This window comes from Deinococcus depolymerans (assembly GCF_039522025.1).
Taxonomy (GTDB): domain Bacteria; phylum Deinococcota; class Deinococci; order Deinococcales; family Deinococcaceae; genus Deinococcus; species Deinococcus depolymerans.
Window position 1 is genome coordinate 57,102 of the sequence record NZ_BAAADB010000004.1, and the last position, 115,343, is coordinate 172,444.

Here is a 115,343-nt window from a genome sequence, read left to right on the forward strand (position 1 = left end):
GATGATTTCGGAACGGGGTTTTCCAGCCTGAGTTACCTGAAGCTGTTCCCGGTGCACACCCTGAAGATCGACCGGGCGTTCGTGCGGGACGTCGCAACCGACCGGAACGACGTGGCGATCGTGGAGGCCGTCATCGGGATCGGGCAGGCCATGAACCTGGAGGTGCTGGCCGAGGGGGTCGAGACGCCACGTCAGGTGGAGGTCCTGACCCGGCTGGGCTGCGCGGCCATGCAGGGCTACCATTTCGCGCGGCCCATGCCAGCCGACGAGATGACCGACTGGATCCGCCGGCGTGGCGCCGACCATTAGAGCTGCCGCGAAAGTCAGTCTGATACGGATTCCGTTTGTTTCGTTAACCAAGAGTTTCCACTTCCCTGCCGATGTCGTGTCACGCGGCCTTAAGCAGGAGTCCGTCCTGCTCCATCCCGGTCAGGACGTACTTCTCAGCATTCTGAGCTGCCTGCCGTTGTGCGGCCCGCCACGTCATGCCCGGTACTTCCCGACGCACGCGTAGCACCGCGTGAAAGGCCTCCACCACGCACCACACCCAGTTCTCCTGCGCCTGGATCGTCCGGCAATGACAGCGTCCCAGTCCCAGGTTCTGCTTGAACAGCCGGTGAATCACCTCGATCCCCCAGCGGGCCTTCCAGGCCCGCAGCAGCGAACGAACCGTGACGTCACCACCGAACGTGCTGAACAGGAAAAACCGTGTCCACTCCCCATGCACCTTGCGCCACACGATCAGGACATCGAACCCACCGACCTCACGGGCGACCGGCAAGCGGCGGACACGCCACCCGAACTCCGCGTACAGGTGGCAGCGTTCCGGAGGGAACTGCCGGCTCAGCGCACCGAGGGTGAGGGACTCACCCTCGAACTGCACGGTCATATTGGCTTTGGCACGAATCAAGACCGGAATCTGATGCTCGCGACTGAAGGTCACGGCCGCGTCCCGCCCGAACTCCCCATCCAGCAGCAGACCCGCCATGGGGACGCCCGCCGCGAGGCAATCCTGGACGACGTGGATCATTTCCTGAGTCGCTGTACGGTACGGATAGCGCTCTGTATGCAGGGCCTGGGACACCTTGAAGCGCTCCAGCAACGGAACTGGATCTTCACCGAACCTGACCAGGGCCGCGGAGGTGAACTGATGGCCCAGACGGGTCTGGGCCTGACCGCTGTAGTGGTAATTGACGCCTTCCATCGTCCGTCCGGCGTGGGGCACCATGACGAAATCAATGGCCAGGAACGCGCCTTCCGGCGCGTTCCTGGCTCGACGCTGGAGGTCTTCCGTCGATGCGAAGGAGTCCCGCGCCATCTCCTGGGAGATGGCGCTTCTGCGCAGGGGGCTGTAGGGAACGAGACCGCTGAGGCTGGTGATTCGGTTCAGCTGCGCAGTGATGATGCTGTGCGGTAGGCTGGGCGTGCGAGGCATAGTCACTTCGCATCAAGGCCCATGAGACCGGGGAATTTCAAGCCCCTGCCTCCTGGGCCTTCGTGCTGGTCGCTGTTCTCTCGCCCGTGGAAACTCTTGCTACCGATGCATGAGGGCTGGCTGTACCTGGCGACGGTGATGGACCTGTATTCGCGGAAAATTGTCGGCTGGGCGCTGAATGAGCGACTTCAGACGCCGCTGGTCACAGCGGCGTTGGAGATGGCCGTAGGGCGTCGGAAACCACCAGGAGGACTGCTGCATCACTCGGATCGAGGAAGTCAGGGTGGATTCAAACAGTGGTCGCAACACCTCAACTTAGGGGGTTGTGATGAAGCCAATCAAACGACAGTCAGATCGATCTGGACGGAGTAAGCTACGCTCACCAGGACGGCCAAGAACGGCACGGCGAGAAGACCAGCAGCGGTTCTGGGCGTTGATCGCTGCAGGGTGGTCCAGCTCAGTACCCGACACTTTCCCGGGGGCTTGAAAAAGTACGGCTGACACGCGAGAACAGAACGCGTCTCCCGATGTCCTCGCCAAGCTGACCCGCTGCTTCACCGCGCACTTCCCGGAGTTCCGCAAGAACCAGGTCGAGCTGCTTTCTCTCATGGTCCTCGCACTCCTTGGGGGGAAGGACGTTCGGCATGCCGAACTCGCCTCGCGCTTCCCTTGAAGCGCGCACAACGCCTCCGTCATCCGCCGTGTGGAACGCTTTTTTGACCGGCATCCCATTCAGCCGGCCGACGTCGCCCGGGTGGTCCTGACGCTCCTTCCCTCCGCGCAACCACGCGAATTCATCCTCGACCGGACAAATTGGAAGTATGGCCAGACGGACGTGAACGTCCTGCTCCTGGCTGTCATCTGGCGGGGCGTCGCAGTCCCCCTCCTCTACGAGCTGCTGCCCCATGGGGGCGGCAGCCATACCGAAATCCGGCACACCCTCATGGACGATGCCCTCTGCCTGCTCTGTGCAGCGGACATCCGGGTCCTGTATGCCGACCGCGAATTCGTCGGCTATGACTGGATTCAGGGACTGGCCTGCCGTGGGATTCCTATCTGCGTGCGCCTGAGAAGTGACACACTCATGGATGACTGGACCGCCAAAGACTGGCTGAGTCGCTTGCAGACCGGCACGGCCGGTCTGCTGGTCGAGGACACGGTGGTGTACGGGCAACCGATGAACGTGGTCCTGACGCACACGCGAGACGGCGAGTCGCTGATCATCGCCAGCAACGCCGGGGCGGTGACGACGATCCAGACGCGATATCGCCGGAGATTCTTGATTGAGTGCCTCTTCAGGGCCCTCAAGAGCAAGGGATTCCAACTGGAGGGAACACACATGACGCTCCACGATCACGTCGAGCGCCTGCTGTGCCTGTTGACGCTGACCTACACGTGGTGTGTGCTGGTCGGAGTCACGCTGGACTGCCCGAAGAAGGCGCATGGTCGTCGGGCGTGGAGCGTGGTGAAGATGGGCTTGCGGGAACTGGTCCGATCGTTCAGCCGGGAGTCAGCACGCCTGTGTGACTTGATCGACCTGTTGATGCCGTCCCAGACGAACTCCCCGGAAAGTGTCGGGTACTGAGACCACTCACTCAATGACGAGGTCGTCACGTGATGTTGAGCCGCTGCCATTACCCCCACGCCCTTAGGTTGAAACCGTGACGGTATTTCGCTGCCATTCATCCAACCATTCCACCATTGCCGCGTGAAAGTCCGCGCCCCGGTTATTGACGAATGTCCGATTTTCCTGCAGCCCTCGAACTAACGCCTCCCCGATCGCAGGAGCAGGCAGCAACCTCCGGCCCGGAGGTTGCTGGCCCCTGGCCTCATCAAGCGCTTCCCCGAACGCCGCAGTGCGACTTCTCGCAGACGTAGCCGCCAGATTTCCCTCAACACCAGACGGCACCAACAGTGTTACCTGTATCCCCTCTGAGGCCAGCGCCGCGCGAAGCACTCCCGTGTACCCGGTCAGCGCATGTTTCGTCGTGGCGTACAGAGCCGCATTCGGATCCGGATCCGGTAGGTTCAACCCTGAACCGGAACCAGTTAAGACAATCCCCGAACCGCGCTGCTGACGCAGCGCCGGTAGGAACGTCTGCACCGCCAGAACGCTGGTCATGACATTCAGGTTCCATGCCCACTGCCAGTGCGCTTCCGTCAGTTCGTCCAGGGGTCGGACATCAATGCCGCCGACCGTCACAACCAGAAGATGAAGCACTGGGATGCGGCTGGCCAGGGTCGCCAGGGAAGCCTGGCTTGTCGCGTCGACCTGAACGACCTGTGCCCGCTCACTCAGCAGGTCGCCGGTCTGCTGCGCCGTGACCGGGTCAAGATCCGCAACAATCACCGAGAGTCCGGCACGGTCGAGCGCCAGGGCCACACCACGCCCGACCCCACTACCCGCACCAATCACCAGCGCTGTCCGACCAGTCAACTCCATGACCTTCACCCTACTGGAACGGCAGCTTCACACAGCGGCATTGCGGCAGGTGTGGTGGTGGGGTATACCCGGTTCCTACACGCACGCCCTGCGATCAACACAGCGTTTTCCTGTCCAGTTGAAGTCCGTTTCGACTCGAACTGACACTTGTCAGGGCAGATCTACATCTCAACCTGACAGGCCAGCACCCTTACCGTGAATTTTCGTTCCAACTCTTACGTGACCCCGGATTAAGCCCCATAGTCCTTTCTGACATTCCTGCTGTAATTCTCCTTATCACAGGAACCTGGAGGACAGCCAGCGGATTGGACGACAGGAATTGATCCTAGAATGCGGCTCTGGATTTACTCTTATCACAGGTATGGAAGCGAGTGACCTTCAAATCGCCGCCGAGCAGTTCCTGACGGGACTGAACCGCAGTCCGGCCACCGTCCGGGCCTACCGGGCAGACCTGACCCACCTCCAGCGCTGGTTGCAGGACAGCGGCAGGGAGCTGGATGCAGCGGCTCTGGAAGCGTACTTCGCAGCGCACACGTGGGCTGCTTCTACCCACAACCGCAAGCAGACGACCATCGAGCGCTTCTGTCGCTGGAGTCAGCAACATGGCGGGCCAGATCTTGACCCCACCCGCCATCTCGAACGTCCCAAAATTCCGCCGCCCCACCCGCGCGGTCTGCGTCGGGACGACATCGAGCGCATCTTTGCCGTCATTCCTGCGCGGCAAACGCGGGACACTCTGCTGTTCCGGCTGGTCTTCGAGACCGGGCTGCGGATCAGCGAGGCGCTGAACATCCATCTGGACGATCTGGATCTTGCCAAGGGAGATGAACACCTGACCGTACTGGGCAAGGGAGCGCAGCGCCGGACGGTGCTGCTCTATGATCCCGGCCTGGTGAACGCGCTGCGGAAGTATCTGCGGTCTCTGGACTACACACATGGGCCGTTGTTTCAGGCCCAGAAGAACGGGCGCGGTGGGCCGCTGCGGTATCAGAGTGTGCAGGAACGCTGGCAGGGCTACGCCGCGAGCGCAGGCGTGCTTTGCAGCCTGCATCAGTTGCGCCACAGCCACGCGACGGAACTGGTGAATGGGGGCGTCAGTCTGGGGACCATCCGCAAGCGGCTGGGCCACCGCCACATCCAGACCACCTTGCGGTATGCCGAAATCAGCGACGCTTCAGCCGATGCGGAACTCCGAATCTGGCGGCGTAAACAGCGCTGATTCCTTAGCGCAGGTTTTAGTTCCGAGTCTCAGGTCACCCCGAGTAAAACGGGTTCCGGACGTGGAGCCGGCAATCCGGTGAAGTTCCGGATTGTTGGCGAAACAAACGGAATCCGTATCAGGCGTTCCGGAACGGAGTGGGCATGGTCTTGAGCGTGGCCGAATCCGACAAGACCAGCAGTCGGGCCAAACTCCACAACGCCTGCTACGCCGCCATCCGCGAGAACACTGGCCTGCCCAGCGATTACGCCCGCATGGTCGTCAACGCAGGCGTGGCCCTGGCCCGCTCCTACTGGGGACTGCGAACAGGCGAGCGCCGTCCCGCCTTTCCAAAGGTCGGGAAGTCTCAGGGAATCGGTCTGGGCGTCAACGCCTACGCCATCCTGAAACGCGGTGAGCGTTTCTTGCTGCGCGCTTCCACCGGGAAGCGGGGTCACTACAAATGGCTGCCCCTCTCGGTTCCTGTGCATCTGGCCTCCAAACTTGAATTCGTTCATGGCGACGCCAAACTGTTCCAGCGTGGAACGGACTGGTTCGTCATGGCTCCGCTTCGTCTCCCCCACACGCCAGCCGTCCGTGACGGTGAACCTACGGTTCTGGGCGTGGATCTGGGCGTGGTGAAGCTGATGACGGTGGAAACACCGGACGGATGCAGAATCTGGAATGGCCTGCCTGTCCGGCTGCTGCCCAGCGCCGTTCTCGCCTGGACCGAACCGGACGCCGACACCACCGACTGAACTCAACACGGTGACCGCCCACACTGTGTCAGCTCCGCGTGTCCACATCCGTGCTGCGCAGAACCGGGCGGATCCGTCCCGGGCGGCCACACAGCAGGCTTCCGTGACGTCCGTGGTGGGCTCTCTCCGGTTTCCAGATCGGCGCGCGTCGTGTTCCACTCCAGCAGCCCGCGCGGGCGTTATGACGCTCTGTTGACAAAGCCGTCGTGAACTTAAGAAGCATGAAGAGAATCCTGATGACGGCCCTGCTGCTGAGCGCCTCGGCGTCCGCGGCCAAACTGCAGGTGTATCCCTACGACGGCGCCCAGTTCGTTCCCGGGCAACACTTCGATCTGCGCGTCGAGGCGGAGGACGTCAGGGACTTCAAAGACGCCGTGATCACCCTCAACGGCCAGGCCGTCACCGGACTCGTCAAGACCACCACCAAGGACACCAGCGTCGAGTGGACCGTGCGCGCCCAGAGCCTCGGCGTCGGCACGCACACGCTCAGCGTGACCTTCACCGACGCGGGCGGTCCGGTCACGAAAATCGCGAAGTGGACCGTCGCCGCGACGCGCCCTGAGGGCTTCCAGTCACTCTTCTACAAGCCCAAGGCCAGGAACGTGATCCTGTTCATCGCCGACGGGCTGGGCTGGAACACCGTGAACGCCGCCAAACTGGTCGCGTACCCCTACAATCCCGCCAACGGCACCCCGACCGGGAAGCTCGCCATGGAAACGGGCCTGTCCAGCATGGCCACCGTCACCACCAGCAGTTTCGACAGCGCCCTGGCCGACAGCGCCAACACCGCCAGCAGCATCGCCACTGGCCAGAAGATTCAGGTGAACGCTCTGAACGTCTACCCGGACAACACGGCCGACACGCTGGACAACCCGCGCGTGGAAACCATCACCGCCATGCTCAAGCGCAGCATGGGCAAGAGCGTCGGCCTGGTCTCCAGCGCGTTCGGGACCGACGCGACGCCCGCCGCGTTCGCGTCCTACACCCGCCGCCGCGGCGACTACCAGGCAATTGCCGACCAGTACTTCAACGGTGACGTCAAACCCGACGTGCTGCTCATCGGCGGCAGCCGTGACTTCATTCCCAGCACCTCCCCCGGCAGCCGCCGCAAGGACACCACCGACTGGATCGACGGCAGCCAGAAACTCGGCTACCAGTTCGTCAGCACCCGCACCGAACTGAACGCCGCCACCGGCAGCAAACTCTTCGGGCTGTTCAACATCGACAACATCCCCAGCTACCTGGACCGCGCGCAGTACAAGGGCAAGGAAACCCTGGGCGACTTCACCGACATGCCCTTCCTGTGGGACAGCACCAAGAAGGCCGTCGAGACCCTCGACAAGAACCCGAACGGCTTCTTCCTGATGGTCGAGGCGGGCATGGTCGACAAGTACGAGCACCCGCTCGACTGGCAGCGCGCCGTGTGGGACGTACTCGAACTGGACAAAGCCGTCGCGTGGGCCAAGGAGTACGCCAAGACGCACCCGGACACCCTGATTCTCGTCACGGCCGACCACGCCCACTCCCTGAGCGTCTACGGTGGGTACGACGCCACCAAAGGCCCGGGCAAGCGCGAAGCGGTCGGCACGTACGAGAAGGCGGGCTTCCCCACCTACGGCGATCAGCGCGATGCCAACGGCTTTCCGGTCCCCGAGACCAGCCGCACGTACGCGGTGGGCTTCGCCGCCACGCCCGATTACTGCGAAACGTATCTGGGCCGCCCCCAGTTCCTGGATCCCACGGTCAGCAACGGCAAGACCGGCGCGGAGGCGGGCTTCGTACCGAATCCCAAAATCTGCGGTGAAGGGGCCGTGCAGCGCGTCGGGAACCTCGACCCCGCCAGCGCACAGGGCGTGCACACCGCCGACCCCCTGCCCCTGTTCGCGTTCGGGCCCGGCGCGGAGAACTTCAGCGGCGTGATCGACCAGACCGAGATCTTCTTCGGGATTGCCCGCGCCATGGGCCTCGACGCCCGCACGAACAAGTAATACGGACTGCCGTTTGTTTCGTGAACAGATCGGTGGTGTTCCGATCTGTTCACTTCACGCCCGGAGGGGCGTTTCTCTCCTGCTCGCTGGGCGGCGCAGCCCTGCGAGTCCGCTGAGAATTTCGCAACCCTTTCAACCGGAGTCCGTATAACGCCCTGGGGTCTGCGCGCGGCCCCCTCCTGACCCTGCCTCCCGATCTGCGGCGGCAGGAACTTCGCTTCCCTCCCGGAGGACATATGAACCGCCGAACCATCCTCAAACTGCTGGGCGCCGTGCCCGTCTCCTGGTGGCTGGGCCGCGCCAGCGCGCAGACGGCCGCCACCGTCAAATTCAGTGAGCTGTACGGCCGCGTCACCGTGCGCGGCGTGGAGTACAGCAGCAAACTCAAGGCGCTCAGCGGTCAGAAGGTCACCATGAGCGGCTACATGGCCCCGCCCCTGAAGCCCAAACTGGACTTCTTCGTGCTGACCCGCGAACCCATGGCCACCTGCCCGTTCTGCACCACCGCCGCCGACTGGCCCGCGGACATCGTGCTCGTGATCATGCCGGACGGCAAGGAACTCGAACCGTCCGTGCGGGGCCTCACCGTCACCGGGCGCCTCGACATCGGTGTCAAGAAAGACGACGAGACGGGCTTCGTCAGTCTCGTGCGCCTCTACGCAGACCGGGTGCAGTCCGCTTGACCCCCGCGCCCCTGACCGGTGAGGGCCTGCGGGTCCAGCACGCCCGGGAGGTCACGCTGGCCTACCCGGCCTTCGCCTGGCCCGCGGGCGCGCAGCTCGCCGTGACCGGCCCCAGCGGCACCGGGAAGACGTCCCTGCTCAACGTGCTCGCGGGTCTGCTCCACCCCCAGTCGGGCCGCGTCACGTACGGCGACCTGATCCTGACGGACCTCGGAGAAGCGCAGCGAGACGCGTTCCGCCGCCGGAACGTCGGGTACGTCTTTCAGGATTTTCACCTCATGCCGGGACTGACCGTGCTGGAGAACGTGGAGCTGGCCCTGCGCGTCGCGGGAACGGCCAGGGCGGCCGAGCGGGCGCGTGACGCCCTGACCCGCCTCGACCTGGGCGCGCGCCTGCGGCACCGTCCGGCGCAGCTGTCCACCGGGGAGCGGCAGCGGGTGGCCATTGCGCGCGCGGTCGCGCACCGGCCCGGGCTGCTGCTGGTCGACGAGCCGACCGCGCACCTCGACCGCGACCGGGCAGCGGCCGCCCTGACCCTGCTGCGGGAGGCGGCCGGCGACCTGGACGCCACCCTGATTGTCGTCACGCACGACGAGGCGGTGGCCGCCAGCCTGCCGCTGCGGTATCACGTCACGCCGGGACCCGCGTGAGACTGGCCCTCTGGACGGCGCTGCGCACCCTCCGGCACCGCCTGGGCGCCCTGCTCATCACCGTCCTGGCGGTGGCCCTGGCCACGGCCACGGCGCTCGTCGTGCCCATGGTCACCCGGCAGGTCGAGCGGGGCGCGCAGGACGCCGCGCAGGTCTTCGACCTTCTCGTCACCGCGCCCGGCAGCGGCACGCAGGCCGTGATGTCGACCCTCTTCTACCTGGACGTCCCGATCGGCAACATGCCCCACCGGGTGTATCAGGACCTGCGGCAGCTGCCCGGCACGCGGCGGGCCGTTCCCCTCGCCCTGGGGGACAACTTCGCGGGCTTTCCCATCGTGGGCACCACCGCCGCGTTCTTCGACCAGCGGCTCAAGCCGACGCTGCCGCCGTACTTCCGGCTGGCGCAGGGACGCGTCTTCACGAGAGAGCATGACGCCGTGATCGGCGCGCGCGTCGCCCGTGACGCTGCCCTCCAGGTCGGCCGGACGTTCACCGGCGCGCACGGTGTGGAGACCGGGCCGCACGAGGACGACGCCGGGCACCGGCAGCCGTACACGGTCACGGGCGTGCTGGCCCCCACCGGTGGCCCCATTGACCGGGCCGTGCTGACCTCCATCGACACGGTCTGGGAGGTGCACGGGGCGCAGGCCGCGCAGGCGCAGGCCGTGACCGCCGTGCTGTACTCCGCCGAGAACCTCGCGGGAATCTACACGGCCGCGCAGCGCGTGAACGCGAGCAAGGATGCCATGGCCGTCTTCCCCGGGCAGGTGTTCGCGCAGGCCCGGGAGGCGCTGATGCAGGGCCAGGCAGCGTACGCGGGGCTGTCCGTGCTGGTGCTGGGCATCGCGGCATTGACCGTGGCCCTGAGCGTATACACGTCCAGCCTGGAACGCCAGCGCACCGTGGCCCTGCTGCGCGCCCTGGGTGCCGGGCGCGGCGCAGTCTCCACGCTGGTGCTGCTGGAAACGGGCCTGACCGTCACCGCCGGCGTGCTGCTGGGTCTGGCCCTGGCCCTGCTGGCCAGCAGGGTCGGGGGGAGCGTGCTGGGCGCGCAGCTCGGGTTTACCCTGGCGCCGCCAGTGCTCACCTGGGCGCTGGCGTCCCGCGCCCTGCTCCTGATTCCGCTGGGCCTGCTCACGGCCGTCCCACACGCCATTCAGTCCAGTCGCACCAGTCCGCTCAAGCATCTGTCATGACCACATGCCCATGGGTAATCCGTTGCCTCTGGACGGGATTGACGTTCAGCGCGCGTGTTGCGGGAACCGTCGATATCGGCCTTATACGGACTCCGGTTGGTAACTGCTTGAACTGAGTAGAGTTTGGTGGAGGGTAAGTTCAGTCTAATACGGGCTGCCGTCTGTTTCGTTCATACCCCGCCAACGCGCCGGGTGGCCAACGCCACGCCCGACCGTCCATTCTGCGCCCACTCTGCGGAGCAGCCCGCGGGGTCGCTTCGCTCGGATGGAGCGGTTCTCGCAGCCCATTCACTCGGAGTCCGTACCATGCTCCGTTAATCAGCGACGCTGCATGACCCGCTGGTATCCGTGACGCGGTACGATTCGACTCATGGGCTCACTGTCAGCTCACCGCCAGTACCGTCATCTGCGGGCAGAGGCCCTGAAGGGTGACGAGGAAGCCGTTCACCGCCTGCGAAAACTGGCGCGCGAGGCGGAGGTACACGCGCGGGTCGGGGGCCTCCCGAAACGCGGGCGGCGCGTGTGGAAGCAGGTGCGCCGCGCCGCGTCGGCCCTGCGGGATCACGATGTCACCGGGCCGCTGGTCCGGGAGGCGCTGCAGGCACTGACGGTGCCGGCCGCGGAGGTGACGGCCGTGCTGACCGCCTGGAACGCGCAGCGGGCGGCGTTGCTGGGCAGCCTGACACTCCCGCGGCGGGTGCCGAGACTCCCGGACTCACCGGGCCGCCGCCGCTGGGAGCGGTTCCTGGCTGCCGAGACAGGGCGGGTGCTGGCGACCGTGCCGCCCCGCGACGGGCGGGTCCACGCAGAGCAGTGGCATGACTGGCGTAAGGCCCTGAAACGCTACCGGGCAGTGCTGGAGCTGCGCACCCGGTCCCCGGAGGCACTGGTGGCGCTGTTGCGGTCCCTGGGGGACGCGCAGGACGCGCAGACCCTGCTTGAACTGACGGGCCGTGACCCGCTGCTGACGCCTTACCGCCCCGGGCTGAGCCGGGCGGCGCAGGCCCGGCGACGGGCGGCCCGGCAGGCAGCGTGGCTGCACTGGGAGCGTCTGGGAGGTGACCTGCAGCGCCCCGTTTAATCCGCGACGCGCCCGGACTCAGCGCGGAGCGAGGGCCCGGGCGACGGGATGAGGCGGATACGGCTGCCGATTGAATGGACTGCGAGAACTTCCATCCGGGCGGATTCGGAGGGCTGCGGAGGGAGCGGAACGGACGGTCGGGCGTGGCGTTGGCCACCCGGCGCGTTGGCGGGTGGAGGGCGAAACAGACGGCCGTCCGTGCAAGACCCTCAGTGGCTGCGACCAGCAGCGGGAACCCGCCGCCCTGCGGACCGGAGTTCGGCGGCGTCGACTCGCACGTCCTTCAGGCGGTGCTGGCCCGGCTGGACAGGGCGCACGGCGCTCTTCAGCCGGGTCAACGGCGCCCCGCGGTCCCGGCCAGCAGAACGCGGTTCTTCCCGGCGGCCTTGGCGGCGTACAGCGCCTCGTCAGCGCGGCGCAGGGCGTCCTGCCACGCCTCGCCCGGGGCGACATGCGCGGCACCGACACTGAGGGTCACCGGGACGGACGTGACCGGACCGGTCAGCGCCTGCAGGCGCTCGTGCGCGTGGCGGATCAACTCCCGGAGTTCCGCCACGCCGTCCGGCCCGACCTGCTCCGTGATGATCAGGAACTCCTCACCGCCCCAGCGTACGGCCGTGTCCGCCCGCTGCAGGCCCCCCGCGAGGACCTGCAGCACCCGGTCCCCCTCCGGGTGCCCGTACCGGTCGTTGAGGCCCTTGAAGTCGTCCACGTCCGCCACCGCCAGCAGGTACGCGCGGCGCGTGGCGTTCAGGGCGTTCAGGGCGCGTTCCCCGCCCCGGCGGTTCAGGAGGCCGGTCAGGGCGTCCGTGACCGCCAGGGTCCGCAGCGCGTCCCGGTCATGGCTGATCTGCACGTACCCGATCCGGAAGTGGAACAGTGCGGCCAGCAGCGTCAGCAGCGTCCCGAGCGCGAATTGCGTGCCGAGCGCCGTCAGCCACGGACCGCCGCGGCTCACCTCATGCTGGAGGATCAGGGTGGCGTGCACGACGTAGACCGTCAGCACGAACGCCGTCGCCGCGCGGGAGCCCAGCGTCAGGAACGCCAGCACCGCGCACAGCAACAGCCCGATGACCATCTGCGCCTCCGCGCCGGCCGCCGGCCCGCCCAGCGCCAGCAGATCGAAGGGCAGCCGGCCCATGGCGGCGACCGTGACCACCAGCAGCGCGAGCCGTTCCAGCCGCCCCACCTGCCCCAGCCGCAGGGTCACGACCAGCAGCGCCGTCACGCAGAACAACGCGATCAACGGCTGGGTGAACAGGAAGTACAGGCGCTCCGGACCGTCCCCGAGCGCCGCCTGCACCGTCAGGATCCCGCTCGCGAACAGCCCGGCGACGCAGGCCCACACGTAGTAGGTGCGCCGCGTCTCGTCTGCCGCTTCCTCCATGACCGCATCATGCCGCACGGATCCATACAGCGCTGTCACGGTTCCCACCCGCGGGTCCGCGGTGAGGGAACCTTCCGGCGGACCCTGCCGCCCTGCGTGAACAGGGAATCAACCCTGCATCGCAGGACGACCGCCTGTGCGGGCACCGAGAGCCACCCTCTGCGGGTGCGCGCCCCCGGCGTCCCGTCCGGCAAGAAGCAGCGGCGCGGCCTGATCCCCGCCGGCCGCCGGAAGCCCGACCTGCTGCGCGGGGAGAGACCCGGCCGCTGAAACGGCCCGGAGCCTGCGCGGGCACCAGACCCGCCCGGCCATTGCATTCATCCGCCAGACAGGCAACCATGGACAGCACACACAGGAGGTGAATCCCCGTCCGGCCCGCCGATCCGTCCTTGCCGTCCACCCTGAGCCCCGCCCGCCCCAGCGAACGCCGCCAGCGGCAGGCGCTGCAACTGCTGGCCGCGCTCAGCACGGCCGTGAACGGCGTGATCCTGCTGTACCTGTGGACGCAGGCCGACCCCCAGCGGCAGGCGGGCCGCGCCCTGCCGGCGCTGCTGATCTCCCTGAGCCTCCTGACCCTGACCCTCTGGTCCCGCGTGACCCTGCGCGCCCTGCACCGCCTGAGCGTCGGCGTGCTGCTCGCCTGGTTCGCCGCGAACGTGCACAGCGTCGTCCTGAGCGCGCGGCCCGTCACGTCCGGCCTGCTGATCCACCTGATCCTGCTGGCCCTGTTCTCGTTCACGTGGCTGCCCGTGCGGCCCGCTGCGCTGCTCGTCAGCGCCGGGTACGCCCTGCTGATCCTGGCGGCCCTCGCCAGCGCCGCGCCGGACGTGCCGGGCGTCATCCTGACCGCCCTGACCCTGCCGGTCATCTGGCACCTCACCCAGCACGGCCTGACCGTTAACCGGGAACGCATCCGCAGCGAGGCCCTCCGGACCCTGGCCACCACCGACCCCCTCACCGGGCTGCTCAACCGCCGCGCTGGGCAGGCCGCCCTCGACACGGCCGTCACTGTCCACGCCCACCACCCGGGCCAGCTGTGGGCGGCGCTGATCGACATCGACCACTTCAAACGCGTGAATGACGACCTCGGCCATCAGACCGGCGACACGCTCCTTATCGCCGTCGCCGGACTCCTGCGATCTGACCTGCCCCCCGGCGGCGCGGCCATCCGCTGGGGCGGCGAGGAATTCCTGCTGCTGCTGCCCGACCAGACAGGCGAGCAGGCGCACGCACGCGTGCAGGCCATGCTCGGTCACGTGCGGAACCTGCGCCTGCCCGGCGTTCCACCCACCACGATCAGCGCCGGACTCGCCACCCTGCGCGAAGCGCCGTCCACCCGCGCGCTGGTCGACCTGGCCGACCGCCGCCTGTACGAAGCGAAAGCCGCCGGCCGCAACCGCCTGACCGGCCCGCCAGTCGCCACTTACAAGGACGGACTCCCCGACACACCCGAAACAACCCCAGAGGACGCCCGGCCATGAGAGGACAGGTCCCAGCCACGCTGCGTGAGTGAGCCACGACCATCTGGAACGCCGCCGACCGCCCAACCGCACCCGCTTCAAACGGCACACCGGAATCTGCCCCGAAACCTTCGCCGGGATGGAACCCGTTCTAGGCCAGCAAGAACGCTTCAAGAAACAGTCCGGTTGACCCACGGCCCTCAACGCGGGTGGACGGCTCCTCCTTACCCCACCAATTCTGGCGTGAATACCGCACGTCCGCCCACGAATGCAACATCCGCCAAACCACCGTGCGTTGCGCGGTGGAACGCGTCGAAACCGCCCTGACCGGGAGCGGAGAGTTCCGACTTCCTGGCTGCAAGAGCCTGAAACGGGACGAGAACGTCTTCCAGATCATCGCCGTGGATGCCGCCGAAACCCCCTGTGAGCGGCCGACCAGCCAACAACGCCGCTGGTACAGCGGCAAGAAGAAACGACACACCCTGAACACGCCGGTCGTGATCGACGTGTCCACCCGCATGATTCTGTGCGTTGCCACCGCCTTCGGGTCCATGCATGACCTCACCCTGTTCCGGCAGTCGGGCGTCCAGATCCATCCAGAGACGGCGCTGATCGGCAACGCCGGATACAGGGGCATCTGGCAGCATCATATTCAGTCACGCCGCCCAGGGCCACCAAGAAGGCGCTGTTGACGCTGTTCAGGCGTCAGCAGCACCTGGAACTGGCGTCGACCCGCCGGCCGGCCGAGCATGTCATGCGGCGTCTGAACGTGCTGAAGGACGTCTACCGCCACCGTCGCCAGCGTGGCGTGACTTTCGCAGCGGGGCTACTGATACGGATTCCGTTTGTTTCGTTAACAGATCGGAACACCACCGATCTGTTAAGTCCACGTCCGGAACCCGCCCAGCTCCTACTCGCTTCGCTTGGATTGAATGGCTTACAAAGCCATTCAATCGGAGTCCGTATGAGCTGTCTGCAGACAGCTCAGTCCGAGTCCATATCAGGGGTTCGTGACCGTGTACGCGTACCAGGGGCCATCGTACGTATTCGTGACCCTGGACTGCCCGATCCGGTCGTCGGTGATCGTGCCGTCCGGGCGGGTGGTGAGGGTATGCACGGTCGTGTTCCAGCCGGGCTGCAGGGTCACGTCGTACGTGACGTCCGGACGCCCAGGGCACTTGACGGCCCCTTTCATGCTGCCGGTTTTCTGGGCGTACCAGAAGCCGCTTCGTTCGACGGTGGTGGTTCCGTCGGCGTTCTTCCTGACCGCCTGCGGGTACAGGACGCTGGACGTACCGCCGGCCGTATTGAACATCGCACGGTCCGTGAACCTCAGTGTCGTGTCCTGAACCGCGAGGCCGCTGATGTCACACCCGCCGTTCTTCCAGGCGGTCGCGTACTCACTCAGCTGACGCATGGTGACCGAGGTGGCCTGCGCGGCGGTCATGGTGATGTCCACCGTTCCACCTGCTTTCAGGGTGCCGACGACGAGCTTCGTGTTCTGCGTGGTGTACGACAGCTCGGCGTCCTGTACGGGCTTGTAGTTCTGGGTCGTGCCGGTGGCAGTGAAGGACAGATCGAGGGGATCGGTGGTGACGGACGTGGTGTTGCAGGAAGCGATCAGGGCCGGGATGAGCAGGGCGGGCAGCATTCGGGTACGCATACGGGAACCTCAACAGAAGGAGAGAAGGGAAACGTGTTCACAGGTCTGGATGGAGCCTGATTGTTATAGCAAGTCTTTCTATAGCAAGTCGCACTATTTCTCACATCGCGCGAGGCTAACTGGATGGACGAGCAGTCGGACACACTGGTCGGGATTGGCCTGCGAATACGCGCCGTCCGCGAGCAGCGCGGCTGGAACCAGGACGAGTTCGCCCACCGGGCGGGCGTGCACCGCTCGTACGTCACGCAACTCGAGAACGGACGCAAGGACTTCCGCATCAGCACGCTCTACCGCCTGGCGGAAGCGCTGGCCATCCCCGTCACGGACCTCCTGACAGGCACTCCGGACGCCGCCCGCTGAACGGAACGCACCGGCCCTGCCCGGGCAGGTCGGCGGGTCAGTTGCGGTTCATGGGGGGTTTCTGCGGCGCGGTATGGCACGTCAGCTCCTGCCACTGCCGGTGGTGATCCTGCGTGAACCCGCGAGCAGCGAACACGCCCTCATTGATTTGGCTTCACCCGCCGAGCAGTGCGCCCTGGCCCTTCTGAATGCGCTCCTCGGCTTCCCGGACCAGTGCCTGCAGGAAGACTTCAGCGCTCCCGCCGTACACGGCTGTCATCAGTTCCCGTTCCACGGTGACCGTGTCCAGAAGCGTGTCCCGGATCGCCTGATGGATCAGAGCGATCCGGGCTGCGCCGAGCTTCACAACCTGCGCGCCGCATAACAACCGCATACGGGCTATGAGGGCGTCCGCCTGCTCTTCGGAACTCAGGGACCGCAACTCCACTTCACGGGCGTGGCGGACACTCGCCACGTCCTCCTGAGCAGGCTCCTGTGCGGCTGGAGGCGCTGGCGTGGCCACGCCAGCAGACCGGGCCACACGGCCCTTTGGAGAGGCAGGCGGCACGAACCCCTCCGGATCGGGAAACCGGGTGCCGTCGTCCTTGAGGACGCTCACCACGTACCCGGCGCGGTTCTGAATTCGCCCGGAACCCCGGGCCAGCAGGTATTCCGCTTTCGCGAGGCGGTGGATCAGATCGTCCCGAGCGGTTTCCTGAACCACTGACTGCGCGACGTTCACACCGACGCCGTGCCGCACGAGGCGGCTGAGCAGGTCCATACCGAAATTGGTGCCATCGCCGAAGCGGTAGACGATCTCCTGCCGCGCACCGCTTCCCAGGTGCTCCACCACTTCGAGGTACCCGTGTTCCTGCAGTTCGGTGTGAGCTTTTTCCAGGGCCCGGCGAATCCGGCTGGGCACCAGGTCCTTGAGCTTGCATTCGATACCCCAGTGCACGAGGCGCATCCGCAGGTCCATGGCGATCACCTGCGGATCGGTCGGGTCGTACCGGCGGGCGTCCAGCAGGCGGTACACGCTGCGGGTCAGGGGCCGCGTGAGTTCTCCGAGGAGCATCGGGTCCAGGGGTTTGAGGTACTTCTCCCGGACGCTCTGGACGAACGCGCGGTGCAGCCGGATCCGGATGACGCTTCCGCGCCCGAGGGTCTGCTCGGCACTGTCGTACGCGAGATCGTCCACCAGCGAGAAGGTCTGCGTGGTCCAGCGGCGCTGCGTGTGGGCCCGCCACGCGTTCTGAGCGACGAACTTCGCACTGTTCAGGCGGTGCAGGCTGGCATGCAGCACCTGGTAGTACCGGCCGCCGACATCCAGTCCCGCGCTCACGAGAATCTGATGCCCGGTCGTGACGATCTCACCGCTTTCGGGGGAACCCTGTTCCAGGAAGATGGTCAGGATACCGTTCATGATGTCGCCGTCCAGGCCGTGCGGCACACCACCGAACTCACTGGGCGCCACGCAGGAGAGTCTCGCGGGTTGCCCGTCGACGTCGAGGTGGACTTCCCAGCTGGTGTAATCACTTGGAATGCGTTCCTGTACGCAGATCAGCCCCAGTTGCCCCAGGTTCAGTTCGTCGACGCGGCGTGGGGTCTCGATCGCAGGGACCCGCACGCCGGACCGGGGCGGGCGTGAACGTTCGACCTGGTGTTTCACGATCTGCCCAGTATAGGCGGCAGAATCTGGCATTGAGGGGCAGGTGCCTGATTGATGATTTCTCCTGACAGGTAAAGAATTTGATTGATTAAAAGATTGATCATCATCAGAGAAGCCGTCCGATTTACGTCGTGCACGTCATTTTCAGATTTTTCCTGGCCGAGATGTCCGAACTAGGGCCGCCAGAACTGACCGAGATGTCCGAACTTTCCTCTTCAAAACTGACCGAGATGTCCGAATACCCTCTCTGCGACTGACCGAGATGTCCGGACAAAACCAACCCAGATGTCCGACCGGGTCTCCACTCAATTGACCGAGATGTCCGAACAGGCAGGAGAGTAAGTGGCCGAGATGTCCGAACTTCTTGAGTTCAACATTACCTGGATCAATTCGGACATCTCGGTCAGTTCCCACGCGACACTTCTTTCTGAAAAATTCACGCTGGCAACGGGCTGCAACTCCTTGCCGCTTCCACAACTGACCGAGATGTCCGAACTCCCGGGTGGCCGAGATGTCCGAACCTCAAGGCAGATGGTCGGTGCAGGTCTTCATCCTCTGTTGAATTCGGACATCTCGGCCATTCCTGCATGTGCGCGTTGCCAGCCAGGCGAGAAGCAGGCATGCTCTTGAAGCGACGCAGCGTCCTCCCCGGCGCCGGCCCAGCAGCGTTCGCTGACAGGTGTTTCACCGAGAAGCTCAGGGGAAGCCCCTAGGTCTGGCTGCTGCCCGGCCGCGGGCAGGTGTAGGCGTGTAATACGGACTGCCGTTTGTTTCGCCAACAATCCGGAACTTCGCCGGATTGCCGGCTCCACGTCCGGAACCCGTTTCTCTCCTTCTCGCATCCGCTCGGATTGAACGGGCTTTGCAGCCCATTCAATCGGAGTCCGTATAACGTCTGCACGAAGTGCGCGGGGCCCGGGTCGCTGGTGAAGGTCGTGGACGGCAGGCTTGCGAAGGACCCGATTCAAGACGATGGGGCCGCCATGGTCCCTCATGCTCATTTGCGCTGACCTGCCGTCCACCTGCGCGGTACGCTGCCCGTCATGACCGAACGGGTCCAGCAGACCAGACGCAAGGCCCCGCTCCCACAGCGGACGCCAGAACAGATGGACGTGCCAGTGGCCATGGAGCCCCTCGCCGTCCAGCGGCAGGCCCTCACAAGGCACGGCACCCGCCCACAGAGCGCGCAGCGTCACGCGGCCGGGCCGGTCCTGCGGGCCGCCAGCCTGGACAGACAGGAACACGCCCACCTCGAACAGGAACGCGGCCACGTCCAGCGGCAGGTAGCAGCGCTCGGTGAAGTGACGACTGTGGGGCCACAGGCGGACCCCCGCCCCGTTCCCGATCGGCCCACCACGCCCGCCGAGTGGGTGACTGTGATGCGCGCCCGGGCCGAAGAAGTCCACGGGCAATCGCTGGATTCCCGCTGCAGCGCAGCCTTCACCGCGCTGCAACGGCAGGTGGCACAGACCCTCGCACAGGGCTTCCGCTCAGACCGGGGGGATGCCCAGGCCCGCTACGCCGCGTACGGGGAGCACCTCGCCACTCTGCAGCGCCATCCAGTCAGTGCCCCAGTCGCCCGCGTGGTACTGGGTCTGATTCCTTCTGCGGAGCGGCTCCCCCTTCGGCGGGCGGTCGACGAGACCCTGCAGCGCCTCCAGGCGCAGGAGCAGGCTGCCCTGAACTTCGACACCCTGCAGACCCTTCAGCGGCAACTCGCGGAGCTGGACGCGGAAGCCACACAGCCCGTGCTGGCCCGCATCCAGGCGCGGCGTGGGAGCGGGAACCCGCTTCCGGAAGCCATTCAGCGTCACCTGGAGCAGGGCCTGAACCATGACCTGAGCCGCGTGCGGATTCACGATGACGCGCAGGCCGACAAGCTCGCCAAGGGCGTGAACGCCATCGCGTTCACGACGGGCACGGACATCTTCTTCCAGGCGGGGAGCTTCAATCCGAGCACGCAGAGCGGCCTGGAACTCCTGGCGCACGAGGTCACGCACACCGTCCAGCAGAGCCAGGGCCGCGTGGGCACCGGCATCGACCCGGACGCCGGGCTGGAGAGTGAGGCGCGCAGGATGGGCGCACAACTGGCGAGTGCAGGGCCGATCAGGCAGACGGCCGGCCGACTGAAGCCACTCGTTCCGGCCGTGAGTCTGCGGGGCTTACAGCGCGCCCCGGGATCGGCCGCCGGTATCGCCAAGTGGCGCAAGAGGCTGGACAGCCTCAACAAGGAACTTGCGTTGGACCTGACAGACCTCCTGACCGGCGGTCCGGACGCCGCCCGCTGAAAAGAACGCACCGGTCCTGCCCGGGCAGTTCGCCAGATCAGTTGCGGTTCATGGGGGGTTTCTGCGGCGCGGTGTGGCACATGAGCTCCTGCCAGTGCCGGTGGTGATCCTGCGTGAATCCGCGAGCAGCGAACACGCCCTCGTCCCACCCGACCGTGAGCAGCACATGCTGGGCGTCCACCAACCCATGCGCGGCCATCAGATCCACCCATCCGAGATCCGCCTGGAGTTCCCCGAGTTCGCTGCTGGGGTACGCCAGCCAGCTGCCGGTCCAGTCGACGTGCGGGCCGTGTACGGCCGACACGCAGTCACTCCACCCGAGCGCGTACCGCTCGTCGGGCTGCAGGAGCGCCTGCACGGGATCCGCATGCCAGTGCGGGTACAGCGGCGGCGTCGCGAGGTGAACGTGCAGGGTGTCTCCAGTCTGCTCACCGAACAGGAGCCCTGAACGCAGGCGACCAGGAACGTACAACTGCTCATGCAGGGTGCGGAGGGACCCGCTGGTGAACGTCACTTGAGCGAGAGGCAGGTGGTCGCCAGTGGAACGGGTGTCAGGCGGATGCCCGAGAAAACGTCGATGTGCGCGCATATATAACTCCTTGTCGTGTGGGTCGTAGTGACCACAGGCCTGACCACAGGCTTGACGCAAGCCCCTGGATTCATCCATGTGCGCCATCTAACGGCGCGATTTGATTACTTCTTCAGGAGGTCGAACTTGGTTCGTGGTTCGAGGGCTAGGTGACATGCGTCTATAATTGACAATTGTAGAGGTATGAAGCTCACTGACAAAAGTTCTTATACTGCCAGCCTACGGCGGTGGACAGACCAGCCCTGAGTTCTAAGCAGACGAAAGAAACTTGCGTTTAAAGCGCCGTTAATCCGAACAGGTGAAATAAGGCTGTTACACCTGAGCCAAAAGGCACGGTGGAGACCAAAGGGGCTATGGTTCCCTGATGGACGAACTTCGACCACCCGGCGCACAGCAAGCTGCTAAGGAACTCTAGATACGTCAATCGCGTTGGAATTTGGGAACTCCTACATCACTTCACCCGCAAGGGACGCGAAAATGTCAGCGTGTGAGAAGGAGGACGGAGGTGGCGTAGTAGCCCAATGCCTGTCTGTAATGGACGGGACATGGTGAAGGTCCACCAGGACAAAGGGAATGGAAAGTGACCCCCACTTCCTTATTCGTGGAGACGTTAGACAGGGCCTGTCCCTGAACAGACCGCGAATGCCGCAAGGCAAAGAAGATGAGGAGCTGGTACAAGTACCGGAGTCTGGAAAGCCGGATGCGATGAAAGTCGCACGTCCGGTTTGGAACGGGGGAAAGGCCGCGAGGCCCTACCTATCGTTACGGGGTCAGTCAGGCGGCGGCCCCACAGGGGCCGCCATGCTGTTCATGGCGGAATGCATGCAGTAGAATACGTCCATGGCAATAGGAAAACGGGGACGGGCAGTGCGGACCTACTTCGTCCGCAAGCTCACGTTGCCCAGCATCCTGAAACCTCGCCTGGACGAACTGAGCGCCGCCAGCGGCGCCCTCTACTCCCAGGTGCTCACCACCTTCTGGCGCACCCTGCGCCGCTCCGCCGGGAAACGCAAGGATCACCGCCGTCAGGCGGTGTTCCTCTCCAGCGGCACCTTGCAGAAACTCTTTCCCAAAGACCCGGCTGGTCTACTGCACTCCCACTCCTGCGACGCGGTCGTGGACGCCTTCATCGCCAGCATGGACTCCGCCCGGACCCGCAAGAAGACCGACCCGAAGGCTCGCTTCCCCAGACGACGCAAACGGTTCTTCAAAGTCACCTTCAAAAGCAGCGCCATCCGTGTGCGGAACGGACAGTTGATCCTCTCCACCGGAGACCGTGCACATCCGCTGGTCATTCCGTGGGCTTTTGATCTCCCCGTGAACGTGGAGATTGGCTGGAGAGCGTGTGGTGGGTACGAACTGCGGGCCATGTACGTCGATACCCGCCCGGTGCAGACCCCACTGGGGGATAGTGTGGCCGGCATCGACATCGGGGAGGCGCGGATCGCAGCCGTGTATGACGGGCAGGGCGTGCACCTGCACTCCGGGCGCCTCATCCGCGCGCGGAACCACTACGCGAACAAGCATCAAGCGAAGCTTGATGCCCGCATCGCCCGTAAGAAGAACGGCCGTCCACCGGGGCAGCGATCCTCAAAGCGGCTCCGTCGCCTCCAGCGGGCCCGGCGCACCCTCCGGGACCGCATCAAACGTCAGAACCGGGATCAACTCCGCAAGCAGGCCAGACAGGTTGTCTCCACCCTCCACGAGAGCCGGGTGCAGACGATCGCCGTGGGTGACCTCGGCGATATTCGAAACCGCATCGATTATGGGCCCAGGGCGAACCAGAAACTCCACGCCTGGATGTTCGGTCAGTTCCTGACCGAACTGAAAGCACAGGGGCGGAAGTTCGGACTGCAGGTCGTCGTCATCGATGAAGCGTTCACCTCGCAGACGTGCCCATGGACGGGACAGCGGCGTAAACCACGCGGGCGACACTTCGTGTCGCCCTGTGGGCAGCACCGCATGGATCGGGATGGGGTCGGCGCGGTGAATATCAGAGCGAAGTATCTGGAGATCCAGGCGGGCAAGGGAACAGCCTATGGGCGAACCCCCTCGCTGCCCTGGACTCCCGTACTGGTCGGTATGGCACCGACCACCTGGGGACAGCGCTTTCGTCCCCAGGTGTCACACGCGCAGTCCAGGCGTGGAGCCGTCTACAAGACGGCAAGAATCCCCGGCCTTTAGGCCTGGGGAGTGTCAAGATGAGTTGTGGGGTTACGACTGCCCGGGTGCGCCGATCTTTCTGTTCAGGGCGCGTGCTTCTGGCGCGTGCGCAGGCGATCCAGCAGTGCCCGGGCTTCCGGGACGGTGGCGGCCTTGCCGATCCTGATGAGATCCAGGGCGCCTACGAGACCGGCGATGAACGCTTCCACAGCCTCGTCCCGCACCGTCCGTCCATCCGTGGTGGTGTCCAGCCGACGGGACAGCAGCGTCAGTGCGGCCGATGCGGTGCGTTCCACGTCCGGTGGTGGCTCGGGCGAGGCCGGCTGCCTGGTGTCGGGAACTGCGGTTTCCTGCTTGTCGGTACCTGTAGCTGGCGGAGCTGCCGGCGTGGAGGTCCGGGCCGCCGCACCGGGCAGCACGTACCGGTCCGGGTGCGCGAGGATGTCGAGCAGGAGGCCCGCAGGATTCGTGACCCGCTCACGGTACGGCGTGGCACGCAGCGCCGCCAGGGTTCGCACGGCAACCTCGACCTGTGCGAGCGTGAACTGACGGGCCAGTCTGACGGCGCGTCCCGGCGCGACCCCCTCAGCAGTGAGGAGTGTAACCGCATGGGCGTCGAATGGCCGGGTTTCTGGTTGTGAGGGAGAACCGCCAGATCCACTCACCGCGCGGGGATCATCACCTGAACCGGGAACATCCAGTGCGTCAGAGGCGGATGGATAGAACCGGTAGGTGATGACCTGCGCCGTGCCACGACCTTTGAACTCCACGCCTTCCAGTAGCCCGGCGCGTTTCAGCGACTCATGGACGGGCGCCAGAGCCCTTACGACCTTGTCCGGGCGATCCCAGTGAAGGCCGAGGTGCGCGGCCCACCGCATCAGTGGAACTCGGTAGGTGTCAGCGAGGTTTTCATCGTTCTGGAGCCGCAGAACACTGAGCGTCAGAAACGCGTTGCGGGCCATGGGTTGCTTCAGCTGTTCGAGAAGTCGGCGATCCACGGCGCGCAGGTATCCGTCCCGCACGCTCTGCATCACTGTCCGGTCCAGTTGCACTGTGACCTGCGTGTGGGGTTGCCAGCGACCAATAGTTTCACCTATGGCGGCTATTCCGTTCACTTCGACCCGCACGATGATGCTCATCGTTACACTGCGCCACTGTAAGCGCCCCTGGTCGAACCAAGAATCCCGAATCTCGTATGAGGTACGCTGTAACCTCCTCAGGGTTTCGTGAACCTCTTTGTAAGCGCGGGCACTAGGCTGCACGCCACTCATTCGCAGCAGTTCCACTACCGTCATGGTGACCTTGTCGTCATCGGGCATGTCCTGTATCACGGCGGCCGTAACAAGTCCCAGCAGCACGTCATTATCGGTTCCGTGAGGGACGACGTCGCCAGCTGCGGCTGTACATTCAATACGGATCGCCCCATGGCTGTCGAGCTCGACCGTCTTATGCCACTGCGTCTGATGCGTTTGCTTGACACTCTGAATCAGATTCAGCCGCGCCAGATTCCTCTCTATGTGCGTGATGCCCACCGCCCGCTGGGCTGGTTGGTCAGATTGCAGCGAGCTTACCTTTTTTCCGCGCATTGTTCAACTTCCTGGTTTATGTGAATGATGATGTTTTTTCTTTTAAATACTTAAAAAACATCATCATCAAAGACGAATTCGTGAAAGCGCTCTAGGACGTTGTTTTTGGACAAACCCCCCAAATCGCCAACGGTGATCGGGGACAAACCCCCCAAATCGCCAACGGTGATCGGGTGCAAACCCCCCAAATCGCCAACGGTAATCGGGTGCAAACCCCCCAAATCGCCAACGGTGATCGGGTGCAAACCCCCCAAATCGCCAACGGTCACTGTGCGGGGGACAGAATCTCGGGACTTCTAGTTACAGGGATGCGTCCACCTCGATGTCGGGTTGCGGGAGCGAGCCCGCCAGTGCCCTGGACTCGAGCGATGTGCTGAACAACCCGTTGAGGTCTGCGAGGAGCGAGCGGTGCGTGGCGACGAGCGCCGCCGTGCCGCCGGCCAGAACGTACGCCAGGGGCGTCTGCCCGTCGAACGGCGGACGGTTGTTCTCACGGGTGAACCAGCGCTCGGGGTAGCGGTTGTAGAGGACGTGGACGGCCTGGGCGATCTCCACGCTCGACCGGATCCTCTGCTGCTGCTCTGGGGAGACGGGCAGCGGGAGGCCGGTCGGGAGCGCGAGTCGCACCGCGCGGGCGTCCAACCCGAGCAGCTGTACCTGCTGCGCCGTGGTGAGGCCGACGGTCGCCAGGAGGTGCAGGTTGGCGGCGAGACGGGTGGCGGGGATGCTGGACGTACCCCGCGTCATGAGCAGATCCTCCCCGAGGTAGGCGAGGCCAGTCCCCGCAGTCCGGAAGTGCGCTCGTCCACTGGCGCACGGACGGATATCAGGAGCGTCATGCCGCACGCCGACGCTGCCGACGCCAGTGGAACGACGGTCGCACACCGTACTGGCGCAGTCCACGGGCATGAACGTTACGGGCGGCGTTGACATCCACGTGCTGAACGCCGACGCACCGCGGGCATACAAATCGTTTCCCGTCGCGTTTTCCGATCGTATCGGGATGGACGTGGCACACCTGACTGGTTCCCCGCGCGTTGACGCGCTCGAACGGCACGCCCGCCCGAAACAGCGCCTGCGGTAACCAGGAGAAATGAAAATCGAGAGTCGCCTGCAGGCGGCCGGTCGCGATAAAACCGCCCCACATGCCCTCGATGGTGAGCTGCTCGGCGTAGACCATGCTCGCGGTACGGGCGAGAAACCGGATGGCGGCCTCCGCCTCCTCGCGTCCGGCGGCGTACGTGAGGAGCCGCAACACCCGCCTCTCCTCCGCGGAGTAGTCGTCGCGGCGGCGCAGCGCGTTGAGCAGCGGGAGGGGCCCGCCGAACATCTCCACGCGGCCGTCACCGCCGGCCGCACAGACGACGGGCGAACTGCCGAGATCCAGCCCGAACGTCGTCAGCTGGGCCGCGGGTTCGAGGTCGGCGGTGGGGGTCAGCTCGAACGCGAGGCGGGTGAACCAGTGGCCGTCGGGCGTGCGGATGAACTGGGTTCGCGCCGGGTGCCACACAGCCGTGAACCCGCTCGACGGCGTGACGAGCTGTGGGGGCTGACCGGCGTGGAGCCCCCGAGCGACGACGTCGGTGATTCGTTCCCGAAACAGTGTGACGTTGGCGTCGGGGTCGCGGAGGATCGTCAGCAGCTCGTCCAGTCCGGTGTACTGCCGGAAATTCGGCGACGCGTCAATCACGGCGATGAGGGGCGCGGAGGGGAGTGCATGCACCTCGGTGCGGATCACGAGGTCACCGATCTGCAGGTAGTTGCTGTCGAGCGCGGTGACGTGCAGACCGGTCGGGAGATCGAAAAGGCGGCCCCGAGGGCCGCATTTGGCCAACTGAGATGGCTGTCCATCAAACAGGGCGTCGAGTTTGGGATAGCTCTCTTTGTGGTTGCGTGTGCTGTACGTGTCCAGATCGTTAAATGCCATGGGAGCCTCCGTGTGGTGGTGGGTGCGTCGTCATGCGACGGCGATGCGATGACGGTCAAACGGGCGTTCGACAGCAAAAAAGGCCGCCCCCGTAAGGGGGCGAATTTCACGGGAAGGTGGCTGCCGAGTGCTCCGTTGATCGTGATCGCAGGTGCGATGTCGTGATGGTCTGCTGTAGCAGGTGAGCCGAAAATAGTCAGAGAATGGTCCGGCTGGATATCTGCAGTGGGAGGCGCCGGCCCCGGCCATAACACGAACGGCACGGATGTGACGCATGGTGGTGTGACCGCCGATTCTCCATGCGGCTGGATCATCGCCAGGTTTGTGATTGAGCGCATGCCTCCCCGTTTTCACCACCCGCGGGCCCAACGGGCTCCGGGTGGTGTAGAGGTATGTGGGCAGAGGAACGCCACGCCAACGGCACGTCCGTGCCGCCACCTCTGCTGGACGGGTCTATGCCGCCTCCCGGTCCCGCAACGCCCGCCGCACGTTCACCCACCGGCCCGCGGTGTCCTCCGCCGACAGACTCCAGTCACCTGACGCCCAGTCCGGCCGCCCGAACACCCCACTCGCCGAGCCGAACGCCCGCAACGCTGCCGCCGCCGCCAGCCCCAGCGACTCGTCCCGCCACGCCCGCGCACTCACCGTGCGGAGCGTCACGCCGTCCACCACCCGTACCGCCGGCGCGATCAGCAACCCCCCCCCGCCGCGCGTCGAAGATCGTCCGCCACCCGGAACACAACTCCAGCAGCGCCCGCTCCCCGCCATGCGTGATGGAGACTCCCACGCCGGAGAGAGGAGACAACGCCGACCAGTTCGTCTGCATGTTCCAGCACTCCCGGCCCAACGCTGCATGCAGATTCATCAGCACCCACCTCGCAGAAGAGAACGCGAAACACACCAGCACCCATCGGCGGGCGAGGGTCACCAGACCCCAGACCCCGCCCGCCGAAATGCAGAGAGGAGGAAGCGCCGCCCGCCCGGGAGGGAACGTCCACCGGAGCAGAGAGAGGGAGCGTCCACCACCGGAGTCAGAGCGCGAGAGCAGGGGTCACCCGTTCAGTCCCGGACGCCAGCCGTCAACGCCACCGCCGTCATGAACAGCAGACGCCCCAGGCCACCGGACGACGAACGCCGGACCGGGTCGTCCTCCAACCGGACCGAGAACGGCTCACCCGGCCGGGCCCGTGACTCGATCACCGTCACGCCCTCTACCCGCACGCCCACCTGATCCAGGTACGGTGACACCAGACTCACCACGCCGCGCGACGAACCCACGCCCGCCACCAACGCCGCCGCCCGAACCCGGACGTCCGCGCGCCGCAACCACCCCGCGTCCCAGGAGACGAGCGTCACGTCCCCCACCGCACCGACGGCGGCCGGACCAACCGCACCCGCCGGCCGACCTCCACCACCGTCCGAGTTCCTGAAGGCACCCGCACCAGCACCCCCCGTCCATCTGCGGAGAGAGACACGAACGCCCCCCGCACCGGACACAGGACCCGCCCGCCCGGTTGAACATCCCAACCCGCGCAGAGCATCAATGCCCGCACCAACCGTCATCACCTGTCGGCGGGCGAGGGTCGCCAGACCCCGCCCCGCCGGACCCGCCCATCACCGCCGAGCGGTCACCGGCTCCAACCGCGCGCCCGCCGGAACCCGCGCCGTCAACCAGCACTCACCTGACCGGCCCGCCGGCCACGCACTCACCTGAAGCATCACGCCCCGCAACCCAAGAACGAACGCCCCCGACCCCACCTGGTCCCCGCTGCTCGCATGCACCGTCACCCGGGACGGCAGCACACCCGAACACCCGGCCGGCAGGAACAACCCGAACCGCGCCGCGCCCGGCCGGGCGAAACACCGCAACCGCCAACCGCCCTCCGGACTCGCCCACCCCAACCCCACCGGGACGTACCCACCCTCCGAACCCAGCGCCGTCACGAACACATCCGCCCGCCGACCACTCACGCCCGCACCGCCCTGCTCCGCTTGGGCAGGATCACCAGTTTCGTTTCACCGGCCGGGATGATCACGTCCAGGGTCGCGAGCACCGCCCGCCCCTCCCGCGACACCCACGCCCGACCCACCTCGAACCAGTCCGTCCCGCCCGACCCACCTCGAACCAGTCCGTCCCGCCCGACACCGCTGGACGGGTCACCATCAACCGGAACTGCGCGCCCGGCTCATACCCGTTCGCATCCCGGATCACCAGCATCTCGTCCGGCACGCCACCCTCCAGTTGAATGTTCCACCCTCCGCCGTTGCGATGGCGGAACGCAACACCGACGTTCCTCCACCGAGCCGACCGATCCCGAACCACCACCGCCGCCTGAGTCATACCACCCTCCACCGAGCGGCGCGGGTCGCCAGACCCCGCCGCTCGCAGCCCCCACGCCGCACGCCAACCGCCACCCATCACACCCAGGCGAACACCCACCGCACACCAACGACCGACCCCGGACAGACCCACGAGTGACTCCGGACGAAGCATCGGCGGAGACCGACAAGGGACCCCGGACGGACCGGAGACCGACATCGAACGGACCGGCAGCGGAGACCAGCGAGCATCACCGCAGACCAGCGAGTGACCCCGGACGAGGAGTTGGCGGAGACCGACAAGCGACCCCGAACGGACCAGCGACCGACACCGAACGGACCGGCAACAGAGACCGGTGAGCATCACCGCAGACCAGCGAATGACCCCGGATGAGACGTCGGCGGAGACCGACAAGCGACACCGAACGGACCGGCAGCGGAGACCGGCGAGCATCACCCACGACCCCACGAATCACCCCGAACGAGGCGTCGGTGGAGACCGGCGAGTGACATCCGATCGACGCACGAGTGACCCCGGACGAGGCGTCGGTGGAGACCGGCGAGTGGCATCCGACGACGCACGAGTGACACCAAACGGACCGGCAGCGGAGATCGACAAGCCCCAAACGCCACCCCCCACCCCTCATGGCGGGACGCGCCCAACGGGCCGGCCCGCAGGCAACACCCCCCCCCAACGCCGCCGCCGACGCCTCAGCCGACCCGAAAAACCGCACTGCGCAACAAACGCAACACCCGAGACGCCCCGCAGGACACACCCAAAAACAGTCCACACCCCCGCAACGCCGAAAGGGACGACGGAAAACATGCGTCGATGAGGAAACCTCTCTGCTTAGGACTGTAGGAAATCGGCAAGAACCTCATTTCCAGATGCGCTCATTCTCGGTACAAGTTACCCCTTGAATGAGGGGCTTTTTTCGAGGCTCAGAGCCTCGTCCGGCCTCGACGCTCGCGCCTCCCAGGCCTCCGTCGACGCTCCGCGCCGCTGCTCAAGTGCGCCGAAATTATTTCTGACCGGCCGCCCAGATACGGTCGGGCTCTGTGATGACCGGCCGTATCACTCCGAAAAAAATAACCAACTGACCCGCCAAGAATCATGCGCGCTTCACCCGTCGCGGCGAAAAAGTTCAGCGCAAGTTCACCCCTCCGTCCCCTCGCGGAGCAGTGTAGACAACTGAGATCCGCGTTCAGATTCAGAGCCCGCCGCTCCGCATGCACGACCGCCTTCACCCTCAGCCGAGACGTCCGCGCGAGGTCAAGCGGGCATCAGACTCCGCCGCCGATCAGGGTTCCAGATGACTGCCCGCTGCCTGTCGCCGGGAGTTGGAAGAGACCGAAGAGCCTGGTCGGTCGGGGTCCATCGCGCGTCAATTTCGAAGACTGGCGGACCGAACTGCAGACCACCCGCGTCCTCATTCGTGATGCCGCGAAGCTCGGCCGTGGTCAGTCGAGACGTGTCGTCTGAGGTCCAACTCAGGTGCTCACTGCCTGTTCCCGCAGACGCAAGAAGCGAGAAGAGCCTGGCCGTTCGGGGTCCGTCGCGCATCGATTTCGGAGACTGGCGGACCGAACTGCGGACCATTCGCATGCCCCTTCGTGATGCCGCGAAGCTCGGCCATTGTCAGTCGAGACGTGTCGTCCGGGGTCCAGTTCAGATGCTCGCCAGGGTTCCGAGTGACGGTTCGCCGGCTGTTGTTAGAGGCCAGTGGAGATCAGAGAGTCCGGTCATCAGTGGTCCGTCGCGTGTGAACTTTGGAGACTGGCGGACCGAACTGCGGACCATTCGCATGCCCCTTCGTGATGCCGCGAAGGTCGGCTGTGGTCAGTCGGGACGTGTCGTCCGGGGTCCGGTTCAAGTGCTCGTCGGGGTTCCGAGTGACTGCTCGGTGCCTGTTCCCGGAGGCTGAAAGTGACACGAGACCCTGACTGTTCGGGGTCCGTCGCGCGTCGACTTGGGAGGTTGGTGGACTGAACTGCGGACTACTCGCGTCGTGATTCGTGACGCCGTGAAGCTCGGCTGTGGTCAGTCGAGACGTGTCGTCTGCGGTCCGGTTCAGGTGCCCACCGGGGTTCCGGGTGACTGCCCGGTATCTGTTCCCGGAGGCTGAAAGGGGCAGGAGAGTCTGGTCGGTCGGGGTTGGTCGCGCCTCTACTTCAGCGGCAGGCGGACTTCATGACGGGCCTTCCGTGTCCCGATGGGGGACGCTGCGCAAGGCGGCCGAGGTCTGGTCGGGGATCATGTTCGGGCATCGGCCGGGGCTCCGGATGATCCTGTGCCGTCCGCCTTGCGGAACTGAAGCGGGCCGGAAAGTCGGATCGCCGCGAGTCGATCAGGCATCAACCTTGCGGCCCGGCTGTGCTTCGGATGTCCGCCCGGCGTTCGGCGTGGGAGACCGAAAGAGGCTGGTCGGTCCGGTCCGTCAGGATCGCCTGCGCGTCAGCTCGTGATGCCCGGCGGGATTCCGGACGACCGTTCATCGTCCGGCTCGCGACCCTGAAAGAGGCCGGTGGGTCTGGTCGGCCAGGGTCCGTCATGCACTGGGCTCACGGGTCGGTGGGCTTCGGCGCCCTGATGCGAGGTCCTGCGAGGACCTGTTGCGGCCAGGGCTGCCGGGCATCGGATTCAGGAGTGGCGGGCTTCACTTCCGACTTTCTGCCCGCCCTTGCGTGACACCAGGAGAGCGTGACGAAGGAGCCGCGCGCCGTTTCGCGCGTCACGTTCAGGCGCTGTCCGGGCTGCCCGGCGACCTCTCGCGGGTCGGGAGGCAGAGGGGGGAGCCTGGTCGTGCCGGGTTCCTGGAGGCCCGTCGTCCCTCGGGTTCAGGTGCCGTCCGGGCTGCCCGGTGACCTTCCGCGCGTCGGCCTGCGGTGCCGGGAAGGCCCGCCGCAACCGGCCGGTTGTGTGGTCCGCCCGAGTGTCGGCTGGGCTGGTGGTGGTTTCCTGCGTCCCAACCTCAGGCCCGTCGCGGTCCGGAGTATCTGTGGCGGCTGGTGGTGTGATAGAGCACGATCAGGGTTGAGGACTTCTCGGGCGACGACATGCACTCCATCGCTCCCATCGACACCTGAAGGCCATGCCCTGGCCGGGATGTTTTCGTGGCGTTCCGGTCGTTATGGTCTTCGTGCCCGCAGGCATTGCACCGGCAAACTGCTCTCTGTCGGTTCTTCTGGGACAGGCACCTGCAGGCTTCGAGGTGTATGTCGCGGGAACCCGGATCACTCCTGGCGTTGTGTATGGCGGGTGTCGAGTCGTGGAAGGTGTGCTGCATGTGCGCAGGTGCTGGGCGCCGCTGGGGCCAGTTGCCTGGGGCGGCATGGCAGAGGCGGGATGCAGATGGAGGTGATCAGGGCCGGGTCAATGCCCTGCTGTGTGGGGGCTGCGCGGATCTGTGGTACGGATGCTGCTTGTTTCGCTGACTATACAGGACTTCACCGGATGGTCAGCTCAGCGTCCGGAGAGGCGTTTTTCTACTTGTCGCTTCGCTCTGATTGAACGGTCTGTGCAGCCCTTTCGATCGGAGTTCTTATGGCATGTACGCGTGCGTGGTTATCGCTGCAGGCGTGAGCGGAGGCATCCAGGAATGCCAGCGCATGCCACTCTGATGGTGATGGCAGCAAGCAGCTGGCCGTTTCCTTCCGTGTTTATCGGGTTGTTGGTAGTCGGGCGGGATCGTTCTCGCTGTTTTCAGAAGGGTGGTTTACCCCTCAAGAATCGTTCGAGGGGCCTTCTCGTGGCTCCTGTGAGCTTGGGGCTGATGTCTGGTATGGAACGCCCTCAAGAGAAGGTTGCCAGCTGAACCCGAAGGAGCGCCACTTGGTTGTCGCACGTTCCCATCGTTAGGGCGCGGGCCGCCTCGGCGCGGAGTAGCGTGGCGTCCAGCGCTTCCACCTCAAGAACGTCGCCGAGTTTCCGATACTCCCCCGCGTCCAGGCGGTTGCCGTACACCACTCTCAGGGATCGCACGGTTTCCTGAGCCCGTTCTATGGCGGACAGACTCGCGAAGCGCTCGCGCGCCGCCTGATCCGGGTCGGCTTCGGCTTCCAGCAGTCGCGGCGGCGCAGCCACCTGTGCTCTCACGGCCACCTGTTGCCGGGCAGGCGGTGGCCGGTAATCGTCCGGCGAGCGGATGAAACTCACGAAGAAGCCGGGTCCCGGTACCTTTTTGCCTGCGATGAGCCGTTCCACTTCATCCAGTCGCTCACGGACCGTGTCCACACCGAGGGATTCCATCAGGCCCTTGGCCACCTTGGGCACGATGCCCCGCCCGGTCAGGCGGCTGAGCAGCAGGGGGGCGAGGGCCACTACCTCTCGCTCGAAGACGTGACCTACCAACGGATAAATCCGTTGGCTTCTCAGGCAACGCTTGCGTTGACTACCGCTACGTTGATGCCTGTTGGGGCGGCCCGCCCCAGGATGTTCCGCGCTGCGTTCAGGTCGGCATTGTCCACATGACCGCAGGCGACACATCGAAAGCGCGACTGACTGACCCGGTTCTCCCGACAGGTGTGCCCGCAGGCGTTGCACCGCTGCGAGGTGTACCGGGGGTCTACGCGAATCACTCGTCGTCCGGCGCATTCTGCCTTGACAGCGAGTAGGGAGAAAAACTGCCCCCAACCGACATCGTGGATGCTGCGGGCCACGTTGCCCTTGCCCATCCCCGACACGTTCAGGTCTTCGTGAGCTATCAAATCGTTCTCCCGAATCAACTTGGTAGCGGTCTTGTGGTGAAAGTCGAGCCGTTGCCGCGCCACTTTGCGGTGCAGTTTGGCGACCCGCTGGACGGCCTTTCTTCGCCTGTTGCTCCGCTTGTTTCGCTTGCGGCTGACTGCTCGTTGAGCGACCCGCAGCTTCTTCATGGCGGTCTGAAAGTGCCTGGGGTTCTCCACAAACTCGCCATCGGAGGTGATGCAGAACCATGTGGTGCCCACGTCCACGCCCACCGAGCTTCCCGTTTCGGGAAGCGGCTGGGCTTCCACCTCGCACACGTAGCTGACGTGCCACTCCCCGCAGTCCCGCGTGATGGTGGCCGTCTTGACCTTGCCTTCCAGCGGGCGATGCAGCCGGATTCGGATGTTGCCGATTTTCGAGAAGCACGCGGTCTTCTCGGAGACGCTGAACCCCGACTGCGGATAGCAGATGGAGTCGTATCTGTCCCGCCCTTGGAAGCGCGGGTAGCCGGGGGTCTGCCCTGCCTTGACCCTGCGGAAGAACGCCTGAAATGCCTTGTCCAGCCGCTTGAGAACGTCCTGAAGCACCTGGGAGTAGACCCCCTTGTACTCCGGCAGTGCGGTCTTGATTTCCGTCAGATACTTCATCTGGTCGTACCCGGTCACGGTCTTTCCGACCTTGCGGTAGGCGTCCCGACGTTCCTGCAGGGCGCAGTTGTACAGGTTGCGGCAGAGGCGCAACTGTTCGTTCAGCGCAGCTTCCTGCGCTCTGGTTGGGCGAAGGCGATACCTGAACGCCTTGAGATGCGTGGTAGTCTGGATGTGCGTCACCTCCTTGATAAGGTGTTCGCCGTCCCCCGCGCCTGACTCCCCAGAAAGGCGGCGGGTTTTTGCTGTTCCAGCATAGCACGCGGCGGTGCTTTCGCTTCAGACAGAAGCATCAGCACGGCCTCCCTTGCGGGAGGCGTGGGCTATCCATCCCAGGGTTAAAACCCTGGGCTTTCCGCCCACACTCTTTTCTGTAATGCACGCTCTGATTCTGGCCGCGTCCATGGTACGTGACCGACGCAAGGTAGTGCGCCCGCAGCAGTTCGTCATGCGCAGGGTCGAGGACGCGGCGGATTTTATCCGGGCTCAGGTTCAGGATGCGGGCTTTGCGGCCCCATTCCAGAAGGCCGACTTTGAACTCCTGCAGGCGTTCGCTGGGTGCGTCGAGGGTATGACGGTGGCCGTCCAGGAGGCGGTATAAGGCCCGGGCGGTGGGCTGTGTCAGTTCGCCCAGTATCCCGGAACTCAGCGGTTTGAGAAAGCCACGGCGAAGGCTCTCCGCGATGATCGGCGGTAGCACGACAGTGATCATGCTGTCCTGATCGATGGTGCCGCCGGACTGGCCAGTGTCGAACATAATTTCATGCAGGTGCCGGAAAATCACGGTCCGGTACCGTTTGCCGTCATGCCAGCCGCGCTCGATGTGAGAGTTGGTGTGAGATAGCCGCATCAGCGATCCGTGCAGGTTTCTGTGGTACCGCCCGGATGTGTCCAGTCCGGAGGCGCGCAGGAAGTGGTTGGCGGTACCCGTCACTGCGTTGGTGGCTGGAAATCCTTGCGCTGCGAACAGGCACAGGATGCCGATGATGTCGTTGTCCAGGCCGAACGGAACAAGGTACTGCGGCGTACCGATGCATTTCACGCTCATGCGCTCGTCGCCCTCTCCGTACTCGTCTTTCCAGGACGTACTGCCCGCGCCTACACGGCTTTGCATGCTGATCAGCCCGAGGCGGGCGAGGTTCAGTTCGTCGATGTGCCGGGGCAGCGAACGCTTCTCGGAAGCCCGGTGCAAGAGGGTCATGCTGTTGATGTTATGGGTTCTGAGAGAAAAACAAAAACTGAGGTTGTCAACAACAAAGGATTTGAAAAAACCCATCCTGCACATCAAAAAAGAGAATTTCTACCCAAAGTGTCCGTGGATTTTGACCGACCTTCCCCCAAAGTGTCCGTGGGTCGCGGGGCCTGGGCACAGCGCCTGGTGGCTGGGGTCTGCCGGTGGTTGCCGGGCTCGGGGCAGGGTCGTTTCCACCTGCTGGGTTTGTCGTGTTCAGCGGGATTGCATTGTCATGGCTGCCGGATTGGGCCCGGTTGGAGGGTCGTTCTCGTGGCGGCTGTGGCCAAGGAAGCACAGAGGTTTTTTCCGGGGGTCGTTGTGCAGGTTCGTGAAGGGATGCTGCGCACAGGGCCGACAGGAATGGGCAGTCACCTCTGCCTGCTGCCCGTAACGCCTCCTTAACGCCTCGTCCGCCATACTCGCCCGCATGGACCATTACCGGCCTGATGGCTGCTGACCCGAACGCACGTGAGGGCCGGTCAGGCAGCCTGAAAATACTGTCGCTGGGCGGAAGAACTTCATGAAGGCCCCACGGGTTCCAATTGAATACAGCCACCTACCTTTGCCGGTCACACAGTGTTAATCTGCCTTCCATGAAGCAGACGTTCATGCAGGGCTATTCCAGCGCTCATCGGGCTTGACAGGCACCTGAACGGACCTCTCGCACACGCACTCACCCGCCCACTCTTCATCCCGCACCACCGGAGGACCCCATGACCAAGGACCCCATGACCGTCGCCGTGATCGGAACCGGATATGTCGGACTCGGCACGGCCGCACTCCTCGCGCACATCGGCCACACCGTCACCGGCATTGACATCAGCGAGGAAAAGATCAACCTGCTCCGCGCCGGACAGGTCCCCATCCACGAACCCGGCCTCGACGACCTGCTCGCCAGCGTGCAGGACCGCCTCACCTGGACCACCAGCTACGACAGCGTCCACACCGCCGACGTGATCTTCATCTGCGTCGGCACGCCCCCCGGCCCGGACGGCACACCCGACCTGCAGTACGTCGTCAGCGCCGCCGCCCGCATCGCCCCGCACCTGAACGGGCACGCGCAGGTCATCGTGAACAAGAGCACCGTGCCCATCGGCACCGGCGACTACGTGCAGCGCCTCCTCGAGGACCACGCGCCCGGCTACGACCACGAACGCCACCGGGTGGTCAGCAACCCCGAATTCCTGCGTGAAGGCACCGCGCTGCAAGACAGCCTCTACCCCGACCGCATCGTGCTGGGCGGGCACCCGGACGCCCTGCAGATCATGGCCCGCCTGTACGCCCCGCTGATCGAACAGACCTTCACGGCCCCGGCCGCCGCGCCCCGCCCGGAAACGTACACCCGCCCCACCGTCGTGAACACCACGCTGCAGAGCGCCGAGATGATCAAGTACGCCGCGAACGCCTTCCTGGCCCTCAAGATCAGTTTCGCGAACGAGATCGCCGGCCTGTGCGAACGCGTCGGCGCGGACATCGAGGAAGTCGCCACCGGCATCGGCCTCGACGGCCGCATCGGCACCCGCTTCCTGAACGCCGGCGCCGGCTGGGGCGGCAGCTGCTTCGGCAAGGACACCGCCGGCCTCATCAGCGCCGGACGCGAACACGGCTACGACATGCCCATCCTGCAGGCCGCCATCGACATCAACACCCGCCAGCGGCAGGTGATCATCGACAAACTCATGCGCCAGCTGCGCACCCTCAAGGGCAAACGCGTCACCGTGCTCGGCATGGCCTTCAAACCCGACACCGACGACCTGCGCGACGCCCCCGCCCACGACCTGATCACCCGCCTGCACCAGCTCGGCGCGACCGTCACCGCCCACGACCCCATCGCCATGCCCCGCGCCGCCCGCGAATGGACGCACCTCACGTACCGCGAGGCGAGCAGCGTCCAGGACGCCCTGCACCGCGCGGACGCCGTGATCATCGTCACCGAATGGAGCGACTACCGCACCCTCGACTGGAACGCCCACCTGAAGGGCATGCGCGGCCGCCTGATCATCGACGCCCGCAACATCATCCGCACGCCCATCGACGCGCACGTCGAACAGATCGGCCGGGAAGCCCCGGTCGGAGAACGCCGCGCCCTCACCTGACAACCCTCCCACCTTCATGACCGAAGCCACCCATACTGAGGGACACATGACCGAACCCCACCCCACCCCGGTTCCCAGCACCGCCACCAGTGGACCGCTGCGCATCCTGATCACCGGCAGCGCCGGCTTCGTCGGCAGCCACCTCGTCGAACGCTTCCTGAACGAAGGACACACCGTCACCGGCGTGGACAACTACATCAGCGGACAGGTCAGCAACACCGACCTGTTCCGCGACCACCCGCGCTTCACGTTCATCGAGGCCGACGTCAGCCACGGCATTCCCTACACCGGCGAGAAGCTCGACTGGGTCATGCACTTCGCCAGTCCCGCCAGCCCCCCCCACTACCAGCAGTTCCCCGTAGAAACACTGATGGTCGGCGCGCAGGGCACGCAGAACGGCCTGGAACTCGCGCACGCGCACGGCGCCGGGTTCTTCCTCGCCAGCACCAGCGAGGTGTACGGCGACCCGCACGTCCACCCGCAGCCCGAAACGTACTGGGGGAACGTGAACCCCATCGGCGTGCGCTCCTGCTACGACGAGGCCAAACGCTACGCCGAGGCGATCACCATGGCGTACCACCGCAGCCGCGGCGTGAACACCCGCATCATCCGCATCTTCAACACCTACGGCCCCCGCATGCGCCCCGACGACGGCCGCGTGATCACCAACTTCGTTCACCAGGCCCTGCGCGGCGAACCCCTGACCGTGTACGGCGACGGCAGCCAGACCAGAAGCTTCCAGTACATCGACGATCTGGTGGAAGGTATTAGCCGGTTGATGATGGTGAAGTACCACGAGCCGGTGAATTTGGGGAACCCGGAGGAATACTCTGTTGTTGAGATTGCTGAAGTTGTGAAGGATATTTTCGGCTCAGGAAACATCGTATTTGAGGATTTGCCAAGTGATGATCCCAAAATAAGAAAGCCAAATGTTGATGTCGCAAAAAGACTTTTAAGAATGAAATATACTAACGATGTTCAATTAAGATTAGAGATTCTGAAGGAAGAATGGGGGAAATTGAAATGAGTGAGATTTGCGTAATTGGCCTAGGCTATATCGGTTTGCCAACTGCCATACTTCTATCTGATGGCGGATTCAATGTTATTGGAGTCGATACTAGTAGCTATGTCATTGAATCACTAATAAGAGGCAGATCGAATATTAGTGAACCTGGACTGAGTGAGAGGCTGTTGCTCGCTATTCATGAAAGAAGATTTATTGCTTCCTATGACATCCCTATTGCGGACACATATATCGTTGCTGTACCGACTCCTTTTAACCAAGATAAGTCGGCTGATTTATCAGCAGTTTTTAGTGTAATTGAAGGAATTGGTCGGGTAATGAAGCCAGACTCTCTGGTTATTATTGAATCGACATGTCCGATAGGTACAACTGAAATATGTAGGGATAAAATTTTCAATATCTTACGTGAACGCAATCTGGCGCAAGATTCTGAATGTATTAACTTGGCCTATTGCCCAGAAAGGGTACTGCCCGGTAATATTATGGAGGAAATAGTTACAAACGATCGCATTATAGGTGGCATAACACCGAATGCTTCGGAAAAAGCAGAACAGATTTATAGTCGGGTAATTAAAGGGAGCTTGATGCTGACTAATTCACGGACAGCAGAAATGGCGAAATTAATTGAAAATTCTTTTAGGGATACGAATATCGCATTTGCAAATGAGATTTCGCTGATTGCCGAGGAAGTTAACGTCAATCCCTGGGAAGTAATTGAGTTGGCTAATAGGCATCCTCGGGTAAATATTCTCCAGCCAGGTCCTGGCGTGGGTGGACATTGCATTGCGGTTGATCCATGGTTTCTTGTAGAGGCCACTCCTGGCATCTCTCGAATTGTTAAGATGGCACGGGAAGTTAATGATTCGATCCCGAAAACTGTATTAGATAGATTCGAAAAACTTAGATATGATTGTCTTGAGAACGGCATTTATCCATTAGATGTCTTGATTATGGGTCTTACTTTTAAAGCAAATGTAGCGGATATGAGGGAAAGCCCTGCACTACAGATTACTGAGTCGATAGTCAGGAAATATGGCGATGCGGATCATATACACATCTTAGAACCCAATATAGATTCTCTCCCTGTTTCAATTGAAGATCGAGCTCGTTTGACTACCGATCCTTTATCCAATAAAAATTACGATATCGTCTTAATTCTAGTTGATCATACGGCCTTTAATATTGATCTAGTTCAAGAAATAGTATTCAGAAGCAGACATATTATAGACAAGAGGGGCCTAATCAGAAGATTGGGGGTAAAAAATTAAAAGATCACGTTCGATACTAATAACAATTCTCTCGTTTTCAATTAGCTTTGGGTCTCTTGTATTAATATCCCACTTATTTGATAAAAATCAAATTGGATATATGATACTGATACAATCAATTTCCTACATCTTGTTGCCTGTGTTCGGATTTAGATTCGACACGCTTGCTCAAACCTCTGATGACAGTGATTCTTATACTAAAAACAGAGATGCACATATATTAGTATGCCTTTTCCTTATTTCTATATGTGCATTAGTTTTTTTGCCAGCTGTTTTTTTATTAAACTCTGCTGTTGCGATTAATGTATTTCTAACCTGTATTTGCTCTGTCTCCCTATCTCTGGTTAATTTAGCTACGGCAAAGCTCGTATATTTTCAGAATCAAAAAACCATTGACATCATTCGGATCGGCAATCCAATTTTTGTCGTCATCTCCCAAATACTTGTGACTGGTTATGCAGATCTTCATCAATCCCTTCTAATAGCTTTTGTGCTATCACAAATAATAATCTCTGTGACTATTCTCAATAAGGACATTCGAGAATCGCTATCAAATATTCATCCTTCCTACACTTATATCGATAGTAATAAAGCATTTATATTTAAGGCCGTTCCAGCGGGAATAGTCAATTCGATTGGACTTTATGCTTTTACGGCTATGATCCCACTGTTTAGTAGTCAGTATCAAAATACTATTCTGTTTGCACAACGTATCACCCAAGGACCTGCATCAAGCCTAACAATGACTCTGTCGCAAATATTAACTATGAATTCTAAGCAAAAGAAGGTATATATGCCGATTATAAGGGATCACTTTATTCTATCACTAGGAATTTCTATATTTTACGTACTCGGTTTAATCTTTGCAGTCTCATTCATTGAGAATTCCCGATCTAAAAATTGGACTGGCCTGACTGAATTTTCAATTATTTTTTTGGCCATTTCAACAGCACAGATGATTGTGTCACCTACGTCTATAGTAGTATTAAAGTTAAGGAAGCTGGTCTTCCAGGCATCCTGGGATTACTCAAGAGCTGTTGCAATACTTATATACATTCTAGTGTGTTTATATCTTAATCTATCTATACAATCTGTGGTGATTGGCTATGCTATAGTAATGGTGATGTTCTACCTTATATACGCGGTGATGAGCTTTAAGTTCTGGAGATAGCATGAGAAAAAAAGTTCTAATTTTATGTAGGGATTTCCCACCCTATTTTTATTCCGTGGGCGGTGTCAGTAGAATGATCTATCTGTCTAAATATCTCGTCGAAAATAATATCGAACCATCAGTTATTTCTGCTAAGGGCTTTTTTATTTCCAACTTTGGTTTCGAGCCAGTTCTAGAGAGTATTAGAAGAGTATATGTCAAAGATATTTGGCAGCTTGTAAAAACTAAGCGCAGCCTGCATAGCTCTTTGAACAATAATAAAAATCCGAAAGCAAAAATAAGCTTAAAGTCAATATTAATCAAGTTATTTGCCAAAATATTTGGATTTTTAGAGAAAAATATATTAATTGATATGGGAATTCTGTCTTTCATCCCTTTCTTTGCTGCTGCTTGCGCGGAAATTAAGAGGGGATCCAGATTCATAATAGTATCAGTGCCACCTCACAGCATTCTCCTGTCTTCTTTGATGTTAAAGCTCATTTTTAGGTCAAAAATATATCTCGTCTTGGACTATCGAGATGGATGGAACACTAATATAATATTTCGTAGTGAAAATCTAATAGGTAGATATATAGAATTGAGGCTAGAGAGATCCGTACTGCATCATAGTGATCAGGTTTTCTTCGCCACAGAGCAAATGATGAATGCAGTTAACTCTTTTGCGCAAATTTCGCATAAATCTGCCATAATTTTAAATGGTCATCCCGTTGAGGGCGAGTTTGATTCTGAAATAATCAAAAAAAGATGCGCAAAATTAAATATAGGCCATTTTGGATATATATCAGACGATCAAAAAAGCTACAGATATATTGTTCCACTGCTAGATATGATATTATCTAGCAATCTTCCTATTGAGTTGCATCTATATGGTAATGTATCCTTCAAAAAATCCACTCTTGAAAAATACAGCTTCGTAAAAATCTACCCAAATGTCAATGCGGATGAGATGTATAAAACAATGAGGAATATGGATCTCCTCCTGGTATACCACTACCTATCTGATGGTGCACAAGAAGCCATTCCGGGAAAATTGTATGAGCATATCGCAGTAAACATCCCTTCGCTTGTAATCGGTCCTTCTAATTACGCGGCCCGTATCTTTAGTGAGGAAAATGAAATTGGGTACACCGCGGCTATTGAGCGCGAGGATCAAGTCCAAGAAGTTCTTAAGCTAGCGAATTTGGATAAAATGCAGGAGAGAGAATGGGATATATCAAAGCGTCTGTCTAAAAAATACAGCAGGGCAAAACAGTATGAAACGATACTCAATTTAATTAATCAATACTATGCTAAGTAAAATTTTTGATCCTGGGAAACTATTCTTTATACAGGCGTTAATAGTTTTGATCTATATATTAAATAAAGGCGGGCATCAATTAGGAACATACCTGTACATATTTCTTCCTGTTATAGTTTTTCTTCCAATATATGCTTGGTTTAATAAAATAACTGCGAAATATGCTCCAAAGCCAACTCTTGGAGTAGTATACACCAAGATGGCTGTTATATTTTCTATGATCTACGCAAATGTTTGCTTTTTTATATTAATTTTGGTATACAGTGAAGCCGGGGGATTTGGCGGAGCATTAAAAATGCTGGCTGACGCGGGCGGTGTAAGCTACTTTCAGCAAGATTTCTTGGACAAGTACGGTATTTTTTATATCTCTTTATACGCGGCCCCGGCGATAATAACTATAAATGCTATTAATTTTTATAGTAGCTCTCAAAGTAAAAAGATGCTGGCATGTCTAAGTGCGGGCATATTGGTAATAATATTTGGCATATCAATATTATTGGGATCCAGAATATTGATTATATCCGCATGCGCTTGTTGGTTAATGGTGTTTCTTAGATTAGGAAGTGTTAAAAGAAAGCATATTGGCATAATACTAATATCATTGATCATTTCGCTATATTTTATTGTTCAAATTCAAACAACTAAAATACGCACTAATAGTATTTCAGAAGTCTTTGATGTGCTCATCAGGTATTATACTACTTCTTTCGATAATGGTATATATGCGATTGAGCGCTTGTCCTCGGAAAATCCTCTGTTCTGGACTATTCGGCCACTTCTGACGTTACCCATCTTCTCCGATCTAACTAATATTCAATCACTGTATGCTGGGTTATTTGGTACCATACCTATATTGAGCAGAAAGGATGATTTTGATTATGTTTGGAATATGGGATTAGATCCAACTATCAACACTTTTTCATACTTTGGATATCTTTTCCTGGATTATGGATGGTATGGGGCGGTCGTTAATGTGATAATCCTAATTTTACTGCAGATACTGTTCGTTAAAAATCAAAGTGGAAATATTTACAGCCTACTTCTATTTCCTATATTTTACATTGCATTACTAGACCATCTAAGAACAATAAATGTTTTTTCTCAAAGAACCCTGATTTCATGTATAGTAATTGCCGTATATATCGCTTTAGTTAAAGCGTTTTCTTTAAGGAGAAGTAATGAAACGTAACGTGATTGCTCTTTATCTCCCGCAATTTCATCCTATCCCCGAGAACGACCTTTGGTGGGGCAAAGGTTTCACTGAATGGAGGAATGTAGTTCAAAGTCAGCCGAAGTATAAATCACATTATCAACCCCATATTCCGCAAGACTTAGGATTCTACGATCTACGTCTCCCGAGCGTCATTAAGGAGCAGGCAGAACTGGCAAAATCATATGGGATTACGGCATTTAGTATATATCATTACTGGTTTAACGGATACAAACTTTTAGAAAGACCTTTAGAAATTTTGCGTGATCATGAAGACATCGATATAGATTATTGCATGTGTTGGGCCAATGAAAACTGGACTCGTAGATGGGATGGTAAGGATGCTGAAATTTTGATAGAACAGGACTATTCTGAATATGATCCGATTGCGCATATTAAATACATGTCAGGTTTCTTCAATGATAGAAGATATATCAAATGTGAAAATCGTCCATTAATATCTATTTACAGAGCAGAGAGTATTCCTAATTTGACTAGTATAATATCTATTTGGACAGAATACGTAAAGAACATGGGCTACGAAGGTCTCTATATTATTGGAATGTCGAAATCTCCAAAAGAGGACGAGTATCTTATTGGTTGTGGAATCAACGGCTTGATTGATTTCATACCGAAGCGGAATATTTATAAGGCAAACGTTGGTAATCTGCTGAGCTTGGCGAAATATATTGCTAAGAATGGAGCCCGCCCCGTTGTCCACTCAGTTTTCCCAAAACTAACATATTCAAAACGCTTTTCGTATGTCAAGGTAAGAGACGAAGCTCTTTCACGGTATGACAGTTACAGTTATCTGATTCCCTGCATTATACCATCATGGGATAATTCGGCACGTAGAAAGAGCGGGGCAACAATTATTGAAAATCACCATCCACATCTCTATGGTGATTGGTTAAAAAAAGCACTGCGATATAGTGATGCGCCGGAAACTAAAGATAAATTTATATTTATTAATGCATGGAATGAATGGGCCGAAGGCTGCCATTTGGAGCCCGATACACGATTCGGTCATCAATTCCTGGAACAGACCAGACTTGCATTAGAAACACCGGAGAATAAAAAATAATGTCTGCTACTGTCATAATTCCAGTCTATAACCCTGATAGAAATATTAAATTTCTTATTGAATCCTTATTCAAGCAAACAGAAAAGCTCAAAATATTTATAATAGATAGCGGAAATGATCATAAGTGGCGCGATGAAATAACTGCAAGCGAAAACTTGAAAATTGTGAGTATCCCATCTGGGAGCTTTAATCACGGCAGAACGCGCAATTTAGCAGTTGAACTGAGTCAAGAACGGTCTATAATTATATTTATGACTCAAGATACAATGCCAGTGGCGGCGGATAGTTTAGAGAAATTAATTAAACCTATTAAGAAAGGGGAATGTGATGCAACATATGGTCGACAAATCGCCGACCTGAAAGTGTCTTTTGACGACTACATAGACAGAAATATAAATTATCCTCAATACGATATAATCAAAGACAAAAATACACAATCTGTCTTGGGAATTAAAACCTATTTTTTCTCTAATGCTTTCTCTGCTGTTTCCCGAAAATCATTTGAGGCAGCTGGAGGATTTCCGGACAATACGATTATGAACGAGGATATGCTATTATCGTTTAGAATCATTCAGAACGGTGGCAGAATATTGTACGTATCTGAGGCGGAAGTACACCATACCCATGCTTTTGGACTAGATAAATTGTTTAAGAGATACTTCGATCACGGTGTATTTTTTACTAACGAATCTCAAACATTTAAAGGCCTAAAAAAAGGAAGCCAAGGAATTAGAGTAGTAATCATGCAGATCAAATTTGCCAAAAAAATCAAAAAGATTAAATTGATACCGGGCATACTTCTGCGCTCGGCTGTTAAGTTAATGGCATTCCATATAGGAAGAAATCATAGATTGATCTCAGTTGGTCTAAAAAAGAAACTATCTCTCCACTCTAAGTACTGGGAAAGTAATGCTTAGATTGCTAGTTACCGGGGGCTCTGGTTTTGTCGGCAGTAACTTACTAGACAAGCTCGCAATGAGAGCAGAATACCAGTTAATTTCCGCTGATATTTCTATGCCATTGCAAGAAGTTTCTGGAGTTGAATACATTAAATGGGATATCAGGGAGTCCTATCTTGATGCTGACAAGCTGGGCCCTATTGATTGTATTATTCATTTAGCCGCTCTCTGCAAAGAGCCTGGCTATGCATGGGATGAATACTTCCTAACTAATCATGTCGGAACCAAAAACGTGGTCGATCTTGCTAAAAAAGCCGGCTGCAAAAAAATAATTTTTACTAGTACGATGATGGTATTCAAAAGCGAAAACAAGCCAAAATATGAAGCATCTCACCTGAATCCTGATACGGCTTATGGAATTTCTAAGGCGCTGGCTGAAATCGAGATTAAAAAATGGTCTGATTCTCAAGATGGTTCTTATTATATCCTTAGGCCCGGCGTAATATACGGGAATGGCGATCAAGGTAATTTCTCAACAATGATAAGTCAGATTAAAAAGGGAAGATTTGCTTACATAGGTCGTTCATCTACAATTAAATCTACGATTTATTTAGAGCAATGCACCGATATAATATGTGAAATTATCCAAATCCCACAACGCAATAGAATATATCATTTAGTATATCCAGAAGGTACAAGTATTGCAGACTTAACTCATCAAATAAGCAAAACTTTTGGATTTGCTCCCGTAAGAATAGTAATACCTTTCGGAATTGCTTTGATAATGGGATATGTTGGAGAATTTTTGTCAAGCATTGGATTGAAGAATAAGCTTCACCATCGCCGAATAGAGAAACTATATTATGATACAGATATAAGGAGTGTAAATTTAGCAAGCGATGGGATTACTTGTACTTGGGGATTAGATGATGCCATATCTGATCTCAAAAATAAGGAGAAAATATGAGGCTAATAACCAAGCTTCTTGTGACGGGTGGTTGCGGGTTTATCGGGAGTAATTTCGTGCGGTACTGGCTGGCGCAGCACCCGGAGAGCCGCGTGGTGGTGTACGACAAGTTGACGTACGCGGGCCGCAGGGAGAACCTGCATGACCTGTGGGACACGGCGAACGTGTCGCTGGTCGTGGGGGATATCGGGGATCAGGATCTGGTGCGCCGCACCTGCCAGGACGAGGCCATTGATCTGGTCGTGAACTTCGCGGCCGAGACGCACGTGGATCAGAGCATCCTGGGGCCGCTGGTGTTCACGGATACGAACGTGCGCGGTACGCACGTGCTGCTGGAAGTGGCGCGTGAATTGGGGATCCGTCTGCATCACATCAGTACGGACGAGGTGTACGGGCACATCAGGGACAACCACCAGAGCGTGGAGACCGATGATCTGGCCCCGCGCAGTCCGTACGCGGCGAGCAAGGCGGCTGCTGATCAGCTGGTGCAGGCGTACGCGATCACGTACGGTATTCCCGTGACGATCACGCGCGGCGCGAACAATGTCGGGCCGTACCAGTACCCGGAGAAGGCGGTGCCGCTGTTCAGCACGAACGCGATCCTGGGCGAGCCGCTGCCGGTGTACGGTGACGGCCTGCAGATGCGGGATTACGCGCACGTGTACGACCACTGCACGGGCATCGAGGCGGTGCTGCTGAAAGGCGAGATCGGCGAGGTGTACAACGTCGGTACCGGGCGTGAGATGACGAACCTGGAGATGGTGGACATCGTGCTGGAGACTCTCGGGAAGGATCACGGCCTCGTGAAGCACGTGACGGACCGCCCCGGCCATGACCGCCGGTACTCCATGAACGTGGACAAGCTGCGCACGCTGGGCTGGGAGCCGAAGTACGACCCCCGCCAGGCGGTCGCGGAGGCCGCGCGTTGGTACGTGGACAACCGCTGGTGGTGGGAACCCATCCGCAGCGGAGAATTCCGTGAGTACTACGATCGTCAGTACGCCGAGCGTCTCGCGGGGACCGGCCAGCAATGACGGCATTCACCACGTCCCGCCGGGGGATCATCCTGGCGGGCGGGTCCGGCACGCGCCTGTACCCGGCCACCATCGCGGTTAGCAAGCAGCTTCTGCCCATTTACGACAAGCCGATGATCTATTACCCGCTGACCACCCTGATGCTGGGCGGCATGCAGGACATCTTGATCATCAGCACGCCCGAGGACACCCCGCGCTTCAGGCAGCTGCTGGGCGACGGGTCGCAGTGGGGGATCCGCCTGGAGTACGCCGTGCAGCCGAAACCGGAAGGCCTGGCGCAGGCTTTCCTGATCGGTGAGGAGTTCATCGCGGGGAACCCGAGCGCGCTGGTGCTGGGCGATAACATCTTCTATGGGAATGACCTGTCGGACCTGATGCAGGCCGCCAACAGATGCACTGAGGGGGCTACCGTCTTCGCGTACCAGGTGAGCGATCCGGAACGCTACGGTGTCGTCGACTTTGATGATAGCGGGAAGGCACTTTCCATTGAGGAGAAACCGGCCGAGCCGAAATCCGACTACGCGGTCACGGGTCTGTACTTCTACGATGAGCGCGTGGTCGATATTGCCCGCAGCATCAAGCCGTCGCCACGCGGGGAGCTGGAGATCACGGACGTGAACAGCACCTACCTGAACGAGGGTCTGCTGGACGTGCAGCTCATGCGCCGGGGCTTCGCGTGGCTGGATACCGGCACGCACGAGAGCATGCTGGAAGCCAGCCTGTTCGTGCAGGCCATCGAGCACCGCCAGGGCCTGAAGATCGCCTCGCCCGAGGAGATCGCGTGGCGCAACGGCTGGATCAGCACGGAGATGCTGCTGGAGCAGGCGCAGAAACTCGCCAAGAACGGGTACGGGAAGTACCTGCTGAAACTGAGCAAGGAGAAACGCCATGCCTGAACAGACCGCCGAGCACACCATCAAGCTGGCGGCCGAGTACGCGCAGGAACTGAAGTTCGAGGCGTATCCGGCCGCCCCGCAGATCGACGGCGTGTGGTTCCATGCGCTGAAGAAGAACCGCAGCGAGAACGGCGCGTTCATGGAGTACGTCCGCCTGGACGAACAGGGCGTGCAGGGGCTCCCCGGCCAGCTCACGCCCCGTCAGATCAGCGTCTCCTGGGCCGCACCGAAACGCATCAACGCCTTCCATATTCACGTCAAGCAGGAGCAGAACGAGATCTGGTGCGTGCTGCAGGGCCAGCTGATGATCTGGCTGGTGGACTGCCGCGCCGGCAGCCCCACGCTGGGCGTGAAGCGCAAACTGGTGTTCAGCGGTGAGCAGCCCATGATGGTGCATATCCCCAGCGGCGTCGCGCACGGGTATCAGTCGGGTGAGCAGGGCGCGACGCTGCTGTATACCATGGACGCCCAGTTCGACATCACGGACCCCAACGAGGGTCGCCTGCCCTGGAATTTCTTCGGTGACGACCTGTGGGCCGAGGACATGGGATGAAGATCCTGCTGACCGGCGGCGGTGGCCGACTGGGCACCGAACTGCGGGCCCTGCTGCCCGGTATCGTCGCCCCGACTTCTGCCGAGATGAACATCACCGACGCCGCGCAGGTGCTGGACGTGGCGCGGCGCGAGCAGCCCGACCTGATCGTGCACGCCGCCGCATACACCAACGTGGGCGGCGCCGAGAAGGACCGCGACGCCTGCTGGAACGCCAACGTGGTCGGCACCCGTACCATGGCCGCCGCCGCGAACCACGTCAACGCCAAACTGATTCACATCAGCACCGACTACGTGTTCAGCGGCGAGACCGGTGACTACCGTGAGGACGACACGCCCGGCCCGGTCGTCAACTACTACTCGCTGACCAAGCTGGTCGCGGAAGAAGCGGCCCGCGTCGCCCGCGACCACCTGATCATCCGTACCAGCTTCCGCCCACGCGAGTTCGTTCACCCAGTAGCTTTCAGCGATGTGTTTACCAGCCAGGATTACGTAGACGTGCTCGCCCCGCAGATCGCACAGGGCATCATGCACGCCCGTGAGATCCCGTACGAACTGCTGCATATCGTTACCGAGCGCAAGAGCGTGTTCGAACTGGCACTCCGCCGTAAACCCAATGTGAAAGAAGGCATCCGAGCGCAGGCCAGTGTGACCCTGCCCGGCGACGTCAGCCTGAACACCGAACGCTGGAGAAAGCTACGAGAGACGCTCGGCTGACTGATACGGACTCCGATTGAATGGCTTACAAAGCCGTTCAATCCGAGCGGATGCGACTCGGAGAGCTGCTCCGCAGAGAAGGAGAGAAGCGGGTTCCGGACGTGGAGCTGGCAATCCGGTGAAGTTCCGATCTGTGAACGAAACAAACGGAATCCGTATGAGATTTCCACACTCGTGCAGGAAGGGGGGTAGGGCGACCGTTCCGGATGCCTTACCCTTCCGCCGTGTTTCAGAAGTTCAGATCCACGGCAGTCGACGCGGGAACTCCAGGTCGGTCGGGTGGGGCGGGCCGAAGGTCACGTACACTGAAAATCAACACGTACGCGCCGATCATGGTGCCGGGGATGGCGCTCAGGTGGCTGTCGTACAGGCCCGTGAACAGGTAGACGGGCAGGATGGCCGCACCGGTCATGGCGAGGGACGTCCAGCCGCGCCCGATCAGGCTGACCAGTAGTGTTATGGACAGCAGCGCCGCACCGATCAGGCCAAGTTCGACGGCAACCATCAGGTAGTCACTGTGGGCGTAGTTGACGTACTGGCCGTCGACGTACTGTCTGAAAGGATGGTCGGTGACGGGCGCGCGGACAGTCTGAAACTCGGTGGCCCACTGGCCGGGACCGATGCCGGTAAGGGGCTGAGTCTCTATCAGGGCCGTGCCGAAGCGGTGAATGGCCTTTCGAACCTCGATGAACGTTTCGAACGACTGACTGATCCCGATCCGCTTGCTGTACGTGTCGAACTGCGCCTGCCCGGCGGGTGTCGTCAGGGTGATCACGATCCACGTGGCGGCGGCCAGGGCGGCGGCAGTCAGGGTCACTCCGGCCCAGGGGCGGTGCTTCCAGGCCCACACGATCACGGGCACGGCGGCGGCCAGCATGACGGCCGGAATGGAGCTGCCGTCCGTGAACAGGTTCGTGTACTGCACTCCGGCCGCCAGTGCCAGGACGGGCAGGGTGTGCCAGCCGGGGCGGGTGTTCAGCAGGACGGTACTCGTCAGGGCGGCGACGGTGATCAGGTAGCCGCTGTAGTGGCTCGGGTGGAAGTACGGGCCGGTCAGGATCTTCTCGGGTACGCCGTCCAGGTACGTGAAGCCGGGGATCAGGTGCCCCTGCCCCTGCAGGAGGGCCAGGGTGACGGCGGCGCCGCCGGTCAGCAGGAACGCCGTGAGGACCGTCTGCTGCCGCGCGTGCGTGCGGGCCAGGGCGTGCACGCTCAGGGCGGTGCCGAGGGTGGCGGTCCAGATGCCGGCCCAGCGCAGCCCTTCGAGGCGGTCGGGGGCCTGGTCGGCGCTGATCCACACCCAGCCCAGGAACGCCAGGGCGCTCAGGGTCATCAGGGGGTTGGGCAGGTCCAGGCGGCCGCGCAGGCCGCTGGCGATCAGGGTCAGGGCGACGGTGACGCTGCCGAGCAGGATCAGGCCGCTGAAACCCCAGCCGAAGGCGCTGCCCTGTGCCAGCGGACCCCAGGCGATGGTCAGGCACGCGGCGAGCAGCGCGGCCCATTCGGCGGTGCGGGCAGCGCGGGAGCGCAGGGTGGGGGAGGGCGTGTGTGGGCCGGGCGGGCCGGTCACGGGTGGTTGGAGTGTGGGTGGGTGGGTCATGGGCGGCCTTCCAGCGCCCTGAGGCCGTCGCGGCATTCCCCGACGTTGCGGTTCAGGGTCAGGCAGCGGTCGTAGGCGCCCCTGGCCTGGGCGGTCTGTCCGGACAGTTCGAGGTAGCGGGCGCGTTCCAGCCAGTACGCGGCGTTGTTCGGGTCGCGGTCGATGGCGCCCTGCAGCAGGGTCAGGCCGCGGGCGTAGTCCTGCCGGAAGGCGTACATGCGGGCGTGCTCGTAGTGCGGTTTGGGCCAGCTGGGGCTCAGGCGTTTGGCGGTGGCGAACGCGGTTTCCGCCTCGGTTTTCAGCGCGTCGGTGCCGCGGAAGTACCAGAGGCTGCGTGCGCCTTCCGCGAGGCGTTCCTGCACGCGGGCGTCGCGGGGGTTCAGGGCGGCGGCCTGCCGGACGGCGTTCAGGCTGGCGTCGAATTCCAGGCGGTTCTGTTCGGCCTGGGCGCGCGTGATGAGTTCACCGGCCCGCAGGTCCGTGACGGCCTGCCGGGCCGGGAGGATCAGGATGGCGGCCGCGAGGAACGCGACCGGCCAGGGGAAGGGAATGCTGCGCTGGGTCAAGGGAAGCGTCACCACCGTTCGGAAAGGGGAGGAGGGGCAGGGGAGGGGCATGAAAACACCGCCCCGGTGGGGGGGCGGCGTGAGGGTTCAGCCGTGTGTGGGGCTCAGTTGCCGCCGCCGCGGGGCGTGACGGGGGCGTTCGCGATGACTTCGGCGCGGTTGGCGAGGACGGTCGCGGCGACCGGGTCGGCCACGAGTTTCGCGACTGCTTCCACCGAGCCGGTGAACAGGCTGGGGTTGCTGGCGAGCAGCTGCTCGACGGCGGCGAGACTGACGGGTTTGGGCGTCTGGCCGGGTTTCGGGGCGGGACGCGCGGCTTCCAGGATCGCCTTGAGGGCCACGGCGGCGGGAACGGGCGTGGTCCCGGCGCTCAGGAGGGCGGTCAGGGATTCGGGGGAGATGCCCAGCAGCGCGGCGTACGGGCCGGCGGAGGCGCTGCCGGGTTTCAGGCCCGCGAGGATCGCGGCGACCTGCGCGTCGGTCAGGACCAGCCCTTTGGCCTTCAGGATGGCTTTCAGGACGTCCGTGCCGGTCGCGGTGGGCGCTTTGGTCTGCGTGGCCTGGGCCAGGGCGGCCGGCAGAGCAGCGGGCAGGGCGACGGTCAGCAGGGTGGCGGACAGGATGAACTTCTTCATGGGGACCTCGGGGGCGTTCGGTGTGGGCGGGTGGCCGGGGGGGCAGGGGGCGGTGGGCGCGCCTGGAGGGTGAGTCGGGCGCGGGCGCGCGGCTGGGGACTGCCACGATTCTATCACCATGGGCAGGGGCGGCCCGGGCGGAACGGTGCGTTCCCACTGTTCATGAAGGCCGGCCGCTGCACCTGATGGTGAGAGTGAGGGACCAGGTGCCTTATACTGCTCTTCATGGTGCTCAAGCCACCCTCACATTCATCTTCCGGAGAGTGGCCCACGGATACACCCCTGCACGAGCGCAACCTGACCCGCACACGCCGCGCCAACGCCTTCCTGCGCCGCCGCCTCCTGAACGCCGCCGCGCTGCTCGGCGGGAACCTCGCCGCGTGGACCGCCGCGTGGGCCGCCATGCAGGCCCTGGTGCCCACACTGAGCCCGCCGGCCGTCCGCTGGGAGGCGCTGTTCGTCCTGCATGCCATCCTGATGGTCGGCGGGAAACTGCTGCCCGGCTGGGGCCTGGGCGCGGTCGCGGAACTGCGGTACACCGTGCAGCTCACGGCGCTGCTGCTGCTCGGCAGCAGCCTGTCCGGGTTCATCACGCACCGGAGCCTCGTGCGGGAAGGGCCGAACCTGCTGCTGCTGGTCCTGCTCATCCCGCTGCTGCTGCTCGCCCGCAGTCTCGTCAAGAGCCTGCTGCTGCGGCGCGGCGCGTGGGGCGTGCCGGTCGTCGTGTACGGCGGCGCCGCCACCGGCGAGCGCGTCATCTGCGCCCTGCAGCAGGAACCCGGCCTGGGCTACCACCCGGTCGCCGTGTACGACGACGCCACCCAGCGTCAGGACACCCGGGTGGCGGGCGTGCCGGTCGCCGGTCCCACCAGCTCCTGGACGTACGAGACGCCCGTCGCGATTCTCGCGATGCCCGGCGCTCCCCGCGCCCGGCAGGTGCAGCTGCTCGACGGGCCGCTCAGCGTGTACCGCAGCGTCATCGTGATTCCCGACCTGTTCGACGTGCAGTCCCTCTGGGCGCGCACGCAGGACCTCGGCGGGATTCTCGGCGTGCGCCTCAACCAGAAGCTCGCCGATCCGGTCGCGCGGCGCACCAAACGCCTGCTCGACCTGACCGCCGTGACCGTGACCGCGCCCGTCTGGGTTCCGCTGTGCCTGCTCATCGGCCTGCTGATCTGGCTGGAGGACCGCCAGAGCCCGCTGTTCCTGCAGCCCCGCGTGGGCCTGGGCGGCGTGACCTTCAACACCTGGAAGTTCCGGACCATGCTCCCGGACGCCGAGGCGGTCCTGCAGACGCGCCTCGCGCAGGACGCCGCGCTGCGCGAGGAGTGGGAAGCGAACTTCAAGTTACGGCGCGACCCGCGCATTACCCGCACCGGCCGGTTCCTGCGCAAGACCAGCCTCGACGAACTCCCGCAACTCGTGAACGTCCTGAAAGGGGAGATGGCCCTCGTCGGCCCCCGCCCCCTGCCCGCCTACCACCACGACCTCCTGCCTGCCTTCGTGCAGCACCTGCGCCGCGAGATGCGTCCCGGCATGACCGGCCTGTGGCAGGTCTCCGGCCGCAGCGACGCCGGGAACGACGGCATGATCCAGCACGACCCGTACTACGTCCGCAACTGGTCCGTCTGGCTCGACGCCGTGATCCTGCTGCGCACCTTCCGCGCGGTGCTGCGCAGCGCCGGCGCCTACTGACCCTGCCCCGCCGCGACCACGCGGCGCCCCTCACCCACCCGAGGCCCCACCCTTCATGACCCTGAACCCCGACGCGCCCAACCGTAATTCCGACGACATCGATCTCCTGCAGGTCCTCGAGACCCTGCGCCGCGCCTGGGTGCCGCTGGCCGTGACGCCGGTCGCACTGGCGGCCGGCACGTTCCTGCTCAGCAGCCGTCAGGCGCCCACCTTCGAGTCCGGCACCAGCCTGATGTCCAGCATGCCCGACACCTCCAACGACACCCTCAAGGGCGCGTCCGTCACCGCCAGCCAGCTGCCGCAGGGCGCGGTGGACGAGGTCATCCACTCCCGCGCGAGCGTCACCCGCATCCTCGACATCATCGGGAAGTCCGACCTGCCCGCCCCCATCAAGGCGAAGATCGGCTCGGACCTGAGTAACGAGCTCGCCAACGACCGCTACGCCCGCGTGACCGTCAAGGCCCGCCTGGACCAGCAGCAGCGCGGCGTGTACGACCTGAAGGCCAGCGCCGAGAGCCCCGAGGCGGCCCGCGTGCTCGCCAACGCCGCCGCGAGCGCCCTGCTCGCCTGGGACGTGGAACGCGCCCGCAGCGGCGTCGCCCGCGCCCGCGAGAACCTGCAGCGGCAACTCGACAACCTCAACGCCCGCCTCGGCGCGCTCACGCCCGGCAGCCTCGAGGCGCAGAGCCTCGTGGCCGCCCGCGGGCAACTGCTGCTCAACCTCTCGCAGGCGACCGTCTTCGAGGAGGGCGCCAGCGGGAACCTCACGCTGCTGTCCGAGGCGAACGCCCCGCGCCGGCCCGTGTCCCCCAAACCCCTGCGGAACGCCGCGCTGGTGTTCCTGCTCAGCCTGTTCGCCGGGGCGGGCGTGGCCCTGCTTGTGGACGCCCTGCGCCGCCGCGTCCGGAACGCCAGCGACCTGCTGCAACTCGGCGTGAACACCCTGGGGGAACTCCCGCGCCTGACGCGCGCCAAGCGCGGCGCGATGGTCGGCCTCGCCCGCACCGGGGACCTGTACGAACCCAGCGGCTTCATCCGCGTGAACCTCGCCGCCACCCTCCCCGAGCAGCACGCCGTCATCGCCGTCACCAGCCCCCGCCCCGCCGAGGGCAAGAGCACGGTCGTCGCCACCACCGCCGCGTCCTACAGCTCCGCCGGGAAGCGCGTCCTGGTGATCGACCTCGACCTGCACCGCCCCTCGCAGCAGGAGTACTGGTCCGTCGCCGGCCGCCCCTGGGTGGCGCTGCCCGGCAACACCGTCCCGCTGCGCTGCGACGTCACCCTCGCCATCGAGCACCCCAGCCAGGCCAGCGCGCTGGACGTCGGCGGCGGCATTCACGTCCTGCCGGCCGGCGAGACCGGCCGCAAGGCCGCCAGCCTGCTGTCCCGCCCGGACCTGCCGGACCTGCTGCGCCGCTGGGCGCAGAACTACGACATCGTCATCATCGACACGCCGCCCGTCCTGGCGCTCGCGGACGCCTACGTGATCGGCCGTTCCCTCGACGGCATGATGCTCGTCGTGGAAAGCGGGGAGACCAGCGTGCCCGAGGTGCAGCGCGTCCTGACCACCTTCGCCAGCACCGGCACGCCCCTGATGGGCGTCGTGATCAACATGGTCAACCGCAGCAACCAGGGGTACTACTACAACTACAACTACCACAGCCGCCTGACCCCGCCGGCCACGCCGTCCCGCTGACCCGCCCTGGGGCCCCGCGCCTGCACCCGCGCGGCAGTGCTACCCTGAGCGGCGCGGGAGGTGACGCCCGACCCGGTTCCCCCGTTCACCCCCGGCCCGGTCGTGACGCCGGTCCCTTCCGCAAGCCCCGCCCGCGGCACCCGCTCCCCCCAGAGCCGGGTGCCGCGTTTCTGACCGCCCGGCCCCCGCTGCTGGAAATGACCGTTGCGCGGAGCCGCACCCTGCGATACTCGGTTCCGTGAGTTCCGTCATCTTCGAGTCCAACCACCGTCGCCGTCACGCTCACACCCGCCGCTGCGTCCGCCGCGCCCTGCGCCGCCGCCTGCCGGTCATCGTCGCGGCGGGCGCCGGGACGGGCCTCGCCGCGTCCCTGCTGGCCCTTCCGCCGCTCGCGGGCGTGGTGGGCGCCCTCGGGGCTGCCACCGCCCTCGCCGGTCGCGTCAGCTGGCGCGCCTTCCAGCGGCACCGCGACGACCTGCCCGAAACCCGCCCGATCCGCGTGCCCTGACACGGACTCCGATTGAATGGCTTACAAAGCCGTTCAATCCGAGCGAAGCGAGTGGGAGAAAACCGGGTTCCGGACGTGGAGTTAACAGATCGGTGATGTTCCGTGTGAACGAAACAAACGGCAGTCCGTATGACACGGACCCCGGTCGAACGGTTCACCCAGCCGTTCGACCGGACCCTGGATCAGTCGGCCTGATGAACGGCGATCCGGTTGCGGCCCTGCGCCTTGGCCCGGTACAGCGCCTGGTCCGCCTGCCGGACCAGCACGGTCAGGTCACCGCGGTCTGCGGTGGTCGTCGTCACCCCGACCGACACGGTGACCGTCAGGCCGCCGCTGTCCGGGGCGGACAGCACCAGGGCCTGCGCGGCGGACCGGAGCGTCTCGGCACGCTCCCGGGCCGCGTCGGGCGCGCAGTTGGGCAGCATGACCACGAACTCCTCCCCGCCGTAACGGCACACGACGTCCTCCTCCCGGAACAGCCGGCCCAGCACGTGCCCCAGCCGGCGCAGCACCATGTCGCCCACCGCGTGCCCGTGCACGTCGTTGAACTGCTTGAAGTGATCCACGTCCAGCATCAGGATGCTGAGCGGCCAGCCCTGCCGGTACGCGCGGGCCAGCTCGCGGGTGCCGGTCTCCTCGAAGTAACGGCGGTTGTACAGCCCGGTCAGCGGATCACGCACACTCTGGTGCCGCAGCGTCTCCTTGAGGCGCAGGTTCGCCAGCGCGAGCGCCAGACGGTCCGCGAAACGCCGCGCCAGGTCCCCGGCCTCCAGCGCGGCCCGGCCGTCCGGGAACTGCAGCGTCACCACGCCCAGCGTCTCGCCCTGCGCGCTGAGCGTCAGGCACAGCGTGCCGCCCGCCGCGCGGTCGTGCCGGCAGCGCGGGGCGGGCAGGTCCGGGCCGGCCGCGTGGTCCGAACCCAGGCGTGACGCCCAGCATTCCTCCGGCAGCCACGTTCCCCCGCCCGGCGCGGCGCCCCACGCGGCCAGCCGTTCGAGTACGTTGCGGGATTCCGCCAGCAGCGACACGCTCCCACCGGCCGGGAACAGCGCCGGCGCGACCCGGGCGATCACGTCCGCCGCCTCGCCCTGCGCCTCGCAGGCCTGCATGAACACGCCCAGCTGACTGAGGGCGTGCAGTTCGGTGGTGCTGGCCTGCACGAGGCTCTCCACCCGCGCTTCCAGGGTGCGCTGCAGAACCTGCTGCTCCTGCAGGGTCCGCTGCAGCGACGCGGTCATGTCGTTGAAGTGCGCGGCGATGACGCTCAGCTCGTCCTGCCCCCGGACCGGCACGCGCACGCTCAGGTCACCGGCCCGCACGCGCTCGGTGGCCAGCAGCAGCGGCCCGGTCAGGGACCGGACGCGGCGCAGCATCAGCAGGCCCAGGGCCGCGCCGAGCAGCGCCGTGAGCGGCAGACCGATCAGCACCGCCCACTGCGCCGCGTCGACACGGCGCTGCGTGAGGGCCCGCCGCTCGGCGAGCAGCGCGTTCTCGACCGACACCAGTTCCCGCGCGACCGGCAGGTTCTGCTGCAGGCGCGCGGCCAGGTCCGTGTCCTGCGCCCCGAACAGCGCGTCCCGCCACTGCTGCAGGCGACGCTGCTGCGCCGGGCTGTCCCGCAACAGCGAGAAGGTGTCCGCCCAGGTGCGGTCGAAGGTCCGCCGGCTGGTCTCGTCGGGCCTGATCAGCCACTGACGTTCGAGCACCTGCAGGTTGCGCACCTGTTCGATCACGTCGCGGGTGTGCGTGACCAGCAGGGCGCTGCGCCGGTACTCCTGAAATGCCGTCAGACTCAGCACGGTCACCGTGATGATGGCCAGCACCGGCAGGATGAACCCCAGCAGGAGCTGCCGTTCCAGGGACCGGCGTACAGGCATAGAATTTCAGAGTACCTGACGCAAAACGGCGCCACACACGGACCCGCGGCGCGGCGCCTTCATGGAAACCAGAGATTCCGGAGGGGGCGCGCGTCAGGAGCCTCGCTTCTCCCGGTACATCGCCATGTCCGCCTCCTGCAGCAGCTGCTCCCCGTTCAGGTCCGCTCCCCCCAGGGTCGCGGTTCCCATGTTCAGTTCCAGCGGCCCCAGCGGGAACGGTTCGGCTTTCAGCGCGGCCCGCAGCCGCGCCCGCACCAGTCCCGCCGCGTCTGCCGGCGTGCGCGGCAGCAGCACCGCGAACTCGTCACCGCCCCAGCGGAACACCGTGTCCTCAGTGCGGACCGTGTCCCGCAGGACCCGCGCGACCAGCACCAGCGCCTCGTCCCCCACCGGGTGCCCCAGCTGGTCGTTCACGCTCTTGAAGCGGCGGATGTCCGCCACGATCAGCGACAGCGGCTCCCCGTGCCGGCGCGCCCGCGACACCTCCCGGCCGAGGGTCTCCGTGAACGCCCGGCGGTTCGGCAGGCCCGTCAGCAGGTCCGTGCGGGCCGCCAGGTGAATCTGCGCCCGCAGGCTCGCCTCGTGCAGCAGCAGCGCCGCCTGCGCCGCGAAGGCCTGCACGACCACCACCGAATCCTCCCCGAAGGCGTCCACGTCCGCGCCGCTGTCGATGTTCAGGAAACCGTACACCTCCCCGCCCGACAGGACCGGCACGCCGATGTTCGCGGTGATGTCCGCCAGGCTCGGCAGCGGTTCGGGCGTCCACGTCTCCCCACGGTAGTACCCGCTGCCCTGCGCGGTGATCGTGCCGCCGCGCAGCACGCGCGGCCGGCCCGCGTTCCACGCCTCCTCACCCAGCCCGTACCACTCGTCGCGCAGCGCCTGCGCGTCGTACTGCACGTCCTGCAACTCCGCGGCCGGGTACCCCACCGACGCCGCGTACCGGAACGGTCCGTCCGTGCGCACCAGGAAGGACCCGCGCTGCGCGCCGGGCGTCAACTCGATCGCCTTGCGCAGCAGCAGCAGGTAGGCGTCCTCCACCGGGCAGCGCAGCAGCTCCCGGTGCAGCTCCAGCACCGCCCGGCGGTAGCGTTCGGACTGCACGCGCTCGTACTCCGCTCCGAGCAGGAACGACGCCTGACGCAGCAGGCCCAGCTCGCCGGCCTGCCACGTCGCGCCCGGCAGGGACAGCCAGAACGCCACCCGCACCGCGTACTTCCCCGCCACCGGCACGAGCGCGCCGTCCGGCTCGACGATCAGTTCGCCCGCCCGCACCCGCCGCAGGTCCTCGGCTGTGAACGTCCGCGCGGCGGGCGTCCCGGCGTCCCAGGCCGGTTCGCGCACCAGCTGTCCCGCCCGGACCCGCAGGCCCATCAGGCCCCGCGCGTGGAACATCCGGCAGAATTCCAGCGACGCGCTGCCCAGCGTGAGCGCCTCCTCGCCCGCCCCGGTCAGCCGCTGCGCCAGCCGGTACAGCTGCCGGTGCTGCTCGAGGTTCACGACGGTTCCCGCGATGTGCGCCACGTTCGCGCGGAACGCCTGGAACGCCCCGAACCCGGCGTGGTCCGGCCCGCCCTGCCACGCCACGGCCAGCGGGTCCCGCGGATCCACCCGGACCAGTTCACTGCGCAGCGCCCCCACCGCCTCGGACAGCCGCTCCCGGAACGCCTCCTCGCTCTGACAGGGCAGCAGCTGCTCGAGCACCCGCTGGTACGCCGCTGCCGGCACGGCCCGCGCGCCCGCCACGCCCCCCTGCGGCGTGAAGCTGAGCCCCAGCCCCTCATGCGCCGCCCGCGGCCGCCCGAACAGGTACCCCTGGGCGTACTGACAGCCCAGCGAACGCACCAGCAGGAACTGCTCCTCGGTCTCCACGCCCTCGGCGACCGTTTCCACGCCCAGCTGCTGCGCGATGGTCGCGATGGCCTCCAGCACCGCGACCGTGCCGCTCTCCGGCCGGGCCGGCGACACGAACGACCGGTCGATCTTCAGGGCGCTCACCGGCAGGCTCGGCAGGTAACTCAGGCTGGAGTACCCGGTCCCGAAATCATCGATCGACACCGACACCCCCAGGTCCCGCAGCGCCCGGAGCCGCGCGAGCACCCGCGCGGTCCCCTGCATCACCACGCTTTCCGTCACCTCCAGCTCCAGCGCTCCCGGCGGCAGCCCCGTCTCGCGCAGCGCGTCCCTGACGACCTCCACGAATCCCCCGTCACTGAACTGCACCGCCGAGACATTCACCGCCACCTGCAGCGACGGGTACGCCCCCGCCCGCCACGCCGCGCCCTGCCGGCAGGCCTCACGCAGCACCCAGTGGCCGATCCGCGTGATCAGCCCCGTCTCCTCCGCGATGGGAATGAACACGTCCGGCCGCACGTTCCCCAGCTCCGGATGCTGCCAGCGCAGCAGGGCCTCCACCCCGAACAGCGCGCCCGAATCGAGCCGCACCTTCGGCTGGTAATGCAGGGTCAACTGCCCCTCGGCCAGCGCGTCGCGCAGCGCCGTGGCAATCTCGAAACGCTGCCGGGACGATTCGAGCAGTCCCCACTCGAACACCGCCACGTCCGCCCCGCCGGGCCGCAGCGACCGCCGCGCCAGGTCCGCGTACTGCACGAACTGCGCGGCGCTCAGCGCTGAGCCGGGGCCCTCCACCACGTGCAGCCCCACCTTCGGACTGAGAGACAGCCGCCGGCCCTTCACCGTCAGCGGTGACCGCACCGCGTCCGCGCACGCCTGCGCGCGCACCTCCGCCTGCGCCCGGTCCGTGGCGGGCAGCACCACGATGAACTGCCCGGCGGACAGTTTCGCCAGCAGCTCGTCCGGCCCGCACAGGGCCGTCAGCCGCCGCGCCGTCTCGGCGAGCAGCAGGTCCCCCGCGTCGTGCCCCAGCTGCTCGCTGATCGCCTCGAGGTTCCCGGTGTTCACGGCCAGCACCGACAGCGGGAACGGCCCCAGCCGCAGCCGCTCTCCAAGCACCTCTTCCAGCCGCAGCCGGTTCGCGGCGCCCGTCACCACGTCCAGGTTCGCCTGGTGCCCCAGCGCCGCGAGTGCCCGCGCGTGACTCACCACCATCGCCGCCGCGTGCCGGGTCTGCTCCAGCGTGCCCAGCACCGCGTCCGGGAACGCCCCCCGCTGCCGCGCGAACAGCGCCACCGTGCCCGTCACCTGCCCCGCCCGGTCGTGCAGCGGCAGCGACACCACCGCCCGCAGGTCGTGCTTCACGATCAGGTCCCGGTACACCTCGCAGAACGGATCGTTGAACATGTCCGTCACCACCACCCGGCGGTCCAGGGCCGCCGCCGTCCCGCAGGCGCCCATCCCCACCTCCGCCGGCACCTGCAACGCGGGCCACAGGGACGCCGGCAGGCTCGGCGCCGCCGCCGCCCGCAACCGCCCGTCCGTGGCGTCCAGCAGCATCACCAGGCTCAGGTACCCCGGACACGCCACTTCCAGGTGGCGGCCCACCATCTCCAGCAGGCGAGACAGCGGCGCTCCCCTCAGGGCCGATTCCAGCACCTCGGTATGCGCCGCCTGTTCCTGCTCCGCCCAGCGGCGCGCCGTGACATCCTGGAACGACACCTGCAGCCCCCCCCGGTGCGGGTGGACGCTCACCTCGAACCACTGATCCACCGCCGCCAGGTGCACGGTCTGGCGGAACGGCCGCCCACCGGCCATGGCGCGGCGCAGCGCGCCGTCCACGCCGGCCGACAGCACCCGCGGGAAGACCTCCCACAGCGTTGAGCCCAGCGGCCGGGTCGTCACCTCCGGCCGCACGAAGCGCCGCGCGGCCGGATTCAGGTACGTCAGGCGCCACGCCCGGTCCACCAGCAGCACCGCCTGCTCGAAATGATCGAACAGCGCCCGCAGCGACGCGTCCGCCCCCACCTCCGCCGCGCCGGCAGCACCACCGGCAATCGGGGTTCCGTCGCCCGACGGGTCCTCCAGCACCCACGACACCAGCGCCCCTCCGGCCGCGGAACCGGCGTCCCAGCGGTCCACCTGCACGGTGCCCGACCCCTGCGGCTCCTGCCACGCCTGCCGGTAGACGGGCAGCTGCCCCTCCAGCACCTGCGCGATTCCGCCCGCCAGGGCCCGCAGCGCCGCGGAGTCGCCCTGCGCCGCTCCCGGCAGGTACAGCTCTCCGGGCTGCAGCTGGCCCGGGCCCGCCCCCGGCACCCATCCGGAGCGGCCGACCACGCGCCCGGCGGCGTCCAGCAGCAGCGTTCCCCTCAGCATGACCCGGTCCGGCCGGTCAGCACGCGGCGCGTGTCGCCACCCGCCGCGCGGGCCGGCGGGACCGCGGTCCGCGCGGACGGCAGCAGCAGAGTGGACACCATGCCCCTATCATGAGCGCTGAAGCCCGGTCGGGGGAAGATGCGCCCCCCTGCCGCCCCCGGCGGCGTACCATGGCCGCATGCCTGCCGCGAACCCGGTGCCGCCCCACCGCTGCCAGTGCATCCTGCCCCCTCACCCTCTCCCGGAACTGAACATGGCCTTTCAGCCCATCGTGAACGTCCAGACCGGCCGGACCCTCGGGTACGAGGCGCTGGTGCGTGGACCGCAGGGCGAGGACGCCGCCTGGGTGTTCGCGCAGATTCTTCCCAGCCAGAAGTACGCCCTCGATCAGGCCTGCCGCGCCCTGGCCATCCACACGGCCGCGCAGCTGAACCTCAGCGGGCGGCTGTCCATCAATTTCCTGCCCGGCGCGGTCTACGAACCCCACGCCTGCATCCAGCCGACACTGCGGGCCGCCCGCGACACTGCCTTTCCCCTGCGGCGGCTCATGTTCGAGGTGGTCGAACAGGAGAACGTCGCGGACCCGGAACACGTCCGGCGGATCCTCGACGCCTACCGCGCCTACGGATTCATGACCGCCCTGGACGACTACGGCGCCGGGCACGCCACGCCCGCCCTGCTGATGGCCCTGCGGCCAGACGTCGTGAAACTCGACCGCAGCCTCGTGCGGGACGTCCACCTCAGTCCAGGCAGCGCCCTGCGCGTCCGGGACATGGTGCGCTTCGCGCGGCAGTCCAGCCTGCACGTGATCGCCGAGGGCATCGAGACGGTTCACGAGGCGCGGGCGCTGCTGGAGCTCGGCGTCACGTTCATGCAGGGGTACTACTTCGCGCGGCCGGCAATGGGATCGCTGCCGACCGTTCCGCACGAGGCCATCCTCGCCTGCCGCTCCTGAACCGCCGGCGCACCCACGCCGCCCGGCCCACCCCCAGCGGACCGTATGGCACCGGCAGGCCCTGCGGGGCGATAAAAAAATTCACTTTGGCCGTGACTCAACCTTCATGCACGGAGGGTTGAACTGACCCGTAAATTGTGAGATTACTGAAGAGATCGTAGGCTCGGTCTTTCCTATCCCCTCACAAATCACTCAAAGGAACAGCCTAATGAAACCCATTCTTCCTGCCGCGCTCCTCACGACTGCCCTCCTCGCCGCCTGCTCCGACGCTCCCACCACCCCCACGGGTCAGGCCCCGCGTCCCGCCTACGTCAGTGCCGTTCAGGTCACGGCCACCGACACCCCGGCGTCCGTGTCCCGACGCCTCGGCGGCACCATCCTCTCCTGGCCGACCGACTGCACAGACAGCTGTTCGGCCCTCGTCGGCCTGAACGAGCGACCCAGCGCGGCGCTGAGCGCTCAGGGCGTCGGCCGCGTCGAACGCAACCGGGACGTGTTCAGCGGCGGCGGCGCAATCACCGCGGTCATGGGCGGTAACCGCGCGTATATTACAGGTCAGCAACAGGACCCCTGGGAAGGGGGCAACTACCGCGCCATTCCTGAGAACACACCGCGGTGGCAGAAGATCGGCCTCGAGCGGGCACAGGCCATGGCCCCGGGGCTTGGTGAGGGCGTCACGGTGGCCGTCATCGATTCCGGCATCGACCTGCTCCATCCGGCGTTTGCCGGCGCCCTGAGCGCCCCCTCTACCTGGAAGGACTTCTACGCCGGAGATGACCTCCCGCAGGAGGAAGGGCAGAGCGGCGGCGCCTACGGGCACGGCACGAACGTCGCAGGCATCGTGCTGCAGGTCGCGCCACGGGCAAAGATCATGCCGCTGCGCGTTCTCGGGCCGGACGGGTCCGGCGACGTGGCCGGCGTCGCCCAGGCAATCCTGTACGCCGCGGACCAGGGCGCGCAGGTCATCAACCTGAGCCTCGGCAGCGTGGAGAACTCCAGCATCGTGCAGGACGCCGTGCGGCAGGTCGCAGAGCGCGGCGTGTACGTCGTGGCGTCCGCCGGTAACGAGAACCAGGACCGGATCAGCTACCCGGCGGCGCTGGCCCGGAGCAAGGGCGCCCTCGGGGAGTTCCTGCTGAGTGCCGGCAGCACCGACCTCAACGACCTGAAATCCAGTTTCTCCAACTACGCCAGAACCCTGGAGATTGTCGGTCCCGGCGAGAACGTGTACGCGCCGTACCCGGACGGACGGATCGCCTCGTGGAGCGGGACGTCCATGGTCTCCCCGATGATGGCGGGCGCCCTGGCCCTGTCGCTGGGTCAGGGCCTGACCGTGGCGCCCAAGGACCTCACGAAAAAACTGGCCGAGAGCGCCTTCGACGTGTACGAGCACGGTGCCAACGAGGCCTACAGGGACATGCTGGGCGTCAAGGGGCGGGTCGACCTGGTGGCCTTCCTGAGCAGGACCACACAGCAGTGACATGTCACTGGTAAGCCAACTGCCGCCACATCTGGAGGTGAACCCGCTGTTGCTTGAGCTGGACAGCCGGTTCACCCTGAACGAACAGGGGCTCCTCCCTCTGGTGGCGGACGTGCCAGCCGTGACCCCCCAGGACTGGGGGGTCAAACTGTACCTGATGGGCCGACTTCAAATGGCGTCTGGCGAGTACAGTGCAGGTACTGAAAGCCTTTTGAATTCGATGAACTACTTTAGGGATTGTCGGGCGGTGGAGTGTGCAGCCGACCTGACAATTGCTGTCGGTCTTGAACTGTTGGATACCGGACACATTGATGAGGCGGAGAATCTGCTTGTCCGCCTCAAGGAAACACAACTTGCATTCGGGAGTGATGAACTCGCGCGCATCCGCATCGACTTTCCGCTTGCCCGCAGTAGGTATGAGAGAGGTGTATTTGCTGAGGCGCTCGGGATGTACCATGACCTGCTTGAGAGGTTGCTTGACTCGCCTCACCAAGTTGAATTGGTCAGGTGTCTGATCAACATCGGCGCATTATATGCCGATCTTGGGGAATTTAAGGACTCAATTGATTATTTGCTAAGAGCCTATAAAAAGATTAATGGATTAACGAACAGAATAGAGATGGAATTTGCAGTCTTCATGAACCTTGCCAGGGCCAGATTCCTCTCTGGTGAGCATGACAGTGCCATTGAGGTTGCCCGTCAGGCCTGCGCCAGCGCGGAGCAGCTCGAAGATCCCTACAGACTCGCGTTCGCGAGTATGAATCTTGGAGATTTTCTTGCTGCGGCCGGCCACACGGGTGAAGCGGAGAGCCATCTTCTCCGGGCGCTGTCACTCAGCGATGGGCATGAGTTCAGGACGATCAAGATCAGCGTCCTCGGGTCGCTCTGCGCGCTGCACGAGCAGCTCGGTCAGCACGGGGAGGCGACGCGGGAGGCGCAACTGGCGCTGCGCATCGCGCTGGAGGTCGGTTCCGCCCAGGGTGAAATCGAGGCGCGGATCGCGCTGGGGCGCCTGTACCTGCACGCCGGGCAGCCCGGACCGGCCGAGCAGGAACTCCTGCAGGCGCTGGAACTGGCGCGTGGCAGTCAGATGCCGAAGGAGCAGGTGCTGGCCCATGAACAGCTCGTGCGGGTGTACCGGCAGGCCGGTCGACTGGAGGACGCGCTGGATCACGCGGAGAGCCTGCGGGCGCTCGAGCGGACCACCTTCGACACGGACCGCGACCGGCAGATCCGCAACCTGACCGTGCTGTTCGAGGTGGAACGCGCCCAGCAGGAGGCGCAGCTGTACCGGGTGCGGTCCGAGGTGGAACAGGAGGCCCGGCAGGTGGCCGAACGGCAGGTGCTGGAACGCACCGCCGAACTGGCCCGCGCCCAGCATGAGGTCGTGGCGCGACTGGCCATCGCGGCCGAATACCGGGACGACACGACGGGCGAACACACGCGCCGGGTCGGGCAGGCTGCCGCGCGGATCGCCCGTGCGCTCGGGTGGTCCGAGACGCAGGCGAGCGTCCTGGGGGTCGCTGCGCGTCTGCATGACGTCGGGAAGATCGCCATTCCGGACGCGATCCTCCTCAAGCGCGGGCGGTTGACCCCGGACGAGTTCCGGCAGATGCAGTCGCACACCCTGATCGGCAGCCGGATCCTGTCCGGAAGTCGTTCCGCGCTGCTGGCCATGGCAGAGGAGATCGCCCGGTCCCACCATGAACGCTGGGACGGCACCGGTTACCCGCTGGGCCTTCAGGCGGACGCCATTCCGCTGACGGGCCGCATCGTGGCCATCGCGGACGTGTTCGACGCCCTCACGCAGGCCCGGCCGTACAAGGCCGCCTGGACGACCGCGGAAGCCCTGCGGGAGCTTCAGGCGCAGGCGGGACGGCACTTCGATCCGGCGCTGGTGGCGGTCGCGGTGGACGTCCTCGTGAACCTTCATGAGGGAGACAGCCTGTTTCTCAACCTGTACGACAGTCAGGAGGCCCCACCCCTGGCGGAGGGTGAAGCGTCACAGGTGCTCGCGGTGTTCGAGCAGCTGCTCATGGAACGCACCCGGGAACTGGAGCTGGCGCGGCGCGAGGCGGAACTCAGTGCGCAGCGCATGGAACGCATGGCGCTGACCGACAGTCTGACCGGCCTGAACAACCGCCGCGCCCTCGAACAGGACCTGGAGCAGCGGACGGCGCCGCTGGGGCACACGCCGTTCACCGTTCTGTCCCTGGACATCGATGGACTGAAGATCCTCAACGACACGCGCGGCCACAGCGCCGGAGACGCCCTGCTGAACGCGGTGGCCGCGGCCCTGACCCCAGCCTTCGACGGGTGCGGACAGGCCTACCGGATCGGCGGTGACGAATTCGCAGTGATCTGCAACCAGGTCATCACGGCCGCGGAGCTGCACGCCCGCCTGGAAACCATGGCCCTGCACCTGCAACAGGCCGGCTACCCCAACCGGCCCTTCAGTACCGGCGCGGCCGAGTACCCCGGAGATTCCAGCAGCGCCGGGGACCTGCTGCGCATCAGTGACCAGCGGATGTACCAGGAAAAGATCCGCCGCCGTCAGACGCGCGCAGCGCAACCCGTATAGCGGAGAGACGGACTCCCACCGCGATTTGACCACCCGGGGGCGCTGCCACGTCGTTGATGAAACAGGCAGAAACCCGCATCATACGGATTCCGTTTGTTTCGCCAACAATCCGGAACTGCACCGGATTGCCGGCTCCACGTCCGGAACCCGTTTCTCTCCTACTCGCTTTGCTCGGATTGAACGGGCCTTGCAGCCCATTCAATCGGAGTCCGTATCACACGCACTCGGATTGAATGGGTTGCCAACACCGTTCAATCCGTGCGGAGGTGACCCGTAAAGCTGCCCTGCAGAGCGGGACGGACTGTCGGGCGTGACGTTGGCACCCCGGTGCGTTGGCGGGTTGTGAACGAGAACAGACCGCAGTCCGGATCAGAACTGATGATCCCTGAGCCGCAGCCCGCCCGGTCCGATCGGGACCGAGATGGCGAGGGTGACCGCCTTCCACGGACCGAGGGCGGTGAGGTGCGGCGGTACGTACGGGGGACGGGACGTGGCGGCTGGGGACGGTGCGCTGCGGGCGGGTGCGGGATCGGGTCTGGTCATGGGACCTCCGGGTGCATCAGGGTGTGAGGGAATGGACCGTTCTGCTGGGCAGGCCGGTGCCCCTCGCCTTCACGGGTCCATCCTAACCCGGTATACTCATCCGAAGCTAATCTACACGTGATTGTCAGGAGCCCCCGGTCAACCGCCTTCAGCCGCTGTTCGTAGGAGACGCATGCTCAAGCCTGCCCGTCCCGCCCTGCTCCTGCTCTGCCTGACTGCCTGCAGTCACGTGTCCTCGCCGCCGGAGGCCGCCCGTCCACGGCCCCTTGGTCTGATTGAGCTGACGGTCAGTGGCCTGGGTGGTCCGGTCCCCCTCAGCTCGGTTCGGGCCGTCGCCACGCCCGGGTGGCGCGCACAGTCCCTGGCCAACCAGTCGGACGGCCTGCAGCTCGAACCTCTGAATGTCACGGTGTTCAACACCGGCACGCGCGGCGCGGACGGGCAGCGGTACGTCAGCGCCGCCTACCGCGTCCGGAATGCGGGCAGTGACGGTACCCCCAGTGCCCGCCCGCGCAGCAACCTCACCCTGATCGCCGTCTCGGCTGGCGATACGGTCAACACGACCGCGTTCCGCGCGGTCACCACCTTCAGCGGTGCGCCTGTGCCGGCCAGCGTGCCGCGCACGATGCTGCCCACGCACGCCATGCGCTTCGATCCGCTGACGGCCCGCCCGGTGCTGTCGGCCGGTGCCGAGGACCTGCAGGTGTTCACGGAGGCTGAAATCGCGTCCGGGTCGTTCCTTCCCGTCGGGGGCGGCGCGCCCCTGACGTACACCGATCTGGGCGTGCAGACTGTCTTCCCTTACGGGTTCACGGTTCACGCCCTGAACGGCGGTCGGACGCTCGCAGCGAACCCCGCTCCCGGCGCGTTCGACGGGCGCGTGACCTTCTCCGTGAGACTGCCCCTGCAAGCCTCGAACACCCAGGACCCCTGGGCGTTCCGGGTGGTGCTGCTCGTCACGGAGGACAGCGCCACCCGTGTCACGCAGGCCCCTGAAGAGCAGGCGCTTGGCAACGCGCTGGTCACCGCCCGCGCCGCCACGACCGGCGCGTCCCTGGTGAACACCCTGCCGGGCAGCACGTACGCCGGGGCCGTCCCGGCCCGCTGCGTGAACGAGGTCCGCACCGGCGGTCTCAGCGGCACCCCCGACGCCACCTACCTGATCCGGGGGGCCTGCTGATGGGCCGCCCAGCCACGCCGCTGCGTTCCACCCTGCTGAGCCTGCTGCTGCCCGGCCTGCTCAGCGCCTGCTTCCAGCAGCCGGCCCCGTCCTCCCCGGCCGCCGACCCGGCGTCCCCGCCTCCCACGGCCGCGCCTGCCCCGCGTGAACCGCTGCAGTCACTCGGCACCGTCGACCTCACGTTCACGGGCCTGGGTAACGCGGGGGAGACCCTGCGCGTCACCACCCCCGGCCTGCGCAGCAGCGCCCTGGTCGATCAGGGCAGCATTCAACTGCAGCCGCTCTCCAACGGCACCTTCACCACCGGCCGGCGGGGCGTCGACGGTGTCCGCTACCTGTACGCGACGTTCCTGGTCCGCAACGCCACCCAGGCCGGCGCCGCGTACGGCACGCCCCGCCGGAACCTCACGCTCGTCGCGGTCAGCACACCCACCACGGCCGCCGACACCCCGTACAGCCGCGTGCAGAAGTTCGACGGGACCGACGCTGCGGCCGGGATCGCGGCCACAATCACGCCCACCGCCGCGCTGCAGTTCGACCGTCAGACCGAGCGGCCCGCCCTGATTCCCGGCGCGGAGGACCTGCAGGTCTTCACGGAGAACGAGGTGGCCCCCCTGACCGGTGCGGGCGTCACCCGCGCATTCCCGTTCGGGTTCGTGGTGCGCCACAGGACCGCCACCGGGAACCGGGACCTGCCGGCCAACCCGGCCCCCGGCACCTTCGACGGGACCGTCACGGTCGCCCTGAAACTGCCGCTGCAGGCGAACCCGGCCGACGATCCGTTCACGTTCAACATGTCGTTCGCCGTGGTCGACGATCCCGTCACGCGCGTCACCGAGAGTCCGGAGGAGCAGAGCCTCGGGAACGTGCAGGCCCGCGCGGCCAGCCTGGGCGGCGCGCAGGTGGCCCTGCTGTGCGGCAGCGCCGTCACGGCCCCCGGCAGTCTGTTCATCGGTTCGGCCACCACGGCCGGCGCGCCCGGCGCGGCCCGCGCCGCCCACATCGGCGGGGACCTGGCCCTGAACACCGTGCCCAGCGCGTACGCCGCCACCGGGAACGTGAACCTGAACGTGAACGCCGCGCTCGGGCTCGGCCGTTTCTACGCCGCCTACCCCGCCGCGCCCGGCGGCGCGAACGCGACCCTCGCCTTCACGGGCAGCGGCACCGCCCGCAGTGGCAGCCTGAACGTCGCCCCGAACGGCGCGTTCGCCTTCACGTCCCGCGCCGGGGACGGCGCGCCCCCCGTGACGGACACCCTGAACTACACCGTCAGTGACGGGCGCGGCTGCACCAGCCCCACCCAGGGTGTTCCCGTGAACGTCAGCGGGCGCGTGTGGTTCGCGCGCAACACCGCCGCCACCGGCGACGGACGCCAGGACACGCCCTTCCCGACGCTGCAGGCCGCGCAGACCGCGTCCGCCGCTGGTGACACCCTGTACCTCTACCGCGGGGACGGCACCACCACCGGCCAGAACCAGGGGCTCACTCTGAAAGCCGGTCAGACCCTCGTGGGCGAGGGGGCTCCTCTCACCGTGAACGGCGCGGCCATCCTTCCCGCCGGGCAGCCGTCCACCTTCGAGCACACCGCCGGAACGGGCCTGACCCTCGCCACGAACAACACCGTGCGCGGCGTGAACATCCGCGGCGCGGCCGGCGGGGTCAGCGGCACGAACTTCGGGACCTTCACCGCCGAACTCGGCGCCGTGCAGGCCTCCGCCGGTCCCGCCCTGAACCTCAGCGGCGGGACCCTCACCGGCAGCGCCACCCGCCTGGACGCCCAGACCACCACCGGGAACGGCGTGAACCTCCTCGGTCTGGGCGGCAGCTTCACGGTGCTCGGCAGCGGATCCCCCGGGTCCGGCGGGACCCTGCAGGCGACCGGGCCGCTCGGCACGGGCCTGAACCTGCAGCCCGACAACCTCGACTTCACCCTCAGCCTCAACCGCATGACCTTCCAGAACAGCGCCAGCGGCCTGCTGCTCGCCACGCAGGGCGCCGATACCGGCCGCGTGACGCTCACCGTGCAGGACAGTGCGTTCAGCAACAACAGCGCCAACTCCATCCAGATCAACCCTGGCGGGTCCGGCAGCAGCACCTACACCGTCCGCAACAACACCTTCACCCACACCGGCGCGGGCGGCGGCGTGTACTACAGCGGCACGTCCCGGACCGGCACGCCCACCGACCAGGGCACCATCACCGGGAACACCTTCAACCTCTCTCCCGGCGGGAACGCCAACGCGATCACCGTCGACCAGGTCGGTGCCGGCGCCGCCCGCTTCGCCATCACCGCCAACACCGTCACCGGGTACGGCGTGTACGGCATCTCCGTCGGCGCCAAGGAAGGCGGCGGCGGCCGGCTCGACGCGGTCGTCACGAACAACGCCGTCAGCAGCCCCCCCGGCCCGGTGAGCAGCCCCAACCTCGACGGCATCAACGTCACGGTCGGCACCGCCACCGGGCAGAACAGCGCCCTGTGCCTGCGGATGACCGGGAACACCAGCGTCTCCCCGGACCCCGGATTCGCCGGCATCGTCCTGCGTCAACGCACCGGCACCACCTTCACCATCGAGGGCGTCCCGACCGGCGCCACGAACGCCCAGGTGCAGACCGCCGTTCAGGCCAGCAACGCCCCTTCCACCGTCCGCATCCGGACCGGCGCCGAACTGACCCCGGTCACCGGCACCTGCACCGGCCCCACCTGATCGCCCTTCCCCCGGAGGAGACCCCCGCATGGCCGAACCGTTCCTCGCCGAGATCCGTCCCGTGAGTTTCAACTTCGCTCCCAGGGGCTGGGCCCTGTGCAACGGGCAACTCCTGCCCATCAACCAGAACCAGGCCCTGTTCTCCCTGCTCGGCACCACCTACGGCGGGGACGGCCGCACCACCTTCGCGCTGCCCAACCTGCAGAGCCGCGCGCCCATCCACACCGGGCCCTCCAACCCGCTCGGCACGCTCCAGGGGGAGGAAAACCACACCCTCACCACCAGCGAACTGCCCCGGCACACCCATGCCCTGGCCGCCAGTACCGGCGGCGGCGCCTCCGTCACCCCCGCCGGCAGCCTGCTCGCCGCACCCCAAGGTCCGCTCTACGCGCCGGGTCCCCCCGACGTGACCCTCACCGCCGCCAGCGTCACCGTCACCGGCGGCAGCCAGCCCCACAACAACCTTCCCCCGTACCTGGTGATCAACTACATCATCGCGCTGATGGGCATCTTCCCGTCGAGGAACTGACATGGGCCAACCTTTCGTCGGTGAGATCCGCCTGTTCGCCGGAACCTTCGCGCCCAACGGCTGGGAATTCTGCGACGGCCGCCTCCTGAGCATCGCCGAGAACGACGTCCTGTTCACGCTGATCGGCACCACCTACGGCGGCGACGGACAGCAGACCTTCGCCCTGCCCGACCTGCGCGGGCGCGCCCCCGTCCACATGGGACAGGGTCCCGGCCTGAGCCGCTACACCACCGGCCAGCAGGGCGGCACCGAAACCGTGACCCTCACGGCGGCCCAGATGCCTTCCCACACCCACGCGCCCGCCGCGTTCAGCGGCGCGGCCACCCTCACCTCACCGCAGAACGCCGTGCTGGCCAGTCCCACCAGCGGCGAACTGTACCTCGACGACACCCCGGTCTCCGCCCTGAATCCCGGCGCCGCGCAGCCGACAGGCGGCAGTCAGCCGCACGAGAACATGCCGCCCTACCTCACCCTGTCGTTCATCATCTCGCTGTCCGGCATCTTCCCCTCGTCGTGAAGGAGTTCCATGTCTGATCCATTCGTCGGTGAGATCCGCCTGTTCGCCGGCAACTTCCCCCCGCGCGGCTGGGCCACCTGCGACGGGCAACTCCTGCCCATCTCGCAGAACACGGCCCTGTTCTCCCTGCTCGGAACCAATTACGGCGGGGACGGCCGCAGTACCTTCGCCCTGCCGGACCTGCGCGGCCGCGTGCCCATTCACCACGGCCAGGGTCCCGGCCTGAGCGACCATCCCATCGGAGAGGCCAGCGGCAGCGCGGCCGTCACCCTGCTCACCAGCGAGATGCCCGGCCACACCCACACCGTCCGGGGCGCGCCCGACCCCGCCGAGAGCAGCGTTCCCGGCGGGAAGGCCCTCAGCCGTGGGGTCAACCTCACGCCCTACGCGCCCGCGCCGGCCACCCCCAACACCACCCTGAATCCCGCCGCGCTCACAGCTGCCGGCGCCGACCAGCCGCACAACAACCTCCCTCCCTCCCTGACCCTGACCTTCATCATCGCCCTGCAGGGCATCTTCCCGCCCCGCCAGTAACTGCGTCCGTTCCTGACGCCGGAGGTTTCCGCGCATGACCGACCCCGCCCAGACCGCCGCGCCCGCCACCCGCCGGGGCCTGCTCAAGACCATCGCGGCCCTCGGCGTGGCCGGCCTGACCGGCGCGCCCCTGGCCCGGGCGAGCGCGCCCGCCCTGACCCGCGTCGCCCTGATCGCCCCGCGCCGCAGCCATTACCCCGGCCTGACGACCGCCTTCCAGGACGGCCTGCAGGCTGCCCTGCGCCGCCAGCCCGTCCAGCTCACCACCCACCTCACCGGGCCGCTGCCCCGCGAGGCGCGGGCCGCGGTCCAGACCGCCCTGGAGGGCGGCACCGACCTGCTGATCCTCCTCGGGGACGGGCTCCAGACAGCCGTCCGCGACGTTCTGCAGGGGCAGGCGGTGCCCGTCATCGCCGCCGAACCCGGCGCCCGCCTGCCCGGTCCCGGCGTTCACGCCGCGCCGCTGACCGTCACGGTCTCCCTGCAGGCCTGGGAGGCCGAGTGGGCGCACGGCGCCCACCTCGCCCGCACCGGCGAGCCACTGCACCTGCTGATCTCCGCGCTCGACAGCGGCTACGACCTGCCCTACGCCTTCACGGCCGGGTTCACCAGCGGCGGCGGGCCGCTGACCGGCACCACCGTGACCGACGGCAGCGACCCAGCCACGCTGCTGCGTACCGTCCGGCAGAGCGGCGCCCGCGCCGTGCACCTGCTGAGCAGCGGCGGTGGCGCCGACCTGGCGAGGACCCTGGTGAACGCCGGGCTGCGCGTGACCGCCGGCGGTCTCAGCGCCCCCGCCGTGCAGGCCCTCGTTCCCACCGCGCTGGGCGCACGGCACCACCACCCGTCCCTGCGCGCGCCCCTCGGCACCGACCGTCCCGACCCCTTCCTGACACTCGGCTTCGACACCGGGCAGTGGATCGCCGCGGCCCTGCAGGCCGCGCCGGCCGCGCCGCCCCTGACCCGACACGCCGCGCTGCTGCAGGCCACGGTCACGGCCGCCCGCGGCCCCCTGCGCGCCGATGCACAGGGACTGCTGCGCGCCCCCCTGCTGCTGCGCACCCCCGGCCGCCCCGACCTGACCCTCGCCCCGCCCGCCCCCGGCCGCCCGGAACTGCAACCCGGCGAGCTGCGCAGCGGCTGGCTCCACACCTACCTGCACGCGTGAAGCCCGGACTTCAACCCGCCCCTCCGGGGGTCCACTGGCGTGACGCCGGCCCGCACGACACCGAATTCCGGCGTGAACTCCATCACCTCACGCATCCCCTGGCGGCGGTTCTGCCTGCCGGCCCGGACCTCACGGCGCTGCTCGACCTGCAGTACGCCGCCCGCACGCACGGTTACCGGCAGTGTCATCCGCACGCGCGCGCCCTGATCCTTGAAACCGCGTCCCCGTCAGGCTGCGCCGCCGGGTTCCTGCTGGTAGACGACACCTCACCGGGGCTCGTGCTGGTCGATTTCGCCGTGCACCCGGCGTATCAGCGCCGGGGACTGGGCGCCGCGGCCCTGACCCGCCTGCAGGTGTGGGCGGGTGCCCGGTCCATCACGCTGAACGTCACGCCAGGCAGCCCGGCCGAGAACCTCTACCTGCGCGCCGGATTCACCTTGCAGGGCGCCTCGGCCACCCATCACACGCTCCGCTGGACCCCGCTCCTCTGAAGTGGGTGGGCAGGCGCGGCTGCGTTCCGGCGCTGGCGTCGTAGACTGGGCACCTCAACTTCTGCTGGTGAAACGGGCGGCGCGCAGCAGGGCGGCGCGGCCCGTCTGGAGTGCGTATGTTCGATGAATTCGCTGTGCATGACTTACTGACACCCGAGGAACGCCTGATCCGCGAGAGTGTGCGCGGCTTCTGCGACGCGGAGTTGCTGCCCGAAGTGGCCGCCTGGTGGGATGACGGCGCGCTGCCCGTGCGGGCCGTGATGCGGCGCTTCGGGCAGATGGGCCTCCTGGGGCCGACCGTGCCGGAGGAATTCGGCGGGGCGGGCGCGTCCTACAGCGCGTACGGCGCGATGATGTACGAACTGGAGCGCGTGGACAGCGGCCTGCGCAGCGCCGCGAGCGTACAGGGCAGCCTGGTCATGTTCCCCATTCATGCCTTCGGCAGTGACGAGCAGCGCCGCCGCTGGCTGCCGGGCCTCGCGTCCGGTGAACTGATCGGGTGTTTCGGCCTGACCGAACCGGACGGCGGCAGCGACCCCGGCGCCATGCGCACCCGCGCCCGGCTCGATGGGGACCACTACGTCCTGAACGGCAACAAGATGTGGATCACGAACAGCCCCGAGGCGGACGTGGCGGTCGTGTGGGCCAAGGACGACACCGGCACCGTGCGGGGCTTCATCGTGCCGACCGACACGCCGGGGTTCAGTGCGCCGCCCATTCACCGCAAGATGAGCCTGCGCGCCAGCGTGACCGGCGAGATCGTGCTGCAGGACTGCCGCGTTCCGGTCAGCAACCTGCTGCCGGGCAGCGCCGGCCTGAAGAGTCCACTGTCGTGCCTGACCTCCGCCCGGTTCGGGATCGCGTGGGGCGCGATGGGCGCGCTGGAGGCGGTGTTGCAGGCCACCCTGGACTACACCGGGAGCCGCACGACCTTCGGGCGTCCCATCGCGGCGCGGCAGCTCGTGCAGGACAAACTGGTGCGCATGGCGACCGATCACAGCCTGGGCACGCTGCTCGCCTGGCGGCTGGGCACCCTGAAGGACGCGGGCCGCATGAACTTCGCGCAGGTCAGTTACGCCAAGCGCAACAACGTGCGCGTGGCCCTGCAGGGCGCGCGACTGGCACGCGAGCTGCACGGCGGGAACGGCATCACCACGGAGTACCCGGTCATCCGGCACATGCTGAACCTGGAGACGGTGGACACCTACGAGGGCACGCACGACATTCACACGCTGATCGTGGGTCGCCACCTGACCGGGCAGGGCGCGCTGGAGTAACACGGATTCCGATTGAATGGCTTACAAAGCCGTTGAATCCGGCTGGAGAGCGGCCCCGCAGAGCAGGAGCGCGCGTTCAGCGGCGCAGGGACAGCAGGTCTTCCAGGTGATCCGGCCGGGAGATGTGGTAGCCCTGCGCGTAGTCGCAGCCGAGATCGCTGAGCCGGGCGAGCATGGCGGCGTCCTCGACGCCCTCGGCGACGGTCGAGAGGTGCAGGTCCCGCGCGAGGCGGATGGTGTTGCGCAGCAGCGCGCCCCGCGCGGTCGCCTGCGCGCCTTCCCGCAGGAAGGAACGGTCGAGTTTCACGGTGTCCAGCGGCAGTTCGGTCAGGAGCGACAGGCTGGAGTGGCCGCTGCCGAAGTCGTCCAGCGCCACACGCACCCCGGCGTCCCGCAGTTTGCGCAGGTGCCGGCACGCCAGGTCCACGTCCTGCATGACGCTGCTCTCCGTGACTTCCACGGTCAGCAGCTGCGGCGGCACCTGCAGGTCCGCGAGGGTCTGCAGGACCCGCTCGGCGTAGTCCGGCATCAGCAGTTGCACGGGGCTGACGTTGACGTTCACGTGCGCTTCCGGCCACAGCGCCCGCGCCGCCTGGGTTTCGCGCAGCGCCGTCTGCAGCGCCCAGTCCCCGAGCTGGTAGATCTGACCGCTGCGTTCCGCGACCGGAATGAAGGTGCTGGGTGGCACGGCGCCCAGCTGCGGGTGCTGCCAGCGCAGCAGCGCCTCAACCGCGATCCAGCGGCCGGTGTCCACGTCACTGATCGGCTGGTACATCAGTGACAGTTCCTGCCGTTGCGCGGCTCCCTGCAGCTGCGTTTCGAGGGTGTGTCCGTACTGGCTGCGGCGCAGCATGGTCTCGTTGAAGATGCCCAGGTGTTCGTGCTGGTCGATCGCGTGCTGCAGGGCAAGGTTCGCCTGGCGCAGCAGCGCCGAGAACGGCACGGGGTACGCGGACTGGGCGTAGCCGGCCACCAGCTTGAGGGTCACCTCGCCCTCGCGCAGCGCGAAGGGTTCCTCGAGCTGGGTGAGCATCTGTACCGGGTCGATCTGGCCGGGCGTGCGGGTGATCAGCGCCAGTCCGTTGGAACTGATGCGTCCGACCACATGTTCGCTGTCGCCGTTCCCGAGGCGGGTGGCGAGTTCGCGGATCAGGCGGTCCACGAAGGCGTTCCCGTACAGGCCGCTGAGTTCCTGCAGGCGCGGTACCTCGACCAGCAGGGCGCTGCGGACGCTGGCGTCGTCCTGCAGCAGTTCCGTCAGGCCGGCCCTGGAGTACGCGCCGGTCAGTTCGTCGCGGAGCGTCTGCTCGCGCAGCTGCGCTTCGCGGCCCTGCAGGTGGTCGAGCAGGTCGTTGATGGTCCGGGCGAGCACGCCGAGTTCGGTGCGGTTGGTGGGTTCCAGGCGGTGGTTGGGGTCCCGGGCGATCCGCTGGGTGTCGGCCACGTACTGCGTCAGGACCCGCAGCACCCGGCGGTTCAGGAACGCCGTGAATGCGAGGATCGCGGCCAGCGTGACGAGCAGGATCACCGCCCGTAACTGCCAGAGGGTCTCCTGTCCGGCCAGGTGGACGGCGCGGGGGATGGTGAGTTTCAGGGCCAGTTGCGCGGGACCGCTGGGCGCCTCGATGGGGGCCACGCCGATCACCTGGCGCGGCTGGTACGACAGGGCCGTGCGGCCGTCGGCCGGGAGGCTGGTGAGCTGCGCGGTGTACGTGCGGGGCGTGTGCATCAGTTCGCTCAGCGCCTGTTGCGACAGCAGGCGCGCGAACAGCATCACGCCGCCCCGGCCCGTGCCGTCGTCGCGGGTGATGGGCCGGCCGGCCATCAGGTACGCCTGGGCGTCGACGAGGACGATGCCCTGCGCGCCCTGCGCCGGCAGTGGGCGCGGCAGCTGGGCCAGCAGGGCCCGGACGGTGGCCGGCGCCGCGACCACCCGCGCGCCGTCGAGATGCAGCGCGGTGACCAGGCGCCCGTCGGGCGCGGTGATGCCGCCGTAATCCACCCGGCCACCCATGAAGGTGCTCGTGCCGAACGCGTCGGCCTCGAAGCCGGGGTTGCGGCCGGCCGCGAAGTCGAAGGTGGACGTCCACTGACTGAAGTTCAGGGTGAACAGACTCACCCGCTGCTCCTCGGTGTCGAGGTCCTCGCGGGCGATCTGCGTGTACTGCACGACCTGTTCCCGCTCGATCTGCCGGAAGCGCCGGTCCATCAGGCCCGGAATCACCACCAGCAGCACCAGCAGCGTGGGCACGGCCAGCATGCCGAGCAGGATCACCACCTGCAGGCGCAGCGACTGACCGGGGCCGTGAGGGCCGTTCCACCACCAGCGCCGCCGCAGTGCGGGTCGGTTCACGGACCCCGCCGGGTGTGGGTGCCGGCCCCCGGTGCAGGGGAGTGCGGGCGTGGCGTTCGGAGGTGTGGGCGCATCAGGGGGAGGTCTTCCTTGCTGGGCTGGTCAGGCGCCGGGAGTCGGGTGGACCGCGGGGAGTTGAACGCGTGCGGGGCGCTCGGGCAGGCGTGGCGTCACTCTGATGGGCGCCGGGGCGCGGTGACCGGGAAAGGACGCCCCCGGCGGGCGGAATCCGTCGGCACGGCGGGCGGGAATGGGCGGGCGGGAAGGGGAGGACCGGACCCGGCTTCGGCCGGTCAGGCGCCAGTGGAGGAGGGAACCGGATGGAACAAGGAGGCGGCGGGGCGACCACAGGGGGCCTTTCTCATCTTGTGGCACGGGCGCGGCTGAATCATGAGCCACCCATCCTTCACATTTAGATTCCGGGGGCCACCGGCAGAGCGGCGGAGCCGACCGCAGTGCGGATCAGGAATGGAGGGGATCGCAGGGCGCGGCGCCGGGCCCGCCGGTCCGCAGGGGCCGCGCCGGGTCGAAGGTCAGGATCCGCACGCCGTTGCGGCCCCCCTGTTTCACGCAGTACAGCGCCTCGTCCGCGTCCCAGAGCGTGCGGGTACGTGACCACAGGCCGAACGGCGCACCCCCCACCGAGACCGTCACCTGTTCGAGCGGCTCCCCGAACGGCGTGGCGGCGATCAGGTCGCACAGGCGCTGCGCGACTTCCTCGATCCGGCTGTGCTGGACGCGCCGCAGGATCACGGCGAATTCCTCCCCGCCGTACCGGTACGCGCGGTCGCGGCCGCGCAGGGCGTCCGAGAGCAGGCCCCCGATCCGCGCGAGGACCTGATCGCCCACCGGGTGACCGTGACGGTCGTTCACCTGCTTGAAGTGATCCACGTCGATCAGCAGCAGTGCGTCTCCCGGCGCGGTGAAGGGCAGGTCCAGCTCGAACTGACGGCGGTTCGGCAGGCCCGACAGGGCGTCCCGGTGCGCCTGCTCCCGGTAGGCGTCCGTGCTCTGCAGCAGGGCGACCCGGCCCGTGATCATGCTGGCCACCGCCCAGAACCCCAGCACGCTGAAGGCCAGGCAGGGCAGGTAGCTGCGCTGCAACACGTCCAGATCGCCGCCCAGCAGGACCAGTCCCAGGTCGGTGGGCAGGAAGATCAGGCCCGCCACCCACGCGTGCCGCTGCAGTGATCCGTGGGGGTCACTGATGTTCAGCGCCCAGCGGAACAGGTGCGCCATGCCGCTCACGAGCAGCAGGTTCACCAGCGACAGCGTGGTGGCCGCCGCGCCGTCCAGCGGTCCGCTGCCCAGCGGGGTCGCCAGCGGCAGCAGGGCCGCCGGCAGGCCCGCGAGCAGGCCGCTGCCCATGCCGTAGCGCAGCACGATCACCGCGACCGGCACCAGCGACAGGTTCACCCGCAGGCCGCTCTCGTCGACCGGTCCCAGCAGGACGAGTGCGAGCGTGGTCACGACCGTCAGCGCCAGCCGCATGCCCTTGAGCCGCCAGTGGCGGGGCGGGGGCCACGAGCGGTACGTGAGACTCATCACGAACGACAGCGTGACGAGCACGCTGAAATTCACGAACAGACTCTGGATCAGGGACAGGAACACGGGGGCAGTGAACTCCAGTCGGGTAGGACAGGGGTGGCGTCGCCACAACGGACAGGCATGGACCACTCACTGTTTCATACCGCGCCCCGCTCCGTTGCCTCAGGTGCCGCGCCCCCCAAACGGGCGGTCTTCCCCCAGCGGGTGGGCGCGCGCGAACGCCGCCGCTGCCGCCGCCGGAACCGGCCGGCTGAACAGGAACCCCTGGGCGAACCCGCACCCCAGCGCCTGCGCCGACCGCGCCTGCTCGGGCGTCTCGACCCCCTCGGCCACCACGTTCAGTTCCAGGTGCCGGGCCAGGGTCACCACGCTCGCCACGATGGCCGTCTGCCGGGCGTCGCCGGGCAGGAACGACACGAAACTCCGGTCGATCTTCAGGGTGCCCACCGGGAAGCGCTGCGCCGCTGACAGCGACGCGAACCCCGTGCCGAAATCGTCCAGCATCAGCGGCACGCCCCGCCGGTGCAGCGCCCGCATGGCGCGCAGGGCCTCGGGCGTGTCGGCCAGACTGTGCTCGGTGATCTCGAGGTGCAGGCCCGGCGGGAAGGTCATGGTGAGCAGGTCGCCCGGCGTTCCGGCCTCGACCCCCAGCTGCTGGGCGCTGAGATTGACCGACACGAACAGCCCCGACAGCTCCGGGGCAGCCTGCCATTCCTGCAGCTGCCGCTGCGCCTCGCGCAGCACCCACGCGCCCAGCGGCACGATCAGGCCGCTGCGTTCCGCCACGTCCAGAAACGCGCCCGGCGTGAGCAGGCCGCGCTGCGGATGCTGCCAGCGCAGCAGCGCCTCGAAGCCCACGCAGCGCCCGGACGCCAGATGCATGACCGGCTGGTAGTGCAGCGCGAACTGCTTCTCGCGCAGCGCCACCCGCAACTGCCGTTCGGTGTCCACCCGCGCCAGCGCCTGCTCGTGCATGTGCGGCTCGAACAGCACCGTGCGGTTCTTCCCGCTGCGTTTGGCAGCGTACATGGCGGTGTCCGCGTCCCGCAGCGGTTCCTCCAGGCGCCGGTACGCCCGGGACGCGGTGGCCAGCCCGATGGACGTGGTGATCCGGACTTCCTCGCGCTGCAGGCGGAAGGGCCGCAGCATGGCCCGCTGGAGCCGTTCGGCCACCCGCCGGGCATTCACCTCGTCACAGGGGGCGTCCAGCAGCACCGCGAACTCGTCGCCGCCCATCCGCGCCACCGTGTCCGTGCGGCGCACCGCGTCCTTCAGGCGCGCGGCCGTCTCCAGCAGCAGGCGGTCGCCGGTGAGGTGGCCGTAGGCGTCGTTCACGTTCTTGAAATCGTCCAGGTCGAGGAACAGCACGGCGTACGGGTGTGCCGGGTCCCGCTCGAAGCGCTGCATGGTCTTCTCCAGCAGGCTGCCCAGCAGCGCCCGGTTCGGCAGGCCCGTCAGACGGTCGTGCAGCACGTCGTGCCGCAGGCGGTCCTCCGCGTGCTTCTGGGCGGTCACGTCGTGCATGGCGACGACCGCGCCCAGCCGCTCGCCGTCCGGTCCCAGCATCGGTCCGCCCGAGGCGCGCACGATCCGCCGGGGCAGGCCGCGCGGGGCGATCACCATCTCCACGTCCCGCACCTGCTCGCCCTGCAGGGCCCGGAACAGCGGAATGCGTTCCTGGGACAGCGGGGTCACGCCGTCGACCTCGTACAGGTCGTAGTAGCGGCTCCACTCGGACGGGGGCACCGGGGCGCTGCCCAGCCCGTGCATCTCGCGGCTCACCCGGTTGAACACCGTCAGGTTCCCGGCGCTGTCGCAGGCGACGATGCCGTCCTGAACGTTCTCCAGCAGCGATTCGAGCGCCACGCGCGCCAGCTGCGCCTCACGGGCGGCGGCCACGTACCCGGTGACCTCGCGGCCCTCCACGATCACCCGCCACACCGGCGTCCCGGCGGTGTCCGGCGCGGGGGCGCGCACCGGCGTGAAACTCAGGTCCACGGCCACCAGCTGACCGTCGGGTCCGGTGGCCTGCAGGCCCAGCTGCGTGAACTCTCCGGCGCCGGCCCGCAGCGCCGCGCCGCGCACCTCCTGCGCCTCGCGGCCCCCCTCCGGCCACCACGGCGCCTCCCAGACCGGACGGCCCAGCAACTCGTCGGCGGGGCGCTGGACGGCCTGCAGGGTGCGTTCGTTCAGTTCCAGCAGCGTGCCGTCCGGCGAGAGAACCGCCTGGAACTGAGAGGTCCGCTGCCAGAGTTCGAGCCGTTCGTCGCGTTCCCGCTCGGCCGCGTGCAGCGCCGCGCGTGCCGACAGCAGCGGCAGGGACTCGTGACCGCTGCTGTCGGCCTGCAGCGGCCGCTGCAGCTCGTTCAGGAGTTCGGACTCCTTCTCTGGACGGGGGGGCATACCCGGAGTATACCCGCCACCCGGAACGCCTGAAGGAAACCTTCATGAATCCGGGCCGGCTGCGTGTCCGCCGACCAGACCCCTCCCGACCCACCGGGCCCAGAGCGTATCCTGAAACCCGGCCACCCCGTTTCATTCCCGCGTCCTGACGGCCCGCCCGCCTGCCGCACGCGTCCGGTCCCGGCCCCGACGGTCCCCCGGCCCGCGCCGCCCTTTCCCGCCGACCCGCAGGACGCCCCCACTGTGTTGATCACCCTGCTGAGCAACCTTGGCCTCACGGCGCTGTTCGCTTTCGCGCTCGGTCAGACCTACCGGGTCTGGCCGCCCACCCACGCCCCGACCGACCGGCTGCTGCGCGCGGCCCTCGCACTGGGCGCCGCCGTGGTGCTCGCCTGGCACGGGCACGCCAGCGGACAGGAGTACGGTCTGTCCCTGGTGGCGGTCGCGCTGGTCACGCTGCGCTACGGCCCGCTGTACGCCCTGCCCTGCCTGCTCGTCGCGCTGATCCCGGGCCTGCACCCCGCGCAGGTGCTGCTGCAGAGTGCCGGCGTGATCCTGATGTCCAGCGTGCTGCGCCCCGCGGTCCGCATCGACCTGTCACCCGGCCCGCGCCTGCTGTGGACCCTGCCGCTGATCTTCCTGACCGGCCACCTGAGCGGCGCCCTCGGCGGCCCCGCCCTCCCGCCGCTCGCCCTGCTGACCACCATGGGACTGCAGGTCAGCGCCATGGCGCTGATCATCTGGGCCCTGCACAGCCGGCTGCGGCTGCTGAGCGCCTCGTACACCTTCCGGGAACAGGCCTACACCGACGCCCTGACCGGCCTGTCCAACCGGCGTCAGTTCAGCGACGACCTGGGCCGCATCGAACACGGTGACCACCTGCTGATCCTCGACCTCGACCACTTCAAACGCGTGAACGATCAACACGGACACGCCGAGGGCGACGCCACCCTCAAGCGCGTGGCCGCCGCGCTGCGCGCCAGCCTGCGCCCCCAGGACACCGCCTACCGCATCGGCGGCGAGGAATTCGCCGCGCTGCTGCCCCGCACCTCCCCCGACGACGCCCGGCAGATCGCGGACCGCTGCCGCGAGATGGCCCGGCAACGCCCCCCCGCCCCACCCGTGACCCTCTCCGGCGGTCTGGCCCGCCACGGCCTGCGCGACGATCCCGCCGCCACCCACCGCCGGGCCGACGAGGCCCTGTACGCCGCCAAGGAAGCCGGACGCGACCGGGTCCTGACCGCGCCGCCCGCGCTGCCCTCCACCCTCCCCGCGCCGCGCGGCCCGTGGCAGGCGCTGCGCAGCGTCCTGGAACAGGCACCCGACCGTGACTTCGGACCGGCCGAATGGAACGCGCTGCTGCGCGCCGCCTGCGACGGCGTGCCCGACGTGCAGGGCGGCAGCCTGTACGTCGTCGAGGCCGGTGATTTCATCATGCGCGCCCAGATCGGATTCGACGACGCCCTGCTCGGCGACCGCTGCCCCCCCGGCGCCCAGCGCGCCTGGTACGCCCTGAACGACGCCGCCTGGATCAGCGGGCAGCCGCGCGTGCTGCGCGGCTACGCCATCGAAACGGCCGCGCAGCACGCCGCCGAACTCGCCCTGAACAGCGGCGCGCAGGTCCGCGGCGATCAGTGGCGCCTCACGGACATCTGCGAGACGCTCGGCGTGCCCATCACCGACGACGGGCACGTCATCGCGTTCCTGAACCTCGACCGTTTCACCCCGGGCGCGGCCTTCGACGCCTCCGCCCAGGAACTCGCCGTGACCTTCGCGGCGCAGGCGTCGCTGCTGCTCGCCGGCCGCGCCCGCCGGGCCCGCGAGGCCCGCCGCACCCATGAACTCGAGGCGCTCGTGCAGATCACGGGAGCGCTGCGCGACGCGCGTGACATGCCGGCCGTGCTCAGCGCCATGAACTCCATGTCGCACGTGCTCCTCGACGCGCTGCAGTCCGTGTACATGCAGTACGACCCCGACAGCGACGCCCTGGTGTCCAGCGGCCTGTACGGGTTCGACGAGACCGTCAGTCACCTGCGGCTGCCGCGCGGCCAGGGGCTGTCATGGACGGCGGTCAACGCGCGCGAGGTCATCCGCGTCAACGACCTCAACCGGGACCCGCGGTCCGTGGGCACGCACTCGGTGCGCGGCGCCGCCGGTCTGCTCGCCCCGCTGTTCAGCCGGGAGCGGCTGCTGGGCGTGCTGGTCGTCATCCGCCACGAACCCTTCGGTGAGGACGACGCGCAACTGGCGCGCGCCATCACCGCGCAGAGCGTCACCGCCATCGAACGCGCCGAACGCATCCAGGCGGTCGAGAGTGGCCGTGACGGCATCCTGCTCGCGCTGGGCCGCGCCCTGGAAGTCCGGGATTTCGAGACGCGCGGCCACACCGAGCGGGTCCTGCGTCTCGCCCAGGCGGTCGGGCAGGACCTCGGCCTGACCGGCGAGGACCTCGCCGCCCTGCGGGACGGCGCGTACCTGCACGACCTGGGCAAGGTGCAGATCCCGGACGCCGTGCTGCTCAAACCCGGTCCGCTGGACCACCAGGAATGGGAACTGATGCGCACCCACGCGGGCGCCGGCGAGGACCTCGCCCGGCACATCCCGGGCCTGAGTCCCCGCGCGCTGGAGGTCATCCGCCACCACCACGAACGCTGGGACGGCTCCGGGTACCCCGACGGACTGCAGGCCGAGGAGATCCCGCTGCTCGCCCGGATCTTCAGCGTCTGCGACGTGTTCGACGCGCTGATCAGCCCGCGGCCCTACAAGGCCGCCTGGAGCGTCCCGGACGCCCTGACCGAACTGCGCCGCCTGGCCGGGCAGGGCCTCGACCCGCACGTGGTCGAGGTGTTCCTCACCCACATGGACGCCCACCCGGCCCTTCCGGACGCGCCCGCACCCGACCGGCCCCGCCCGGCGGCCCGCCCCGGCGAGCGCTGAGGGCCGCCCGCGGACGGAGCCCCCCCTCCGGCCCGCCGGATCATACGGACTGCCGTTTGTTTCGCCGACAATCCGGAACTTCACCGGATTGCCGGCTCCACGTCCGGAGGGGCGTTTTTCTCCTGCTCTGCGGGGCAGCTCTCCGAGTCGCATCCGCTCGGATTGAATGGTCTTTGCAGCCCATTCAATCGGAGTCCGTATCAGAAGGCGGGCACGACCGCGCCGCCGAAGGTGTTCAGGATGAAGCGGCGCGTGGCCGGACTCTGCAGGGCCCTGACGAGCGCCTGGTAGTCGGGGTTTTTCAGGGTGGCGGGTTTCACGACGAGCAGGTTCGCGTAGGGGCTGTTCGCGCCTTCCAGGGTCAGGGCGTCCTTCAGGGGGTTCAGTCCGGCGTCCAGCGCGTAGTTGGTGTTGATGACGGCGGCGTCCACGTCCGCGAGCGCGCGCGGCAGCTGCGCGGCCTCCAGTTCGCGGAACTTCAGGCGGCGGACGTTGCTGCGGATGTCGAGCGGCGTGGCGTTCGTGCCGGTCCCGGCCTTCAGGCGGATCAACCCGGCCCGTTCGAGGAGTTTCAGCGCGCGGCCGCTGTTGCTGGGGTCGCTGGGAATGGCGACCGTCGCGCCGGTCTTCAGCTCCGTGAGTTTCTTGACCCGCCGGGAGTACAGGCCGATGGGTTCCACGTGGATCTTCGCGCCGGTCACGAGGCCCAGCGGCCGGTCCTTCTGGAACGCCGCGAGGTACGGCGCGTGCTGGAAGAAGTTCACGTCGATGCTGCCGTCGGCCAGCGCGAGGTTCGGCTGCACGTAGTCCGTGAACTCACGCACCTCCAGCGTGACGCCCTGGCGGGCCAGGAGGGGCTTGACGAAGTTCAGGATCTCGGCGTGTGGGACGGGGCTGGCACCCACCCGCAGGGTGCCGGCGGAGGCGGCGCTGCCGAGGATCAGGGCGGACAGAATCAGGTGACGCATGGGAACTCCTTGTGGGTGAAGCGAAAACGAGGGGAGCGGAACGCGGGAATCAGAAGGCGGGAATCAGAAGGCGGGAATGACGCTGCCGCCGTACTTGCGCAGCAGCCACGCCCTGACCTCGGGGCTGGTGAGGACCGCCGTGAGTTTCTTCAGGTCCGGGTTGTTCACCTTGTCGCGGGTGGTGGCCAGGACGTTCGCGTAGAGGCTGCCCTGCCCCTCGCGGTAGATGGCGTCCCGTTCCGGGTTCAGGCCGATTTCCAGGGCGTAGTTGGTGTTGATGATGGCGGCGTCCACGTCCGCGAGCGAGCGGGGCAGCTGCGCGGCCTCCAGTTCCCGGAACTTCAGGCGGCGGACGTTGCTGCGGATGTCCGCCACGGAGGCCCGGACGCCCACGCCGGTTTTCAGGCGGATCAGGCCGGCCCGTTCGAGCAGCAGCAGCGCCCGCGCGCCGTTGCTGGGGTCGTTCGGAATGGCGATGGTCGCCCCGGTGTTCAGGTCCGTGACCTTCGACACCCGTTTCGAGTACAGGCCCAGCGGCGGCAGGTAGATGCGGCGCACCGGGACGATGTTCAGCGGACGCCCGGCCTGGAAGGCATTCAGGTACGGTTCGTGCTGGAACAGGTTCGCGTCGAGGCTGCCATCGCCGAGCGCGAGGTTCGGCTGCACGTAATCGCTGAATTCACGGATGACCAGCGTGACGCCCTGGCGCGCCAGCACCGGGCGCACGAATTCCAGCAGTTCCCCGGCGGGTACGGGGGTCGCGCCGACCCGCAGCGTGCCGGCCAGGGCGGTCGAGCTGCCCAGCAGGGCGGTCGTGAGCAGGGCGAGGTGGACGGCGGGCCGGGAACGGACGGGAACGTGGGTCGGGGCAGGCATCAGTCACTCCTTGGAGGGATGGGGGGGGCTTCGGGTGGCGGGGGAGGCCGGTCGGACCGGTCCGGGCGCGGTGGGTCGCGGGCGGGTTGCGGGCGGGTTGCGGGCAGGGGCGGCGCCGCCCCCTGGCGTTCCGGGCCGGGCGTGACCGGAACCGACGGTCAGGAAGGTCAGGAAAAGGGCCGCTCAGCGGTGGTCGGCGCGGGCCGCGGCGCGGTCCCCGGCCCACTGCACGCCCTGCACGAGCAGCAGCAGGGCCAGCACGGTGGCGGTCATCACGCCCGTCTCGAAGCGCTGGTAGCCGTACCGGATGGCGAGGTCACCCAGGCCGCCCCCGCCGATCGCGCCGGCCATGGCGCTGTATCCGATCAGGCTGACGGCCATCACCGTGAACGCCTGGATGAGCGCGGGGCGCGCCTCGGGCAGCAGGACCCGCGTGACCGTCTGGGCGGTCGTGGCGCCCATGGCGCGGGCGGCCTCGGCCACGCCGACCGGGACGCCCTGCAGCGCGCCGTCCACCAGGCGCGCCACGAAGGGAATCGCGGCGACGGTCAGCGGCACGATCGCGGCGGTCGAGCCGATGCTGGTGCCGGTCAGCAGCCGCGTGAACGGAATCAGCAGGACCAGCAGGATGATGAACGGCAGGCTGCGTCCCACGTTCACGGCGGCGTCCAGCAGCCGGAACAGCGGGGCGTGCGGGTGCAGACCGCCGGGCCGGCTGAGGGTCAGCGCGACCCCCAGCGCGGTGCCGAGCAGCTGCGCGGTCAGCGCGGACGGCACGACCATCCACAGGGTCTCCAGGGTCGCCTGCCACAGCAGCGGCCACAGCGCCGCCCAGGTCACGCGCTCACCCCGCTGACCGCCGTGTCCGGGACGGTCAGGTGCCCGCCGTGCGGGACGGCCAGCCAGACGTCCACGCCCAGCGGGTGCGCCTCGGCCTGCACGATCCGCGCGCCCTGGCGTGACAGGCTGGCGAGCGTCCCGGCTCCCAGGTCCGGCAGGGTCAGATGCCGCAGGGTCTCGTGCGTGGCCAGCGGCACCTGCGGGCGGTGGGCGTCGAGCAGGGCGCGCGTGACCTCGTGGCGCGGGTTGCGCAGCACCGCGCCGGTCTCGCCGTACTCGGCGAGCTGCCCGCGGTCGAGCACGGCGACGTGCGTGGTGGCGGCCCGCACGACCTCCAGCTGGTGCGTGACGATCAGCAGGGTCAGGTCCCGTTCCCGCTGGAGGTCCAGCAGCAGCTTCAGGATGCCGGCGCTGGTCTCGGGGTCCAGGGCGCTGGTGGCCTCGTCGGCCAGCAGCAGGTCGGGGTCGGTGACCAGCGCGCGGGCGATCCCCACCCGCTGTTTCTGCCCGCCGGACAGCTGCGCGGGGTAGCGGTCCTCCAGGCCGCCCAGCCCCACCAGCCGCAGCTGCTCGCGGGCCAGCGCCTCGCGGCGGGCGCGGGGCACGCCGCGCAGTTCCAGTGGCAGGGTGACGTTGTGCAGCGCGGTGCGCTGGGCGAGCAGGTTGAAGTGCTGAAACACCAGGCCGGTGCGCGCCTGGTGCGCGGCGCGGGTGGCGGGCGTCAGGGGTTCGCCGCGCAGGTGGATCTGCCCGGCGTCCGGGTGTTCCAGGCCGCTGATCAGCCGCACCAGGGTGCTCTTGCCGGCGCCGCTGCGGCCGATGATGCCGGTGCGGCTGCCGCGCGGCACGCTGAGGGTCAGGTCGTTCAGGGCCGGCTGGGTCTGGCCGGGGTACGTGCGGCGGACCCTGGTGAAGGTCAGCGCCGGGCTGGCTGGGTGGGTCATGACGGACCTCCGTGGGTGAGGCGGAGGGAACGGCACAGTCGCCGTCCCCTTCCTGGGCTGTTCGCTTCGGAAGGGGACGGCGTGATCTGAATCGGCGCGCGGCTGGGTACACCCTTCCTTTACCCGTTCTGCGGCCCGTGGTCATCGTTGGGGCACGCAGGGCTGGAAAGCACCCGCCGTGATGAGGGCTGGTTGCTGCGGCGGTCCGTGGTCCAGTGACCTCACGCCGACTCTGGATAAAGGTGACCTCGCTGGGAAGTCGGTGGTGACTCTAGATCAGTTGACCGGAAGTGTCAACTGTGACGCGCGACCGGGTCGGTGGTGAAGCCGTGGCAGCCGGAGTCCGTATCATACGGATTCCGTTTGTTTCGCCAACAATCCGGAAGTTCACCGGATTGCCGGCTCCACGTCCGGAACCCGTGTTGCTCCCACTCGCTTCGCTCGGATTGAATGGGCTGCAAAGCCCATTCAATCGGAGTCCGTATCAGGTGTACTTGAGGGCTTCCATGAGTTCCTCGACGAGTTCCACGCTGTCGCCGCGCGTGCTGGCCGTGGCGACGTGCGCCTCGAGGTGCCCGCGCAGCACCACCTCGCCCGCGCCGGACAGCGCGCCCTGCACCGCCTTGATCTGCCGCAGCACGTCCACGCAGTAGGCGTCCGGGTCGTCGAGCATCCGCACGATCGCGTCGAGGTGCCCGCGCGCGATGTTCAGCCGGCGGGCGGCGCGTTTGCGGGCGTCCTCGGGCATGCACAGGTGGTCGGGCCCGGCGTGGCAGCCGGCGTCCTGAACGGCGCTGGCGGCGGCCGGGCGCCGGAGGGGGCGGGTGGTCATCTCAGGCGCCGTGCGCGGGCTGGGCGGCGTATCCTTCTTCGGTCACGGCCTGGATCAGGCGCTCGAGATCGGCGGTGCCGGTGACGCTGGCGAGCCCGCGCGCGAGGTCCACCTCGGCCGTTTCCACCCCGGGAACGCGGGCGAGTGCCTGCTGGACAGCTTTCTGGCAGTGGCCACAGGTCATGCCGGTGACGGTCAGTTCGGTCTTCATGCCCTGATGGTATCCCCCCCCTGGGGGGCTGTCAATTTGTTTTGAATGCCCCGCGCCGTCCGTCCCGCCTGCCGGGCGACGGGTGAACGTGTGGCCCCGCTCGGGCCGGTGTGGGTAGCCCGGCGCTGCCCTGTCGTCCCGCGCTCTCAGCGGCTTCTCATCGCCCGTGCCTGTGACCTGCATGAATGGTCGGAGCGTCTTGCGGGGCGGGTGCCGGCCGGAGTGGAGGGCGCTTGCAGTCGGCCGTCGCCCGGCCTATGCTGATCGCATACCCCCCCGGGGAGGGTTACAGGCGGGACGGGTGTCAGGAACCCGCCGGTCAGGCCCCTGCCCAGGAACGGCCCTGTGCAGCACGGCCTCGCCCACCCCCAGACCTCCCCCCGATCCGCACCCCCTGACCGTTCCCGAGGAGTCCCCCGTGAGTCAGCCCACCCCCCCCACCACGCAGGCCGCCGAGTTCACCGTCCAGGGCATGACCTGCGCCAGCTGCTCGGCCCGCGTCGAACGGGGCCTGAACGCCGCGCCCGGCGTGCAGAGCGCCAGCGTGAACCTCGCCACCGAACGCGCCGCCGTCACCTTCGACCCCGCGCAGACCAGCCTGCGTGACCTGAGCGCGCACGTCCGCGACCTGGGATACGAACCGCTGACCGCCAGCGCGGAACTCAGCGTGCAGGGCATGACCTGCGCCGCCTGCACCGCCCGCGTCGAGCGCGCCCTGAAGCGCCTGCCCGGCGTGCTGGACGCCAGCGTGAACCTCGCCACCGAACGCGCCCGCGTCACGTACCTGCCCGGCGCGGCCACGCCCGCCGACCTGAAGACCGCCGTCGAGCAGGCCGGGTACACCGTCCTGACCGCACCGCCCCCCGGCGGGTCCGGCGCGGCCGACCGCGCGTCCCTCGAACAGGCGGCCCGCAGCGAACACGAACGCAGCCTGGAACGCGACCTGCGCCTCAGCGCCATCTTCGCCGTTCCGCTGCTGCTGCTCGCCATGCTGCCCATGCTGTGGATGCCGCTGCACATGGCCCTGACCGGCACCCTGGGCGAGGGCGGCCTGAACCTCCTGATGCTGCTGCTGGCCGCGCCCGTGCAGTTCGGTCCCGGCCGCCGCTTCCTCCGCCTGGGCTGGTCGGCGCTGCGGCACGGCAGCCCGGACATGAACACCCTGGTCATGATCGGCACCGGCGCCGCGTTCCTGTACTCGCTGCTCGTCACGGTCGCGCCCGGCCTGTTCCCGGCCGGAACCGCGCACGTGTACTTCGAGGCGAGCGCCGTCGTGATCACGCTCATCCTGCTCGGCAAGGTCCTCGAGGCCCGCGCCAAGGGCCGCAGCAGCGCCGCCATGACCGCCCTGCTGCGCCTGCAACCCACCACCGCCCGCGTCACGCGGGACGGTCAGGAACTCGACGTGCCCACCGGCGAGGTCCGCACCGGCGACCTGATCCTGGTGAGGCCGGGCGAGCGCGTCCCGGTGGACGGCGAGGTGCAGGGCGGGGACTCCTGGGTGGACGAGGGCATGCTGACCGGCGAGAGCGTTCCCGTGCACAAGACGCCGGGCGCCGCCGTGACAGGCGGCACCGTGAACGGCACGGGCAGCTTCACCTTCCGCGCCACGCACGTCGGCGCCGACACCGCCCTGGCCCGCATCACCCGGCTGGTCGAGGACGCGCAGGCGAGCAAACCGCCCATCCAGGGCCTCGCGGACCGCGTGGTCGCGGTGTTCGTGCCGGCCGTGCTGGTCGTCGCGGCCCTGACCTTCCTGGCGTGGCTGCTGGGCGGCCCGCAGGGCCTCAGCCACGCGCTCGTGAACACCGTCGCCGTGCTGATCATCGCCTGCCCCTGCGCGATGGGCCTCGCCACGCCCACCAGCGTCATGGTCGGCACCGGCCGCGCCGCGAGCCTGGGCGTGCTGTTCAAGAGCGGCGCGGCCCTCGAGGCCCTGCACCGCGCGGACGTGATCGCCCTCGACAAGACCGGCACCCTGACCCTGGGCCGCCCGGAACTCACCGACCTGATCCTGACCGGCGCGCAGGACCGCGCCGCCGCCCTGACCCTGATCGCCGCGGCCGAACGCGGCAGCGAACACCCGGTCGCCCGGGCCATCGTCACCGCCGCCCGCGCCGAGGGCCTGGACCTGCCGGACGCCAGTGCCTTCCGCGCCCTGCCCGGCGAGGGCATCGAGGCGACCGTGAACGGCCGGGCCGTGCAGATCGGCTCCGACCGGCTCATGACGCGCCTGGGTCTGGACGTCACGCCCCTCGCGAAGCAGGCGGACGCGCTCGCCGACCTGGGCCGCACGCCCCTGTACGCCGCCGTGGACGGCCAGCTCATCGCGGCGCTCGCCGTGGCCGACCCCATCAAGCCCGGCAGCCGCGAGGCGGTCAGGGCGCTGCAGGCCGCGGGCCGCCGGGTCGTCATGATCACCGGCGACCACGCCCGCACCGCGCAGGCCGTCGCGCGGCAGCTGGGCATCACCGACGTCCGCGCCGAGGTTCACCCCGCCCAGAAGAGCGCCGCCGTCAGGGCACTCCAGGCCGGAGGTCAGCAGGTCGCCTTCGTCGGGGACGGCATCAACGACGCCCCGGCCCTGGCGCAGGCGGACGTGGGCGTCGCCATCGGCACCGGCACCGACGTCGCCGCCGAGACCGCCGGCGTGATCCTGATGTCCGGCGACCTGCGCGGCGTCCCGAACGCCGTCGCCCTGAGCCGCGCCACCCTGAACAACATCCGCGGGAACCTGTTCTGGGCCTTCGCGTACAACGTGCTGCTCATCCCGGTCGCGGCCGGCGTGCTGGAACCCACCCTGGGCCTGCGCCTGAACCCGGTGCTGGCAGCGGCCGCCATGGGCCTGTCCAGCGTGTTCGTGCTGAGCAACGCGCTGCGGCTGCGCGGGTTCCGCCCGCCCGTCCCGGCGCCGGCCCAGGCCGCGCCCCGACCCCCAGCGTCACCTGAAGGCCGTCCACACCCGCCGCGCCAACCGCAGGCCTAGAACGGAGCGCATGAAGAGCGTCAATCCGGCCACCGGCGAGACCATCGCCACCTACCCAGACCACACGCCCGAACAGGTGCAGGCGGCCCTGCACGCCGCGCACGCCGCCTTCCTCACCTACCGCCGCACGACCTTCGCGCAGCGCAGCGGCTGGATGAACGCCGCGGCGGACGTGCTCGAACGGCGCGTCGAGGAACTCGCGCGGCTCGCCACGCGCGAGATGGGCAAGACCCTGGAGGCCGCCAGGCAGGAGGTCCGCAAGTGCGCCTCGGCCTGCCGGTACTACGCCGCGCACGCCGGGGACTTCCTGGCCCCGGAACCCGCGCAGACCGACGCGGACGACGCCTACGTGACCTACCAGCCGCTCGGCGTGGTGCTGGCCGTGATGCCGTGGAACTTCCCGTACTGGCAGGCTTTCCGCTTCATCGCGCCGACCCTGATGGCCGGGAACACCGGGCTGCTCAAGCACGCCAGCAACGTGCCGGGCTGCGCCCTCGCCATCGAGGACGTGCTGCGCGAGGCGGGCTTCCCGGCCGGCGTGTTCACGACCCTGCTGATCGGCAGCCAAGAGGTGGAGGCCGTGCTGAAGGACGACCGCGTCCGGGCCGTGAGCCTCACCGGATCCGAGGGCGCCGGGCGGGCCGTGTCCGCCACGGCGGGCGCGCAGCTGAAACCGGCCGTGATGGAACTCGGCGGGTCCGACCCGTTCATCGTCCTGCCCGGCGCGGACCTGGAACTCGCCGCGAAGACCGCCGTCACCGCCCGCACCATCAACAACGGGCAGAGCTGCATCGCCGCCAAGCGCTTCATCGTGCACGCCGACGTGTACGACGCCTTCACGCAGGCGTTCGTGGCGGGCCTGAACGCCCTGAAGGTCGGTGACCCGGAAGCGGACGACACCGACGTCGGCCCCCTGGCCACCCCGCAGATCCGCGACGACCTGCACGCGCAGGTGCAGGACGCCGTGAACAAGGGCGCGCGGGTCCTGACCGGCGGGAAACGGCCCGGCGGTCCCGGCAACTACTACCCCGTCACCGCGCTCGACCAGCTGACCCCCGAGATGGACGTCTGGACGCAGGAGACCTTCGGGCCCGCCGCGCTGATCTTCCGGGTCGGCAGCCTCGACGAGGCCATCGAACTGGCCAACGCCACCAGCTTCGGCCTGGGCAGCAGCGCCTGGACGGCCGACCCGGCCGCGCAGCGCCGACTGACCGAGGAACTCGAGGCCGGGTCGGTGTTCATCAACGCGATGGTGGCGAGCGACCCGCGCCTGCCGTTCGGTGGCGTGAAGAACAGCGGCTTCGGGCGGGAACTCGGCCGGCACGGCATCCTGCAGTTCGTGAACGTGAAATCGGTGTCCATCGGCGCGCCCGCCGGCGCCCACCAGACCCGCACCGAGTAAGACGGACTGCCGTTTGTTTCGCCGACAATCCGGAACTTCACCGGATTGCCGGCTCCACGTCCGGAACCCGTTTTTCTCCTGCTCTGCGGGGCAGCTCTCCGAGTCGCATCCGCTCGGATTGAACGGCTTACAGAGCCGTTCAATCGGCGTCCGTATGAGGGCAGGGACGGTGTCCGCCGGCCCCGGCGCGGTCTTCATGTCGGGGGCGGAAACCCCGGCCCGGTGAGGATCTTCACGCCCGCCCCCTCCCTCTGAAAGAAGGGGGTAAGGACCGCCCGGTCACCATGAGCCTCATGAGGAGCCGGGCCGAATCCATTCAGGGCGCATTGAGTCTGCTGGCCGTGCTGGGCAGCAGCGCCCTGAACTACGCCTTCACCCTGCTGCTCGGCCGGTGGCTGGACCTGCCGGGCTACGCGGCCTTCGCGGCCTTCACCTCACTGTTCATGCTGACCGCCGCGCTGCCCATCGCCTTCCAGCAGGCCACGGCGCGCCGCGCGGACGGCGCGAACACCCGCGCCGCCCTGCGCGCCGGCACCCTGAGCGGCGGACTGCTGCTGCTGCTCGCCCCGCTGATCGGCCCACGGACCGGCGTCCCGGTCGCGTGGGTGGCCGCCTTCGCGCTCACCGTGCCGGCCCTGGTGCTGCTGGGCGCGTGGCGCGGCGCGGCGCAGCGCGAGGGCCGGGCCGCCGCGTTCGGCTGGAGTCTGCTGGTCGAGCACGGCGCGAAGGTCGCGCTGACCCTGCCGCTGCTCTCCGCGCTGCCCGGCCCGGCCGCCCCGGTGACCGCCACCCTCGCCGGACTGCTGCTGGCCCTGCCGGTGGTGCGGCCCCGCCCGGCCGGGCGGCCTGTCACCCCGGACCGCCCCGCGTCCGAGGGGAAGGTGGCCCTGACGGTCGTCGCGGCCGCCCAGAGCGCGCTGCTGTACGGAGACGTGCTGCTGGCCGGCGCGCTGCTCCCGCCGGACGCGGCCGGCACCTACGCCGCCGCCGCCACCCTGGCGCGCGTGGTGTTCTTCGCCGGGTGGGCCGTGCAGGTCGCGGCGTTCCCGGCCGTCGCGCGGCGCGCCGCTGCCGGGGAGCCGCACACGCCGCTGCTGGGCGGCGCGCTGCTGGCCACGCTGCTCGTCGCGGGCCTCCCGGCGCTGCTGCTGGCCCTCGCGCCCGACTGGAGCGCCCGGCTCGCCTTCGGTGGCGGCGTGGACGCCGCGCCGCTGCTGCCACTCACGGCCGCGGGCGCCCTGCTGCTCGCGCTGGCCGCCACCGCCCTGAACCACGCGCTCGCGGCGGGCGGCGCCGGCGCGCTGTGGCGCGTGGCCGGCGCGTACCTGACGGCGACGGCCGTCACCGCCGCCTGCGCCGCGCTGCTCGTTCCGGACGCCCGGACCCTGGCCCTGGCCGCCCTGGCCGGGAAACTCACCCTGATCCTGACCGCCGCTCCCGCCCTGCTCTCCCGGAGGTTCCCTCATGTCCTACCCCGCCTTTGAACAGTGGCGTGCCCGGCCCCTGGACCGCGTCACGCTCAGCATCGTCATTCCCGCCTACAACGAATCCGAACGGATCCTGCCGACCCTGGCGGCCTTCGCCGTGGCCGTCAGCGCGGCCGGTGAACCCTGGGAGCTGATCGTCAGCGACGACGGCAGCCGCGACGGCACCGCCGACCTCGTCGAGAGTCTCGGCTGGGCGAACCTGCGGGTTATCCGGCACGCGAACACCGGCAAGGGCGGCGCGGTCCGCCGCGGCGTGCGCGCCTCGCGCGGGGAACTCGTGCTGTTCGCGGACGCCGACAACAGCACGCCCATCGAGGAGCTGCCGCGCCTGATCGCGGCCGTGCGGGCCGGCGCGCACATCGCCATCGGGTCACGCGCCGCCGAGGGCGCCGAGGAGACCGGCAAGAGCCCGGTGCGCCGCGCCGTGTCCGGCGCGCTGCGCCGCGTGACCCGCGCCGTGACCGGCGTGACCGCCGAGGACACCCAGTGCGGGTTCAAGCTGCTGCGCGGCGAGGTCGCCCACGACCTGTTCCGGCGCGGCACGCTCGACGGGTTCTCCTTCGACCTCGAACTGCTGTACCTCGCCGCGCGCGACGGCCTGCGCGTCACGGAAGTCCCGGTCCGCTGGGTGGACGCCCCGGACAGCAAGGTCGACCCGCTGCGCGACTCCGTGAAGTTCCTCAAGGACATGCTGGCCCTGCGCCGCCTGCACGCCCGCCCCGCACGCGCCCCCGGAGACCCCATGCACCTCGCCGTCGTGACCGCCTTCCCGCCCGGCCGCCGCAGCCTCAACGAGTACGGCCTGCACCTCTCCCGCGTGCTGTCCGAGAAGGAGGAGGTGCGCCGCGTCACCATCCTCGCCGACCGCGTCGCCCCGGAACTGGCCGCGCAGGACGCCCCGAACGTGCGGCGCATCTGGGAGTTCAACGATCCGCTCAGCGCCGCGCGCATCCTGCTGGCGCTGCGCCGCGCCCGCCCGGACGCCGTGATCTTCAACCTGCAGATGGCCAGCTTCGGGGACCGCCGCGTGCCCGCCGCGCTCGGCCTGCTGACGCCGCTGCTCGCGCGCCTGACCGGCACGCCCAGCGTCACGCTGCTGCACAACCTGTTCGAGACGGTGGACCTCGACCGCGCCGGGTTCGGCGGGAACCCCGTGAAGACGGCCGTCACGCGCACCTTCGGGCGGGTGTTCACGCGGGCGCTGCTCGGCTCGAACCTCGTGGCGACCACCATGCCCCGTTACGTGAAACTGCTGCGTGACCGGTACGGCGCCCGCAACGTGTTCCTCGCGCCGCACGGCACCTTCCAGGTGCCGCAGCCGCCCCGCCCCTTCCCGGACGTGCCCACGGTCATGACCTTCGGGAAGTTCGGCACGTACAAGCGCGTGGAGGTCCTGATCGAGGCGCACCGCCGCCTGCTGCTGCGCGACCCCCGCACCCGCCTGGTCATCGCCGGGAGCGACACGCCCAACGCGCCCGGGTACCTCGACGGCGTGCGCCGCGCCTGCGCGGACGTGCCGAACGTGACCTTCACCGGCTACGTCGCCGAGGAGGACGTGCCGGGCGTGTTCAGCGACTGCACGGTCGTCGCCTTCCCGTACAGTGCCACGACCGGCAGCAGCGGCGTGCTGCACCAGGCCGGCGAGTTCGGCCGCGCGGCCGTCATGCCCCGCATCGGGGACCTCGCGGACCTGATCGAGGAGGAAGGCTACCGCGCCGAGTTCTTCACGCCCGAGGACCCGGACAGCCTCGCGGACGCCCTGTGGCGCGTGCTGGGCGACCCCCGGCAGGCCGCCGCGCTCGGCGAGGCGAACTGGCGCGTTGCCGCCGGCCTTCCGCTCGCGGACGTGGCAGACTGGTACCTGCTTCACCTCGAGGAACTCACGGGCCGCGCGCCCACCCCCACCCCCGCCCAGGAGGCCCAGGCATGAACCGTCCCCCCGTGGACCTGAACATCGAGCAGCGCGGCACCGACGCCGCCCGCCTCATTCACCTCAGCGGCCGGCTGGACGCCCACCAGGTGCCGGCCTTCCTGGGCGCCGCCCAGCCGCTCGCGCCGCACACCACCCTGGACCTCGCGGGCGTGACCTTCATGGACTCCAGCGGCCTGGCCGCCCTGGTGAAACTGGTGCGCTCGGCGCGGGAACAGGCGGCCAGCGTGGAGATCGTGAACGTGCAGGACGCCGTGCGGCTCGCCATGGAAATCACCGGCCTGTACGGCCTGCTGCCCATCCGGACCGCCTGAGGCCCGCCGTGAGTGTGCCCGCCCTCACGGCCACCGGCGACCAGGACGACCCGCAGGCCGCGCTGTTCACGGAACTGCTCGAGCAGGTCGCGGACCTCAGCGACCAGCTGGTGTTCCTGCACCGCCTGATCCCGCAGGCCCTGGCCCTCGCCAGCGAGGAGCAGGCCGCCGCGCTGGTCCAGGAGGCCGCCACGCTGATCAACACGCCGCGCGCCGCCCTGAAACTCGGGGGCCGCTGGATCAGCGGCGCGCCCGGCTGGCTGCGCGACCGGCCCGCCCCCCGGCGGCCCACCGTGCTGCCCACCGGCGCCATGCACACCGGCGCGCCCTTCATGGACGCCTGGCGGCCCACGGCCGTGCTGCTGATCCCCTGCGTGGACGGCTGGGTGGCCATGTGGGGCAAACGGCAGTTCCAGGCCGGGGAGCGCAGCCTGATCGAGACGCTCTCCAAGCTGCTCGACGCGGCCCTCGAGGCGCAGCGCGCCCGCCGCGCGGCCGAACGGCACGCCCTGCAGCAGCGCGACCGGCAGCAGGCGCAGGCGGTGTGGCGGGCCGTGGCCCCCGAGACCCTGGTCAGCCCTCCCGGGTACCACCTGAACCTGCACAGCCAGCCGGCCAGCGACTTCGGCGGGGATTTCCAGTTCCAGGAACGCGACTGGCTGGTGGTGGGCGACGTGAGCGGCAAGGGCCTGCCGGCCGCGATCATCACCGCCATGTTCGCCACGTCCTTCACGGTCGCCGTGCGCAGCGCCGCCCTGAACGACGCGCTGATCGAGGCGCTGCACGACCACCTGGAACGCTCCGGGGCCTTCTGCACCCTGGCGGCCGTGCAGGTCCGCCCGGACGGCGCGCTGCGGGTGTTCAACGTGGGCCACCCGCCGGTGCTGGTGCGCCGCGCCGACGGCAGCCTGGAAGACATCCGCGCCAGCGCCCCGCCCATCGGGACGTTCCCGCTGCTGCACGTCGAATTCGAGCGGGTCTGGCTGCACCCGGGCGACGCGCTGCTGCTGTACAGCGACGGCCTGTTCGAGGCGGAGGACGCCAGCGGCGTTCCCTTCGGCCTGGAGCGCCTGAACGCCCTGGCGGCCGCCGCCGCGCCCGGCGCGTTCAACGGCGAGGCCCTGCGCGCCCTGCGCGACTACACCGTCACGGACGACCTGACCCTGCTGACCCTGCAGCGCGACCCGGCCGCGCCCGGCGTCCACTGCCGGCTGCCCGGCGACCTCGCCGCGCTGCCGCAGGTGGGCGAGGCGCTGCGCGCGGCGTTGCCCCCCGGCCACCCGGCGCTGATGCCGGCCGAACTGGCCGTCACGGAACTCGTCGTGAACGCCGTCCGGCACGGCGGGGCCAGCAGCGTGGACCTGCGCCTGCACGCCAGCGGCGACGACCTGCTGCTGACCCTCACCGACGACGGCGCGCCCTTCGACCCGACCCGCGCCGAGGAACGCGGCGGCGGGGAACTGCGCGAACACGGGTACGGGCTGCTGATCGTGCGCCGCTGCGCGCGGGAGTGGCATTATGCGAGGAAGGGAGCGCTCAACCGACAGACCCTGCGCCTGCGCGCCCCGGCGCCCACGCCGCCAGGCGGCCCCTGAGCGCCCCGCCGTCCCCTCCGCCCCTTCCAGAAAAAGGACCCCCTGCCTGTCATGTCACTGAGTCACAACGCCGACGGACCTCACCTGAACCTCGCCGGACGGCTGGACGCGCAGAACGCCGCCGACCTGCGCGCCGCGCTGGCCCGGCACGCCGCCGCCACCCCCGGTGACCTGAGCGTGGACCTGAGCGGCGTGCCGTTCATGGATTCCAGCGCCCTGGCGGCCCTGGTCGGTGCGCTCAAGGACCGCCGCCGCGAGGGCCGCACCCTGCGCCTGAGCGGCGCCAGTCCCGCCGTGCGGGAACTACTGTCCCTGACCATGCTCGACCGGGCCTTCGCGCTCCCGCCGGACGGAGCGTCCCGGTGACCTCGCACCTGCCGGCCAACGTCACGCTGTTCGGCCACGTGCCCTCCAAGCACGTCCTGATCGTCGAGGACGCGCCGGGCATGCGCCTGCTGATCCGGCACATCCTGCAGCAGGGCGGCCACAAGCCCATCGAGGTGGGCAGCGTCGAGGAGGCCCTCGAGGAACTCGACCTCGGCAGCGTGGACGTGATCATCACGGACCTGTTCCTGCCCGGCGACAGCGGGCTGGAGCTGCTGCGGGTCCTGCATGGCGTGCCGGACGCGCCGCCCGTGATCGTCCTGACCAGTTCCGGCGAGGACCGCCTGCGCGAGCGCGCCATGACCCTCGGCGCCCGCGGCTTCCTGAGCAAACCCTTCAGCCGCTACGAGCTGCTGGACGCCGTGTTCATGGCCGGACAGTCCTCCTGACCCGGGGGCCCGCCCGGTGACCCGCGCCCGCCCGGACGCCCCGCCCCGCCCCCGTACCGCCGGCCCGCCCGACCCGGCCCGCCCGCCGTCCCTGGCGATTCCCGGCGCGACCCTGAACGCCGCGGACGACGAACGCGCCGGCGGGCGGCTGCTGGCCTTCGCGCTGCTGATCGTGATCGTCCTGCACGGCGCGCAGCTGATCAGCGGGTCCTTCACGCGCACCTACGACGCGCTGATCCACGTGTACTTCGGCGCGCACTACGCCCGGTCGTTCTTCGACCCCTGGGAGAGCGGCTGGTACACCGGCTTCTCGCTGACCTCGTACCCGCCGCTCAGTCACTACCTGATCGCGCTGCTCAGCCTGGTCTTCGGCCTGATGGGCGCCTTCGCGCTCACGCAGCTGCTCGCGCTGGTCGGCCTGACGGTCGGCATGTACCGCTTCGGGAAGGTGTTCGTCACCGCGCGGGCCGCCGGGTACGGCGCGGTCCTGCTGACCCTCTCGAGCGCCATCGCCGAGACCGTGCACGTGTTCGGGCAGCTGCCGACCACCCTCAGCCTGGGCCTGCTGCTGAACGCCATTCCGTACGCCGCGCGCTACGTGCAGACCGGGCAGCGCCCGCTGCTGCTGCGCGCCGCGGCCTTCACGGCCGCCACGACCGCCGCGCACCACGTCACCACCCTGTTCGGCAGCGTGTTCTTCATCGCGCCGGTCCTGCTGGCCGTGGTGCTGCAGGGCGCGTCCCGCCCCCGCCCGGGCGAGGCGCAGGGCGGCGGCTGGCAGCACCTGCGCCGCCGGGTGTACCGCGCGCTGCCGCGCGTGTACCGTGGGGCGCTGTACGGCGCGCTGGCCGTCACGGCGCTCGTCACGGTCGTCCTGCCGTACTGGCTGTGGAGCCGCAGCGACCCGATCACGCAGGTGCCCATCCCGCACGGCAGCCGCGCGAACTTCCTGGTCCGCACCGACTTCGGGTTCATGTTCTGGCTGGTGCCGTGGGCGACGCTGCTGCCGCTGTACTGGGACGCCGCCCGCCGCGGCCTGGGCAGTCACCGGGGCCTGCCGCGCTGGCCGGTCCTGGCGAGCGTGCTGCTGCTCACGCTGCTCGGCACGGGCGGCACCACCCCCCTGCCGAAACTGCTGCTGCGCGGCGCGTTCGACATTCTCACCCTGGACCGCTTCACGTTCTGGGCCGTGATGCTCCTGACGCCGCTGGCCGGGCTGGTCGTGGAATCCTGGCGGCACGGCGCGTGGCGGGTGTTCGTGCAGGCCCGCCTGGGCCGCCGCGTGCACCACCTGCTGGGCCTGGGGCTGGTCACGGCCGCCGTGACGCTCTCGTGCCTGATCAGCGCCCTGACCTACTACCGCCGGTTCCAGCCGGCGTTCATCGACGTGGCGCCCATCGTCCGCTTCCTGGAAAGCGGCGGCCGGGACCGCTACCGTTACCTGGTGCTGGGCTTCGGGGATCAGATGGCGTGGCTCAGCGCGAACACCCGCGCGACCACCCCCGACGGGAACTACCACTCGGCCCGCCGCCTCCCGGAACTGACGGCCACGCCCGTCGAGCGGCTGGAGGGCGCCAAATACACGGGCGTGCCGGGCCTGGGCAGCCTCACGCAGTTCCTGACGACGCCCGCGCGGTACAACCTGCGCTTCGTGCTGTCCAACGACGCCTTCTACGACCCGGCGCTGCACGCCCTGGGCTGGTCGCGCCTGGGCACCCTGCCGGGCGGCATCGTCGTGTGGGAGCAGCCGGGCATCCCGGCGCTGCAGCCGAGATTGCCACGCCGGGAACTGCCGGTCTGGCAGCGGCTGATGTGGGCGCTGCTGCCCAGCGCCGCCGCGGCCGCCGCGCTGCTGAGCCTGCTGGTCCCGCTGGGCGCCGCCCCGGGCGCGCCGCGCCGGTCCCGCTGGCCGTGGGTGCGCCTGCTCGCCGAGGACAGCCGGGAGCCGCCCCCCAGCGCCGGCCACTGGTGGGACAGCTGGGTGCGGCGCCTGCCCTTCCGTCCCTGGCGTACCGCGCGCCTGCGCGCCCCCCGCCTGAGCCCCGCGCGGCGGCTGGTCAACAGCGCGCTGCTGCTCGCGGCGCTGCTGGGCGGCGCGGCGCTGCTGGGCGCGCACCTGCGCCCCGCCCCCACCCCGGAACGGACCCTGCTGGCCTACTGGGACGCCATCGACTTCAAACGCTTCGGGGACGCCTACCGCCTGATCGACCCGCAGGACGGCCTGACCGAGGAACGCTGGCGGCTGGACCTGTCGGTCGTGGGCGGCCTGCGCAGCGGGTACGCGAAACTCGACCGCCTGAAGGTCGGGCCGGTCACGTACAGCGCCCCGCCGGGCGCCCGCACGCGCGTCGGGACGCTCGCCACTGCCCAGCTGACCCTGACCTGGTTCACCGCGTTCGGCAACATCCGGGAGACCCTCTGGCAGGAACTCCGCCTCACGGAGGCCGGCTGGCGCCTGAGCGCCCAGCCGCAACTCACGGTCCGCCCGCCCCGGCGGTTCCGGCCGCTGCCCACCCTGACGCGCGCCGCGCCGGTCGGGGACACCCCGGTCCCGCTGCGGGTCCTGAACGCGCGGCTGGTGGCGTTCCGGTCCACGCCCGGCGCGGCCGAGCAGGTGGCGGTCGTCGGGGAGGCCGTGAACGCCGGGCGTGAACCCGCCGCCGTCGATGTCACCGCCACCGTGCTGGACGCCGGCGGCACCGAACTCGCCCGCAACACCGCCGGCACCCACGCGCTGCACTGGCTGCTGCCGGGGGAACGCACGCCGTTCCGCGTGACCTTCGGCGGTCCCGGCATGACCGTCCGCGCGGCGCAGGTGGGGTCCTTCGCGGTCCGCGCGCAGGGCTGGGTCACGGCGCGCGGCCTGGACCGCAGCCTGAACGTCTGGTCGCAGGGCGACGCCGTCCGCGTCGAGAACGCCGGGGCGGGCGAGGCGACCATCACGAACGTCCTGCGCGCCCTGACCGACCCCGGCGGCGTGGCGTGGGTCACGCAGACGTTCCTGCTGGAGGCCGTGCCGCCCGACCAGTCCCGCACGGCCCTGCTGGGCCGCTCCCTGCCCGCCGGGTACCGCGTGCTGCTGCCCGCCACACGCCGCGCCGCGCCGCCTGTCTCCGGCTCGGTCGTGTACGCCGACGCCTTCCGCCGGGAGGAGCCGTGACCGGCCGCGCCGCCCGCTGGTGGCTGGCGGGCCTGCTGCTCACCGCCTGCCGACCCGTTCCCGACCGACCGGGCCCCGACCGATCCGTCCTGGCCGCGCCGGCCGTCACCCTGGAGGCGTCCGGGGAGACGCTGCGGGTCCGGGCGGCGGGACCGGCCGGGGCCCGCTGGCGGGTCGTGTGCGACACCTTCGCCGGTCCGCTCGTCTGGGACGGTCCGCTGCCCGGACCCCCGCTGCCCGCCCCTCCACTGCCGGCCGCCGGCCGCTGCGAGGCGACCGTGACGGCCCCCGGCGGCCCGGTCCTGGCCCGCGCGCGGCTGGACCTGCCCGCCGCCCGCCCTCCTGCCGCTGCCAGCGCCGTTCCCCTCATCGCTGCCATCCCTGCCGCTGACAGTCCCGCCCCCCTCGCCGCCACCGGCGTGCTGAGCGTCACGCCGGCCACGGTGCGCCTGGGCCTGCGCGAACCCTGGACGGTCCGGGCCACGCTGCGCCGCCCGGACGGCACCCCCGTCCCGGACGGCACGCCGGTCGAGCTGAGCGCAGCGGCCGGCGCGGAGCGCCTGAGCGCGGCGCGTGTCACGGTGAACGGGGAGGCGTCCTGGCAGCTCACGCCGGAAGTGGCCGGCACGTACCGCCTGCTGGCGCGCGCCGGATCCTGGCGCGGCGAGGCGCGCGCGCAGGCCCGCCCGGCCCTGCTGGGCCGCCGCCCGCAGGCCCTCTGGACCGGCCGCGAGGTGCAGGTCGCGCTGCGCTGGTCGACCGGCGCCTTCCCGGACGACGGCACGCCCGTCACGCTGGAGGCCCTGAACCGCAGCGGCCGGGTCGTGTGGACCGCGCAGGCGACGACCGCGCAGGGCGTGGCCCGCGCCCGCGTCCCCACCCTGCCCGGCGCGGTCACCCTGCGCCTGCGCGTGGCCGGCACCGAGGAGCGGCTCCCGTGGCCGTGACCCGCCTGACCACCCTGAAACGCGCGGCCTTCGTGGCGCTGCTGCTCGGCACGCTGCTGGGCGGCCTGCTGGCCCTGATCGGCGCGTCGCGCGGCCTGGAACGGGCCAGCCGCGCCTCCACCCAGGCGAGCGCCCTGAACCTCGCGCGGCGCCCGGAAGCCCTGCCGCCGCTGCGCTGGCTGCCCACGCCGCCCGGCGTGCCCCGCCCGGACGGCGTGACCCTGGAGGACCTGCGGCAGGCGTACCTGCTGGGCCACTCGGAACTCACGTACGCCGGCCGTTCCGGCGACCCCAGCGGCCTGAGCGGCCGCTTCGCCGGCCCCGCCCTTCGCGCCGCGCTCGCCGTGAGCAGCCAGGAACGCCACCCGCTGCTGCTCGACTGGGCGCACCGCGCCCGGCTGCTCGGCCCGGACCCGCAGGGCGGATGGCGACTGCTGGACCGCTACTGGACGGCCCGCGCGTTCCCCGGCGACGGCCACTGGACCGACACCCGCGTCACGCAGCGCGAGGTGCAGGTCACGCTGCGCGCCGCCGACGGCATCTGGCGCGTCACGGACGTGCACCTGCGGCGCGAGACCCGGCCGTCCCCGCCGCCGCCCGGCAGGCTGGCCGTGCGGACCTGGCGGGCCGTGATCCTCCCCGGCGACTGGCCCGACTGGACGGCCGGCCGCTGGCAGCGCACCCTGGCCCTCGCCGCGCGTCACGACCTGCGCCCCCTGCTGCTGCCCCTGCCCGCCCAGCCCACCCGCGAGCAGCTCGGCGCCCTGCCCCCGGCGCTGGACCGCCTGCGCCGCGCGGGCCGGTCCGGCGTGGTGGCCTTCAGCGCGCCCCTGACCCTGGAGAGCGTACCGGTCCGCGCCGCCGTGGCCGCCCGGGCGGCGGGGGCGGCCGCGCTGCTGACCGGCCCGGTCCGCGCGGGCGACCCGGGCAGCCGCGCCGCGCTGCTGGCCCTGCGCCTGACCCGCCCGGACCTGCCGCTGCTCGCCCCGACGGGCGGGCCCGGCGCGGCCCTGGCCGACCTGCCGGCCCTGGACGCCCTGCTCTCGGCGCAGCTGCGGGCCGCGGCCTCCCCGGGGCCCGCCGCGCCCCGGACGCTGCTCAGCCTGCCGGCGGCCGGGCGCCTGCCGCTGCCAGGACGCGCCCGGCAGCGCGGGGCGGCGCTGGCCCTCATGGCGTGGCAGGGCGGGTGGCTGGTCCCGCTCGACGCACTGCTCACGCCCGACGGGCAGCCCACCCCCGCCGGAGAGACGCTGCTGGGCCCGGCCCGCTGAGCGCTGGTGCGGGTCAGGGCCGGGAGCGGCCCGCCGGCCACCGTTCCGTGAGCCACCGTTCCAGGCGCCGCAGCCAGGGCCGCAGCAGCGCCGCGCCCAGCAGCGCGACCGGCAGCGTCCACAGGTCCGCCGCCCAGCCCAGCAGCCACGCGCCGAGCCCGGGCGGCGGGCGGGCCGGGTCCGTCCAGCGGGCCAGCGGCGTGAACGACCCGTCGGGCGTGAGCAGGGACGGCTGATCACCCGCCCCCACCCCGAGCAGCCCGGCCTCCAGCGGGCCGGGCCGGGCCAGGAAGGCCCGCAGCTGCCAGCCGCGCCGCGCCTCTCCCAGGCGCCCCAGCGGCCAGCGGCGTTCCCGGAAGACGGGCGCCTGCGGGCCCCCGGCCACGAAATCCACCCGGTCGGTCAGCGCCGCGCCCGGCGAGCCGCGAGCAACGCGCAGGCCCACCGGCAGCAGCGGGAAGCGCGCCCGGACCGTCTGCCGCCACACCTCCAGACGGTCCGGGTCCGGCCGCCGGGTGGGGGAGAGGATCACGCCCGAGAGCCGCCGGCCGACGGACGCGGGATTCCCCTCCGGTTCCGGGCCGAGCGCGGCGTGCAGGTCCCGCAGGCCCGCCACGTCCAGCGCGCCGACCTGCAGTTCGAGCAGGACCGCCACCTGCCGCGGGGCGGCCGCCGTGAGCACCGCGTCCAGCGCCCGGCCGGTCTGCGCGGCGCGGCCGGCGTTCAGTGGCCCGCCCGCCCCGGCCCTGAGCGGCAGGATCAGGGCGTTCAGGTGCAGGTCCGTCACGGCCGTCACGTCGCGCCGCAGCGTGTCGGCCGGGCGTGACGGCCAGTCCGGGACGGCCCGGACAGCGCGGTGGTCGGCCGGCCGGACGGGCGGCGGCGCGGGCGGCAGGGGAACGTCGCGCGTGACCCGCCAGTGGTGCACCCGCCAGTTGCCGTCCCCGAGTTCCATGACCACGTCCAGGTCCCGCCGGGCCACGCGCGGCGGTCCGTCCGGCGCGCCTTGCGCGGCGTACGTGAAGCGGTCCGTGAACGTGACGGTCGCGCCGTCCGGCGCGTAGAACCGCAGGACGGGCGCGTGCGCCCAGCTGACGGTTCCCGCGCCGCTGCGCGCCACGTCCTGCGCGTCGAGCAGCGCCGCCCCCTGGAACAGGTCCCGCAGGCCGCCGGACTGGCCGCTCCCGGCCGCGAAGGCCACCTCCCGTTCGCCGCGCAGGTAGGCGTCCGTGACGGCCTCGCGCTCGGCGGGCGTCAGGACACGCGGCCCCGGTTCACGCGCCGGCGCCTGCCACGCCAGCAGCCGCGCGCCGTCCCCGAGCGGCCCGGCGCCCGTCGCGGCGTCCAGCGCCCCGACAGCCGGGCCGTTCCCCGGCGCGCAGCTCCCCAGGACGGCGCCCAGGCCCAGGGCGCCGGTGCACAGCAGGGCGTGGACGACCCGCGCGGCCGGCGGCGCGGGAGACGGACGGAGCGGCATACCCCCGCATTCAAGCACGCCACCCGCAGCCAGACGCTACGCTGGGCGCGTGCCGGACCCCACGGAACGCCCCGCCACGCCGCGCCTGCTGCTGCTGGCGCTGCTGCTGACCGGCGCGTACCACGGCACCCTGGTCCTGACCCGCGCGTACCGGGGCGCGGACGGCGCCGGTTCCCTGCAGTTCCTGGCGAGCGCGTACGCCCGCCATCCCTTCGATCCCTGGGACGACCGCTGGTACGGGGGCGTGCCCCTGACCGGCGAGCCGCCGCTGGCCGCGCAGCTGATCGCCCTGCTCTCACCGCTGGGGGCCGAGGGCGCGTACGGCGCGGCGCAGTTTCTGGGCGTGGCGCTGCTGGCCTGGGGCGTGTACCGCGCGGCGCTGGCCTGCGCGTCCGAGCGGGTGGCGGGCGTGGCGACGCTGCTCGTCACGCTGGGCAGCGCCCTGACCCTGCAGTTGAACGTGTTCGGGCATCTGGGAACGGTGTTCGCGGCGGCCCTGGCCCTGCACGCTGCGCCGCTGCTGTGGGCGTGGGTGCGCGGCGGGCCCCGCGCGGGCCGCCGGGCGCTGGCCCCGCTGCTCGCGGCGGGCGCCGCCGATCCTGTGACGGCGCTGCTGCTGGGCGCGGCGGCGCTGCTGGCCGCCCCGCCCGGAAGGGCCGGCCGCCGCCGCGCGGGCCTCGTCACGCTGCTCGTGCAGGCGGGACTGTCCGGCTGGGCCGGGTGGCTGTGGACGCCGTGGGTGTCCCCGCCGTCACTGCCGCCGCTGGGCGTGGGCCGTAGCGTCTGGCTGTGCCTGCTGCTGCCCCTCTGGAGCGTCGGGTGGGTCCTGCCGGCCCTGCCCGGCGTGTGCCGGCGTGGTCCGCGCGGCTGGGGCGTGCCGGAGCGGCTGGCGCTGCTGGGCGCGGCGCTCCTGCCTGCCGGGACGCTGCTGTTCCTGCCGGTCGCGCCGGGGGGCGGGCCGGCGCGGCTGCCCGCCCCGGAGACGCTGGCGTTCTGCGCGGCGCTGCTGCTGCTGCCACTGGCCGCCCAGGTCGCGCTGCGCGCCTGGGACGCGGCGCGCGTCCCGACCGGCCCGGGGTCGCTGCCACTGGTCGCGGCGGCCGCCTTCACGCTGCTGGTCACGGTGGGCCTGAACGCCCTGCCGCGCACCCGACCGCTGGAAGGCCCGGCCCTGAACCTCGCGCCGCTGCTGAACTTCATCGAGAAGGACGAGCACTGGCGCTACCGGTTCCTGACCGTCGGGTTCGGGCGGCAGCTGGGCCTGCTGGGCGCCCAGACGCGGGCCGCCACCCCGGCGGGCCTGTGGCACCTGCCGCCGGACCTGCCGCAGCCGCTGGCGGCCGCGGGTGCGTTCGCGGCGCTGCCGGAACGGGCGGCCCTGCCGGGTTTCGGGCCGCTGCCGGCGCTGCTGACGCACCCGGAGCGGGCGTACCTGAAGTTCGTGTACGCCGCCAGTCCGGTGCTGGACCCGCTGCTGTTCCTGCACGGCTGGCACGCCATCGGAACGCTGGAGAACGGCGTGGTCGTCTGGGAGCGCGAGGACGTGCCGCCCCTCCCGGCCCGCCTGCCGCGCAGCGTCCTGCCGCGCTGGGCGGCGCTCCTGTGGGGGGCGGGACCGCTGGCCTGCCTGCTGGCGGCGCTGCTGGTCGTGGGCCGGGCTGCGCCGCGCGAACGGGCCGCCACGTCCCCCGGGCCGGCCGGTGCACCCGGCCTGGCGACGGCGCGGGGCGCGGCGCTGGGACCGGCGCGGGCCACGCTGGGCGTCACGCTGTTGCTGCTGGCGGTCGGTGCGGCGCTGCGCGGCTCGCCGGGCTGGGCGCTCGAGCGTGACTGGGCGGCCCGCGCCGCGCGCCCCGTGCTGGGCGGGGGGCTGCGCGGCGAGTACGCGCGCCTGGAACGCCTGGGCGTGCGCCTGAACCGGCGTGGCCGGGAGGCGCGGGCGCAGGTGACGCTGGACTGGTGGACGCCGCTCGGAACGCGGCGCACGCGGACCACGCAGGCGCTGCGCTTCACGGGGGGCCGCTGGGTGGTCGGGCCGCCGGGCGGGGGGTCCCTGACGCTGCAGCGGGCCGTGCCGTCCCCGCAGGCGGCGGTCGCGTACGACCGGGCGCCGCGCCGCATCACCACGAACGCCACGGCGCCCGCCGACGTGCTCGACCGTCCGGTGGTGCAGGTCCTGTCGGCGCGGACGGTGCAGGTGGACGGCCGGGTCGTGGCGGTCGGGTCGCTGCTGAACGCGGACGCCCGCCCGGCGGACCTGACGCTCAGCGTGTCGCTCCGCACGCCGGACGGGCAGGTGGTCGTCACGGAGAACGCGGGACTGAGCGTCCTGCACAAGCTCCGTCCGGGCGAGCGGACGCCGTGGCTGGTGCCCCTGCCGCCCCTGCCGCCCGGCACGGACGTGGACCCGTTGACGCTGGAGGTCACGGCGCGCGCCGTGGTCACCGGCCGGAACCTGGCGCGGCCCCTCGCGGCCCGCAGCCGCGTGCAGGGCGGCGCCGTGACGGTCGAGGCCCGCAACGTCTCCACGCAGACGCTGGCCGTGCCGCAGGCGTTGCTGGCGGTGTCCGACGCGCGGGGCGTGGCGTGGGTGCGGGCGGTGGTCGGTCCGCCGCTGCCGCCCGGAGCGGTCTGGACCTTCCGGTTGCCGGTGACGCCGCCGGCGGGTGCGCGGGCGCACCCTGCGCCACTGGCCGGTCCGGCGGCCCCGGCCCGCGCGCCGGGATCGTTTCCGCTGCCGGCGGCGCTGCTGCCCGGCGGGTCGTACACCCTGACGTTCCAGGCCCTGCCGGAAGGGCAGGCGCCCGCCTCCGGGGACCGTGGGGACGGGGCCGCCGGGGGGGAGCCGTGAGGCGCGGCTCCGTGCGGTGCTCCGTGCGGTGGGCCGCGCTGCCGCGCCTGTTCCTGCTGGGACCGCTGGCGCTGCTTGCCTGCGCGCCGGCCGGGCAGTCCGGGGCTTTCCCGCGCCCGTCCCTGAACGTGACGGTCACGCCGGACGACCTGCGGTTCACGCTGTCGGGCCGGGACCTGCCGGCCGGGAGGCCGGTGACGGCCACACTGTTCGGGCCGGCAGGGCCGGGCGTCACCCGGGCGCGTACCGGGGCCGGGCAGGTCACGCTGCGCGTGCCGTTCGTGCGGGCCGGCGTGACGCCCTACGAGGTGCGGGTCGGGCCGCACCTGTTCACGGGTGAGGTGCGCCGCGCGCCGGGCGTCCCGGTCTCCCCGCTGACGCTCAAGGTGGGGGGGCGGGCGGTGCGGGTCACGCGGCCACGCCCGCCGGCGCTGGTGCTGCATCCCACGGACCGGCACGGGAACGTGACGGCGTGGCCGGTGCGGGTGCGGGTGGAACGTCCGGACGGCGTGGTCTGGAACCGGGTGGTGCCGGTGAGTCACCTGGGCGCCTGGACGTTCCTGCCGCCGGGGCGCGTGACGGGCCTGATGACCGTGACGGCCGTGACCGGCGGCGCGGCGGGGGAGTCCGGTGAGGTGGACCTGCTGCCGGGGCCGCTGGAGCGGTTCACGGCGCTCCGGGCGGCGGGGGGCGTGCGGCTGTCGGCCCTGCGTGACGCGCTGGGGAACCGCGTGGTGGATCAGGAGGCGGCGCAGCTGACCGGGCAGGAGGACGGGTGGAACGTGCAGGTGCCGGTGACTGTGGTCTCGGGTGGGGCCGCGCCGCCCTGGCCGCTGCGGTCGGCGCGGCTGGAGGCGGAGCAGGTGGGCGCTCCCAGGCGCTGAGCTGTCCCCCCACTTATATAAATATGTGTATATGATAGGCGGGAAAGGAAAGCAGGACGGAACAGGGTGGTGTGGCGACGCCCAGGCGGCAGACACCACCCCCAGTCCCCCCGGAATCCCTGCCGTTCAGCCGGCGTGATCGGGCAGCGTGAACGAGAAAACCGCTCCCTCTCCACGTCTTCCCGTGGCCTGCACACTGCCCCCCTGACGGGTGATGACCCGCCGCACCAGCGCGAGCCCGGTTCCCGTGCCCTCGAACTCGTTCTGGTGGTGAAGCCGCTGGAACAGGCGGAACAGCTTATGCCCGTACTCGGGATCGAAACCGGCGCCGTTGTCCTGCACGTCCACCCGCCAGGTGCGGGCGTGCGGGTCGTGCGACGCGCTGACATGCACGCGGGGCGAGGGCTGGTCGCGCGTGTACTTCAGGGCGTTCCCGCACAGGATCGTCAGGACCGTCCGGAGGGCCTGCGCGTCACCCTGCACGGTGGGCAGGGGACCGGCGGTCCAGTGGACGCCGGGCGCGGTGGGCTGCAGGTCACGCTGCACCTGGGCGTGCAGGTCGTTCAGGTCGACCGGCTGCAGCCGCAGCGAGGTCCGCCCGGCCCGGCTGAACTGCATGACCCCGTCGATCATGCCCGACAGGTTCAGGGCGCTGGTCTCGATGATGCCCAGGTAACGGTCGCGTTTACCGGCCTCGTGGGTCTGCCGCGCCAGCCGCGCGAAACTCAGCAGGTGCCGCACGGGGGTCAGCAGGTCGTGGGACATGGCGTAGGTGATGTTCTCGAGTTCCTCGTTCGTCTGGATCAGCAGCTGTTTTTCCTGGCGCAGCGCCTCGGTCTGCCGCTGCACCTCGTCGGCGAGGGTCGCGTTCATCCGCTCGAGGGCCTGCTGCGCCTGCACCCGGTCGGTCACGTCGCGGGACACGACGAGCAGGTCGAACGGGCCGGCGTGGTCCGGCGCGGCCGGGTCGGGCAGCGGCGCCAGGATCACGTCCCACCAGCGGGGCTCGCCGAGCATGGTGGGGCAGTACCCGCTGAACTGCGCGGGCGTTCCGGCGGTGGCCAGCGCAAAGGCGTCCAGCATGGCCTCGCGCGCCTCGCCCTCCCAGAATGACAGCCAGTCGGCACCCTGGCAGGCCCGGAAATCCTCGACCTGCATGGCCTGCTGCCCGCGGAGATTCATGGACTGCAGCCGGCCGCTGTGATCCACGACCTTGATGCAGTCCCCGCTGAGATCATGCACGCCGGTCAGGTAACGTTCCTTCCAGGACGGATCGGTCACGGGCACGTCGCCACTCAGCAGCGCCCGGTCGGTGCGGCCGTCTGGTCCCTCCACACGTGACATGCCGGGCATGATACCGCGCGGCACCCCGCCCGTCGCCCTGCCCGCCCGGCACACCCTGACAGGGGAGAGGCCAGGCGGCCCATCCGCTGACCCGGCCGGGGGGTCAGCTGCCGTTGACCCGGCCGGGGGGGGTCAGCTGCCGTCTGGCGCCTCACGCACCGTGTTGCGCCCGGCGGCCTTCGCGGCGTACAGCGCCTGATCGGCTGCCTGCAACGTCCGCGTCGGATCTCGCCCCGGAGCGAGCCGGGCCAGGCCGAAACTCGCCGTGACCCGCAGGTCCGGGTGAATGTCACTCCAGTCGTGGGCGGCCAGCGTGCGGCACAGCCGGTCGCAGATGCGCCGCGCCACGTCGAAGGGCGTGCCGGACAGCAGCAGCAGGAATTCCTCCCCGCCGAAACGCGCCAGGCAGTCATGCTCGCGGATCTCGCGGGTGAGGACCTGCACGGCCCGCACGAGCACCGCGTCCCCGACCACGTGCCCGTACCGGTCATTGACGGCCTTGAAGTGATCGAGGTCCAGCAGCGCCGCCGCCGCCGGATGGCCGGACGCCGCCCGCTGCAGCAGGTTCTCCAGGTGGGCCATGGCCGCCGCGCGGTTCGGCGCGCCGGTCAGCGGGTCACGCAGCGCCGCCTCCGCGAACGCCTCGGCCCGCACCTCGGCCTCACTGACCTGCCGTTCGATCTGCCGCAGCAGCGCGCCCTGCTGGAAGTACTCCCGGTACAGTTCCTCCAGCCGGCGGGTCAGGTCCCGCTGCACCTCGAACGCCTGCCGGAAGTGATTCTGCCGTCCCAGCGCGTCCGCCTGCACCTGCCGCGCCTGGGCGGCCAGCAGTTCCCGGCCGGCCCGCTCGAACGCCTCGACCGCACTGGCCGCGTCGCGCTCCATGCGGCGCCAGTCCCGGCTGAACGCCGAGACCCGCGCGCGGTCCAGCAGCGCCCGCCCCAGCGCCTGCTGACTCCCGCTCGCCCGCGCGGTCCGGACGCGTTCCGTGGCGAGCCGCTGCGCCTCCGCGGCGCGCCCGCCCAGCAACTCCCACGCGACCAGCGCCTCAAGCACCTCCGGGTACAGGCGCTGCGCCGCCACCCGCTGCGGTTCCGCCTGCATCGCCCGGAGCGCCCGCACGGAGTCCGGCAGCTGCGCGCGGGCCTGCGCCGCCAGTCCCTCCGGCAACTCCCCGGTCCGCAGGGCCAGCGACGCGCCCCGCACGAAATTGATGTGAAACGCCACCGACAGGGGCGGCGCGGCCGGTGAGGTGCTGTCCAGCCCCGCCCGGAACGGGGAATCCAGCAGTTCCAGCAGCCGCGCCGTCACCGCCCCGTTGCGCCCGCGTTCAAGTTCGTAGTGCGAGGCGTTCACCGCGACGAGCGCCACGTCCCGCACCTCACCGGCCGCGCGGGCCAGGGCGTCCGCCTCCTGGAAATGCTGATCGGCGCCCAGGTCGTCGTACACGTCGAGCATCACCAGCGCCACCGCCACGTGCGCCCGCGCCATGAGGCCGCCGTCCCCGGCGGCCCGCGCGAGATCCAGGCAGGTGACCGCGTGCGTCATGGCCGCCTGCAGGTCCCCCAGGTCCAGCGCCAGGTACGTCGCGTCCCGCCGCAGCAACGACAGCTGCCGCAGGTCGGTCTCGCCGACCATGGCGCCGAGCGTGTCGGCCAGTTCCCGCTCCACGGCCCGCATGTCGGTCAGTTCCGGATCCGGCGGGGTCGCCTCAGGAGACATGCCCTTTCCCCCCGTCCAGGACCTGACCGTCCGCCTCGTCCAGCCACGCCAGGAACGCCCTCACCACCGCCGGATCGAAATGCTCCCCCGATTCGGCCTCCAGCAGCGCGCGGGCCCGCGCGGCGTCCCAGGCGGGCCGGTACGGCCGGTCATGCCGCAGGGCGTCCCACACGTCAATCACCGCGAAGATCCTGGCCGCCAGCGGAATCTCCTCGCCCGCCAGACCCGCCGGGTACCCCCGGCCGTTCCATTTCTCGTGGTGCGCGGACGGAATGTCCAGCGCGTCCCGCAGGAACTCGATGGGTTCCAGGAGCGACAGTGCCATCTCCGGGTGGCGGCGCATGACCGCCCATTCCTCCTCGTCCAGCGGGCCGGGTTTCAGCAGGATCGCGTCCGGAATGCCCATCTTCCCGATGTCGTGCAGCAGCGCCCCGCGACGCAGGTGCACGAGCTGCTCGCCGCGCAGCCCCATCCGCCGCGCGAGACTGACGGCCAGCTCCGTCACCCGCTGACTGTGCCCCTCGGTCTCCCGGTCACGGAAATCCAGCGCCCGCGCCCAGCCCTCGATGGTCTGGTCGTAGGCGCGGCGTAACTCGTCCCGGCTGCCGCGCAGGTCCGCGAGCAGCAGCACATTCGCCAGCGCCGCGCCCACCTGCCCCGCCACCGTCTCCAGCGCCTGCCGGTCCCCGTCGTCAAAGGCGTCCACTTCCGGACTCTCGACCGCCAGCACCCCCCACGGCTGCCCCGCCACCCGCAACGGCGTGACGAGCTCGCTCCGGACACGGTCACCGTGAGCGCCGCCGGGCCGCTCATACAGCGGATCGAGCCGCACGTCGCCCACCAGCACGCTGCGGCCCAGGCGCAGGCACTCTCCCGCGAATCCGGTCGCGACCGGTTCGGACGGCCCGCCGGT

Annotated in this window: 89 protein-coding genes and 1 pseudogene (2 of these 90 cut by a window edge); 58 read left to right on the forward strand and 32 right to left on the reverse strand. The window is 67.5% G+C overall.

Annotation, left to right across the window (positions count from 1 at the left end):
- Nucleotides 1-309: the 3' end of an EAL domain-containing protein gene (locus ABDZ66_RS03080; RefSeq protein ID WP_343755950.1), read on the forward strand. It extends 2,541 nt beyond the left edge of the window; 309 of the gene's 2,850 nt are visible here — the last part of the coding sequence; the start codon falls outside the window, past its left edge; the stop codon is at nucleotides 307-309.
- A gap of 79 nt (nucleotides 310-388) precedes the next feature.
- On the opposite strand, the gene ABDZ66_RS03085 is transcribed toward ABDZ66_RS03080, so the two are convergent.
- On the reverse strand, nucleotides 389-1,435 hold the full coding sequence (locus ABDZ66_RS03085) for a transposase (protein WP_343755952.1): 1,047 nt from the start codon (nucleotides 1,433-1,435) through the stop codon (nucleotides 389-391).
- A 99-nt stretch (nucleotides 1,436-1,534) separates the two neighbouring features.
- On the opposite strand from ABDZ66_RS03085, the pseudogene ABDZ66_RS03090 reads away from it, so the two are divergent.
- Nucleotides 1,535-1,747: pseudogene (locus ABDZ66_RS03090) on the forward strand (DDE-type integrase/transposase/recombinase); the annotation flags it as partial.
- Between the two features lie 391 nt (nucleotides 1,748-2,138).
- The gene (locus ABDZ66_RS03095; RefSeq protein ID WP_343755954.1) at nucleotides 2,139-3,020 is read left to right on the forward strand and encodes a transposase; all 882 of its coding nucleotides are present in this window, start codon (nucleotides 2,139-2,141) and stop codon (nucleotides 3,018-3,020) included.
- 63 nt (nucleotides 3,021-3,083) lie between these two features.
- Here ABDZ66_RS03095 and ABDZ66_RS03100 read toward each other — a convergent pair whose 3' ends face one another.
- Complete coding sequence (locus ABDZ66_RS03100) at nucleotides 3,084-3,878, reverse strand: SDR family oxidoreductase (RefSeq protein WP_343755956.1); 795 nt, start codon at nucleotides 3,876-3,878, stop codon at nucleotides 3,084-3,086.
- A gap of 361 nt (nucleotides 3,879-4,239) precedes the next feature.
- Here ABDZ66_RS03100 and ABDZ66_RS03105 point away from each other — a divergent pair, with 361 nt between their 5' ends.
- The 7 genes from ABDZ66_RS03105 to ABDZ66_RS03135 all read left to right on the forward strand — a co-directional run bounded on the left by ABDZ66_RS03105 (nucleotide 4,240) and on the right by ABDZ66_RS03135 (nucleotide 11,432).
- Nucleotides 4,240-5,097: a tyrosine-type recombinase/integrase gene (locus ABDZ66_RS03105; protein ID WP_343755958.1), complete on the forward strand. Its 858-nt coding sequence runs from the start codon at nucleotides 4,240-4,242 to the stop codon at nucleotides 5,095-5,097.
- Nucleotides 5,098-5,240: 143 nt separating this feature from the next.
- Nucleotides 5,241-5,834, forward strand: a complete 594-nt coding sequence (locus ABDZ66_RS03110; protein ID WP_343755960.1) for a hypothetical protein — start codon at nucleotides 5,241-5,243, stop codon at nucleotides 5,832-5,834.
- A 221-nt stretch (nucleotides 5,835-6,055) separates the two neighbouring features.
- Nucleotides 6,056-7,822: an alkaline phosphatase gene (locus ABDZ66_RS03115; RefSeq protein WP_343755962.1), complete on the forward strand. Its 1,767-nt coding sequence runs from the start codon at nucleotides 6,056-6,058 to the stop codon at nucleotides 7,820-7,822.
- Nucleotides 7,823-8,058: 236 nt separating this feature from the next.
- Nucleotides 8,059-8,505: a hypothetical protein gene (locus ABDZ66_RS03120; RefSeq protein WP_343755964.1), complete on the forward strand. Its 447-nt coding sequence runs from the start codon at nucleotides 8,059-8,061 to the stop codon at nucleotides 8,503-8,505.
- Nucleotides 8,502-9,155 carry an ABC transporter ATP-binding protein gene (locus ABDZ66_RS03125; RefSeq protein ID WP_343755966.1) on the forward strand — a complete coding sequence of 218 codons (654 nt, stop codon included), beginning with the start codon at nucleotides 8,502-8,504 and terminating at the stop codon, nucleotides 9,153-9,155. Before ABDZ66_RS03120 ends, ABDZ66_RS03125 begins: the two co-directional genes overlap by 4 nt.
- Complete coding sequence (locus tag ABDZ66_RS03130) at nucleotides 9,152-10,351, forward strand: ABC transporter permease (RefSeq protein WP_343755968.1); 1,200 nt, start codon at nucleotides 9,152-9,154, stop codon at nucleotides 10,349-10,351. The genes ABDZ66_RS03125 and ABDZ66_RS03130 overlap by 4 nt, the downstream gene beginning before the upstream one ends.
- 370 nt (nucleotides 10,352-10,721) lie before the next feature.
- The gene (locus tag ABDZ66_RS03135) at nucleotides 10,722-11,432 is read left to right on the forward strand and encodes a CHAD domain-containing protein (RefSeq protein ID WP_343755970.1); all 711 of its coding nucleotides are present in this window, start codon (nucleotides 10,722-10,724) and stop codon (nucleotides 11,430-11,432) included.
- 334 nt (nucleotides 11,433-11,766) lie between these two features.
- Here ABDZ66_RS03135 and ABDZ66_RS03140 read toward each other — a convergent pair whose 3' ends face one another.
- Nucleotides 11,767-12,819 (reverse strand): GGDEF domain-containing protein, encoded by a 1,053-nt coding sequence (locus tag ABDZ66_RS03140; protein ID WP_343755972.1) that lies wholly within the window; start codon nucleotides 12,817-12,819, stop codon nucleotides 11,767-11,769.
- A gap of 389 nt (nucleotides 12,820-13,208) precedes the next feature.
- On the opposite strand from ABDZ66_RS03140, the gene ABDZ66_RS03145 reads away from it, so the two are divergent.
- From ABDZ66_RS03145 to ABDZ66_RS03155, 3 genes are all read left to right on the forward strand, one after another.
- Nucleotides 13,209-14,300 (forward strand): GGDEF domain-containing protein, encoded by a 1,092-nt coding sequence (locus ABDZ66_RS03145; RefSeq protein WP_343755974.1) that lies wholly within the window; start codon nucleotides 13,209-13,211, stop codon nucleotides 14,298-14,300.
- 28 nt (nucleotides 14,301-14,328) lie between these two features.
- Nucleotides 14,329-14,469: a hypothetical protein gene (locus ABDZ66_RS03150; protein WP_343755976.1), complete on the forward strand. Its 141-nt coding sequence runs from the start codon at nucleotides 14,329-14,331 to the stop codon at nucleotides 14,467-14,469.
- A 112-nt stretch (nucleotides 14,470-14,581) separates the two neighbouring features.
- Nucleotides 14,582-14,971: a transposase family protein gene (locus tag ABDZ66_RS03155; RefSeq protein ID WP_343755978.1), complete on the forward strand. Its 390-nt coding sequence runs from the start codon at nucleotides 14,582-14,584 to the stop codon at nucleotides 14,969-14,971.
- Nucleotides 14,972-15,279: 308 nt separating this feature from the next.
- Here ABDZ66_RS03155 and ABDZ66_RS03160 read toward each other — a convergent pair whose 3' ends face one another.
- On the reverse strand, nucleotides 15,280-15,942 hold the full coding sequence (locus tag ABDZ66_RS03160; protein WP_343755980.1) for a hypothetical protein: 663 nt from the start codon (nucleotides 15,940-15,942) through the stop codon (nucleotides 15,280-15,282).
- 123 nt (nucleotides 15,943-16,065) lie between these two features.
- On the opposite strand from ABDZ66_RS03160, the gene ABDZ66_RS03165 reads away from it, so the two are divergent.
- Complete coding sequence (locus ABDZ66_RS03165; protein ID WP_343755982.1) at nucleotides 16,066-16,302, forward strand: helix-turn-helix domain-containing protein; 237 nt, start codon at nucleotides 16,066-16,068, stop codon at nucleotides 16,300-16,302.
- Nucleotides 16,303-16,456: 154 nt separating this feature from the next.
- On the opposite strand, the gene ABDZ66_RS03170 is transcribed toward ABDZ66_RS03165, so the two are convergent.
- Nucleotides 16,457-17,983 carry a replication initiator protein A gene (locus ABDZ66_RS03170; RefSeq protein WP_343755984.1) on the reverse strand — a complete coding sequence of 509 codons (1,527 nt, stop codon included), beginning with the start codon at nucleotides 17,981-17,983 and terminating at the stop codon, nucleotides 16,457-16,459.
- 309 nt (nucleotides 17,984-18,292) lie between these two features.
- Here ABDZ66_RS03170 and ABDZ66_RS03175 point away from each other — a divergent pair, with 309 nt between their 5' ends.
- Nucleotides 18,293-18,580, forward strand: a complete 288-nt coding sequence (locus ABDZ66_RS03175) for a hypothetical protein (protein ID WP_343755986.1) — start codon at nucleotides 18,293-18,295, stop codon at nucleotides 18,578-18,580.
- Between the two features lie 413 nt (nucleotides 18,581-18,993).
- Nucleotides 18,994-20,238, forward strand: a complete 1,245-nt coding sequence (locus ABDZ66_RS03180) for an eCIS core domain-containing protein (RefSeq protein WP_343755988.1) — start codon at nucleotides 18,994-18,996, stop codon at nucleotides 20,236-20,238.
- Nucleotides 20,239-20,275: 37 nt separating this feature from the next.
- On the opposite strand, the gene ABDZ66_RS03185 is transcribed toward ABDZ66_RS03180, so the two are convergent.
- The gene (locus tag ABDZ66_RS03185; RefSeq protein ID WP_216360397.1) at nucleotides 20,276-20,710 is read right to left on the reverse strand and encodes a hypothetical protein; all 435 of its coding nucleotides are present in this window, start codon (nucleotides 20,708-20,710) and stop codon (nucleotides 20,276-20,278) included.
- 957 nt (nucleotides 20,711-21,667) lie between these two features.
- On the opposite strand from ABDZ66_RS03185, the gene ABDZ66_RS03190 reads away from it, so the two are divergent.
- Entirely contained in the window at nucleotides 21,668-23,011 is a 1,344-nt protein-coding gene (locus ABDZ66_RS03190; RefSeq protein WP_343755993.1) for an RNA-guided endonuclease InsQ/TnpB family protein, read from the forward strand.
- 62 nt (nucleotides 23,012-23,073) lie between these two features.
- Here the strand turns inward: ABDZ66_RS03190 and ABDZ66_RS03195 are convergent, their stop codons facing one another.
- From ABDZ66_RS03195 to ABDZ66_RS03230, 8 genes are all read right to left on the reverse strand, one after another.
- Nucleotides 23,074-24,576 carry a replication initiator protein A gene (locus tag ABDZ66_RS03195; protein WP_343755994.1) on the reverse strand — a complete coding sequence of 501 codons (1,503 nt, stop codon included), beginning with the start codon at nucleotides 24,574-24,576 and terminating at the stop codon, nucleotides 23,074-23,076.
- Between the two features lie 300 nt (nucleotides 24,577-24,876).
- On the reverse strand, nucleotides 24,877-25,323 hold the full coding sequence (locus ABDZ66_RS03200) for a hypothetical protein (protein WP_343755996.1): 447 nt from the start codon (nucleotides 25,321-25,323) through the stop codon (nucleotides 24,877-24,879).
- Between the two features lie 88 nt (nucleotides 25,324-25,411).
- Nucleotides 25,412-26,503, reverse strand: coding sequence for a zinc ribbon domain-containing protein (locus ABDZ66_RS03205; protein ID WP_088250512.1), 1,092 nt, complete (start codon nucleotides 26,501-26,503; stop codon nucleotides 25,412-25,414).
- Nucleotides 26,504-26,956: 453 nt separating this feature from the next.
- Nucleotides 26,957-27,163, reverse strand: a complete 207-nt coding sequence (locus ABDZ66_RS03210; protein ID WP_343755998.1) for a hypothetical protein — start codon at nucleotides 27,161-27,163, stop codon at nucleotides 26,957-26,959.
- A 399-nt stretch (nucleotides 27,164-27,562) separates the two neighbouring features.
- On the reverse strand, nucleotides 27,563-27,859 hold the full coding sequence (locus ABDZ66_RS03215) for a hypothetical protein (RefSeq protein ID WP_343756000.1): 297 nt from the start codon (nucleotides 27,857-27,859) through the stop codon (nucleotides 27,563-27,565).
- Between the two features lie 4,756 nt (nucleotides 27,860-32,615).
- Nucleotides 32,616-33,143: a hypothetical protein gene (locus ABDZ66_RS03220; RefSeq protein WP_343756002.1), complete on the reverse strand. Its 528-nt coding sequence runs from the start codon at nucleotides 33,141-33,143 to the stop codon at nucleotides 32,616-32,618.
- Between the two features lie 50 nt (nucleotides 33,144-33,193).
- Nucleotides 33,194-34,339: an RNA-guided endonuclease InsQ/TnpB family protein gene (locus ABDZ66_RS03225; RefSeq protein ID WP_343756004.1), complete on the reverse strand. Its 1,146-nt coding sequence runs from the start codon at nucleotides 34,337-34,339 to the stop codon at nucleotides 33,194-33,196.
- Between the two features lie 109 nt (nucleotides 34,340-34,448).
- Complete coding sequence (locus tag ABDZ66_RS03230; RefSeq protein ID WP_343756006.1) at nucleotides 34,449-35,357, reverse strand: replication initiator protein A; 909 nt, start codon at nucleotides 35,355-35,357, stop codon at nucleotides 34,449-34,451.
- 746 nt (nucleotides 35,358-36,103) lie between these two features.
- Here ABDZ66_RS03230 and ABDZ66_RS03235 point away from each other — a divergent pair.
- From ABDZ66_RS03235 to ABDZ66_RS03295, 13 genes are all read left to right on the forward strand, one after another.
- Nucleotides 36,104-37,486, forward strand: a complete 1,383-nt coding sequence (locus ABDZ66_RS03235; RefSeq protein ID WP_343756008.1) for a UDP-glucose dehydrogenase family protein — start codon at nucleotides 36,104-36,106, stop codon at nucleotides 37,484-37,486.
- A 46-nt stretch (nucleotides 37,487-37,532) separates the two neighbouring features.
- On the forward strand, nucleotides 37,533-38,513 hold the full coding sequence (locus ABDZ66_RS03240) for a UDP-glucuronic acid decarboxylase family protein (protein WP_343756010.1): 981 nt from the start codon (nucleotides 37,533-37,535) through the stop codon (nucleotides 38,511-38,513).
- Nucleotides 38,495-39,778 (forward strand): nucleotide sugar dehydrogenase, encoded by a 1,284-nt coding sequence (locus ABDZ66_RS03245; RefSeq protein ID WP_343756012.1) that lies wholly within the window; start codon nucleotides 38,495-38,497, stop codon nucleotides 39,776-39,778. Before ABDZ66_RS03240 ends, ABDZ66_RS03245 begins: the two co-directional genes overlap by 19 nt.
- A 130-nt stretch (nucleotides 39,779-39,908) precedes the next feature.
- Nucleotides 39,909-40,949, forward strand: a complete 1,041-nt coding sequence (locus ABDZ66_RS03250; protein ID WP_343756014.1) for a hypothetical protein — start codon at nucleotides 39,909-39,911, stop codon at nucleotides 40,947-40,949.
- A gap of 1 nt (nucleotide 40,950) precedes the next feature.
- Nucleotides 40,951-42,246: a glycosyltransferase family protein gene (locus ABDZ66_RS03255; RefSeq protein ID WP_343756016.1), complete on the forward strand. Its 1,296-nt coding sequence runs from the start codon at nucleotides 40,951-40,953 to the stop codon at nucleotides 42,244-42,246.
- On the forward strand, nucleotides 42,236-43,435 hold the full coding sequence (locus tag ABDZ66_RS03260; protein ID WP_343756018.1) for an oligosaccharide repeat unit polymerase: 1,200 nt from the start codon (nucleotides 42,236-42,238) through the stop codon (nucleotides 43,433-43,435). Before ABDZ66_RS03255 ends, ABDZ66_RS03260 begins: the two co-directional genes overlap by 11 nt.
- The gene (locus ABDZ66_RS03265) at nucleotides 43,425-44,540 is read left to right on the forward strand and encodes a glycoside hydrolase family 99-like domain-containing protein (protein WP_343756020.1); all 1,116 of its coding nucleotides are present in this window, start codon (nucleotides 43,425-43,427) and stop codon (nucleotides 44,538-44,540) included. The genes ABDZ66_RS03260 and ABDZ66_RS03265 overlap by 11 nt, the downstream gene beginning before the upstream one ends.
- Complete coding sequence (locus ABDZ66_RS03270) at nucleotides 44,540-45,457, forward strand: glycosyltransferase family 2 protein (protein ID WP_343756022.1); 918 nt, start codon at nucleotides 44,540-44,542, stop codon at nucleotides 45,455-45,457. Before ABDZ66_RS03265 ends, ABDZ66_RS03270 begins: the two co-directional genes overlap by 1 nt.
- Nucleotides 45,450-46,406, forward strand: a complete 957-nt coding sequence (locus ABDZ66_RS03275) for an NAD-dependent epimerase/dehydratase family protein (protein WP_343756024.1) — start codon at nucleotides 45,450-45,452, stop codon at nucleotides 46,404-46,406. The genes ABDZ66_RS03270 and ABDZ66_RS03275 overlap by 8 nt, the downstream gene beginning before the upstream one ends.
- Nucleotides 46,403-47,440 carry a dTDP-glucose 4,6-dehydratase gene (gene rfbB / locus ABDZ66_RS03280; protein WP_343756026.1) on the forward strand — a complete coding sequence of 346 codons (1,038 nt, stop codon included), beginning with the start codon at nucleotides 46,403-46,405 and terminating at the stop codon, nucleotides 47,438-47,440. Before ABDZ66_RS03275 ends, rfbB begins: the two co-directional genes overlap by 4 nt.
- Entirely contained in the window at nucleotides 47,437-48,336 is a 900-nt protein-coding gene (gene rfbA / locus ABDZ66_RS03285) for a glucose-1-phosphate thymidylyltransferase RfbA (protein ID WP_343756028.1), read from the forward strand. The genes rfbB and rfbA overlap by 4 nt, the downstream gene beginning before the upstream one ends.
- Nucleotides 48,329-48,889, forward strand: a complete 561-nt coding sequence (locus ABDZ66_RS03290; RefSeq protein WP_343756030.1) for a dTDP-4-dehydrorhamnose 3,5-epimerase family protein — start codon at nucleotides 48,329-48,331, stop codon at nucleotides 48,887-48,889. The genes rfbA and ABDZ66_RS03290 overlap by 8 nt, the downstream gene beginning before the upstream one ends.
- A complete protein-coding gene (locus ABDZ66_RS03295) occupies nucleotides 48,886-49,605 on the forward strand; it encodes an SDR family oxidoreductase (RefSeq protein ID WP_343756032.1) in 720 nt (239 codons plus the stop codon). The genes ABDZ66_RS03290 and ABDZ66_RS03295 overlap by 4 nt, the downstream gene beginning before the upstream one ends.
- A gap of 229 nt (nucleotides 49,606-49,834) precedes the next feature.
- Here the strand turns inward: ABDZ66_RS03295 and ABDZ66_RS03300 are convergent, their stop codons facing one another.
- The 3 genes from ABDZ66_RS03300 to ABDZ66_RS03310 all read right to left on the reverse strand — a co-directional run bounded on the left by ABDZ66_RS03300 (nucleotide 49,835) and on the right by ABDZ66_RS03310 (nucleotide 52,406).
- Complete coding sequence (locus ABDZ66_RS03300; protein ID WP_343756034.1) at nucleotides 49,835-51,205, reverse strand: O-antigen ligase family protein; 1,371 nt, start codon at nucleotides 51,203-51,205, stop codon at nucleotides 49,835-49,837.
- Nucleotides 51,202-51,771: a tetratricopeptide repeat protein gene (locus tag ABDZ66_RS03305; protein ID WP_343756036.1), complete on the reverse strand. Its 570-nt coding sequence runs from the start codon at nucleotides 51,769-51,771 to the stop codon at nucleotides 51,202-51,204. The genes ABDZ66_RS03300 and ABDZ66_RS03305 overlap by 4 nt, the downstream gene beginning before the upstream one ends.
- Before the next feature lie 104 nt (nucleotides 51,772-51,875).
- Nucleotides 51,876-52,406, reverse strand: coding sequence for a hypothetical protein (locus tag ABDZ66_RS03310; RefSeq protein WP_343756039.1), 531 nt, complete (start codon nucleotides 52,404-52,406; stop codon nucleotides 51,876-51,878).
- A 225-nt stretch (nucleotides 52,407-52,631) separates the two neighbouring features.
- Here ABDZ66_RS03310 and ABDZ66_RS03315 point away from each other — a divergent pair, with 225 nt between their 5' ends.
- The 3 genes from ABDZ66_RS03315 to ABDZ66_RS03325 all read left to right on the forward strand — a co-directional run bounded on the left by ABDZ66_RS03315 (nucleotide 52,632) and on the right by ABDZ66_RS03325 (nucleotide 56,305).
- Nucleotides 52,632-54,101: an exopolysaccharide biosynthesis polyprenyl glycosylphosphotransferase gene (locus tag ABDZ66_RS03315; protein ID WP_343756041.1), complete on the forward strand. Its 1,470-nt coding sequence runs from the start codon at nucleotides 52,632-52,634 to the stop codon at nucleotides 54,099-54,101.
- A 55-nt stretch (nucleotides 54,102-54,156) separates the two neighbouring features.
- Nucleotides 54,157-55,797 carry a tyrosine-protein kinase domain-containing protein gene (locus ABDZ66_RS03320; protein WP_343756043.1) on the forward strand — a complete coding sequence of 547 codons (1,641 nt, stop codon included), beginning with the start codon at nucleotides 54,157-54,159 and terminating at the stop codon, nucleotides 55,795-55,797.
- A 238-nt stretch (nucleotides 55,798-56,035) separates the two neighbouring features.
- Nucleotides 56,036-56,305 (forward strand): hypothetical protein, encoded by a 270-nt coding sequence (locus tag ABDZ66_RS03325; RefSeq protein WP_343756045.1) that lies wholly within the window; start codon nucleotides 56,036-56,038, stop codon nucleotides 56,303-56,305.
- A 182-nt stretch (nucleotides 56,306-56,487) separates the two neighbouring features.
- On the opposite strand, the gene ABDZ66_RS03330 is transcribed toward ABDZ66_RS03325, so the two are convergent.
- Together ABDZ66_RS03330 and ABDZ66_RS03335 are read right to left on the reverse strand one after the other, a co-directional pair.
- The gene (locus tag ABDZ66_RS03330; protein WP_343756047.1) at nucleotides 56,488-58,182 is read right to left on the reverse strand and encodes a diguanylate cyclase; all 1,695 of its coding nucleotides are present in this window, start codon (nucleotides 58,180-58,182) and stop codon (nucleotides 56,488-56,490) included.
- A gap of 93 nt (nucleotides 58,183-58,275) precedes the next feature.
- Nucleotides 58,276-62,415 (reverse strand): EAL domain-containing protein, encoded by a 4,140-nt coding sequence (locus ABDZ66_RS03335; protein ID WP_343756049.1) that lies wholly within the window; start codon nucleotides 62,413-62,415, stop codon nucleotides 58,276-58,278.
- A 178-nt stretch (nucleotides 62,416-62,593) separates the two neighbouring features.
- Here ABDZ66_RS03335 and ABDZ66_RS03340 point away from each other — a divergent pair, with 178 nt between their 5' ends.
- The 11 genes from ABDZ66_RS03340 (at nucleotide 62,594) to ABDZ66_RS03390 (ending at nucleotide 76,375) form a co-directional block, all read left to right on the forward strand.
- Nucleotides 62,594-63,370: an EAL domain-containing protein gene (locus ABDZ66_RS03340; protein WP_343756051.1), complete on the forward strand. Its 777-nt coding sequence runs from the start codon at nucleotides 62,594-62,596 to the stop codon at nucleotides 63,368-63,370.
- Between the two features lie 208 nt (nucleotides 63,371-63,578).
- Nucleotides 63,579-64,850: a S8 family serine peptidase gene (locus tag ABDZ66_RS03345; RefSeq protein WP_343756053.1), complete on the forward strand. Its 1,272-nt coding sequence runs from the start codon at nucleotides 63,579-63,581 to the stop codon at nucleotides 64,848-64,850.
- Nucleotides 64,851-65,607: 757 nt separating this feature from the next.
- Nucleotides 65,608-67,431: a bifunctional diguanylate cyclase/phosphohydrolase gene (locus ABDZ66_RS03350; protein WP_343756055.1), complete on the forward strand. Its 1,824-nt coding sequence runs from the start codon at nucleotides 65,608-65,610 to the stop codon at nucleotides 67,429-67,431.
- A gap of 715 nt (nucleotides 67,432-68,146) precedes the next feature.
- Nucleotides 68,147-69,154 carry a hypothetical protein gene (locus ABDZ66_RS03355; protein ID WP_343756057.1) on the forward strand — a complete coding sequence of 336 codons (1,008 nt, stop codon included), beginning with the start codon at nucleotides 68,147-68,149 and terminating at the stop codon, nucleotides 69,152-69,154.
- A complete protein-coding gene (locus tag ABDZ66_RS03360) occupies nucleotides 69,154-71,859 on the forward strand; it encodes a beta strand repeat-containing protein (RefSeq protein ID WP_343756059.1) in 2,706 nt (901 codons plus the stop codon). Before ABDZ66_RS03355 ends, ABDZ66_RS03360 begins: the two co-directional genes overlap by 1 nt.
- 28 nt (nucleotides 71,860-71,887) lie before the next feature.
- Nucleotides 71,888-72,388, forward strand: a complete 501-nt coding sequence (locus ABDZ66_RS03365) for a phage tail protein (protein ID WP_343756061.1) — start codon at nucleotides 71,888-71,890, stop codon at nucleotides 72,386-72,388.
- Between the two features lies 1 nt (nucleotide 72,389).
- Nucleotides 72,390-72,905, forward strand: a complete 516-nt coding sequence (locus ABDZ66_RS03370; protein ID WP_343756063.1) for a phage tail protein — start codon at nucleotides 72,390-72,392, stop codon at nucleotides 72,903-72,905.
- Between the two features lie 9 nt (nucleotides 72,906-72,914).
- Nucleotides 72,915-73,439, forward strand: a complete 525-nt coding sequence (locus ABDZ66_RS03375) for a phage tail protein (RefSeq protein WP_343756065.1) — start codon at nucleotides 72,915-72,917, stop codon at nucleotides 73,437-73,439.
- Nucleotides 73,440-73,473: 34 nt separating this feature from the next.
- Nucleotides 73,474-74,607: a type 1 periplasmic-binding domain-containing protein gene (locus ABDZ66_RS03380; protein WP_343756067.1), complete on the forward strand. Its 1,134-nt coding sequence runs from the start codon at nucleotides 73,474-73,476 to the stop codon at nucleotides 74,605-74,607.
- Nucleotides 74,604-75,098 carry a GNAT family N-acetyltransferase gene (locus ABDZ66_RS03385; RefSeq protein ID WP_343756069.1) on the forward strand — a complete coding sequence of 165 codons (495 nt, stop codon included), beginning with the start codon at nucleotides 74,604-74,606 and terminating at the stop codon, nucleotides 75,096-75,098. Before ABDZ66_RS03380 ends, ABDZ66_RS03385 begins: the two co-directional genes overlap by 4 nt.
- Before the next feature lie 116 nt (nucleotides 75,099-75,214).
- On the forward strand, nucleotides 75,215-76,375 hold the full coding sequence (locus ABDZ66_RS03390) for an acyl-CoA dehydrogenase family protein (protein WP_343756071.1): 1,161 nt from the start codon (nucleotides 75,215-75,217) through the stop codon (nucleotides 76,373-76,375).
- 76 nt (nucleotides 76,376-76,451) lie between these two features.
- Here ABDZ66_RS03390 and ABDZ66_RS03395 read toward each other — a convergent pair whose 3' ends face one another.
- The 3 genes from ABDZ66_RS03395 to ABDZ66_RS03405 form a co-directional block, all read right to left on the reverse strand.
- On the reverse strand, nucleotides 76,452-78,728 hold the full coding sequence (locus ABDZ66_RS03395; protein ID WP_343756073.1) for a putative bifunctional diguanylate cyclase/phosphodiesterase: 2,277 nt from the start codon (nucleotides 78,726-78,728) through the stop codon (nucleotides 76,452-76,454).
- A gap of 462 nt (nucleotides 78,729-79,190) precedes the next feature.
- On the reverse strand, nucleotides 79,191-80,339 hold the full coding sequence (locus tag ABDZ66_RS03400) for a GGDEF domain-containing protein (RefSeq protein WP_343756075.1): 1,149 nt from the start codon (nucleotides 80,337-80,339) through the stop codon (nucleotides 79,191-79,193).
- Nucleotides 80,340-80,438: 99 nt separating this feature from the next.
- Nucleotides 80,439-82,679 carry a putative bifunctional diguanylate cyclase/phosphodiesterase gene (locus ABDZ66_RS03405; protein WP_343756078.1) on the reverse strand — a complete coding sequence of 747 codons (2,241 nt, stop codon included), beginning with the start codon at nucleotides 82,677-82,679 and terminating at the stop codon, nucleotides 80,439-80,441.
- Between the two features lie 246 nt (nucleotides 82,680-82,925).
- On the opposite strand from ABDZ66_RS03405, the gene ABDZ66_RS03410 reads away from it, so the two are divergent.
- Complete coding sequence (locus tag ABDZ66_RS03410; protein ID WP_343756081.1) at nucleotides 82,926-85,616, forward strand: diguanylate cyclase domain-containing protein; 2,691 nt, start codon at nucleotides 82,926-82,928, stop codon at nucleotides 85,614-85,616.
- A 200-nt stretch (nucleotides 85,617-85,816) separates the two neighbouring features.
- Here ABDZ66_RS03410 and ABDZ66_RS03415 read toward each other — a convergent pair whose 3' ends face one another.
- The 6 genes from ABDZ66_RS03415 to ABDZ66_RS03440 form a co-directional block, all read right to left on the reverse strand.
- Complete coding sequence (locus ABDZ66_RS03415) at nucleotides 85,817-86,584, reverse strand: MetQ/NlpA family ABC transporter substrate-binding protein (protein ID WP_343756083.1); 768 nt, start codon at nucleotides 86,582-86,584, stop codon at nucleotides 85,817-85,819.
- A 63-nt stretch (nucleotides 86,585-86,647) separates the two neighbouring features.
- A complete protein-coding gene (locus ABDZ66_RS03420; protein WP_343756085.1) occupies nucleotides 86,648-87,460 on the reverse strand; it encodes a MetQ/NlpA family ABC transporter substrate-binding protein in 813 nt (270 codons plus the stop codon).
- Between the two features lie 183 nt (nucleotides 87,461-87,643).
- Nucleotides 87,644-88,300, reverse strand: coding sequence for a methionine ABC transporter permease (locus ABDZ66_RS03425; RefSeq protein ID WP_343756087.1), 657 nt, complete (start codon nucleotides 88,298-88,300; stop codon nucleotides 87,644-87,646).
- A complete protein-coding gene (locus tag ABDZ66_RS03430) occupies nucleotides 88,297-89,244 on the reverse strand; it encodes a methionine ABC transporter ATP-binding protein (protein WP_343756089.1) in 948 nt (315 codons plus the stop codon). Before ABDZ66_RS03430 ends, ABDZ66_RS03425 begins: the two co-directional genes overlap by 4 nt.
- Nucleotides 89,245-89,728: 484 nt before the next feature.
- Complete coding sequence (locus tag ABDZ66_RS03435; protein WP_425544395.1) at nucleotides 89,729-90,076, reverse strand: metal-sensitive transcriptional regulator; 348 nt, start codon at nucleotides 90,074-90,076, stop codon at nucleotides 89,729-89,731.
- Nucleotide 90,077: 1 nt separating this feature from the next.
- Complete coding sequence (locus ABDZ66_RS03440) at nucleotides 90,078-90,287, reverse strand: CopZ family metallochaperone (protein WP_343756091.1); 210 nt, start codon at nucleotides 90,285-90,287, stop codon at nucleotides 90,078-90,080.
- Nucleotides 90,288-90,705: 418 nt separating this feature from the next.
- On the opposite strand from ABDZ66_RS03440, the gene ABDZ66_RS03445 reads away from it, so the two are divergent.
- From ABDZ66_RS03445 to ABDZ66_RS03495, 11 genes are all read left to right on the forward strand, one after another.
- A complete protein-coding gene (locus ABDZ66_RS03445; RefSeq protein ID WP_343756093.1) occupies nucleotides 90,706-93,273 on the forward strand; it encodes a heavy metal translocating P-type ATPase in 2,568 nt (855 codons plus the stop codon).
- Between the two features lie 10 nt (nucleotides 93,274-93,283).
- Nucleotides 93,284-94,675 (forward strand): NAD-dependent succinate-semialdehyde dehydrogenase, encoded by a 1,392-nt coding sequence (locus ABDZ66_RS03450; RefSeq protein WP_343756095.1) that lies wholly within the window; start codon nucleotides 93,284-93,286, stop codon nucleotides 94,673-94,675.
- A gap of 293 nt (nucleotides 94,676-94,968) precedes the next feature.
- Complete coding sequence (locus ABDZ66_RS03455; RefSeq protein WP_343756098.1) at nucleotides 94,969-96,159, forward strand: MATE family efflux transporter; 1,191 nt, start codon at nucleotides 94,969-94,971, stop codon at nucleotides 96,157-96,159.
- Nucleotides 96,140-98,092, forward strand: a complete 1,953-nt coding sequence (locus tag ABDZ66_RS03460; protein WP_343756100.1) for a glycosyltransferase — start codon at nucleotides 96,140-96,142, stop codon at nucleotides 98,090-98,092. The genes ABDZ66_RS03455 and ABDZ66_RS03460 overlap by 20 nt, the downstream gene beginning before the upstream one ends.
- Nucleotides 98,089-98,406, forward strand: a complete 318-nt coding sequence (locus ABDZ66_RS03465) for an STAS domain-containing protein (RefSeq protein ID WP_343756102.1) — start codon at nucleotides 98,089-98,091, stop codon at nucleotides 98,404-98,406. The genes ABDZ66_RS03460 and ABDZ66_RS03465 overlap by 4 nt, the downstream gene beginning before the upstream one ends.
- 8 nt (nucleotides 98,407-98,414) lie before the next feature.
- Nucleotides 98,415-100,001, forward strand: coding sequence for an ATP-binding SpoIIE family protein phosphatase (locus tag ABDZ66_RS03470; protein WP_343756104.1), 1,587 nt, complete (start codon nucleotides 98,415-98,417; stop codon nucleotides 99,999-100,001).
- Nucleotides 100,002-100,052: 51 nt separating this feature from the next.
- Nucleotides 100,053-100,367, forward strand: a complete 315-nt coding sequence (locus ABDZ66_RS03475) for an STAS domain-containing protein (protein WP_343756106.1) — start codon at nucleotides 100,053-100,055, stop codon at nucleotides 100,365-100,367.
- The gene (locus ABDZ66_RS03480; RefSeq protein ID WP_343756108.1) at nucleotides 100,364-100,774 is read left to right on the forward strand and encodes a response regulator; all 411 of its coding nucleotides are present in this window, start codon (nucleotides 100,364-100,366) and stop codon (nucleotides 100,772-100,774) included. Before ABDZ66_RS03475 ends, ABDZ66_RS03480 begins: the two co-directional genes overlap by 4 nt.
- A gap of 16 nt (nucleotides 100,775-100,790) precedes the next feature.
- Entirely contained in the window at nucleotides 100,791-103,934 is a 3,144-nt protein-coding gene (locus ABDZ66_RS03485) for an FxLYD domain-containing protein (protein ID WP_343756111.1), read from the forward strand.
- Nucleotides 103,931-104,881: an Ig-like domain-containing protein gene (locus ABDZ66_RS03490; protein WP_343756113.1), complete on the forward strand. Its 951-nt coding sequence runs from the start codon at nucleotides 103,931-103,933 to the stop codon at nucleotides 104,879-104,881. The genes ABDZ66_RS03485 and ABDZ66_RS03490 overlap by 4 nt, the downstream gene beginning before the upstream one ends.
- Nucleotides 104,878-106,152, forward strand: a complete 1,275-nt coding sequence (locus ABDZ66_RS03495; RefSeq protein ID WP_343756115.1) for a hypothetical protein — start codon at nucleotides 104,878-104,880, stop codon at nucleotides 106,150-106,152. The genes ABDZ66_RS03490 and ABDZ66_RS03495 overlap by 4 nt, the downstream gene beginning before the upstream one ends.
- A 13-nt stretch (nucleotides 106,153-106,165) precedes the next feature.
- Here ABDZ66_RS03495 and ABDZ66_RS03500 read toward each other — a convergent pair whose 3' ends face one another.
- Nucleotides 106,166-107,629: a hypothetical protein gene (locus tag ABDZ66_RS03500; RefSeq protein ID WP_343756117.1), complete on the reverse strand. Its 1,464-nt coding sequence runs from the start codon at nucleotides 107,627-107,629 to the stop codon at nucleotides 106,166-106,168.
- A 49-nt stretch (nucleotides 107,630-107,678) separates the two neighbouring features.
- On the opposite strand from ABDZ66_RS03500, the gene ABDZ66_RS03505 reads away from it, so the two are divergent.
- Both ABDZ66_RS03505 and ABDZ66_RS03510 read left to right on the forward strand, forming a co-directional pair.
- Nucleotides 107,679-110,480, forward strand: coding sequence for a hypothetical protein (locus ABDZ66_RS03505; protein ID WP_343756119.1), 2,802 nt, complete (start codon nucleotides 107,679-107,681; stop codon nucleotides 110,478-110,480).
- Between the two features lie 23 nt (nucleotides 110,481-110,503).
- Complete coding sequence (locus tag ABDZ66_RS03510; RefSeq protein ID WP_343756121.1) at nucleotides 110,504-111,364, forward strand: hypothetical protein; 861 nt, start codon at nucleotides 110,504-110,506, stop codon at nucleotides 111,362-111,364.
- Nucleotides 111,365-111,490: 126 nt separating this feature from the next.
- Here ABDZ66_RS03510 and ABDZ66_RS03515 read toward each other — a convergent pair whose 3' ends face one another.
- From ABDZ66_RS03515 to ABDZ66_RS03525, 3 genes are all read right to left on the reverse strand, one after another.
- Nucleotides 111,491-112,708, reverse strand: a complete 1,218-nt coding sequence (locus ABDZ66_RS03515; protein WP_343756123.1) for a sensor histidine kinase — start codon at nucleotides 112,706-112,708, stop codon at nucleotides 111,491-111,493.
- 132 nt (nucleotides 112,709-112,840) lie between these two features.
- On the reverse strand, nucleotides 112,841-114,430 hold the full coding sequence (locus ABDZ66_RS03520) for a GGDEF domain-containing protein (RefSeq protein ID WP_343756125.1): 1,590 nt from the start codon (nucleotides 114,428-114,430) through the stop codon (nucleotides 112,841-112,843).
- Nucleotides 114,420-115,343, reverse strand: partial view of an HD domain-containing phosphohydrolase gene (locus tag ABDZ66_RS03525; protein ID WP_343756127.1) — the 3' end only. Its footprint extends 1,059 nt past the window's final position; the window shows 924 of its 1,983 coding nt (coding positions 1,060-1,983); its start codon lies off the right edge, out of view — the gene reads right to left on this strand; its stop codon occupies nucleotides 114,420-114,422. The genes ABDZ66_RS03520 and ABDZ66_RS03525 overlap by 11 nt, the downstream gene beginning before the upstream one ends.

Coding starts and splice junctions, on each gene's coding strand:
- ABDZ66_RS03085 (WP_343755952.1), bottom strand. CDS start 1,435: ATGCCTCGCACGCCCAGCCTACCGCACAGCATCATCACTGCGCAGCTG.
- ABDZ66_RS03100 (WP_343755956.1), bottom strand. CDS start 3,878: ATGGAGTTGACTGGTCGGACAGCGCTGGTGATTGGTGCGGGTAGTGGG.
- ABDZ66_RS03105 (WP_343755958.1), top strand. CDS start 4,240: ATGGAAGCGAGTGACCTTCAAATCGCCGCCGAGCAGTTCCTGACGGGA.
- ABDZ66_RS03110 (WP_343755960.1), top strand. CDS start 5,241: ATGGTCTTGAGCGTGGCCGAATCCGACAAGACCAGCAGTCGGGCCAAA.
- ABDZ66_RS03115 (WP_343755962.1), top strand. CDS start 6,056: ATGAAGAGAATCCTGATGACGGCCCTGCTGCTGAGCGCCTCGGCGTCC.
- ABDZ66_RS03120 (WP_343755964.1), top strand. CDS start 8,059: ATGAACCGCCGAACCATCCTCAAACTGCTGGGCGCCGTGCCCGTCTCC.
- ABDZ66_RS03135 (WP_343755970.1), top strand. CDS start 10,722: ATGGGCTCACTGTCAGCTCACCGCCAGTACCGTCATCTGCGGGCAGAG.
- ABDZ66_RS03140 (WP_343755972.1), bottom strand. CDS start 12,819: ATGGAGGAAGCGGCAGACGAGACGCGGCGCACCTACTACGTGTGGGCC.
- ABDZ66_RS03160 (WP_343755980.1), bottom strand. CDS start 15,942: ATGCGTACCCGAATGCTGCCCGCCCTGCTCATCCCGGCCCTGATCGCT.
- ABDZ66_RS03165 (WP_343755982.1), top strand. CDS start 16,066: ATGGACGAGCAGTCGGACACACTGGTCGGGATTGGCCTGCGAATACGC.
- ABDZ66_RS03170 (WP_343755984.1), bottom strand. CDS start 17,983: ATGCCAGATTCTGCCGCCTATACTGGGCAGATCGTGAAACACCAGGTC.
- ABDZ66_RS03180 (WP_343755988.1), top strand. CDS start 18,994: ATGACCGAACGGGTCCAGCAGACCAGACGCAAGGCCCCGCTCCCACAG.
- ABDZ66_RS03190 (WP_343755993.1), top strand. CDS start 21,668: ATGGCAATAGGAAAACGGGGACGGGCAGTGCGGACCTACTTCGTCCGC.
- ABDZ66_RS03195 (WP_343755994.1), bottom strand. CDS start 24,576: ATGCGCGGAAAAAAGGTAAGCTCGCTGCAATCTGACCAACCAGCCCAG.
- ABDZ66_RS03200 (WP_343755996.1), bottom strand. CDS start 25,323: ATGACGCGGGGTACGTCCAGCATCCCCGCCACCCGTCTCGCCGCCAAC.
- ABDZ66_RS03205 (WP_088250512.1), bottom strand. CDS start 26,503: ATGGCATTTAACGATCTGGACACGTACAGCACACGCAACCACAAAGAG.
- ABDZ66_RS03230 (WP_343756006.1), bottom strand. CDS start 35,357: ATGACCCTCTTGCACCGGGCTTCCGAGAAGCGTTCGCTGCCCCGGCAC.
- ABDZ66_RS03235 (WP_343756008.1), top strand. CDS start 36,104: ATGACCAAGGACCCCATGACCGTCGCCGTGATCGGAACCGGATATGTC.
- ABDZ66_RS03240 (WP_343756010.1), top strand. CDS start 37,533: ATGACCGAACCCCACCCCACCCCGGTTCCCAGCACCGCCACCAGTGGA.
- ABDZ66_RS03245 (WP_343756012.1), top strand. CDS start 38,495: ATGGGGGAAATTGAAATGAGTGAGATTTGCGTAATTGGCCTAGGCTAT.
- ABDZ66_RS03255 (WP_343756016.1), top strand. CDS start 40,951: ATGAGAAAAAAAGTTCTAATTTTATGTAGGGATTTCCCACCCTATTTT.
- ABDZ66_RS03260 (WP_343756018.1), top strand. CDS start 42,236: ATGCTAAGTAAAATTTTTGATCCTGGGAAACTATTCTTTATACAGGCG.
- ABDZ66_RS03265 (WP_343756020.1), top strand. CDS start 43,425: ATGAAACGTAACGTGATTGCTCTTTATCTCCCGCAATTTCATCCTATC.
- ABDZ66_RS03270 (WP_343756022.1), top strand. CDS start 44,540: ATGTCTGCTACTGTCATAATTCCAGTCTATAACCCTGATAGAAATATT.
- ABDZ66_RS03275 (WP_343756024.1), top strand. CDS start 45,450: ATGCTTAGATTGCTAGTTACCGGGGGCTCTGGTTTTGTCGGCAGTAAC.
- rfbB (WP_343756026.1), top strand. CDS start 46,403: ATGAGGCTAATAACCAAGCTTCTTGTGACGGGTGGTTGCGGGTTTATC.
- rfbA (WP_343756028.1), top strand. CDS start 47,437: ATGACGGCATTCACCACGTCCCGCCGGGGGATCATCCTGGCGGGCGGG.
- ABDZ66_RS03290 (WP_343756030.1), top strand. CDS start 48,329: ATGCCTGAACAGACCGCCGAGCACACCATCAAGCTGGCGGCCGAGTAC.
- ABDZ66_RS03295 (WP_343756032.1), top strand. CDS start 48,886: ATGAAGATCCTGCTGACCGGCGGCGGTGGCCGACTGGGCACCGAACTG.
- ABDZ66_RS03300 (WP_343756034.1), bottom strand. CDS start 51,205: ATGACCCACCCACCCACACTCCAACCACCCGTGACCGGCCCGCCCGGC.
- ABDZ66_RS03310 (WP_343756039.1), bottom strand. CDS start 52,406: ATGAAGAAGTTCATCCTGTCCGCCACCCTGCTGACCGTCGCCCTGCCC.
- ABDZ66_RS03315 (WP_343756041.1), top strand. CDS start 52,632: ATGGTGCTCAAGCCACCCTCACATTCATCTTCCGGAGAGTGGCCCACG.
- ABDZ66_RS03320 (WP_343756043.1), top strand. CDS start 54,157: ATGACCCTGAACCCCGACGCGCCCAACCGTAATTCCGACGACATCGAT.
- ABDZ66_RS03330 (WP_343756047.1), bottom strand. CDS start 58,182: ATGCCTGTACGCCGGTCCCTGGAACGGCAGCTCCTGCTGGGGTTCATC.
- ABDZ66_RS03335 (WP_343756049.1), bottom strand. CDS start 62,415: ATGCTGAGGGGAACGCTGCTGCTGGACGCCGCCGGGCGCGTGGTCGGC.
- ABDZ66_RS03340 (WP_343756051.1), top strand. CDS start 62,594: ATGCCTGCCGCGAACCCGGTGCCGCCCCACCGCTGCCAGTGCATCCTG.
- ABDZ66_RS03345 (WP_343756053.1), top strand. CDS start 63,579: ATGAAACCCATTCTTCCTGCCGCGCTCCTCACGACTGCCCTCCTCGCC.
- ABDZ66_RS03350 (WP_343756055.1), top strand. CDS start 65,608: ATGAATCTTGGAGATTTTCTTGCTGCGGCCGGCCACACGGGTGAAGCG.
- ABDZ66_RS03355 (WP_343756057.1), top strand. CDS start 68,147: ATGCTCAAGCCTGCCCGTCCCGCCCTGCTCCTGCTCTGCCTGACTGCC.
- ABDZ66_RS03360 (WP_343756059.1), top strand. CDS start 69,154: ATGGGCCGCCCAGCCACGCCGCTGCGTTCCACCCTGCTGAGCCTGCTG.
- ABDZ66_RS03365 (WP_343756061.1), top strand. CDS start 71,888: ATGGCCGAACCGTTCCTCGCCGAGATCCGTCCCGTGAGTTTCAACTTC.
- ABDZ66_RS03370 (WP_343756063.1), top strand. CDS start 72,390: ATGGGCCAACCTTTCGTCGGTGAGATCCGCCTGTTCGCCGGAACCTTC.
- ABDZ66_RS03375 (WP_343756065.1), top strand. CDS start 72,915: ATGTCTGATCCATTCGTCGGTGAGATCCGCCTGTTCGCCGGCAACTTC.
- ABDZ66_RS03380 (WP_343756067.1), top strand. CDS start 73,474: ATGACCGACCCCGCCCAGACCGCCGCGCCCGCCACCCGCCGGGGCCTG.
- ABDZ66_RS03390 (WP_343756071.1), top strand. CDS start 75,215: ATGTTCGATGAATTCGCTGTGCATGACTTACTGACACCCGAGGAACGC.
- ABDZ66_RS03405 (WP_343756078.1), bottom strand. CDS start 82,679: ATGCCCCCCCGTCCAGAGAAGGAGTCCGAACTCCTGAACGAGCTGCAG.
- ABDZ66_RS03415 (WP_343756083.1), bottom strand. CDS start 86,584: ATGCGTCACCTGATTCTGTCCGCCCTGATCCTCGGCAGCGCCGCCTCC.
- ABDZ66_RS03420 (WP_343756085.1), bottom strand. CDS start 87,460: ATGCCTGCCCCGACCCACGTTCCCGTCCGTTCCCGGCCCGCCGTCCAC.
- ABDZ66_RS03430 (WP_343756089.1), bottom strand. CDS start 89,244: ATGACCCACCCAGCCAGCCCGGCGCTGACCTTCACCAGGGTCCGCCGC.
- ABDZ66_RS03435 (WP_425544395.1), bottom strand. CDS start 90,076: ATGACCACCCGCCCCCTCCGGCGCCCGGCCGCCGCCAGCGCCGTTCAG.
- ABDZ66_RS03440 (WP_343756091.1), bottom strand. CDS start 90,287: ATGAAGACCGAACTGACCGTCACCGGCATGACCTGTGGCCACTGCCAG.
- ABDZ66_RS03450 (WP_343756095.1), top strand. CDS start 93,284: ATGAAGAGCGTCAATCCGGCCACCGGCGAGACCATCGCCACCTACCCA.
- ABDZ66_RS03455 (WP_343756098.1), top strand. CDS start 94,969: ATGAGGAGCCGGGCCGAATCCATTCAGGGCGCATTGAGTCTGCTGGCC.
- ABDZ66_RS03460 (WP_343756100.1), top strand. CDS start 96,140: ATGTCCTACCCCGCCTTTGAACAGTGGCGTGCCCGGCCCCTGGACCGC.
- ABDZ66_RS03465 (WP_343756102.1), top strand. CDS start 98,089: ATGAACCGTCCCCCCGTGGACCTGAACATCGAGCAGCGCGGCACCGAC.
- ABDZ66_RS03475 (WP_343756106.1), top strand. CDS start 100,053: ATGTCACTGAGTCACAACGCCGACGGACCTCACCTGAACCTCGCCGGA.
- ABDZ66_RS03500 (WP_343756117.1), bottom strand. CDS start 107,629: ATGCCGCTCCGTCCGTCTCCCGCGCCGCCGGCCGCGCGGGTCGTCCAC.
- ABDZ66_RS03515 (WP_343756123.1), bottom strand. CDS start 112,708: ATGTCACGTGTGGAGGGACCAGACGGCCGCACCGACCGGGCGCTGCTG.
- ABDZ66_RS03520 (WP_343756125.1), bottom strand. CDS start 114,430: ATGTCTCCTGAGGCGACCCCGCCGGATCCGGAACTGACCGACATGCGG.